Below are 115,343 nucleotides of genomic sequence, written 5' to 3'. Positions count from 1 at the left end.
CAACACGGGAAAATTATCCCCATCGAAGCCTCCTGCACCCCGATTTACGACGGCGACGGTAAAATTGTCTACGCGATCGCCGCGTTTCAAGATATCACCCAGCGCAAACAAGCGGAACAATTACTCGCCGAGTACAACCGCACTCTGGAACAGCAAGTCGCCGAACGCACTCAAGAATTACAGCAAACCCTCGAATATCTGCAAGCCACTCAGCAAGAACTGATTCAATCGGAAAAAATGGCCGCTTTAGGCCAACTCGTCGCCGGAGTCGCCCACGAAATCAATACACCCCTGGGCGCCATTCGCTCCAGTGCGGGCAATATGGCCAAATTTCTCAATCAAAGCTTGGAAGAACTACCCGGGATCTTCCAATCCCTCTCCCCGGAACAAACCCGGGAATTCCTGGATCTGTTGAGTCGTTCCCTGCAACAAGAAAACACCTTGTCCGCCCGCGAAGAACGCAAACGGCGGCGCGCCTTAGTCGGCGAACTCGACGCACGATCCATCGAAAATAGTACCCATCTCGCCGATACCCTCGTGGATATGGGGATTTACGAGAATATCGACGAATTTTTCCCGTTATTTGAACGTCCCGACAGTCCCCACATCGTCGATCTCGCCTACAAACTGTCCGGACTGCAAAAAAGTACGACCCGCATCGAAATGGCGACGGAACGCGCCTCGAAAGTCGTGTTTGCGCTCAAAACCTACGCCCGTTACGACAGCAGTGGCGAAACAATGCTCGCGGATTTGAGTGAAAGTATCGAAACGGTTTTGACCTTATATCACAACCAGATCAAACACGGGGTCGAAGTCGTCCGCGATTACGAAACTCTGCCCCCCATTCCCTGTTATCCGGACGAACTCAATCAAGTTTGGACGAATTTGGTTCATAACGCCTTACAGGCGATGGACTATCGCGGTACTCTGACCGTGGCGATCGCCCGGGACGGCGATCGGGCCAAAATTACCATTGGCGATAGCGGACCGGGAATTCCCGAGGAGGTCTTACCGAAAATCTTCAATCCCTTTTTCACGACCAAACCCCCCGGCGAGGGTAGCGGTTTGGGACTCGATATCGTCAATAAGATCGTGCAGAAGCATTCCGGTAAGATTGAAGTGGAAACTCGACCGGGTTCGACCTGTTTTCATGTTTTTCTTCCTTTAGAGCCGCATTAGAACTTATGGAGGCGTTGACCATGTCAAAACCCGTTATTTTATGTGTCGATGACGAAAAAGTTGTGTTAGACAGTCTCAAAAGCCAACTCAAGCAAGCCTTCGGAGATAAGTATTTTTACGAAATGGCCGAAGATGGAGCCGACGCCCTCGACGCGATCCAAGAACTCATGGAAGATAGCATCCCGATTGTCATGATTGTTTCCGATTGGCTGATGCCGGGAATGAAAGGAGATGAGTTGTTAATTCGCATTCACCAACAATATCCGAACATCGTTAAAATCATGCTCACGGGTCAAGCCGAACCCTCGGCGATCGAACGAGCGAAACAAGAAGCCAATTTAAGTTTTTGTTTGCACAAGCCTTGGTCTGAAGAGGAATTAGTAACGGCAATTCAAGCTAGTTTAGCAAAGTTATGACGAAACAAGTCATTGTTTGTGTCGATGACGAACCGACAGTGTTGAGAAGCTTAAAAGCCGAACTCAAAGAAGCCGTCGGTGCCGATTATTTAATTGAAATTGCCGAAGGAGGCGAAGATGCGTTGGAGTTGGTTGAGGAATTACTCGAAGATGGTTATGAAATTCCCCTAATCGTTTCCGATCATATCATGCCGGATATTAAAGGAGACGAACTGTTAAAAAGAGTTCACGAAATTTCTCCATCTACGTTGAAAATTATGCTCACGGGTCAAGCCAGTATCGAAGCCGTGGGCAATGCCATTCAATATGCCCGCCTCTATCGTTATATTGCTAAACCTTGGCAGGCAGAAGATTTAAAACTGACGGTCAAAGAAGCGATTAATAGTTATTTTCAAGAAAAGAAATTAGCCGAACAAAACGTCCAACTCCAAAAAATGAACGAAGAGTTGGAACAGTTAAACCGAGAACAGGCGGCGTTAATTGCCAAGTTACACGAAAAGGAAAATCGCCTGACCCAGTTTTTAGAGGCGATGCCCGTTGGCGTGTTTGTGGTCGATCGCGATGGCCAGCCTTATTATATTAACTCTCGCGCCCAACAACTGCTCGGACGGGGGGTGGTGTCTAATACAGTTTTAAGTGAAATTCGCTCGATTTATCAGGTCTATTTGGCCGGAACGGAGCAATTATACCCCGAACAGAGCGATCCGTTATTGCAAACCTTGCGGGGGAAGAGTATGACTGTGGATGATATGGAAATTCACCACGGCGATCGCGCGATCCCCATTGAAGTTTGGGGAACGCCGATTTACGACGATGAAGGTCAAATTGCTTACGGGATTGTCGCCTTTAACGATATCAGCGATCGCAAGAAAGCCGAAGCAGAACGGCAGCAGTTTATTCAAGAACTTTTTGAACTCAATACCAACTTAGAACTGGCGTTAGATTCCGAACTCAAATTGACCGACGCCGCCAGTCGCTTCGTCCCGAACGAGTTTCTTTCGTTTCTCGGTTACGAAAGTATTGCCGAAGTAAAATTAGGCGATAGCATAGAACAAGAAATGTCCGTGTTTTTCTCCGATATTCGCGACTTTACTACCCTATCGGAGACGATGACGCCGGAAGATAACTTTAAATTTATTAATGCGTATTTATCGAGAATGGAACCCGCGATCGTCGATAATCAGGGGTTTATTGATAAGTTTATCGGCGATGCGATTATGGCCTTGTTTGGCGGGGAAGCCGACAATGCAGTGAAAGCGGGCATTTCGATGCTGCATTGCTTACACGATTATAACGAACATCGCGATCGCTCCGGCTATTTACCCATTTCTATCGGCATCGGTATTAATACCGGACGCTTGATGCTCGGAACCGTCGGCGGATCGTTAAGAATGGACGGTACTGTGATTAGCGATGCGGTTAATTTGGCTTCGCGACTGGAAGGGTTAACCAAAAATTACGGCGTCTCTTTACTGATTTCTCATCATACTTATTCTCGCTTACATAACGCCGACGATTATGCAATTCGCCTGATCGATCGCGTCAAAGTCAAAGGCAAATCGGAAAGCGTCACGGTCTACGAAGTTTTTGATGCCGACTTGCCGAAATTAAAAGCTGGAAAACTCGCCAGTCTCGATCGCTTTGCTAAAGCGTTGGATCTCTACAATCGCCACGTCTATCGCGAAGCTGCGGACCTCTTTCAAGCCTGTTTGGAACTCGAACCCGGCGATACGGTCGCGCAGATCTATCATAACCGAGCTTGCGATCGCCTTTAAAGCCCTGTTTTTATCGATCCGATCCCCCGCCGTTGACACGACACCCGACAGGGGACTCGGGACGACGTTCGCGGTGGTGCTTCCCTGTGCTGCTCGCAAGTTCTACTAAATTGTGGAAAACTTGCCTACGGACGTTGAAAGGCTGTGGAAAACTTGGGGAAAGATTGGGGAAAACTCGGGGAAAATACAAAATTTCCCACGGGCGTTCGCGTAGCGTCTTGAAAGGAGCATTGCGGCAGATCTCCCCTCGGATCGAAACAATCGGGGGTTTTCCACAGGTTTTCCACAGGTGGTGGGGCAGGCGTTCCCCCCAAATCCGGGAAAGATCGGTGATTTTCCACAAGTTCCACAATGGAGGATCCGGGGAAGCATCGATTTCTAAAAACCTGTCTCCAGCCCCAGGGGTGGCGCCTCCAGGACGCGATCGTGCTTTCAAACGGGCGATCGTCGTTCGTCGAGGATCTTCACCCAGTGCTCGATTCCCTTGCGCGTCGGCTGACCCGTGGCGGTAAAGGTCCACAGATCTTGTTTGTATTGGGAACTATAACTCACGTGGATCGGGCGATCGCTGCCGTAGAAATAGAGAGAATCAAAAGGTAATCGCGCTGCTAATATCCAATCGACCACGCGATCGCTCCCCACATTGAGAATGCGAAAGTCGCAGGCGGCCCCCAATCGAGGACAGTAATAATCGCCGTTGCGATTGCGTTCGCAGGCCATGTGTTGGTCGAGACGGGGCGCCACGCGCCCGTTTTTTTTACCCGTTGTCGGGTCTTTTCGTTCTAAAAAACGTTTTAAATTTTTAGAACAAAAACCGTAAGTCAGTTGGAAGTTCTCGAACCCAAACTGTTCGATGGTCGGATCGAGAATTTGTTCGTTTAAAGCGATTAAAGCGGGTAAAGTTTCTTCGAGATTGTCGGGATAAGGATTGATGCGATCGCGATATTTTTGATAAGTTTGGCTGCAGGTGCAAAAGGTTTCTAAGGTCAAATATTTGAACGAATAAGAAACGCTCATCGGCTGCATGTTTCGGCTGAATGGATCGAGTCGATCCCCTCCAAACCTATAAAAAAAGGGAAGTTTTACAGGGGCTTTGCCGTTATTCAATCGACGGACGATCGCGATGGTCAACAGGATGAGGTAGAGAATCCTGAAGTCCCCCTTTTCAAGGAATATTTAGGGGGATCTTCCCTCATAAGATTGAGAAATGCTCGATCGACGATCGCTGAATCGAGGAATCGAGCAGAAAGCGCTTTACTCGTCAATTTGCCACGGTTCGGCGGTAAAGACTTCGTCCAAGATTCTTTTCGGACGCAGGACGAGAATTAACTGACCGAGTAAGCGAGTTTCCGGTTGGGTTTCAAACCACTGTAATTCTAATTGACCGTTTTGTTCGATTAAAAAATAAGCGTCGTCTCGCCACTGGCGCTGGCGGCGATCGACGATCGCTAGTGTACGTTCGACTTTTCCCGGTAAGGGGTTCGGAAGGCGATCGCTCGCACAGGCGATCGCGACGGGATCTTCGGCTTTGAGAATGACTTGCCATCCCGGAATCGAGACCCAGGCGGCGTTTCCGCTCGATTTGACGATTCCGAACGGTCCGATCTCTTCGAGAATCGGAACGGCTTTGAGATCCTCGGCGGTTAACGGAAATTCGCCGACCACGGGGATCGTGCGCGGGAGTTCGTCGGAGGACTCCAGCCGGAACAGGGGCAGACGGGGGGCGCTGCGGCTTTTGACGACAGTGAAATCGGTGAGCAAGTCTTGCAATTTTTGGCGGGCGCCCTCGGTTTCGGCGTAGTTCAAGCCTTTGGCAATCAGGCGCGATCGCTCCTGCAGGTCGGACTTCTGGCGGGCGTGTTTCCAGCACTGATAGGCGATCGCCTCCCCGGGTCCGGGACTGAAACCGTCGGGAAATTCGGAAAATCGCGAGTATTCTTTGAGCGCTTTGGCAATTTCGTGGGCCTCGTCGGCGTTGAATTGGTGTTTGAGGATAAAATCTGCCGCCGCCGCGCGATCGTCTTGGGTGAGGATCCGCAGTTCGTAGAGAATATCGCTGGCTTTCTGTTGAAAATAGGCTTGGGTGGCGTCGGCGGCGCCCCCGGCGACGATCGAGGCGTAGACTTGGGCGCCGACAATAATTTGATTTTGCTGGATCGGCTCGAATCCAGTTTCTTCAAAAATCTGCTGGGGACTGTAGCCCGCTTTTTGCAAGGTTTGACAGTGTCGCGCCCACTCCACCCAGGTTCCCTCTTTGCGACGCAGGGCTTGGAATAGCGGGTCGGGAGCGATTTCGGCGGTGGGTTGTTCGGGGGGTGTGTTCGTCATAAGGCACTATCGAGGGTCTTCCAAAATTTATCAGTTTATTGGCGATGTTCGTCAATGCGATCGCCGATCGCGTCGGCGCCGGACTCGAACCGCCACCGGGGGCGATCGCGATCGGATTCTTTAAAATAAAAGGGCAAATTTTGACAGGTGCATGTTATGTCCGATCCCCATTCCGATCGCCCTCGCCATCGCCCTAAAGGCGCCCGCGATCTCGATCCCGAGAAATACGCCCGTTTGAAAGCGGAGGTCAAAGCTCCCTATCGGGGACTGCGCAAGTTCATTTACGGGGTCTGTGCGGCGTCCGGGGCGATCGGCGCCTTTGTCTTTTTCGCCAAACTGCTCGCCGGACGAGACCTCAGTTCGACGGTCCCGAATTTCTTCTTTCAACTCGGGGTCGTCGCGTTGATGGTCTGGCTGTTTCGCATCGACCGGGAACGGAACTAGACCGCTCTCTAAAACTTACTCAAACTTAATCATTTGATGTTTAGTTCCTAGCTTGGATCTTCCAAGACCTTTCCATCACTAGGCTTACACGGCTGAGCTCTCCGCGTTTTCTACATTAATTGCCGCATTTAAGTCACGATCTATGGAGACGTGACAGTTCGGACAATCATACTGTCTTTTGTCCAGGGGCATTTTTTGTCGGTGTCCGCAGTTAGAGCAGATCTGCGAACTGGGATACCACGGGTCAATCAATGTTAATTTGCCCCCATACCACTCGCATTTATATTCAAGCTGACGACGGAACTCATAAAACCCACCATCCGCAATCGCACCAGCCAGCTTGTGATTTTTGAGCATTCCTGACACATTTAAGTCTTCAATTTTTACTTCGCCGTGGTTTTTGGCTAAGTAAGTTGTTAACTTGTGTAAATGGTCCGCTCTAATATCGGCGATCCGTCTGTGGGCCTTAGCTAACTTGAGTTGCGTTTTTTCTCGGTTTTTACCTCCTTTTTGACGGCGGCTTAGTTCTTTCTGGAGTTGGGCTAGTTTTTTCTTGGCCTGGCGATAAGCTTTTGGATTGGGATAGGTTTTACTATCGCTCAGGGTGGCGAGAGTTTTAATTCCTACATCTACCCCAATCCGCTCTCTTATTTTTGGTGTGACCTGGGGTTCAAAATCAATTTTGAAGGCAATATACCAGTCCCCTGCTCGTTTACTTATCGTGACGTTTTTAGGATGGACTGGCGGTAACTGTTCGTGGCTTTTTACCCAACCGATCCGAGGTAGCTTCACCCGATCGCCGGAAACTTTAATGCTTCCTTCCAGGTAAAAACTATCTTTGATATTCTTTTTCTTAAACTTGGGGAAACCTGTTCCTTTGACTTGTCCAACTCGCTTAAACGCTTGATTGAGGTGACGCAACGCTTCTTGCGGGCTACATTTGGAGACTTCATCGGACCAAGGATTCTGACGTTTTACCTCGGCGACTCATCTTTTGTGTAAGTCTATGGCACTCGGGAGTTTATCTCCGGCTTCTAATATTTCCTTACAGGTAGCCAGTCCCCAATTCCAAGCGGGTCGAGCTACTCCTGCGTGTTTCGCCATCAGCGTTCGTTGTCGGTTATTTAAGTCTAGCTTGGTCTTAAAGCTTTTCACTCACTTTTTAACTCCTCAACCATCTTTGGGTTCGGCTCACTTCGGCTACCATAAAGACTAGCAGAAAACAATGGAGATGGTGAATCCGCGATTTTTGCGGCTTCGGCGATTCTAAACTTACTCAAATTTTTGTTTTAGCATAAAAAATGAGTAAGGTTAAGAAACTTTAGGTAGAAATTGAAACCCTGTTTTTAACCCCAGGATTCACCGGGGGAGTCGGTCTCTCTCGGCTGAATGGGGCGATCGGTGGACATTTTGTATTTTACTTTACACTCATTTATGAAAATTAATGATATGCCTCGGCATTTGTTTATGTTGTAAACCGAGGGTTCAAATGGCTTTTCAGGGGTGCAAGTGTTTGTCTATCTAGCTTTTAGCCGTTGGTAACTCGGCGATCCCCGGTCATTCAGTTAAAAAAATAAAGAAAATATTACGAAATTTAGTATTTCGCTATAAATGAAGTCATAATAAAGGCGTTGCAGTTCAAATGGGGTCAGCTCATATATAGACCCTAACCATAAAAGCTCTGATAGTCAGCACGGGACGCCAGCATCGCGCGTATGAAGATGCTGGCGTCCCGTGTTTTTGGGTGGCGATCGCCGGAATCCGGCGGCGAACCCGTCAAGGAAGGCGAACTAAATAAGGAGAGGAGATCGGTTCGGCTTCACCCGCGTTGACGAGGGCCTGATAGACAAAGGCGGCGACTTCGGCGCGGGTCGCTTCGCGATTGGGATTGAGGCGATCGCGCAGGGGATAGTTGACCACCAAGCCCTTAGCCGTGGCCCCCGCGATCGCCGTGGTCGCCCAATCGGGGATCGCCGAGCTATCTTGATAAACCGACAGCACCCCGGTCTCGTTCGAGCGCCAGTCCAAACCACTGACCAGGGCCACCAGCACCTGTACCCGAGGGATCTGCTGCTGGGCGCGGAATTCGTTGTTGGGGTATCCCCGCAGAAATCCGCCCCGACAGGCGTTTAAAATCGCGTTGAAGCCCCAGAAACGGCTCGAAACGTCAGAAAAGGCCGAACACGACTGGCTCGCCGTGGGGGAGAAGGCTTGGTTGATAATCGCGGCAAACTGAGCGCGGGTGACAGGTTCGTTGGGGCGGAAGGTGCCGTCTTCAAATCCGGCGATAATTTTTTTGCTGGCGAGGGCTTCGATGTAGGGTTGAGCCCAGTGACCGACGACGTCGGGAAAACCGCGATCGACGATGACGGCGACGAAATCGACGGCGCCGGAGATGCGATCGCGATCGATGTCGTTCCCGACGGCGACGATCGTATTGCTGGGAGTGGCGTTATAGAGGTCGTAACGACCGTTATCGCGAATGTAGTTCTTGCCAGAATCTTCTGCCGTTCCCAAGTTCGGCGCCGCGTCGGCGATCGCCACGATCCCGTCGCGGACGTTATTGGTAATCGTGTTTTCTCGTAAAATCGGTTTCGCCGAACCGGAGACCACGATCCCGTCATTGTTGCGGGTGATGCGGTTGTCTTCAATTCGCGGCGCCGCATCGCCGCCAATGGCAATCCCAAATCCAGTTTGGTCGAAGACGTTCCCGCGAATGATTCCAGTGGCGGTCCGCACGATCGAAATCCCGTTACCGTTGTTTTGAATGAAGACATTGCCTTCAACGGTCGGATTGGCGCTTCCGGTGATGAAGATCCCGTCGCGCAAGCTGTTGGTAAAGGTATTGTTGGCGATCGTCGGGGCGCTCGATTCGATCCACAATCCGGTTCCCCGACTGCGAGGATTGCTCAGGGTGACGCCGCGAAGGGTACTGCCATTTTTGGCGATGACCGTGGAACTCTGGCGGGCGAAGCTGGGACTGATATGGTCGCCGCCGCCGACGACGAGGGTGGTTTGACCTTTGGTGGTTTCGTCCCCGCGCAAGGTGACGCCGGAGGGGAGGACGATCGGAAAGGTTTCTCCGGTATCGGCGCTGTAGGTTCCCGGTGCGAGTTGAATGGTGGCGGGGGTGTTGAGTTGGCTGAGGGCGTAGGTAATCGAGCGGTAGGGGGCGCCTTGGCTTTCTCCGGCTCCGGGGGTATCTCGACCCAAGGCGGAGTTGACGTAAATGACGGTGGTGTTGGAGGAGTTTTGGGCGAGGGGAACCGGGCGATCGAGCGATCGCGCCGGAGGGGCGACCCCGATCGAGGCGCCGAGGGGCGTGGCGAGCAGCAGTACGGTGGCGAACAGGCGCCAGCTCCCCCGTGAGGGGGTCAGGGATGGCGAGGTCGGGGTGTTGGGGTAGGTCATTGAAGATCGAGATCGAGATCGGGAGGTGAACAGAGTGTCATCGTAATTTTTCGAGGCGATCGGGGCCAAATCCTGAGAACTCGTTCGGGACAATTCCCGTCTATGAGGACGGGCGTGTTAGGATCGAGCCTCGCACGGCGCGCCCCCGCGCGGGTTTGGGGCGATCGCCCCACGGCGTTCTAGAGTGTGGATTAATCGTTGATTAAAGTATGGTGATGAACAAAATGCACTTTCCTCGGTGGATTGAGGGGGGGCGCTGGCCCCGGGCGATCGCCCTGACGGTTGCGTTGTGGGCGATCGGCAGCACCCAGGCGGTTTCGGCGGCCCAACGGATCGTCTTACTTTACGGACCGATGCGCGCGCCGATTTCCGTGGCGGAATTGAGCGATTTCGCCCGTACCGGAGAGCTGTCCCCGGCGTTGTCGGGCTATTTGGGACTGGCGAATCAGGAACCGGAGAAAGTGCGCGAGCATTTGACGAAATCGGTGCAAGTTAAGGCGGTCTTGCTCGATCGCGTTCTCAACCACCAACTCGGCGAGCGGCTCCTACGACAGGTGGGCCGAGGGTTACGGACGCCCTCGGGAGAACGCAACGAACAGGCGTTGAGAGCGGCGCTGGTGCTGTCGGCGAGCGACGATGACGAGATTCACTTGATGGAGATTTTGGAGAATTATCCGGCAGAATCTTTAGAAGTCGATTTGGCGGAAATGTCGCGTTTATATCGCAAATTGCAGTTTTTAGAACGCTTGAATCTCTAGGCTCACTCGGAGGCGGGACGGTCTTCGTCGGCGGGGGAGGGTTCGGCGTCGGCAGTGGTAGGGGATGAGGGGGGCATCGCCGCGACCAGTTCCGGCAAGAGGCGATCGACGTCGAAACCGAACAGGCTGAAGTTTTGGGGAATTTGTTCGACGGGGAACGGTTCGACATCCTCAAACTCGTTTTGTTCGGCGAGCATGACGCCGAGAACGCTGACGGGGACTTGAATGAAGAGGTGGGCGGCGAGTAAGGAGATCGCGGCGATCGCCAGACCCAGCAGGCGCCAGGACGGCAGCCAGTCGGCGATCCCGCTCGCGGCGGGGGCGGAGCGATACAAGAACCAGGCGGCGGCGATCGGCACGACGGGAACGATGAGGGCTAAGAACCGATTTTGACCGCGTTTGAACAGGGTCAGCAGGCGACGTTGGGCGTCGGTCAGGCGGATGGGTTTGAGGGCGACGACTAAGATACTGAAGATATAAAACGGTCGCGACCACTGCATCCAGACAACGGGGAGGACGGCGATCGCGACGGGGAGAGAGAATTCTAACCAGACGGGAAGGATCGGGTCGCCGAGGGCAAAGCCTATCCAGCACAGTTCTAGGAATAGGGGCAGGGCGGCGATCCCCGCCAGATGGATCCACAGGAAGGGGTCAAACCAGAAAGCACGCATGGATGAAAGGGGGTGACTCGTCGATAAGGGTTCGTCCGGGAAGCCGAGACGATCGGAAACTGCCCTTTTTATACCATTTCGCGTCCGCGATCGCGAGGGACGGCGCCGCTTTCGGAGGCGAGCAGCCCACGGAGAACGCCCCCGAGTGCTTGAAACCACACTCGGGGGCGTTGGATGGACGGCGATCGCCCTTAGTTCGGCGAAAGGGTGCGACGCTTGGCGACCAGGCGATAGGCTTCGATGATGTCGCCTTCCTCCCAATCGCTGAAGCGATCGATCCCGATGCCGCATTCAAAGCCGCTATTGGCCTCTTTCACGTCATCTTTGACCCGTTTGAGGGAGTCGAGGACGCCTTCGTAGACCACTTGATTCTGGCGGCGGACCCGCACTTTGGCATTGCGAATCATCTTGCCATTTTGGATATAGCACCCGGCGACGGCACCGCGTCCGACGGGGAAGACGGCGCGCACTTCAGCTTCGCCGATCGCCTCCTCGACCATTTCCGGTTCGAGCAGACCTTCCATCGCCCCTTGGATGTCGTCGAGCAGCTTGTAGATGATGTTGTACTCGCGAATGTCCACCCCACTGCGATCGGCAGCTTGGCGGGCCCCCGTCGCCAGAGTGGTATTGAACCCGATAATGACCGCATCGCTAGCGGCGGCCAAATCCACGTCCGTTTCGCTGATTTCCCCGGGAGCGGAGAGCAGCACCCGCACTTGCACCTCGTTTTGGGGAAGCTGGCGCAAGGAGCCGAGAATCGCCTCGACGGAGCCTTGAACGTCGGCTTTGAGAATCAAGTTGAGTTCCTTGAGTTCTCCTTCCTGAGCGCGGGCGCTGAGGCTGTTGAGAGTGACCCGGCGGGAGGCCATCGCTTGCTGCAAGCGCGATTGACGGCTTTCTTCGGCGCGAGAATCGGCCACGGCGCGGGCTTCTTTTTCGTTACCGAAGACCTCGAACTCGTCTCCGGCGGCGGGAACGTCGCCCAAGCCGAGAACTTCGACGGCGAAGGACGGACTGGCGGCTTCGACGCGCTGACCGCGATCGTCCACCATTGCCCGGACTTTACCCATGGCGGATCCGGCGACGAGGATATCGCCGACGCGCAGGGTGCCGTTTTGAACCAGTAAGGTCGCCACCGGGCCTTTGGCTTTGTCTAAGTTGGCTTCGATCACCGTGCCTTTGGCGGGGCGATCGGGGTTGGCCATCAGTTCTTCGATTTCGGCCACCAGGACGATCATTTCGAGCAGGGTGTCGAGGTTTTCGCCTTTGATAGCACTCAACGGCACCATAATCGTATCGCCGCCCCATTCTTCGGGAACCAGACCGTGTTCGCTCAGTTCTTGTTTGACGCGATCGCTCTGGGCCCCTTCTTTGTCAATTTTGTTGATCGCCACCACCAGGGGAACCTCGGCGGCGCGCGCGTGACCGATCGCTTCGAGGGTTTGGGGTTGCACGCCGTCGTCGGCGGCGACCACCAGCACGGCAATATCGGTCACCCGGGTACCTCGGGCGCGCATGGCGGTAAAGGCTTCGTGACCGGGAGTGTCGAGGAAGACGATCTGGTGGATGGCGTCGTTATGCTCGACATCGACGTGATAGGCGCCGATATGCTGGGTGATCCCCCCCGCTTCGCCCTGAGCGACTTTGGTTTTGCGGATGGCATCGAGCAAGGTGGTTTTCCCGTGGTCTACGTGACCCATGATCGTCACCACCGGGGGACGGGACTGGAGATTTTCCAGATCGTTGGCGTCGAGCATTTCGCTGACTTTCTTCGCCTCGGATTCGGCTTCGGCAGTTTCGACTTCGACGCCGAGTTCTTCGGCGACCATCTTCGCCGTCGGAATGTCGAGGGTTTGGGTGACGTTGACTGCTATACCCTTGAAGAAGAGAATTTTGACAATTTCGGTTTCGGCGGTTTCCAACTCGGTAGCCAACTCTCGCACGGTGAGGGCTTGGCGCAAGACCAGATGTTCCGGACGTTGTTTTTTCTCGGCTTTGTCCTGGCGCCGTCCGCGATGCCGCGAGCCACTGTCGCGAGTGGGACTAGATTTTTTGCTTTTCGGCGCGCTACTCGGCCCCGACGTGCCTTGTCGCGGCCCTTGGCTGGTTTTGGGTTTGTTGGGACGGGCAGTTGACAAGCTGACATCGATCGCGGCGGACTGCTTGTCGTTGTCGAGGTCCAATTCTTCCTCGTCTTCGTCATCGATGGGTTTGGTCCGCCGTTTCGATTTCGACCCAGTTTTCGAGGTTTTCCCGGGAAACTCTTGGATGTCTTCTTCTTCTTCCTCGTATTTTTTAGAGCGTTTCGGGGGACGCGGCGGCGTCGGTCGCTTGAGTTTGAGACCCTCGGTTTCGATCTCTTCATCCACGGAGCCTTCTTCGTCAAAGCTTCGCCCGGCGCCGGGGCGATCGCCACTGGCGGCTACCTCTTCGTCTCCTTTGCCTTTGCTCGGGCGCGGACGCTGCAATTCGGGAACGGATTCCGGTTTGCGCTTGGCCTGCTTCGGCGCGCGATCGCCCGAAGACTCTGCCGAAGCGGCAGGCGCCTCGCGCTCTTTCCCCGGGATCCCTTCGTCGGATTTTTTCGGGGAACTCGGCGACCCGGCGCCGTCGCCTTTGGTCTTTTTAAGAATCGGTTTTTCTTTGAGCGGAGCCGATGTCGAGTCCGACGCCGTCGTCGGTGGGTTCGGTCGGGTCGGCGGTCTTTTGAGTTGAGGAGATTCTACGTCGGAACTCGTCGTTGCTTCCGATCCCGACTCGGTGTCGTCGGTTTCAGTGGAGGCTAACTGCGGCTTCTGGAGCGCAGATAATTCTTCGGGTGAGGGTTCTGAGGGTTGATGCACGTCTTCTTGCGAACTGGTTTCACTCGGTTTGGCATAAACCGGACGATCCATCGTCGTCACTTCACTCGGGGAAGCGGGAGATGGCGGTTGGGGCGCGCGAGCGGGGGCTTCGTCCGCCGAGGGGGTCTCGGCCCGTTGGTTTTTGTCCCCGCGCGATTTGTGCTTGCGAATTTCCAAAATTTGTTGTTTTTTCTTGCCCTCAGCCGAACCGCCGGATTCGGCGGCGGCTTTGGAGCGGTGCGCTTTTCCCGAACCCGAGGTTTTGGCTTCGGGATGAGCGGCTACGTACTTGTCGGAATAGGCGCGAATGCGATCGGCCTCATCTTCTGAAATCGTACTGCTATGACTTTTGACGGCTATGTTTAGCTGCTCGCAAACTGCCAAAATGTCTTTATTTTCCAAATTTAATTCCCGTGATAACTCGTATATTCTGACTTTGCCGTTGTTCATAAAACCTCCTTCCGGCGACTCCCTGTCTTTCCTTGGGTTAGTGTTGGCGCGCTCGGGGCGCTGGGCGCTCGCGGACGCATGTCGAGTGAAGACTCAGGATCCTAGGGGATGAAAACTCGCGAACGGTCGGACAGTGGCGTCGGGGGTCGAGGGGGATACTCTACCGACAACTGAGAATGGCGATCGCCCGATCGCGAGTCGCAGACCTCTAGAAAGGATCGCGGATGAAGAACGAAGCGTCAAACCCAAGCGCCTGTTCCTGTATTATTCGTCTCTCCCTTTCGCCTTTTGCCTTCGTTTTGAACCCCTTCTCCAAGAAGGCTCGCTTTCTGTTGACCGAATGGATAACCATGGACAACAGATAGTTTAGCCTGCCGCCGCAGTCACCTGCGCCGATGGATTGCGCTCTCCCGGTCGGGGGAATCCCTCCCTCTAGTCTTGCACGACTTTCTATACGAGTGCGGACTGGATTGAGGGCAATCTCTGTCAGTCGCGCGGATTGGGCGATCGGAGCAAGCTGCCCGATTCGCGTTCTGAATCGTTCGACGAGATGGATTCCTCCGCAGCAGATGTCTCGCCGACGACCCGTTGCCGCAAAGTTTCATACAGTTGTGGGGAAACAGTGGCTTTGAGCGATCGCCCCAATCGATTTTTCTTTTGAGCGGCTCGGACACACTGTTCGCTCAGACAAATATATGCCGATCGCCCCATCCCCCTGTCTAATTGTACCGTATGGGACGGATGGACTCGGACGACCCGACAAAACTCCTGTTTGGGAGCAACTCGGCGACAACTGATACAACGTCGGTAATTGACTTTCATCGGCAACGGCTTGGCGGTCGGTCTGCAAGGGGGCGATGGCGACGCTCATCTCCCCGGTTCGAGGGGGTTCGCTCCGGGCGCGGTCTCCCGGGTTCGGGGGTGGCGCCAAGCGCACGTCGGACGCGATCCCGGGCTTCAATTACTCGGATTCTTCCAGTGGTGCGACCTCCTCGGCGACTTCTCTAACCTCTGCGCTTTCCTGTTCACTTTCCTCTTCGTATTTCGCCTCTTCGTATTTCGCACTATCCTTGATATCGATCTTCCATCCGGTCAGTCGAGCTGCCAGTCGGACGTTTTGCCCCTCTTTCCCAATCGCCAAGCTGAGCTGGTCTTCCGGAACCAAAACGTGAGCTTGGCGGCTGTCGGGATCGACCAGGCGCACTTCGTCCACTTTGGCCGGACTCAAAGCATTGGCGATATAGGTCGCCGGGTCTGGAGACCAGCGAATGACGTCGATTTTTTCCCCGCGCAGTTCGTTGACCACGACCTGAATCCGCGATCCGCGCGCCCCAATACAGGCTCCCACGGGATCGACTTCTCGCTCTAACGTATCCACGGCGATCTTGGTGCGCGGTCCGACGTGACGGGAGGGGGGATTGGCTTCGCGCGCCACGGCGACAATCCGCACGACTTCATCTTCGATTTCCGGCACTTCGTTGGCAAACAAGTAAACCACCAATCCGGCGTCTGCCCTCGATACCAACAATTGCGGTCCTCGATGGGGTCCTTCGCGGACTTTCTTGAGATACACCTTCAAGGTCGCATTCGCCCGATAATTATCGTTGGGCAACTGCTCCCGTTTGGGCAATTCGGCTTCGACTTCGGGATTGCCAAAGCCACTGTTGACTGCCAAAATCGCCGACTGTCGCTCGAAACGCAAGACCCGCGCTTGTAAAACCGTTCCTTCCAAGTCCTGAAACTCTTCTTGAATCAGTTTGCGCTGTTGGTCGCGCAGTTTTTGCGCCAGCACTTGTTTGGTTTGAATCGCCGCCATCCGCCCGAAATCGCCTTGGTCCGGGGTGACATCTAACACCACCGTATCTCCCAATTGGGCTTCGGCGGCCACTTCTCGCACTTCTTGCAAGGCGATCTCGTGATCCGCACTGCTGACCGTTTCGACGATCGTTTTGGTCGAAAGCACCCGAAATCCCTCTTCTTCCGTATCGAGTTCGATCTCGAAGTTGTCGAAAAAGGTTTCGTCAAAATGCTGGCGATCCATACTCAAGGTGCGACGGTAGCGCTCGTACCCTTTGAGGAGGGCTTCGCGCAAGGCCGCTTGTACCGCGTGTTTCGGTAAATTCCGCTCTTGAGAAATATTATCGATCATGTCCCGGAGTCCGGGCAAACTAACCATTGACATAGGCGTTCCTTCCGTATTCGATGGGAGAACTGGGGACGCGGACGATCGCGTCTCGGGGATCAAACTCCGTCGGCGAGTCGGACTTGCGTCACGAGCGATCGCGGAATTTTCATCACCCGTCCCTTTTGATTGAGATAAACGGCGCCCTCGTCCCGGCGCACGAGTCTGCCGCTCCATTCTTGATGTCCTTGAAAGGGTTCGGCGGTCGCTACCGTCACCCCAAACCCTTTAAACGCGACAAAATCGCGATCGCTACTCAACTCGGAAGAAATCCCGGGACTCGAAATTTCCAAAATGTAAGCGTCGGGAATTAAATCGCTTTCGTCTAACAGGGTGTCGAGGGCTTTGCTCATCCGTTCGCAGTCATCGAGACTGGTGTCCGAAGCGGGGTTGCGGATGTCCACCCGCAAGATCGGCGGACTTTCGTGAGTGTGAAACACTGCCGTTACCACTTCCAACCCGAGTTGTTCGGCTACGGGGGTCGCCAATTCGATAATTTGGGGGATCAAAGGATGAGTCATTGCACAGCTCCAACAAAAAAAGTGGGCAGCTACCCACTTCCCGCAACATTGATGTCTTCCAAGAAGGTTCACGACGAGCGAAAGACCCTCGGGTCGCCGTCGGATCGCGGCCCGTTGTCGGCGAGGGCCATCAACTTCGGGGGCGATCGCTCGCTCCCTTTGCAGGATAGGGCTTCCCTCGAAGGCTGTCGAACTCGCCTTTCCTTCTTTCCTTCTCCCCTTTCGGCTCGCCTGGTGGCTCTCGGGAGAGGGAAGAACTTCGCTTAACCGGAGGATCGGGGGTTCTCGACCTACAGGTGGGGCGCTGGGAAAGGCGAAGCCGTCGGCCAGCAAACCTGACCGAGTTCGGATGACAAAAAAAAACGCTCGCCTCCGAGCAGTTAGGCGCTGTTGAAGTCTACCGTCGGGGGGCTGACTTTACCGAGCGCGTAGGCGATTTTTTCGTTCGCTCAAGTCTGGGAGGAACGTGCGGGAGAAGGGAATCTCCGCATCGGTACAACCGCATCACCGAACTGAGCCGCTTTCTATTCTAGTGGCTCCTGACGGCTTTTGTCTATCTCGCCCGTCGGCGGCGATCTCTCGATCTCCGCCTTCCCTCCGACTCGGGTTCACCTTAACGCGATGGATTCGGAGGGTTCGGATTGCGTCCGGCGAGCTGGCGCAATTGCTCGGTTTCGGCAAAAATACGGTCGGGATCGGTTTCGATCGCCCGTTTGACGTAGTTGAGCTTGATTTCTTCGAGTAAGTCGGACACCAACGCCTGCAGTTCGCCGAGGGTATTTTCCGTCTGCAATTCCACCCGCAAGGCTTCGCCAAAATGCTCGACCAACTGCTCGATCAACTCGTCGGCGATCGGATCCGGGGGCAGGTCGGCGATCGCGTGATACGCACTGTCTGGTCCTTCTGCCAGCAATTTCGACACCCTCACGGACACTTGTTTGGCAATCTGCTCGGACCATCCCGCTAACCCCATTCCCTGCAATCGCCGATAAAAATCCGTGCTTTTAATACTCGTCTCCAGCACGTGATAAATCAACTGCTCCAGATCCGGTTGCACTTTCGGCAAGACTTTACATACCCCCAATTGCAGCAGTCGCCGCGAAATTTCTTGCACTTCATTCGTATCGTTAATGTCAATATATTCCTGTTCGTTTGGCTGGAGCAGCGATTTGGTCAATTCCCCACTTTCGACGCTACTTTTCATCTGATTGATAATCTGCACGACCACCACTTGGGTCAGTTCTTCGGCGAAACTGGCGACGACCCCCAAGCGCAATTGCGCGCGCAACCATTCAATATCCACTAAACCGGATTCGTCGAGGCGAATCACTACGGGAACGACGCGCAACCACCGCCAAAAAGGAATTAACAAAAACAAGTCGTACCAGCGCCAAAATATGGCACTTTCGAGGGTAACGTTGGGATGACGCCGGGTAATCAGCCAACTGTGAAATAAAATATCGACAAAAAATAAGGCGACGAAGAAAAAGTCAATCAACCAAAAGCGATCGATATAATCACTATTCACCCCGATATGGCGGTAATAGTTACTCTGCATTAAAAACCGAATCTTGCGATTGAAAAACTTTAGTTCTTCCTGCCAGCCGTGCTCCCGGAAATTCTCCAGACTCCAAAACTCCTCAAACGCTTCCGTGGAAGACTTATTGGCCCAAAAAACTTCGGGGGCTAAAAAGTCCAGAACCCAAATAATCGGCGCGGGACCCGAGGGAGCCTCTTCGGGTTTGCGCGAGTAAATATGACGGCGAATTTGATTTTTAATCTCTTCGAGGGTGCCACTTTTCTCGGCTTGGGCGAAATAATTTTCTCGAATCATGTCGCGAGTTTCTTCGCGCAATTCTTCGAGCAGGATCGGCACTTCGGGAGACTCCAATCCGTACAGTTTTAATTCGGCCTGCAGTTCGGAGACGAGGCGTAAATATTGTTGGGTATCCCGATAAGGTTCGATCCCTTTGACCGGATCGTAAAATAATTTAGGTTCGTAAAAGTCGATTAAAAAGCGGATTTCGCTGTTGAAAAATCTGAGGCTTTCTTGCCAGCCATTTTGGCGCAAGTAGGACACGCTCCAGAGTCTTTGGAAGGCATCGATCTCGTCGTCGGTGCCGAACTGCTCGCTCATGCGGGTTTTCACTTCTTCGAGGGACCCGTAGCTGTCGGTGACGCGAAACAAATCTTCTCCTAACAGGCGGGTACTCTGCTGGCGCAATTGTTCGAGCAATGGGAGAACGTCGGGAGAATCCAACCCCTGCTCTTGTAACAGAGTTTCGAGGCGATCGACCTTTTTGAGATACTTCTCCCGATTGGTGACGTTGAATTTTTGGAAGAATAGATCGGCGCGCAAGTAATAGTCGCGTCCGGGAATATAGCTGAGGTCGAACAGGACGAGACCCAAGTTTAAAACGGCCACGATCGCGATCGTTTTGTCGATCCAGTGGAGCCAGGAGGGAAAGCGGCGATCGGGACGTTGTGGGGATGGCATGGTTTCAACTATTCGCGGAAAACGGGAAGGGGGCGCTTAACAATTCGCCGAACTCGGGCGGCGTCAGGTCGCGCGCGCGAATCTAGGGGGAAGCTTAGCGGAAAGGGCGTGAAGCTGGCAAGGGATCGCGCTTTCGTGAGGGCTTTACGGCTCGCGATCGCCGGAATTGGAGAAGTTTTGGCGGTAGGATTGGCCGTCGTTTGGGGCGCCGTCGTCGGGGTAGCGATCGCCGGAGTCGGTGCGATCGCGTAGGCTCTCCAGAGGAGAATCGCGCAAATCGAGGGGCTGCCGTTGCGAGGGGGGCAGGCGATCGATCGACCTCCGGCTGGCTCCCGAGTTGGACTTGGGACGGGTAAAGGTGTTCCAGGCGACTTTGAACCCGGTCACGACGCTGCGGGTGGAATGGCGCGCTTTTTGGGCTTGTCGTTTGGCGGAACCGAGGGAGCGATCGACTTGTTTGACGACTCCCGAGGCACTCTGAACCCCGTCGGATACCTCGTCGGTGAGGTCGCTAATTTCCATTCCCGTGAGTCGGATCGCTTCTAAGGTCGGCGGGAATTCGCGTGAGAGGGTGTCGGCGAGTTTCTCGACGCTGCGCGCGGCCCGTCCGACGGCTTGCAAGGCGGGTAGGGCCGCCAGCAAGACGAGGATCAAGCTGACAGCAACGAGGAGGAAAGACAGTCCGAGCCAAAACAGGGGGTCAGTCACAGGAGAGTACGGATAGCTTGCGGTGACAATCGATCGATCTCACGATTGGGAGGTGTGAGTGGAAGAGGTGTTGGAAAACTCGTTGTCTGGGTCTTCTTCGAGATCTTGGGGATCTTCGCGATTTTGGCGATCGAGTTGTTCTTTTTCGAGTTGGCTCGCTTCGATCCCGGAGGCGATCGCCTCGCGCAAGCGCACCAGGGTTTCGTCCCAATTGCGAAGGGTTTTCGCGGAGAGGCGATCGGCTTGCAGTTGCAGGGTACTCGATAGATCTTCGGCGAGTTCGGGAAGGGCCGCCGCCGATTTTTTCACCAGTTGACGGGTTTTGCGACCGCTACGAGGAGCGACGAGCAACCCGGTAATCGTGCCGATCGCCGTTCCCAACAAGACCCCACCAATAAATGCTCCAGTACGATTCTTGGACATTGTAAATGGTTTCGATTGAGCTTACAGATATTTTAGGCGCCTTTTGACCGCTCCACGGACCTCGGGCGATCGCTGCCCCTACAGCACCCTGCTAGCGAGGGCGCCGTCGGCGAAACCACAAGCCCCCTATCAAATTCAATACGGCTACAATTTGACGGACTTGGTTGACTTGTCGTTCGAGCTGACTGTAGCGATCGCGTAAATTGCGGGTGCCTTGCTGTCCTTTCGCTAAGGTGGGCGGGATCGGATGGAGGGCGTTGTAGGTGACGCGATCCGCGTAGAAAATAGCATTGGCGGCGCGGTCGATGCTGCGACTCAAGCACCACAGTCTCCAGGCTACGGATAGGGCGATCGCCGCCATCGTCAAGTTGATCGCAACTACTGCCAAGATCATCGCCGTCCTCCCGCACTCCGGCGCGATCGCCCCTGGGTTTGGCTCAATTTTCGCACTCCTCCCCCCCTCTTTTGTCGATTTTTCCGCGATCGGTTTTTAACAACAATTTGATTAAAAACGAACGATCTCCCGGGTTTTTATCTTATCATCAACTTGACAAAATCTCGATTTTTTTAACTCCGACGAACCCGATTGACCGCCTCCCGGTCGATACGTTCCTCCCCTCGGCGTTAACTGACCTTTAACATCAGGTCGTTCGTCTTATTGTTCTCCTAGATCTTTTCCTATCTTCAGCGATCGCCCTCATGCTATCTAAAACACGCGGAACTATCGCCGCCGGACATCCCAAAACTGCCGAAGCGGGAATCGAAATGTTTCGCTTGGGTGGCAATGCTTTTGATGCTGCCGTCGCCGCCATGCTCGCTTCTTTTGTCGTCGAATCCGGCCTCACCTCCGTCGCTGGCGGCGGTTTTCTCCTCGCACGAACTCGGGAAAATCGACAAATTTTATTCGATTTTTTCGCCCAAACTCCCCGCCATCCCCAATCTGTTGAAAGTTTAGATTTTTATCCCGTCGATCTCGATTTTGGCGGCACCACCCAACAGTTTCATATCGGCTTGGGATCGATCGCCGTCCCCGGTAATCTAGCAGGTCTGTTCGCCGTTCACCAACAGTTAGGAACTTTACCCTTTCACGTCCTTGCCGAACCCGCGATCGCTTACGCCCGTCAAGGAGTAGAAATTAATCCATTTCAATCTTATTTATTAAACCTACTCGCTCCCATCTTGCTGCGGGATCCGGCTTCGCGCCAGATCTACGCCCCCCAAGGGACTTTATTACAAGTGGGCGACACGATCGCCATGCCCAATTTAGGGACAGTTTTTGAAGAATTTGCTAAAACTGGAACCTACGAATTTTATCGCGGTGAAATTGCCCGCCAAGTCGTGCGCGACTGCCAAGAAAAAGGCGGACTTTTAACTTTAGAAGACTTTGAAAATTATCGGGTGATTTTACGTTCTCCGTTACGGATTCCCTATCGCGATCGCCAACTGCTGATGAACCCGCCCCCGAGTTCGGGAGGCGCTCTCATCGCTTTTACGCTCAAGCTGTTATCCACTTTCGATTTCGATCGCTTCTCTTTTGGCAGCTTACCCCATTTACACGCCCTTTGTCGGGCAATGCAGTTAACGAATATTGGGAGAAAAGATGGGTATGACGACTCACTTTATAATGCGGATATTTTAGATAATTTCTTGTCTAAAAAACATTTATTGGACTATCAATCCCAGTTTCAAACTTATCTGAAAAACGATCTGAATAAATTAGGCAGTACCACGCATATTAGCGTCCTCGATTGCGAAGGAAATGCGGCCAGCGTGACGACCTCCAACGGCGAAGGGTCTTCCTATATGATTCCCGGGACGGATATTGCCATGAATAATATGTTAGGAGAAGCGGATTTAAACCCGCGCGGTTTCCATCGATGGCGTGCTAATTGTCGGATGTCTTCAATGATGACACCGACGGTGTTAATGAACGGCGATCGCCCGGAAATGGTTCTCGGTTCTGGCGGTTCCAATCGGATTAGAACGGCTATTTTTCAAGTGATTTCTAATTTTGTCGATTTTAAAATGGAGGCGATCGCCGCCGTCGAAAGTCCGAGAACCCATTATGAAAATGGTGTTTTCCATCTCGAACCCGGACTACCGGGAGATCTGTTCGATCCTCCGGAATTTTCTTCGGAGTTTGAATGGATTTATTGGCAAGAAAAAAGTATGTTTTTTGGGGGAGTGCATAGTGTGGCGATCGCCCCCGACGGTTCGATGTTTGGGATTGGAGATTCCCGGCGGAATGGCATGGGTTTGAGTGTTTAAGGGAGAAGCCCATATAGGGTGTTCGATCGCGATCGAGGACGGCTACTCAACGGATAACGATCCTCAATCCGTCGATATCGTCAAGGGATAGGGATAGTTTTGATGGCGAGGGGCTTAAAATAGGAAAAGAATTAAAAACAGAAGTGCGATCGCCTAGATGATGAAATCTTATTCTCTTGCTGCTTTGTGTGCTTGTTCGTTGAGCGTGCTGCTGGTTTGTAGTGCGGGGCCGATCGCTCGTGCGATCGCCGAACCCGTGGCGAACCGCTCGTCCGAGGTGAAAGTGAGATCGCCGGAGGTGCGGGCGCGGCAATTGGCGGCGGAATGGGCCGACGCACGAGTGATTTATTTAGGCGAAACTCACGATCGCGAAGCGGACCATCGAGCGCAATTGGCCATTATCCAGGCGTTACAGGCTCAAAATCCCAAAGTGGCGATCGCGATGGAAATGTTCCAACGACCGTATCAGGGGGCGATCGATGCCTATCTGGCGGGAGAATTGGATGAGGCGCAGTTGGTGGAACAAACCGAATACGAGCGCCGATGGGGATTTCCGTGGGAAAATTACGCGCCGATCCTGCGGTTTGCCAAAGCGCAACAGTTGCCGACCCTCGCCTTAAACGTGCCGAGTGAAGTGACGCGCAAACTGGCGCGGGAAGGCTGGGAGAGCCTCGACGAGGGCGATCGCCAGTATATCCCGCCTCGGGAACAGATCGACCTCGATAATGAAGAATACCGCGCCTTATTGCGCGGGGTGTACGAGCAACACGCGCAAGCGGGTCACGGGTCGAGTGAAGATCTCGATCGCTTCTTCTTGGTGCAAGTGTTGTGGGACGAAACGATGGCGGAAACGATCGCCGAATTCCTCAAACATAACGAAGACTATCAAGTGGTGGTGTTGACCGGAAGCGGTCACGTGGTCTACGGTTACGGGATTCCCGATCGCGTGGCCCGGCGGATGGGCGATCGCCGCGATTTCGTACAGCGATCGCTGGTGTTCGACCCGCCGGAGAGCTTACCCAATCCCGGAGGACGGGCGATCGCCGATTTTGTCTGGGATCGCGACCCCACCGAGTCGGGCGATCGGTCAAAAAGTGACTAATTCCGAAACAAGGGGGCGAAATACCCCGGTTAAATCCCCGTGAGCGACCACTAAGGTCGGAAAGTTGCGATCGCCGTAATCTTCCCCGGGGTTGAGGGGAAAGATCGGGGTCGATTGCAATTCCACCCAGGTTCCTCCGGCGGCGCGGACGATCGGCCAAACTCCGGCAATATCCCAAATCTTCGGCGTCGCTTCCACCCCGCCGAGGGTAACCCCGTTGGCGACCATCAAAAAGTTATAGCTGGCGACTCCTAGCAGGCGAATTTTGCAGGGAAATGGTTCGTGAAACAAGCGGATCGATCGCGAACAAAAGCTGAAAAAGTGGTTGCCACTCGGTTCGTCCGCACTGGTGGCGATCGCCCGATTGTTGAGAAATGCCCCTTGCGGGCCGTCTAACCCGGTGTCGCCGTACCAAAACCCGTAAAACGACTGTCCCAGAGGCGGGAGGCGCACGTAACCGAACACGGGGGTTCCGCGATAGAGTAATCCCAAAGAAATGCCCCAAATCGGAATACTGCGGGCGAAATTGGTCGTTCCGTCGAGGGGATCGACCACCCAACACCATTCGTCGCCGCTAAAACAGGTGTCGCCTTCCTCGCTCAAAATGCCGAAGTCCGGGAATACGCCAGAAATGGCCTCGCGGATTTCGCGATCGGCCCATTTGTCCGATTGCGTTACCAAGCTGCCATCCGCCTTTTCCGACGGCTGAACTTGACCGAAATCCGCCATGAGATCGTTACCGACTTTCCCCGTCGTCGTCTCGGCAAAGTTTAAAACCCTATCCCAAAAATCACGCATCCAACTTTTTAGAGGTTAAATTTTAGAGTTCAGATTATCAAAAACATGGCGCGTGAAAACCTCGCGTAAATCTCTTGGACTATCCGAAATTCCGATTCAGTCGAGTTCGCCTTCCATGACGGCGGCGATCGCCTGTTTGGCATTTGCTTGGAATTCCACTGCATTGACCCGCCGCAATAGGGCCACTGCCGAGATCATGCCGACGTATTGAACGGCAAACACTGTACTATAAGCCAACACCGGACTCTGAAAGATCGCCCGACCCAAATCCAAAACCGCCCCCCCGGTCACCGTTGCCAGTCCGCGCGCGATCGCCTGGGCCAATCCCCACGCCCCGATAAAGGTTCCCGCCGTTTCCGCCGCCGTCAGATCGAGCATCAAACTGATCGCCCCGGTGGTAATCACCCCAGACCCGAAGCCGTACAGTAGCAACGCCCCCATCAACATCGACGGTTCGGCCACAAAACCCGCCAGGGCGAGCAATCCCAAGCAACCGGAAACCGCGATACAGCCGATTTTGGTCGTTTGCTGTTTGCCCAAACGCGGCGCGATCGCAAAACCTGTCAAGCTAATCCCGATTAAGGTGCCCAGGCCAAAAAAAGCATTGAGTTTCGTGGTTTCGGCGATCGGCATCCCGAAAACTTCACCGCCGTAAGGTTCCATCACTGCATCTTGCATGAACAGGCTGATACTCATCACCAGCAGAAACGAGAAAAAGATACCCGTCTGGCGGCTGGCGGTCAACACCCGCAAGGCATGACCCAGGGTAATTTTATCTTCGCGATGGGCGACGCTAGAGCGCTGGGAATAGCGAGAATATTTCTGTTCCACGCCGACAGTCGCGATAAAGGTCAAAAACACGACGATCGCCGGGACAATTAAAAATAAACGATTGACCGACGCTTGTAACTGTTCGATGGGCGTGTCGAGGGCAATTTGTTTGAGCAACACACTGCTGACGATCGCCCCGATAATAATCCCCACCATCAACATCGACCAAACCGTGCCGACTAATTTAGAACGGTTGTCTTCGTCAGAAATATCGACTAACAACGCCGCAAAGGGCGTAGAACTGGCACTGAGGGCCAAACCGTAACCGCCAAACACTAAGCCGAAAACCGCAGCCCAGCCGTAACTGTCCGGGGTCCAGCCCCCCGCTTGTTCCATCGACTGGCCCAATTGCCAGACGACTTGCACCGCCACGAAGGACATGGCGGTAAATAAGATGCTTCCCCCCCAAACATAGGGCGTTCGGTGCAGTCCGGCGATCGGTTTGGCGTCGGACATTTGCCCGAACCATACCCGCGCCGGGGCGACAAATTGGTGCATGGCGATCGCCCCGGCGGCAATCAGGGCCGGGACTTTGAGCTCGTCAATGGCAATCCGGTTGATCACGCCGAGGGTCAACACGGACATAATGCCCAAGCCCATTTGAAATAAGCCCAAGCGAAACATGGTGGCGAGATTGATGCGCGGTAAGCTTTCCCCCGCGATCGCTTCTGACTCGGGTAGATTGCCTGTTTCCATAGTTGTCAATCGTTGTTTTTCTTTAGGGGTTATCTTTGGTTTATGTTAAACCCAAGGCCGCCTTTTAAATTAGATTTTAGATTTTAGATTTTAGATTTATTCTCGGGATAAAAATTTCGATTGCCGCCGTTTAATCCTTCTCAAGTAGCAACTTTGGGAGATCTTTCGAGTCGAATTCTCCAATTTGTAGACTTTTGGCTAATCACATCTCCCCAGACATCTCCCCAGTTCAATTTCCGTAACACCTTCAGGACTTTTTTCTAAGAGGATGTCACCCCAGTTTGACAAACGAGGGATATCGGTGAATTTGACAGTTCGTTATTAACATGACTCACTCCGTTGTTTAACATTACTATTCAGGGTTCCCTTCTATTCATCCATGCGAGGGAGGGTAGGCTTCACTTGTTTTGGTTCAATCGTTTTCTTGCGCTGATTTTCAGCAACTTTTTCTTGATGGTATCTCCCCAGAGCGACAGAACAGGAATTGTCTTCAGCTACCCGCATATAAAACTAAAATTCCAAAAACTCCTGTTTTTCCACTCGAATTAACCGATAATTGCCTGCTTCGGCTAACACTTGATAGTCTGGCGGACGCAAACCCGTCCCTCGGATTTTATTGGGATAGCCTAAAATCATTAGGGTTTCCGGAGTGGATGATTTTCGGGCGAGATCTTGGACGTATTCGCGCGTATCCGTCGATCGTCGGAAAAAGGTAATCGGTTGACGGGTATAAAACACTAAACTCGGTTTTTCAAAACCGACCATAATCACTTCTTCGTCCGCTTGTCTGAGTTCGACAATGCGATCGGCCATTTCGCGTACCGGGATTTGTCGTTGACTGTCGAATAAGATGTAAATCGGATAGACGGCGACGGTAAAAAAGAGTAGAAAACTCATCAAATTGATAGCGAGAATGGGGCGCGATCGCCCCTGCCACCAACTCAGGGCGATCGCCCCCGCAGTAATAGTTAAAATCGCCGCAGCCCTCAGCGCCAAGCCACTCGATTGTAATAAATCGCGAAATTCGGGCATCGACGGATCGCGTCCGAGGAGTTGCCGACTCCAGAAAAAGGCGGCAGCGAGTAACAGTAAAAGCAGCAGATTTAAACCGATGGAAACATGGAAAAAGCGGCGGGGCGATCGCCCAGATCGACCTTCTCCATTCAACGAAGGATTTTCAAGCTCTTCACTCCAAAATAAGCTGGTTAAGATCGCGGCGGCAGGTATTAAAGGTAAGACATAACTGGGTAATTTCGTCGCGGCAATAGTGAAGAAGATAAAGATAACGGCAAACCAAGTGAAAGCAAAAAAAGTCAACTGCCGCGATCGCGGTTGGGATTGCCAGCGTTGCCGTTTCCAAAAACCCGATCGCGCCAAACCCAAAGGTAAATAACTCGACCACGGCGCAAATCCGAGCAAGACGACGGCAAAATAAAAATACCACGGTTCTCCGTGACGGTTGACCACTTGGGTGAAGCGCTCGAAGTTGTGATAGCCAAAAAAGCTATCGATATAAGTTTGCCCGTTCGCGACAATGACGGCGACATACCAGGGAATGGCGATCGCGCCGATGAGGAACAATCCCCAAACGAGCTTCATTTCGCGCACTACCGTGGTGAATTCCCCCAAGTACAGCAGAAAACTACCGATAATCAATGCCGGAAGCACGATCCCGACCGGACCTTTGGCGAGGATGGCGAGGGCGATCGCCAGATAAAAAATAAAATACCAAATGTTAGGATTCCGCAACAGTTGCGGCAGATCCACCCCCAAAATGGGCGATTTTTCCTCGGGATCTCCCGTCGCGTAGCCCCAAAAAAACGCCAGCAAACCGATATCCATGCAGGCGGTCAGTAACATATCCGAGACCCCGGTCCGTCCCCAGGCGATGACTTGTATATTCAAGGCGAACAGAGTCGCCGCCAGTCCCGCCCCCAACCCAGCAGAAACCGAGTTTGATGACGGTATTTGTCGCTGCCACGGGTGAGAAATCCCGAAAGTTCGGACTGTCAGAAATAAGAACAAAGTAAGAAAGATGGCGGACAATGCCGAAGGCAAGCGGACGGCCCATTCATTGACGCCGAAAACGTGGTAGGCGATCGCCATCAACCAATAAATCAGAGGCGGTTTGTCAAAGCGCGTTTCGCCGTTGAAATAGGGAGTAATCCAATCCCCAGTGACGGTCATTTGGCGTGCCGCTTCGGCGAATAAGGGTTCGGTTTCGTCGATCAAGCTGACACTACCTAAGTTCCATAAAAAAGCCAGCCCCGCGATCGCGATCGACCACAATCCAGCAGCCAGCCATAAAACAGTCTGAGTCTTGGCAAACAATTTATCTTTGAAAACCCGTATCTGTGGACTTTAGATTTTAGATTTTAGCAAAACCGCCAGAATCCTCGCGGTTCTGCTAAATTTGAACCATATCCCCATAAAGGGTTAACAATTGCTCCTCAGTTAAAACATCGGTGTCTTCCTGGGGACTCCACAACACCTCTAAAACCAACAAATACTCCGGAGTAATCGCCGCCGCCCGTTGTAAAGCCGCTTGGAGTTCTTCATCGGAATACACTTGGTCGAATAGCGGTCGGTCGTCTTCCGTTCCCACCAGTAAAGTCACCACAATATAGCAGGCTAATTCATCTCCCGCGTCGGGTAAAGCTTCTCGATACTTCACTTGTCCGCCGACATTGGCGAAAGTTTCGGCACTAAATTTGCTGCGTTCTTCAATCGATAATTCTTGGAACCGTTGCCCTGCTTTGTCTCGATTCTCTACTGTTTCGGAAACGGCTTGGGCGCGCACCCAATATTCGGGATGACGCAATAAGGTCAAGGCGGTTTCTTGTAAAAATTCGCACCGTCCTTCGGGGGTTTCCAGATCCGCACTCAGACTGGTTTCGTTGAGTTGTTGCTGAATCTGGCGGGCGCTGGCGAGTAAGGCGACTTGTAACTTACTCACGGTCACCACATCATTGTCTAGCTCGTTGGCGGGGGCCGCTCCTGCACCGCGTTTGCTCATCATGTACCAAATCGCGCCTAAAACGCCACCCGAGACCAGTAAGAAGAGGACGAAACCCCAAGGAAATCCCCTGGAAGCTCTGGGGGCGTTGGTGGAGGTATTTAAATTACCGGATTGGTTAGGAGTGGGGGCGGTTTGGTTGTACTGACCCGTTCCGGAATTGGCGGGGACGGTATTGGGAATCGAGGTCGGAGAGGCTTCGGGGTTGTATTTGAGTCCGGAGTCTACGTTATCAACTGGGGGTTGAGTGGGAGCGGGTGCGGGATAGTACGGTTGTTGGTAGTTGGGTTCGTCGGATTCAAACTCGATTTCTGGGTTGATGATATAAACGTTGCCCGATGAGGAGCCGTTGTAACGCGGTTGGGGAGTGCGGTAAGTCGGACTGGAGGGAACGGACGTAGGAGTGGGGGTGGGAGTGGTTGTAGGGGAAGGGGTGCGGTTGAAGCTGCCGCCTTGGACTCGTCCCCCGGTGTTGCTACGGCTGGGGCTGGTGGTGGTAGAGGGGCTGGTGGTCGGTTGGCTGCGAGGGGTGGGGCTGGGTTTGGGTGAGGCGCTGGGTTTGGGTGAACTGGTGCGGTTGAAGCTGCCGCCTTGGACTCGTCCCCCGGTGTTGCTGCGGCTGGGGCTGGTGCTGCGGCTGGGGCTGGTGCTGCGGCTGGGGCTGGTGCTGCGGCTGGGGCTGGTGCTACGGCTGGGGCTGGTGCTGCGGGAACGGCTCGAACTGCCACTGCTGCGGGAACGGGAACCGGAGGAGCGGGAACGGCTCGAACTGCCACTGCTGCGGGAACGGGAACCGGAGGAGCGGGAACGGCTAGAACTGCCACTGCTGCGACGGGCGAGGACGAGGGAGTTACTTTGAACCCACTGAGTGATGTTTTTTCCGGCATGGGGTTCGATTTTGAGCTCGTTGACCAAAACCAAGGTGAGTAAGGTGGCGACGATCGCGTTGAGCTTTAGCATGGCCGATTCCGACAGGGGTCTTCACCTTCTGTCTTAGCCTATTTCAGGGGATTCGTCATGGGAATCGCTACTCAATTGCCACTGTTGGAGTAAGTCCGGGCGCCGTTGGCGGGTGCGTTCGATTTGTTGTTGGCGGCGCCAGTGCGCGATCGCGCCGTGATTGCCGGAAAGCAGGACTTCGGGAACTTTGAGGCCGCGAAATTCGGCGGGACGGGTGTAGTGGGGATAGTCGAGCAAGCCGTCCTCGAAACTGTCGGCGGCGACGGATTCGCGTTTGCCGACAGTTCCCGGTTGCAAGCGGACGACGCCATCGATGAGGGCCAGGGCGGGGATTTCACCTCCGGTGAGGACGAAATCGCCTAAGGAGACTTCTCGGGTGACCAGGTGCATGACTCGTTCGTCTACGCCTTCGTAGCGCCCGCAAATTACAACGAGTTGGTCGTAATCGGCGCTTAGTTGGCGAAATAAGCCTTGGGTCATCGGTTGACCTTGGGGGGTCATGAGGATAATTTCGCGCCGTTGTAAGACGGGTAAAGACTCGATCGCGGCGAAAATGGGTTCGGGTTTCATGACCATGCCGACGCCGCCGCCATAGGGTTCGTCATCGACTTTACGATGCTTGTCGGTGGTGAAATCCCGAGGGTTGACGAGGTTGATGTGGGCGATTTGTTTGGCTAAGGCTTTACCGAGCAACCCAGTGTGTAGCGGTCCGGCGAACAGTTCTGGGAAGAGGGTAATGACATCAATACGCACGAGAGTTTGGGTCAATTTTGGCTAAAACTGTAACGAAAATTTAACATATTCAGGGGGCGATCGCCGGGGAAGGGGGGCATCGTCGGTTTTCGATCGAGGCGATCGCCGGGGTCGGCGCAATCGCGGTGGGAGAGGAAGGAATTGAGGGGATTGAGGGGATCGAGGAGAAACCATGACGGACTCCGCGGGGCGATCGCGGAGCAGCCGGAGGGACTCAACTAGGTCAACATTTGCTGAAATAGGTAACATTCGTTGCCAGAATCTGGCATGATAAAACATTGTCGCAAATGCGTTCCGTTCTCCGAGAGGTGGAGGGAGCGCGCTGAATTGAGCCGTTGTTCTATGTTAGGATAACGGAGGTTTTAAGCCCCAATGGAGTGACTTGTGAGGTTTGAAATTTGTTGAGTTAAAAACTGAGACTCCTCGAATCGAAAAACCTGCACGAGAGCCACCCAAGAGGTACGAAAGACCTCGATAGAAACCGATGCTATTGGAATGAATAGCACCGCCGAGAAAAACCGAACCTTTTCAATCCAAAACTGTAAGGCGGGGCGCGGTTCGACAGTACAAAAGTAAGTCGGTGGAGACCGGGACGGGGGAAGCGAATGAATCGAACTAAAAATTTGCACGGCGGTGTCAGCACCCCGCTCTGAAGATTTACGTAACGCGGGAACCCAACCGGACTCCCACTTGTGGGGCGATCGCCCCAGCCGAAACGGCTCTGGGCGGTCGAGCGATCGACGGAACCGCTACGCCGGGTTGCCGGGCGGACAAGAGTCGCAGTTCATTAAACTCACGGCCTATAGCAATATCATCCATGCAGCAGTTAGAATCACAATCCCTTCAACCGAAGATCCCCCAACCGCTAAAAAATACTGTCATGGTGATTGGCGGAGCAGAAGACAAAGTGCATGGCCGCGAGATCCTGCACACGTTTTTCGGTCGTGCGGGGGGAGTGGATGCGCGGATTGCCATCATCCCTTGTGCCTCGCGCGAACCGTCGGCGATCGGCGATCGCTACCGCACGATCTTCGCGGACATGGGCGCCAAAGCCATCGAGCTGCTCGATATCCGAGAACGATCCCAGGGAGAAGATCCCCGATGGCAAGAGTATCTAGAAGAGTCCACCGGGGTATTCATGACCGGGGGGGATCAATTGCGCTTATGCGCTCTGTTGGCGGACACCCCGCTCATGGAAAAAATCCGGATGAAAGTGCGCGAAGGCAAAATTACCCTGGCGGGAACCAGTGCGGGTGCGGCGGTGATGGGCCATCACATGATTGCCGGGGGGGGAAGTGGCGAGTCACCCAACCGTTCCTTAGTCGATATGGCGACGGGCTTAGGAATTCTGCCGGATGTGATTGTGGACCAGCATTTTCACAACCGCAATCGCATGGCGCGGCTGCTTTCGGCGATCGCCTGCCACCCGGATCGCCTCGGGGTGGGGATCGATGAAGATACGTGCGCGATGTTTGAAAGTGACGGCACCCTCCAAGTGATGGGGAAAGGAACGGTGAATATCGTCGATCCCGGCGATATGTTCTACACCAACGAATCGCAGGTGGCGGCGAGCGATCCGCTCAGTCTTTACAACCTGCGGGTTCACATTCTCTGTCACGGCGATCGCTACGACCTTCGCCAGCGCACGATCGTACATCCCCAATCGCGACCGACCCCCTAACGCCCCATCCACCCGCCCCATGGTTCCACCCGTCCGCTCCTATCCTCCGTCCGCTCCAGGCGATCGCGCGGGGGATTTGAGCCTCGTGATGTCAAGGTTCGCGGTCTCAAATCCCACCGAGGTCAATGTTGTCAATTTTTTACCCGGATCGGAACGCTCGTGTCCTTCGCGATCGCCTCGCCCCCCAGTTCGAGACATCGGTTCGAGCATCGAAGATCGGCGGCGATCGCCATCCAATCCGAACGTAAACCGCACGAATTGTTCGCTGCGAACAGTCTGACCCGTTTTCCAACTCAGAAACTAGATACAGTCCCTCCATTGCTTCTAACAACAGCGCATCACCCTCGGGGAGAGTTATGAAAATACTCAGAATTCAAACATTACGGGGTCCCAACTACTGGAGTATTCGACGCCACAAACTCATTGTCATGCGCCTCGATTTAGAGGACTTAGCCGAGAAACCGTCGAACACGATTTCGGGTTTTTACGACGGTCTCACGGAAGTTCTGCCGAGTTTGGTCGAACACTACTGCTCCCCAGGTTGTCGGGGGGGCTTCCTCACCCGAGTGCGCGAAGGGACGATGATGGGCCACATTGTCGAACATGTCGCCCTCGAACTACAAGAACTCGTCGGCATGGAAGTCGGTTTCGGTCGTACCCGCGAAACGTCCACCCCGGGAGTTTACCAAGTCGTGTTTGAATACCGCGACGAACGGGCGGGTCGGTATGCGGCGCGGGCTGCGGTGCGGTTGTGCCGCAGTATCGTCGATACCGGACATTATCCCGAAAGCGAAATTCAACAAGACCTCGAAGACCTCAAAGATTTGTGGGCTCAGGCTGCCCTCGGACCGAGTACGGAAACCCTGGTCAACGAGGCGGAAGCGCGGGGGATTCCCTGGTTCCCCTTGAGCGCCCGGGCGATGATTCAGTTGGGATACGGAGTGCATCAAAAACGGATCCAAGCGACCCTCACCGATCGCAGTAGCATCCTCGGGGTCGAACTGGCGTGCGATAAGGAAGGGACGAAGCAGATCTTGCTCGATTCCGGGATTCCGGTTCCGCGAGGCACGGTGATTCACTATCTCGACGAACTCCAAGGGGCGATCGACGAGGTCGGCGGCTACCCGATCGTGATCAAACCTCTCGACGGCAACCACGGACGGGGGATCACCATCGATATCGATTCCTGGAAAGATGCGGAAGCGGCTTACGACGCGGCGAGTGCGGCCTCGAAAACCCGCACGGTAATCGTCGAGCGCTTCTACAAAGGGCGCGACCACCGCGTGTTAGTGGTCAACGGTAAACTGGTCGCCGTGGCAGAACGAGTCCCCGCGCACGTGGTCGGGGACGGGCGATCGACCATTCAAGAACTGATCGACGAAACCAATCGCGACCCCAATCGCGGCGAAGGTCACGATAACGTCCTCACCCGGCTGCAGGTAGACCGTACCACCTGGAGTCTACTCGATCGCAAAGGCTACACCCTGGAAACTATTCTCGAAGAAGGGGAAATCTTTTACCTGCGATCGACCGCCAACCTCAGTACGGGGGGCATCGCGATCGATCGCACCGACGAAATCCATCCCGAAAATCTCTGGATCGCCCAACGGGTCGCCAAAATTATCGGCCTTGACATTTGCGGCATCGATGTGGTAACGGAAGACATTTCCCGACCCCTGCGCGAAACCGATGGCGTGATTGTCGAAGTCAACGCCGCCCCGGGCTTCCGGATGCACGTCTGTCCCAGCCGGGGCCTGCCGCGCAATGTCGCCGCCCCGGTGTTCGACATGCTCTTCCCGGATAACGCCCCTACCCGCGTCCCGATCTTGGCGGTGACCGGAACCAACGGCAAAACCACCACGACGCGCCTGCTCGCCCATATCGTCAAACAGACCGGGCAAACCGTCGGCTACACCACGACGGACGGCACTTATATCGGCGATTTCCTCGTGGAGAAAGGGGACAACACCGGACCGCAAAGTGCGGAACTGATTCTCAAAGATCCCACCGTCGAAGTTGCGGTTTTAGAAACGGCCCGAGGGGGGATCCTGCGTTCCGGCTTGGCGTTCGAGCGCTGCGATGTGGGTATGGTCTTAAATGTGGCCGCCGACCACCTCGGGATCGGCGATATCGATACGATCGAACAAATGGCCAACCTCAAAGCCGTACTGGTGGAAGCGGTCGCCCCCAAAGGCTACGCGATCCTCAATGCGGACGATCCCCGGGTGGCGGCAATGGCGAATAAGATTAAATGCAAGGTCGCTTACTTCTCGATGGATCCCGACAGTGAGGTGATTCGCGAACATACCGCTAAAGGCGGATTGGCGGCGATCTACGAAAACGGCTACCTGTCAATTCGCGAGGGCGATTGGACGACGCGGATCGAGGAGGCGGTGAACGTTCCCCTGACCATGGGCGCTCGGGCGCCGTTTATGATTGCCAACGCCCTGGCGGCGTCTCTGGCGGCGTTCGCCCACGGGGTGGAAGTCGAACAGATTCGCGCTGGGTTGGGTACGTTCCAAGCGTCGGTGAGTCAGACCCCGGGACGGATGAATTTGTTTAATTTGGGCAGCTATCACGCCCTGGTAGACTACGCTCACAATCCGGCGAGTTACGAAGCGTTGGCGGGGTTCGTGCGCAACTGGCCCGGAGAACGGATCGGGGTGGTCGGCGGACCGGGCGATCGCCGCGATGAAGATTTCGTCACCTTGGGCCGTCTGTCGGCGGAAATGTTCGATCGCATTATCGTCAAAGAAGATGACGATACCCGAGGACGTCCCCGTGGCGATGCGGCGGATTTGATCGTGCGCGGGATCGAATCGGCGAACCGAGAGGCCCGTTTCGAGTCGATCCTCGACGAGTCGGAGGCGATCGAAATTGCTCTGGATGAGGCCAGTTCTGGCAGCTTGGTGGTGATTCTCCCAGAAAGCGTCAGTCGCGCCATTCGGGCGATCGAAGCACGCAAACCGATCGGGGAAGAGTCATTTAGTAAAAATGGTAAAGCTTCCTTGAGTCCGAAATCGGCTGAGTCGTCTTCCTCGGAGGAATACAGCCGTTCGAGTCTTTGAGCTTGACCGGGGCTTGAGTGAGCGATCGTTGAAAGTAATGTAGGGATCGATCTCGGAGGCGCCCGTCTTGGGTGCCTCCATTTGTTATGTGTTGGTTGATTTGTTGTTGAATGTTGGGTCGCGTCCCGCCGCCCTTTATAATCGGTCATGGAGGAAGGGCGATCGCCCCATCGGTCCGCCACCGGGCATCCAACTTAAAGGGAAAACTACCGTGACCAGCACTTCTACCCCATCACTACGACTCGAACAACACGACTTGATTCGCCAACTCGCCGACACGATCGAGGGCGTGTGGCAGGAATATTTAGATTTATCTCCCTATCCTTTAGCGGAAGACTTGGGATACGTTGAAGGTCGGTTAGAAGGGGAGAAGCTAGTCATTGAAAATAAATGCTATCAAACCCGCGAGTTTCGCAAACTGCATTTAGAACTGGCAAAAGTCGGCAACAGCCTCGATATTTTGCATTGCGTGATGTTTCCCCGTCCCGAATACGATTTACCGATGTTCGGCACCGATTTAGTGGGCGGACGCGGGCAAATTAGCGCGGCGATCGCCGATTTATCTCCGATCGCCGATCCCCAGTTACCGGACGCCTATCGCGAGGCGATCGCCGCTTTAACTCCCGCCGAGTTTTCGCAAGTGCGCGACTTACCCCAATGGGGTCATATTTTTTCCGAATATTGTTTATTTATCCGTCCCGACGGTCGGGAAGAAGAAACGCAATTTCTCGATCGCGTCAAAAGCTTTTTAGAAATTCACGCCCAAGTGGCGATCGCCACGCCGCCCACCCCAGACAAAAAAGCGCAAATCCTCAAAGGTCAGCATAACTACTGCACCCACCAACAGCAAAACGACAAAACCCGTCGCGTTCTCGAAAAAGCTTTTGGCCCCGATTGGGCGGATCATTATATGACCACGGTGTTGTTTGATTTGCCCTCTGAGGCGTAAGTAAAAACTCAACCGTCCAAAATGCCCAGGGCGGGTATCGATCCGCCCCAGGGAAGTCGGAAGCTTTCCCATTCCTTCAATCTAAAATCTAAACTCACCCATCTAAAATTACCCATCTAAACTCTAAACTCTAACATCCCTAATGTCCGAAACCATTTGCACTCGCTTACTCATTTCCGGTCGCGTCCAAGGCGTCGGTTACCGCTTTTCTACCGTTCGTCAAGCGGAGAAACTCGGGGTGGTCGGTTGGGTTCGCAACTTGCCAAGTGGTCAAGTGGAAGCGGTTGTAGAGGGCGATCGCCCTCAAGTCGAACAGATGATAAGTTGGTGCGAACGCGGACCCGGTGGGGCGATCGTCGATCGCGTCGAAGTCGAATCTCGCCCGCCAGAAGGATTCGCCAGCTTTCAAGTGCGCTATTGAGTAGGGGCAATTTGCCATCGCCCCTACGGGCGAATCGGTTTAAGGCATTCCCGGACGGGGTAACGCCAATCCCCCCGGAGTTCCCGGATAAGTCCCCGCTTGAGAAAAGGTAATGTACGGCGAACCTGCTTGGTGTGCGTGAGTCCCGTGGTGGTCGTGATAGTGAATTGGCATCGGGTTGTCCCGGTACAGACCGATCGCCCCATCCAGTTTGGCATGAGCGAGATTGGCCCCGGCTAAATTGGCTCCGGTCAGGTTGGCCCCGCTTAAATTGGCATTGAACAAATTCGCATTTCTCAAATCGGCCCCGTTGAGAGACGCATTGCTCAAATCCGTCCCCACCAGGCGACAGTCACTTAAATCGGCATTGGAAAGGTTGGCGCCGATTAATTGTGCGTGACCGATATTCGCCCCGGCTAAATGTACGCCACTCATATTGGCATGATTGAGCTGGGCGCCGATCGCGTTCACCCCTTGCATTTCGGCGCCACTGAGGTTCGCTTCGCACAGATTGGCATTCACGCAATTGGCATAACTGAGATCGCCTCCACTGAGATCGGCATTTTGCAGCTTGGCTTCAAATAAATTAATACTTTTGGCATCTAAACCGCTCAAGTCGGCGTTATTCAAATCTGCCGCTACCAAATTGGCAAAACTCAAGTCAGCCCCGCTTAAATTGGCATGGCTGAGATTGGAACGATTGAGGTTGGCAAATAATAACTTGGCCCCACTCAAATCCGCTTTACTTAAATTGAAGCGTCCCAAGTTCGCATCGTTGAGATTGCCTCCCTGGCATTGTTTCGTTTCCAGTAGGCGTTTGATATGGGCGTTATTGCCGGAAATGTGATTTTTTAGATAAGGGTTATTGGCAAACATCTGGGTTAAGTTCCCGCACTAATCGATTGAGCTAAGTTTAAGCCAAGATCGGTTGCTTATGGCAGATCGAGAAAGGTTTGGAGCTTCTCCAAGCAAGTCCATCAAACGAGATGTCTTTGTTTTAGCAAATCGACGCCAAAAATTCTTCAATTTCATCGGAATTCGTGCGGCGCTCGATCGCGACCGTTACGGGGTCGAGACCCGCAGGGCGATCTCCCGTCAATAATTTTTCTTGACAAATCCCCTATCGATGGCACTTGAAAACAGGAATTGTTGCTGGCTCGGTCTAATTGACACTCAATTCTTTGATGGCTGCTCTTAGAAAAGATCGAGGACGAAAAGCGATCGGCGATCGCCGTGCCAGTTCCTTCGATTATCGCGATTATCTGGCGATCGCCTCGTGTTTCGGGCGCGGGTAAGTGTATGGAGTTGCGCCTCACCTACCCATTGTTACCGTTAGAATACACCCTTTACTGGCTGCGAGTTTGTAAGGAAAACTCGATATTTCTTGACGTGGCTTAAAGACGCTAATGATTCTACCACAAAAAAATCAGATGTCCAATATTTAAACTATTGTTTAAACCCTGCTTTCCCCAGCTTGTTTAGCGGTCTAACAGCAAATAATGAACCGTACCGCCCAAACTCAACCCCACCAGGGCCACAAAGGCTAAAATCAAAAAATCCTGCCAAGGACGAAACAAACCTGTTTGCAAGTCGAGACGGGCGATACAGGCGGCGACGACCAAAATCAGCCCTTGGGAGGACACCTCAATCCACGACAGCAAGACCACGGAGAAAAACGCCCCAGACATCACGGTAACGAAGGCGCGCAAATCCGATCGCAGCCACCGGACTAAGAACGTGCGAATTAACGACCACGGCGCCGCCAAAGCTTCGGCGATCGATAAAATAAACGCCGAGATCGCCAGCCAAACCCACCATTCCGAGTGAGAGTCTGAGAGGGTCCACCCCAAATTAAAATAGGTCAGCAACATCAAAGCCAGGGAAAAGCGAGGCAGTTTTTTGAGGAAAAACATTGCAGGCGAGTCCGAGGACAGGTCGGCGATCGCGCGATCGCCCGAGGACAAGAGATCGAAGCCGCAAAACGCTCCTTTTACCTCTTTTTAGCAAAAGTTTAGCCTTTTGCGACTCGTTGAGACCCATTGGATGAGAGGCGATCGCCGCCGATCGAAATAATTTTGCCAACCTTCCGGATTGTCGCACGTCGCGGCGCACTTTAAAAACAGTGATTTGTGAATAACCAATGAGTAAAACTAATCCCCGCGATAATAGTGCGAATCAACAAAACTCTAACAAAGGGACTCCCGGAACGAATCGCCAATACGATCGCGGTCAGGGAAATCGCGGGAAGCAGATGAACCCGAATCAAAAAGGAAAACGCTAGAAAAAGCGCGATCGCCTTCGATCTGCTGCCATTTTCCCTAAAATAGCACTTTCTAACCGACGCGGTACGTCTCCCGCAGACTTCCTCAATTTTTGGGAACGTCAACACGGGGATGTATCGCCTCCACCTTTCAAAAGCGATCGGCGAACATCGATCTTTCTCCTATGCTTTCACACTAAGCTGAATGACCCCCCGTTGTCCGTTCGTCATCCATTTCGGATCCTCTTTTTGTAACCATTCCGCTTGTCCCGGTTGCAACCCACAAGCGAGTTCGGCTTTCATCGTTCGCAACGCTAAAATAGAGGTTGGAAAATCACCGATAATTTCGGAAAAAGGAGTGGTAAACGACCAATAACGATCGCCCAACAATCGCCGATAGTTCGCATCGCCTTTAACGATAACTAAATTAGAATTAGCCAAATTTTTACGTAAATCTGACGGCATTTCCCACCACGCCAGAGGCGAAGTCCAGAAGAAATGATGCCGGAGAGACAAGCGATCGCGATCGAGATGACCTTGCAGGCGATCGCCCACCATTTTTATCTCTAAATCGCTATGATTTTTTAAATAGTTAACCGTATCGATCGCATCTTTTACCATGGCATCGGAAACAAATGTGGGGTGAGATTTCCCATGAATGAAAACCTGCTGGCTGAGACCGGAAGTTAACAAGAAATCGGCAAAACAGAGATCGCAGAATAACTCAAATCCAGCATTATCGACAATAAAATCGACGCGATCTCCCCTTTTTTGCAATAAATCTACCGTGCGATCGCTGTCATCCGCTAAAATGCGGTGTTTCTCCTGTTCCGACTCGCTAATCGAGCGATCGCCATGTTCGGCGGGCCACAAACTCAAATCGACGCGATTGCCCCACAAACTGGCATGAATGAGGGCGATCGTTTGCACGCGATCGACATCTTTGAGACTACGATTGAGTTTTTGACTCAACACCTGAATAGAACTGTGCGATCGTTCCAATCCTAACTTTTTTTGTAATAAATACGGATCGATTTGTAAACGAAAGTAATCGATCGCCTCGATAATGCGTCGGTAAAAATAAGTTTCGGCAAAAAACCAGGGAACCTCCAACCAACTTTGACCGAGATAAGGTTGAATATAGTTGTGCCAATCCGTCGCATCTCTAGAGTTCGTATCGAGGAGATATCGAATAGTGCCTTGAGGAATCTCTGCCGCTAATTTTTCCAAATTACTGACAATTTCCGGCGAAAACTCGTTTTCTAGAATAATTTTAAGACAGATTTCGCTCAAGCGTCGGGCGACGGTATCGTAAGCCCAAGAATCTCGGCGATCGCACGCTTTTATCGGAGGTGGATAGGACATTAGAAATTGTAGAGTTTAGAGTGTAGAGTTTAGATTGAAAAATTTAGGCATTGGCGATCGGGTTCTGGATGTTTACTCATTACAGTTTTCGTCGATAAATGTCCAATGGGGAAAGGTCGCTGCTTGTCCGCAATAGCGATCGGTTTCATCGTGGAGATTCCAGAGAATGACATCCGAAATAATAAAGCGCTTCCCCGTTCGTGAAATCCGAACTCCGCGATAATTGGTAATATAACCGCATTGATTGGCTTGGCTTAACAACTGCGAGCGCTCGTCGAGACCACTGGGTTCGACGCATTGCCGCGAAGGCATCCGGGTAAACTCATCCCAGCTAAATTCCCACAATTGCAACCCTTGGCGGTTACCATAATTAAAAATTGGGTCGGTTTCAGTTCCGTGGGAAACCACCACAAAAGGGGCGTCAAACAGCGATCGCGCGATCGCGTCCGGCGACCCTTCTATTTCGAGTAAAGGATATCCCAATTTATCTCGAAAACTCTTTAAAATTAACTGAGTTTGCCGGACAATCGTTTTGTCCGTTTCTGGAAAAGAAATAGAATCACTCATCAATCGTCAATCGTCAATTTATTCGAGTAGATCCGGTTGTTCGCCTACTATTTTCTCGTAAAGAGACTGAAAAGCAAACCACCCCATATAAGGCATTCCCACTTGGGTATAAGTCAAATGGGCAATTTCGGGGCCAATGGGGATCGGGGTTCCCGCCGCTTCCGCGAGTAGTTGTGACTGACAGCAGCGTTCCATCGCGATCAACCACCACGCCGCCTCATCGACGGAGTGACCGACGGTAAGTAAACCGTGATTTCGGAGGATCGCCGCTTTGCAACACCCCAAAGTTCGAGCCAGTCTTTCCCCTTCCCCGGGGTCTAAAACGACTCCGGTATAGTCGTCAAATAAGGCATGATCTTGATAAAACGCGCACGCATCCTGAGTGAGGGGATCGAGGAGTCGCCCGAGGGTTGACCAGGTTTTACCGTACATCGAGTGGGCGTGAGCCGCCGCGACGATCTCGGGACGGGCTTGATGAATTTGCGAGTGAATCGCAAAACCTGCGGCGTTGACGGGCTTGTTTCCTCGGACGACTTCGCCTTGATGGTTGACTAATAATAAGTCGGAAACGCGGATGTGACCGAAGTACATTCCGAAGGGATTGACCCAAAAATGGTCTGGATATTCGGGATCTCGGGTGGTGATATGTCCGGCGACTCCTTCATCAAAACCGAAGCTCGCAAACAGGCGAAATGCCGCAGCTAGCCGTTGTTTGCGGTGTTGGCGTTCGGCGTCGAGGCTGTCGAACTGGGGCGGTTGGGGCATCGGGGTGGTGGAATTGGCGATCGCGGTTGGCGTGGTCATGACGGTTGCCGGGTCGAAAGGTCTAGTTTCAAGGTAACGGGTTCCCTCGAACTCTTCAAAAAAGTTAACATTTAAAGAGGTAGGACGATTGAGCGTCATGGTTTTTTTTCAACAGTCCGAGCGCAACTTAGAAGTGAGCGATCGCTCGCCTTTTGTAGAAGTCGGGGGACGATTGCGATACAAACGGGAGTGCATGACTCCGGAGTATTTCGCCCGATCGCCCTTCACGATTGAATTGTACGGCGATCGCGCGGTGGTGGATCATTTCGTGCTGTCGTTTGCCGATGCTTCTCACTTAAAGCGGTTCGGCGATCGTCTTCGCGAACGAGGCGCCCGCATTGCCGAAGGGCCGGGACAGTGGCCCGATGATTTCTGCCCGGAATTGGATAATTTTCCCGACGATCTGGCGATGTATTTTCTGACTTTATCGATGCCTTCCGGTGGACTTGTCGTTCTCATTGCCCCCCATTGCTCGGGCGATCGCCTCGATCGCGATCGAACCGAGGACGGCGATCGGAGCGTCCCTCACGTGGCTCTGCGCGTCGATAACATCCATATTGCCGCCCGCCACTGGCAAGAAAAAGGCTTTATTCCCCTATCGCCAACCCCTCAAAATGACGGGAATTTATGTCAGTGTTTTTTAAGAAATTGGGCAGGTCAAATTATCGAACTGATCGCGAGAAAAAACGAGGGTCACGAAACATTTTCCTGTAAAAATATACGGGGATTGCGATTGTCTGAAGTAGGTCATACTTAATCGATTTGTACTGATGAGTCAATCATTAGAAATAATATAGCGGTTCTCGCAAAAATGCGATATTTTTTGGTAGATCCATGCTTATCTATCTACCTCACCTATCTGAGAAACGCTATATTCACTTTTTTAAAGATCGCCGCCCGACCCTCGAAAATACCCGATCGCCGCTCCCTCTTTTCTCCCAATTCGTGAATTGAAAAACAGTTTAATGAGAAAAGTTTGCAAATTGTAAAAATTCTTGCTACATTGCGGGAGATGTGATATGAAAAATTGAACGATGAACCCTCTCAGTCGCTTAATTCCCGTCGTTCCCCCGTTGAAAGCGCGATCGCTCGCCTCGGACCTCAAAGCGCGCTTGGATTGGGGCGAACCTGCGCTGACAATCGTAGACGTGCGCGATCGCGACGAGTTCAACGAAGCTCACATTTGCGGCGCCGTCTCCATTCCCCGCGCTCAACTCCTCGATCGCGCCCTGCGCTTTTTAGAATTGACCCGCGACATTTACATCTACGGCACCAGCGACGAAGAAACCGCCCGCGCCGCCGGAGAATTGCGACGGGCTGGCTATCGCAAAGTCTCCGAACTGCGTGGCGGCGTGGCGGCGTGGAAAGCATTCGGATTTCCGATCGAGTCTTCGGCGCGCTGCGTTTAACGGCGCGATCGCCTAATGCTCGAACAGATCTTTGTATTGCAGCAAATCTAAAGACACGAATACCGGGATGCAACTCAAACACTGCTGCGCCAACTCCCAGCGTTCCTCTCGCTGCAACATTTTCATCAACTTCTGCCGAACAGAGAGCAAGTAGCGCACGTCATTCGCCGCATAACTCAGTTGCGCTTCCGAAAGGTTGTCCGCATTCCCCCAATCGGAACTTTGGGCGCTTTTGTCCAGTTCCACCCGTTCTAATTCGAGAACCACATCTTTTAAACCATGACGGGGTGTATAAGTGCGAGCTAACTTGCTGGCAATTTTAGTACAAAATACGGGTTGCACCTCAATCGACAGGTGGTAGCGAAGTGCTGCCACGTCAAAACGGGCGTAGTGAAAGACTTTTACCGTATTTTCGGCTTCCAATAACCGCTTTAAAAAGGGTGCATCTGTCTGCCCTCGGGCGATCCGAACCACCGTGACGCGATCGTGCGGATCGCACAACTGCACCAAACACAAACGATCGCGCTGCGGTAACAATCCCATGGTTTCCGTATCGACGGCGATCGCCTCCGCCTCCAGATACGCATTCAATTGCGCTTCAGTTAAATCGCGATCGCCAACCTGAAAATCTTTTAATGTCATGACCCGGCTTAATTCTCCTCCTCTAAAGCTCGCAAAATGCGGGCGATATATTGCTACCGCTAGGTTAATGTAAAGTCAGTGACTCACTCTCTGGGAATTCGATTTCGGCAGTAGATAACAACCCTTTAGCTTCGAGCAATCCCTCGATGGTGTCAACTCTTTCGCGCAATCCACATCGATCCGACGTTTTCCTTTGGCTTGATTCGAGGACATTTTCGATCTTCTGTCAAACTAAGCCTCACTGCTCGATCGCCCGCCCCCTCGAAGCGATCGCCGCCCGGGACGATCGCAAGATTGAGGACGGGGTAGACTCGGGTTAGAATTTAACCGTCACGACGAAAGCGATCGCCCATGTCTGAACTCTTTCAAGTAGAAACCGATTGGTTGCTCGATCGGGGCGATCGCCGCGATTGCCTCCGCTTCACCCAAGAGGGCAGCCATTTTAGCGCCTATTCCTGCGATCGTGAGCCACCATCGCGATTTTCCGGCCAAATTCTCCAGGGACGCGGCGTTACCCTCATCCACAGTCTCGAAGTCAGCGCCGGAAACGACTACTGCGCGGTCTACGCGGGCAAACTCACTTCAGATAAAGTTTTTCAAGGAAAATGGCACGACAGCGCGGGCGATCGCGGCAGTTTCGAGTTATTTATCGCACAACCGATTAAACAAGCGCCACCGGATTCCCCGCCGCGCGATCGCTTCAACCGACCGATTTTCGATCTCAGTGGCGATCGCCCCCTTTCAGCCGAGGGTTCTCGATCCCTAGCCCTCCCCGATCTCTACGTTTGGGAACCCGCCGCCTCCCCCAGTCGCCCGCATTTGAGCCACTTACACTACGATCGAGACACCGGGTTTTATCAAACTGCGAAAACCGTCGATCTGTTAGCCGAACTGCCTCCCGATGAATCGCGAGACGACTTCGCGGAAAGTGAGGTTTTCGAGTTCGACGGACAAATTGTCATTACTTTGAAACCGACTCACATCGACCGAGAAGATCCCCGCCGCCCTTATTTATGGCTCGGCGATCGCACTTTATCTCGGTTATGGCCTTTTTACTTTAAGGCGATCGGTGCCGTCGCCGTCAAGGATGAGACCCTTTTGCTCGCCACCGATGGCGGTTTACTCTGTGTGGACGATCGCCTCAATCCCGTCGGTTGGCTCGATTTAGGGAGTCCCGCAGGCGATCTCCATTCCCCTCAAGATTGCCAAAATTCCCAGCAGATCTTGATTCGTGAGGGCGTGGCTTACCTCCTCGATAACGTCGTCGAACCCGCATATATCTTTCGGATTGACGTGGGAGATCCGGCCAACCTGAAAGTGCGATCGCGCGATCGGATTGATGGCACCGATCGGCAGTTAAGCGCACAATGGCTCGATTTCAACGCCGATCGCTGGTTTGTCGTGCAGAACTACCGCACTCCATACGACTCTGGAACCAATGTTCTCGGCTTTCCCCTGCTCCCCTCCGAGGAAGAATGGGCGATCGAGCTGACGGAGTTAGATCGCGATCGCTGGCGTGAGAGCGGCGATCCCCGAGGAATCGAGGTATTTGCCCTCACATCTGGCGATCGTCCGTGGGCTTTAACAACCCATACTGACGGTACGATCTGGCTGTCCCGTACCGATTCTTGGATCGAAGCTGGCGCAACAATTTCCGTTCGAGCTGCTTTTCTTGACATCGCTCAATTAAGTGGAAATCTCGAACCCAGGGGGGCGATCGCCGTTGTTGGCGAAACGATCTTTCTCGCGTTAAAACAAGGTGACAGCGCCCGTTTAGCGGTATTTAGCTTCACTCAAAATACTCCCGAACTCTTGCTCGTTCAAAACATTCCTTCAACGCAGTTTAGCGCGATCGCTACTCCCCAAAAAATAACAACTTTTCCCTTCTTAACACCCAACATTTAACCTTTATTAGATTGTAGAAAAATCATGAGTGATTCTCCTGAAATCCCCAGACGACGCCGCCGCCGAGCCTCTAGCGAGCCCTCGAACCGGAGCGCAACTCCCGACCAACCGATCGCCTTACCAGAATCGATGGTTAAAGGGACAGCGCGATCGACGGTTGGGAAAAAACAACGTCCGATTTTTTCCAGAAATCAAATCTGGCAAATCCAACGCTTGGGACGCTCTTATTTCCTCCAATTAGACTCCTTACTGACGGGAACGGGAAACTATTTTTCCGGTCACTATCTTCAACTAGACAATCCCAGTATTTTTGAAGGTGAAATTGTCACGGAAAATGATGTGGCGATCGTGCGTTTCATTCAAAAAACCCCCGGTAACGAATATTATGCCGTTCACGTAGGCAACTTGATAACTGACCAACAGATTGAGGGCGATTGGTACGATACCGCGAACAATGTCGGTGAATTTATTTTAAAACTGTGTTAGCTACGGGGAGGGTGAGCCAACTTTTGCCCACCCTACTGTTGAAGGATTTGGGGATATTTCTTTTCTAAATTATTTACTTCATTTTGCAAATTTTTGTATATTCCTATTAATTCTTTTTCAAAGTCTTTATAAAAATCGAGAGTTTCTTGTTCCTGGGTAATGTCTCTACGTAATTCATTAAGTTTTTGATTCAATTCTTCTATTTTTAATTCTTTTTTCTCGATTTCATTGGCTAAACTTTTGTTTTTATTATAATTCAGAAAAGCCAAGAAATTGAAAGCCAGAGAAACTACAAGTACCAATGAAATAATTAAATTGACTGAATTATTTTTTTTTGACTTTTTACTGTCCATTGGTAAAACAAATGACACGAAATCATTAATTGGTTTAAAAATATTGAACGATTGAGATTTAGTTTTAGCGACCGGAATCCAATCTTCATCACGACTAATGGTTTCTGACAAGCCTCTCCAGGGATGACGACCCTTAAGAACCCCTTGAGAAAGGGTTTCAGAAACTAACACCAATACATCAGATGAAAACTGTTTTTTAGTTGGTAAAGAGTAAGTTTCTAGTTCCTGAATCAGATCCTTTTTTAGCTCCGTCAGATTCCCGATTTTAGGTATTAAGTTAGTCTGACTCATGGATTGCTTTTGAGGCAGTTTATCCACCAGCTTTTGAGGGACTAATTCCTGAAAGTCAACCTCAAAACCAACATCATTGTTAGTAGAAGAAACAGCTCGATTAACTTTAATGGCTAAATCGCCTCGGAGAGCTTGGATAGCCAAATTTCGTAAAATGTTTTCTTCAGATTCATCACCAACCCACAACACCATATTTTTTATGGGTCGAGTCTGGTTATCTCTACGATTTTCTGACTTTAAACCTGTCACCAATAAAGATAGCTTTCCTTTAAAGCGATGAATAAGCAGTGAAAAATCATCACTATTCACCCGTGCAATAGCGGATGTAATCTCGGGGAGATCGTACACTTCTTCCTGTTTCTGGTTAACCCAGCAATAGCCCTTTGAGACTCCTCGACTTTTAAGATAAATATTCATCATATAATCCTTCACAATTTAAAAAACACTGAACCTTGAACAATCTCTTCACTGCCCGGCTTTGAGAAACACTGAACAGCATTTCTAAGAGATGCATTTTTGCCGAAAAAGTCGAAAATTCTAGCAAATATAGAAGCTTTTCGATTTTCAAAATATAATTTTAGCAAAAAGCGTAATAAATATTTGAGAGGTTTTTCAGTATCTCTAGGTTGATAAGGGTCATTTGGCTGACGTTTACGATAGTGGAAAACTGGTTCTTGATTTTCATTTTCTTCAATTCGTGAAAAAATGACACTCCCAACTGTTTGTACGGGTGTGATGACCACAGCGATTTTTGGTAATAGCTTTTCACTGCCCAATTTACCTAAGATTTGGGAATACTTTTCTCTGACTGTTTTAAATAACTCCGAAGGATTTTCCATATATTTTTCACACTTCACCGGAGCTAAGATCACCAAACGAGGCGAATCCAAGTTTTGATAAACAGTTTTAAAGAGTTCGCTCAATACATCCGGCTTATTAATGTACTCATGATACTTCCCATCTTGTTCCATTAAAGCAGGAGTATCAATGGGAATCAAAACGGCGGCTGATTCTCGAACAAAATTTTTGACTTTTTCAATTGTTTTAGGGTTTGTTAAATCTTCTCCTGGATAATCCTGAAATTTGATTTCTAACGCGGCATAGGTTCCAGTTTCTCCAAATTCAAAATTGAAGGCTCCATCTTCCTTCGTTGGTTCCACCTTATTTTCATCTCTGATGACAATACTATCCCCGGCTAAACTCTTGAGTTCGTCGAGGCGATAATCTAAAACTGATTTAGTGCCATCATCAGCTTTAAGCTGTAAATCGTAGCTAACCTTATCAAATTGATCGTACATTGCTGCCAGTAGGCTAGTTTTGCCAACTCCACTCGGACCGAGCATCGTCACATTTAATACTGGGAGTTTGCTACTTTTCCAAAAAAAATTCATAGACTCGGATAGCTGTCGTCAATTTACAAAATTACAGTAGTTTGAGTCTTCAGGATTTAGGGAGATCGACCGAATTTATTTTATCCCGATGATTGCGGATACGAACGAATGACACCGTATTTCCAGAAGACCCGTTAGTTTTTCGTCCAGTTTTATGATTTAGAGTTTCTGCAATGCATCCTCCAAATGATTAATTTTACGCTTAACAGAATCTAGATTTTGTAACCATTCTTGACGAGCATTGACTTGGTTTTGTAGCTTTTCAAAATCGCCCCAAATTTGAGCTTTATTCTTCCTTAGAAAACGCCTCCATTCTTTTTCAGAAGTTTCAGATCGTAAAACTCGATCTATAAACTCTTCAACAATAGCAAAAGATGCTTGATTGGGTTCTGACAAAAATCCATTTAAGGATATTTTGCAGTCATAAACGGTCGATTGATAGAGTTCCTTTAGTGATTCCAAAAGATCCTCCCCATTGGCTCCTACTTTTAGCTTTGCTGTTTTGTCAGGAGTTAGGGTTTCTAATTTTGAACGGATTCGATGTTGAATTAAGCCTCGATAAGAAAGATTGAATTCTGATAAGATTTCAAACGCCTTCTTGATTTCCTTATGTTCTGCTGGAATTTGTTCGGTGACGCTTTGTAAAAACTCTGGCCCCTCAGCATCACTCAGTCCTCTTAAACCGCAGTCTTCTATTAAAACTTTAACAATTTCAAGTTTTGTATTCTCAATGGTTTTCTTTAGACCAATGTCAATATCCAGGAAACGACGCGATAAATCAGTTCTTAACTCTCTTTGATATTCTGCATAGGTACTATCATAAGAGCCGAGTTTATTCCTTCGGTATTCAATCGATTCGAGACTTGGAAGAGTAACATTTTGTTCACAATCCTCAATTACTGTGTCTATTTGTGACTTGAGGTTTTCATCCGGGCGATCTTTGTTTGCTATCAGTCGATCTTGTAATTTCGTCAATTCATTTGCGATCTTGCCCCAAAAATCTTCAAATAAATCCTCATATTTTTCTTGAATCTTATCATCATCTATAGTGGGTAAAGCCTCTTGAGCAATTTTGAGTTGCTCCTTGAGTGTTGTTAAGCTTGCCTCTAAATCGCGAATTTTTTCTTGGGTGTAACTACGATCCAATTCCGTGACGTTCTCTCGCAAGTTATCCAATACAGTTTGCAGCACTTTGCTGTTCGCTTCTTCTGGGGATGAACAGTCTGCAATTACACAATCTAATACTGGAATTTTAATCGTCTTGGAGTCGAGATCTGCTTTGCTCAAACGACAATTTTCTTGATTCTCGCCATTGGAATCGGCATTAAGAACAAAGATAGAACGAGCCGACAAATTATTTAAAGCTTTATTAGCAAGATTGTACAATTCTGTATCACTCTGCTGAAAGTTGGCTCGATCTTTAGAAGGTTTAAGAACAAATAGGATAAAATCAACTTCTTGGCCGAGGGCTTCGATGACAAGACTTTCGTCTCCTAAACGAAAATCTCCTAAGCCGGGGACATCGACTAGAGCGATGGATCCTATTTCATGGGAAGGGAAAGGACATGTAATTTTAACTTTTTTAACTGCAAGACACTCGTGGTTAATCAGTTTATAATCTTCATCATATGTTTGGGCAACATAATTGGAAATTTGTGACTGTTCTTGAACCGTTAAAGATCCTTTACCTAAGTATTCCTGATATTTTTTGGCGTTACTGTGATAATCATCTTTTAAACGTTGATAAATGTTGATCTGGGTTTGGTCGCTATTTGTAGGTAGATCGGGAAGATCTTGAACAGCAAAGGCTTCAAAAGAAGGTGGCTTGGGCGTTAAATGTAGTTTTTCGTAGTAGGGAATAATCACTTCTTTTAAAAAGGAGTCCTTATCGTGGAATTCAATTTCAGCCGTCGTGATGCTACCTTCTTTATGCAAGATGGTACTACGGGCTGCAGTACAAGCTTTCCCTGACGATGATGGAATAACTTCGTTTTTAAGTCCGGTTAAACTTTGTAAGAGGGTACTTTTACCCTGCCCCATGCGGCCAATGACTCCAATATTTAGAGTATTTCGAGAAAATCTCTTTTGGAGGGGGTGAAGTGAAGCGAGTCCTTGTTGGATCCGATCGCTCAAATTGAGAAAACTCAATTGTTGTAGTTTTGACTCGGTGCTGGAGTCTTCAGCCCAATGTGTGAGCTGCTGTTGCCGTTGTTGCTCCAGTTGATGGATTGAATTATATAAGTTTTCTAAATGAGTATCTATTTCTCCGAGTTTTTGGGCTAGGGGTTGGCGCTGGGCAACGATCGCTTGGATTTCCTGAGCCTTACTCATATGCAAATGTACTTATAGGGGTGGATGCACTTTTCTAGGATTATAGCGGAAGAGGACAAAAAATTATCGTCTCGCTCGATACTTGTTTTTTTGGGCGGCGGCGGACATAGGCGAGGTATCGCTGAATGCATGAAGAGAGGAACAGTCTAAAGCACTTGTCACTTCCCGAGTGGGTTATAGGGGCGAAAATTGGTGGCTCCCTAGACTGTTCCCATTATGCCGATCGAATGCCGATTTAGAGGTTAACTTTTATGTTCTCAGGAACTTCTCTGGAGGAAGAAACAAATTTTTTATCTTTTTTTAATAAAAATTTGGGTGAAATAATATTCTCCCTGAGTGTTTTTCGCGATTCCAACTCCCGTTAAATCAAAATCCCCGACCATGTTTTTTTGATGGCCCGGACTCTCGACCCAGCCGCGAACGGCTTGGCTGACGGGATCGCCGAAGCCCTGATTGTATGCCACATTTTCTGCGGCAGAGCGATAAGTGAGAGCGGAGCCGATCGCCTCGACTCGCCCTTCAAAGCCATCGTGACTGAACGGGACGCGACCCTCAGCCATTGCCTGACTGTGAGATCGCGCCTCCTGGGCAATGCGATCGTTCGCCTCTAACGGTGGCAAGTTCTGGGACTGACGGTATTGATTCACTTGTCGGAAAACCTCTCGTTCCATTTCGGCGAAAGACCCGGAAGCGACCGTCGGGGAACTCGTCACTTCCGCAGTCGGTGTAGGTGATGACGACTCCTCCGACTCCAGGACGACTGAAAACGTACATCCCGCCCACAGGGGGGCGATCGCCCCGATCGCCCCGAGTATGCCAAACTTGCGGACTTTTTCTAACAAAGTTAGTTTCACTCGCCCGGATTTAAAAACTTCGCTACAGTTTGCACGTCTTTATCCCCGCGTCCCGAACAGTTGAGGATCAAACGCGGCGATCCTTCCAATTGCGGACACAAAGTTTCCAGATAGGCGATCGCGTGAGACGTTTCCAGCGCCGGGATAATCCCTTCCAAACGAGACAAACGCTCGAATGCAGCCACCGCCTCGCGATCGCTGACGCTGTAATATTCCGCCCGTCCGATATCTTTGAGATAACTATGTTCCGGGCCGACCCCCGGATAATCCAAACCCGCACTGATCGAATGAGCTTCCACCACTTGCCCGTCCTCATCTTGCAGCAAGTAACTCATCGCCCCGTGCAGCACGCCCACACGCCCTTTTGTCAGCGTCGCCGCATGTTTGAGGGTACTCACCCCTTCCCCTGCCGCTTCCACACCGATCAGCCGCACTTGGGTATCTTTGACAAACTCGTGAAACAGCCCCATCGCGTTAGAACCGCCGCCGACACAGGCGAGCAGAATATCCGGCAGACCGCCCCATTTTTCCTGGCACTGTTGCCGCGTTTCCTCCCCGATAATCGCGTGGAAATCGCGCACCATCATCGGATAGGGGTGAGGTCCGGCAACGGAACCGAGGATGTAGTGGGTGGTTTCCACATTGGTTACCCAGTCGCGAATCGCTTCCGAGGTCGCATCTTTCAGGGTTCCGGTTCCGGCTTCCACCGGGCGCACTTCGGCCCCCATCAGCCGCATTCTGAACACGTTGAGCGCTTGGCGGTCCATATCGTGGACGCCCATATAAATGACGCAATCGAGTCCGAAACGGGCGCAAACCGTCGCCGTCGCCACGCCGTGCTGTCCGGCCCCGGTTTCGGCGATAATTCGCTTTTTGCCCATGCGTCTGGCGAGGAGAGCTTGGGCGAGGGCGTTGTTAATTTTGTGCGCCCCGGTATGGTTGAGGTCTTCGCGTTTGAGATAGATTTGGGGTCCACTTCCGTCGGGTCGGGCGTAGTGGGCCGTCAGTCGTTCGGCGAAATAGAGGGGGCTGGGGCGTCCTACGTAGTCGCGCAATAAGCCGTTGAGTTCGTTTTGGAAGTCGGGGTCGTTGCGATATTGCGCGTAAGCGGCTTCGAGTTCCGCCAGGGCGGGCATCAGGGTTTCGGGAACGTATTTACCTCCGAACGGGCCGAAGCGTCCGAGGTTGTCGGGTTGCGGGCGGTTGTCGTTGGAGGGGGTCGATTGAGAAGGTCTTGGAGTAGTGGTCACGGATCTGGTTGCAGTTGACGACAGGATGAATGGGTTTGGTTTTTCATTTTGACATTCTCGGGGGCGCGATCGCTATCTCCGACAATGACAGAAGAAGGATAAACCCGTACTTTCGCGATCGCACGTTGAATGAGGCGACGATTGGCGCACAAAATAAGAGCGTCCGATCGCCCGGACGCCCCTATTTCTTATTCCGCTTTCAGACAGCGACGTTTAGCGTTTCGCCAACTTCTTATTATTCGCCATCTTCCGCAAGCGAATCGATTCCGGCGTCACTTCCAGCAACTCATCCGGCCCGATATATTCTAACGCCCGTTCCAAACTCATCTCCACAGGCGCCTGCAACTGCACCAACTCATCCCCCGTCGAAGACCGGACGTTGGTCAACTGCTTGGTCTTGCAGACGTTCAAATCCAAATCCTGCGGACGGTTGTGTTCGCCGACGATCATCCCTTTATACACCTTCGTCCCCGGCGTGATGAAAAACACGCCCCGGTCTTCCGCATTTTTCAAAGCGTAGAAGGTCGCCGTTCCTTCCTCAAACGAGATAATCACCCCATTGCGGCGGGTTTCCACATCTCCGGCTAACGAACGATAATCGAGGAAACTGTGATTCATGATCCCTTCCCCGCGAGAAAGGCGCAGGAACTCACCCCGGAACCCGATCAACCCCCGCGCCGGAATCGCGAATTCGAGTTGAGTCCGACCGTTGACGCCGACGCGCATATCGAGCATTTCTCCGCGTCGCTGACCGAGACGTTCGATACAACCGCCGACGGCTTCTTCCGGGATATCGAGCACCAGACATTCGTAAGGTTCGCAGGGTTGACCGTTGATTTCTCGGTAAATCACCTGCGGTTGGGAGACTTGGAACTCGTAGCCTTCCCGACGCATGGTTTCGATCAGGATGCCCAGGTGCAGTTCGCCGCGACCGGAGACGAGGAATTTATCCGGGGTGTCTGCTTCTTCGACCCGTAAGGCGACGTTGGTTTCGAGTTCGCGCATGAGGCGATCGCGCAACTGCCGAGAGGTCACGTAACTGCCTTCCAAACCCGCAAACGGCGAATCGTTGACCCAGAAGGTCATTTGTAAGGTCGGTTCGTCTACTTTAATCAGGGGTAAGGCTTGGGGTTCTTCGGGACAAGTAATTGTCTCGCCGATATTGGCATCTCCAAATCCGGCGACGGCGACCAAGTTTCCGGCGGAGGCTTCCTCGATTTCTACCCGACTCAAGCCTTCAAACCCCATTAATTTGGAGATTTTGGCTTTGACGATGCTGCCGTCTTCTTTGACTAAAGCGGCTTGCTGTCCGGCTTTAATCGTGCCGTTGTGGATGCGTCCGATGACGATGCGTCCGAGATATTCGGAATAGTCGAGGGTGGTGACTTGCAGTTGTAGCGGTTTGGTCGCATCGCCAATCGGCGGCGGAACGTGTTCGAGGATTTCCTCAAATAGGGGTTGCATGTCCTGACCGTCTTCGTCGAGGTCTTTTTTAGCGTACCCGTCGAGACCGGAGGCGAACAGGTAAGGAAATTCGCACTGGTCGTCATCGGCGCCGAGTTCGATGAACAGGTCGAGGACTTTATCGACGGCGCCGTAGGGGTCGGCTTGCGGGCGATCGATTTTGTTGACGATCACGATCGGGCGCAAGCCTTTTTCTAAGGCTTTTTTGAGGACGAAGCGCGTTTGTGGCATCGGGCCTTCGTTGGCGTCTACAATCAGCAAACAGCCATCGACCATGCCGAGGACTCGTTCGACTTCGCCGCCAAAGTCGGCGTGTCCGGGGGTATCGACGATGTTGATTAAGGTGTCTTTATAGCGAACGGCGGTATTTTTGGAGAGGATGGTGATCCCGCGTTCGCGTTCGAGGGGGTTGGAGTCCATGACGCAATCGGGAACGTCTTCCCCTTCGCGGAAGATGCCCGATTGTTTGAGGAGGGCGTCAACGAGGGTGGTTTTGCCGTGATCGACGTGGGCGATGATAGCGACGTTGCGAATGGGAAGACTCATATTGCGTGGAGGTTAAATACCAGATGTTGATTGAGATTGGGCGTTCGTTTCAAATAACTTAATAATTTTAACGTACCCGAGGCTCATTCGCGTGTCGCCGCGATCGCTTTTTCCAATTTAGGGGAGTTGGGATACAAGGTGATGCCAGTCGAGGCGATCGTTAAACGAGATTAATACCTCAACGAGGTTCGCGGAGTTGGGATACAAAGTAATACTACCCCAGGAGATCGGCCTCCCAATCTGGAAGCCATGTCAAATGCGATCGATATCAATCATTATTCCAGTTCTCGAAAATTATACTTTGGCGGCTGTAACAATCTCTTGAACCAGCTGAATTCCTTCTTTAATTGGAATTTGTCCGGATTCGACAGCCCCAATCAATGCTTGTGCATCACTGGGAGAAATCAGATTCAAGCGCACAGGTTCTTTCAAAAAAACAATAAATGCTGTTTTATCGCTATCCTCGATTGTAGATGCTCTTTCCTTAGCTTCAATCTCTTGCAGTTGTTCCTTAAGCTGTTTAAGGAGTTCCGAACGTTTTCCTTGACTGAAATTCCCATCAAACAATAGCTTTTTAGCCCCCACTATCGCAGCAGCACCTAATACAGCACCTCCTACAACCATTCCTACAGGCGGTGCAAAAGTAACTAACCCAAACAGAATGGAAGTGCCTCCAAATGTGGCAACAGCGGCTCCGGCGCCAGCAGCCCCAACAACTCCAATTCCAATATCTCCTAAGATATTTAATTTGTCGTTAGGGTTTTCTTCTAAATTTTCTATTGCTTTTAAAATTTGAGATTTACTTGGCTGTTTTGTTTGCGAAAGCATGTCAACTCCTCAATTTACAATATCTATATTTTGGGTATTCTTAGATGATTTTAAATAGATCAAACGAGAATATTTTTTATTTTGCAGCGATCGACAATAAATTAATAAAAGCATCGATATAAATTCATGATTTTTGTAATGCGATCGATTAATTCTTACAAAATCATCTAAGAGTAAGTAAAATAATCGATCGCAGATAGACAATCGTCAAGCGGTAACGACTTCTTTAAAAATCAAGTTCAATACATCAGCTAGAAAATCAAAAAAATGTTTGGCGATCGCCATGACATCATCTCCCAACCCTTGAGTATTGAGATCTAAGTGATAGCCAACCACCCCACCTGTTATTGTAATAGCAATTCCTAAACATGCTGCTAGTGGGGATAATAGTTGACCCAACAATGGAATACTCGTAATCAAACTAAAGATAGCCAACCCAACCGTTCCAGCAATACCCAAACCTGCCACTAAAAAGGGATTGTCTTTGACGAATTCGAGAATTTTTATGACGATAATTTTACCAATAGAAAAAATTTTGCTACCGACTTTCTTGGTTACAGTCATTAATTCATGCAATCTGAGTGAAGCCTCTGTCGGTAGACCCAGATCGTTTAGCCAAACATATAAATCTTTACTGGAGATCGAATCTGCTTCTACTTGCCAAAGCGCCATTTTTAAGTTGGCTTGCGCTGGGGATAATTTTTGTTGTGCCATGTTGCACCTCGAAGAAATTAAGAGTTATTCGGAATCATCTTTACTCAATAAATTAAGTGGCAACAGCAGCACCGATCGCTACGACAGGAGGCGCCGCTACACCAAGGGCGATCTCCCTTCCCCCACCAATCGCACTCGCAACAACGCCACCGCCCATCACACGGAGGACACTGTCGCCAATATTTCTAAAAGCCTTGTTAACTGCTTTGCTCTTGTATTGAGCTGTCTCGAAGCAGGTGGCGAAATGTTCGCAGTTCTTAATAAAAACACAATATTTATCTTCACCTAATGGATTCGTGGCTCGCACCATTTCGATTTCTGTAGAATCGCATCTATCGTATTTGTTGTTGTTAATTTTGAGATGGCCATTGAACATTGTTCGAGCAATACGCCGGACTGTACCGCTCGCCTCCTGCGTCTCCTGGTACTCGATCAGTGTTGCGTTAGCACAGTCAATTCCGTGACGATCGTATGAGCCACGCCAAAGGTAAATTCGATCGACTTTGGACATTTGGTGTCTTCTGTTGTTATTCAACAGAAATAATATTTTCTATTCTAGAGGAGAAAAATATCGAACGTCAAGACAAAAACAAAGTTAATTCATCCGTGTATTTACTGATTGTTTAATTCAATGAAACTCACGTTTTTCACTAACCGTCCAGCTTATTCCTGTTGCTGTTCGTTGGGACTGGGGTAAGCCAAGCTAGGGAGAGCAAATTTTGCCTTACTACCCGTGAGTCCTTGATTTTCTCCTAACTCTTGGGTGCTGTTTTCTAGATTTGAGGCTATATTCCCCAATTCAACAGTGAAATACAATCCCCTTCGATCGCCCGAGGGGCATTCCAGCCGGAACGCCCCCCGAAGCTCCCATGTAGTTAAACCAAACTCAAATTAGGATAAACCGCCATCACGTCATCGGAAGTGAGAGTATCCCCTTTCGCTTGCGGCGCCCACAGCACCTCAAATGCCAGCAGTTGCTCGCTCGAAATTCCACCGATTTGACGCAACGCTTGGCGCAAGTCGTCGCTGCCTTGAATTTTCGGCAGGGACAGATCGCCGAGAGTACCGACAATCAAGGTGACGACGATATACTCTCCCGGACCGTCCATCAAGTTATTTTCTGCGAGTTCGCCCTTCTGACGATTTGCCAGACTGGAACTTTGAGTATCGCGCCGTTGGTTGTTGACGTTCGAGAGCGTTTCTTCCTGGACTTTCGATCGCTCCGCCAGGGCTAATTGGTTAAATTTAGCTTCCGCCGCATTCAAGCGAGTTTTGTCCGAGGTAGAAGCGCCGTAAACCCAATATTCCGGATGGCGCAAGAGGGCGAGGGTCGCTTCTTGCAGGACTTGGGCCCGTCCGCGATCGCTCGACGTGTCCGCCGTGGCGGCGAGGTTGTCGAGTTCTTCTTGCAACTCGCGCGCTTCGGCGAGCAATCCGACTTGGACTTCGGCGACGGAAACGGTGGGATTGGTATTGTTTTCGACTTCGCGTTCCTCACCGATTTGACGGAAACTGCGGACGAGGAAATTGGCGATCGCGATAAAAATCAAAATCGTAAACAGTCCGCCGAACCCGCCGCCAAAACCGAAGAACGGCAGCAAGAAGGGGAAGCCAAAGCCACCACCGGGATAATAGCCGCCACCACCGGGACGTTGGTAAGTGCGAGTCGGCGGTGAAAAGCTGCGACCGGGCGCTCTGAACGAACCGCCCCCGATGCGACCGCCCGTCCGTGCGGCTAGGGCGCCGTCCACTTGGCTGAAGACGAGGACGATCGCCAGAAACACGACGGCGAGGGTTTTGAAAAAGGGTTTGATTGACGAACGGAATTTTCTATACATACAAAACAAATGAGTTGATTGGCGAGAGATTGACAGGCTGCGAGCGGCGATCGCCCGAGCATCTGCGCGAGCGTTTGCGCTCCTTCTTTTAATGTATCGCTTTCTCAAGCCACTCTCCCCCGACGGCGATCGCCCGTCGAGTTGGGATAGCCGTACTTCCGCTCTCTAAAACTTACTCAAACTTAATCATTTGATGTTTAGTTCCTAGCTTGGATCTTCCGAGACCTTTCCATCACGCTTGCTTACACGGCTGAACTCTCCGCATTTTCTAGATTAATTGCCGCATTTAAGTCACGATAAGAGTGAGACGTGACAGTCCGGACAGTCATACTGTCTTCGGTCCAGGGGCATTTTTTGTTGGTGTCCGCAGTTGGAACAGATCTGCGAACTGGGCCACGATTTTTGCGGCTTTGGCGATTCTAAACTTACTTAAATTCTCATTAATAGGATCAAAAATGAGTAAGTTTAAGAAACTTTAGGGAGAAAGTTAAACTCTGTTTTTACCCCTCAAAAATAGGGGTAAAAATGGGCGATCGCCCCCAGGTCAAAAGCTAACCCCCGTCAACCGCCCCCGACAATCGTGACCACTTCCAGGCGATCGCCCCCTCGGATTTCCGTCGTCGTCCAAAACTGACGGTGGAGGATTTCGCCGTTGTACTCCAACGCCACCAAGCGGGGATTGAACCCGAGATGTTCGAGGAATTGCGGCACCTTCAAACCTGCCGGACAGGTGTGGCTTTCACCATTAAGTTGCAAGGTAATTGGATCGGGCATGGGATTGAGAATGTCGTTGTTGGTAAGCACGCAGAGTATCGATGCGATTGAGTTGGGATAAGAAATACTGAGTGACCAAAGTCGGCTGTTCCGCATTGCAGATCGCCCGTACCACCGCCACCCGTTCCGCTCCCCCGGAAATCACTTCATTGAGATTGCTCATATCAATTCCGCCAATCGCAAACCACGGAATTGGTGAATTTTCCGCCGCGTAGTGGACGTAATCGAGACCCGCCGGGGTTTTTCCGGCTTTCGTCGGCGTTTGATAGACCGGACCGACGCCGATATAGTCCGCCCCTTCGAGTAAAGCGCGCTGTAGTTCCTCGGAATTAGTCGTCGATCGCCCGATAATGCGATGGGGGCCGAGCAGTTCGCGCGCCAGCGCCAGGGGAACGTCTTGCTGTCCCAAATGTACGCCGTCCGCTTCCACCGCCAGGGCCAGATCGACGCGATCGTTAATAATAAACAACGCCTTGTAATCGTGGCAGAGTCGGCAGAGCTTTTGAGCCATCCGCAGGCGATCGCAATCGTTCGAGTCCTTATCCCGATACTGCACCAAGGTCAATCCCCCTTGCAGCGCCGCCTCGACAATCGCATAAATATTCTCCGACGGCGAAGTCACCAAATACAACCGCGCTTGTTTTAACAACTGCTGCCGTTCGTAGGCGAGCAAAGCACTTTCGAGTTGGTAGACCCGATAGCGCATTTGCTTGAACGATGCCCCCATTTGACGGTTGTAGATCTTGCCGTACTCTTCCAAAACCCTGAGCGCTTCTTCGATGCGGCAGAAATTCGCCGTCAGAACATCGGCGAGATTGTCGCGCTCCTCTTCCTGTTCGTGGGTTAAGCTGGTACCGGGATCCCCGGACGTATTGCGAGCCGAGCGTAACTCCGGACTGTGCCAACTGCCCAATTCTTGGCGCAGTTGCTTGCATTCTGATGCCAGAGATTGGCTCTCTAAGCCAAAACGGCACCATTCCTCAATAATTCTCAGACCTTCGCGAGCGCGGTCTAAATTGGCATCTAAAATGCGGCGAACGGCGGGCTGGGCTTTCAGCGAAACCAGCGCCGATTGTTTTTCGAGACCACTATCTTTGTCACTCATTCCAAATTCTGTAAGCTCGATACTCCCGCCTTTCAATCTTAAGTAAACTACCCCTCATCATTGCTACGCAATAGATGAGGGGCTTTAGGTAGCCCTCAAGACAACATCGTGCAAAGAGTAAGACATCATCTCGGAGCCTCTAGGCGAGTTGCGGCAAGCACCGCATCAAGTTTTTCAACCCGTTGCGGCAACACGTCCAACTTGCAAGAGACTGTGAGAACTTGGGGCATTGCTAAAAAGTGCAGTTTTCCAGGTCTGATTATAGCAGATTGGCAGCTTTCAGGGCGTCGTAGACGCGAAGCGGCTTCTGCTAGAGTCCCCCTCAATCTGCCGTGCATTCCTCCCTCGCTTCAATCACAGATTAGAAGCGGATTAGAAGCGGGGAATCCTGCGCTTGTTGTTGAATTGTGGTTGAGGATTTTTAGATTTTTTTTGAGAGTTCGCATTCGATCGCGATTCTCTATCCATATCCATCGGTTTTCAAGCTGTGGGTGGATTCGAGATCGCTCGTCGTCCGACCCGGGCGATCGCCATCCAGGAATCACGGATTGTGGCTGAGGAGAGCATCGACCAACAAAAGTATAGGCTCTCTTGAGAAAGATTCTATGCAAGCTACAACAATTGGTTTTAACATCGCAAATCGAGGGAAAACGTATAGAATTATATCAGTTAGAAAAGAGTTTTACCAGTTGGCAAGAAACGGACGGACTGCGCTCAAAGCCATCAATTTTCTAGAACATTGGGGATCTAAAAATTCTTTGGACGGTTGAAAACAATCCCCTCCAAATCGGCGAAACTTCTTCCGGTTTGTGGAATGGCGAACCTGAAAACCCAGGAACGACGGTAAACAAAACCGCTCAAATTCTTCACCCAGGGGGAATTGACCGATCGCGTCTCCCGAACCAACCTCAACCTTGACAAGATCGGCGATCGCTTCTCTCTCAACCCATAGAAAAGACTAGAAAATGTTCGACCTCAATCGTAAAATTCCTTGTAAAAACCATCTAAAAAAGATATTCAACAGACCGATCCGCTTTCCCCAAACCAGTTCGTAGAAGGATCCTCCGGCATCGAATCTACCGCGATCGCCTGCTCTTCCCCTGAAATCCCAACTCGGGGAGGCGATCGGGGAGTTTCCGTAGGGAGTAGCCAACCACTAAAATTGGAAATCGAATAGCGCCTAAAGCCCCAAGGAGCCAAGGTCATGTATTCCACATCCACCCCCCATCAGCCCCGTCATTCCCAAAGCGCGATCGCGAAGCGTCTGCACGGGAGAATCGCCACCCTGGTCATTCTGAGTGCGGCTTTCGCCAGCAGTCTTTATACCCCGGCGACCCTCGCCGAACCCAGTGCGCCACCCCTGGCTCAAAACGATCGAACCAAGCAAAACACAGAGACTCAGAGAATCTTTGTCAGCGTAACCAACGGCAATGACAGCACCGGAAACGGGAGCGAGAGTCAACCGTTTAAAACGATTACGCGCGCCTTGCGGGTGGCGAAAACCAATAGCGCGATCGTCCTCGCGCCGGGAACCTACAGCGCCGAGACGGGCGAAAGTTTTCCCCTAATGCTCAAACCGGGAATGACCTTACAAGGCAATCCCGACAATCGAGGTCGCGGGATCGTCATTCGCGGGGGCGGGGATTTTCTCAGCCCGAGTTTCGCGCGCCAGGATGCGACGATTTTAGCGGGGGATGGGTCAACGCTGACGGGGGTAACGGTCACCAATCCCAACCGCCGGGGATATGGGGTGTGGATCGAATCGACGGCGCCGACGGTGACCCGCAATACGTTTACAGAAAGTACCCACGATGGGATTTCCGTCGTGGGAAACGGGCGGGGGAAGATTGAAGACAATCATTTTATCCGCAATGGGGCGAATGGAATTACGATCTACGGAAGCGCCAGACCGGAGATTCGAGATAATTTATTTGAAAGAACCGGATTTGGGATTAACGTCGCTCAAAAATCGGCTCCGATTTTAATTGGCAATCGCTTGGTGTGGAATCGGGATGGCATCTTGGTACAGGGGGAAGCGCGACCGATTTTACGAAATAACGAACTCGAACGCAACCAGCAAAGTGGGGTGGTGACGATTTCCAATGCCCTGCCGGATTTAGGAACTGCCGAAGAACCGGGGGGCAACGTGTTTCGCAATAACGGGCAGTACGATATTAATGCGGAAGCTTCAAAACAGATTATTCCCGCCTTTGGCAATCAATTGGCGAGCGATCGCACCGTCGGACGCTTAGATTTACGCGGTGTCGTCGATCCGAATCCTCAGACCGTCGCCAGCAATCCTCAGCGCCGCCTACCGCCCTTAAATCGCGGCAGTGCGAACACGGTGAAGCCCGCAACTCGTCCGTTTCCGTCGCCGACCACAACGAATACCCCCGCACCAGAGCCGGAACCGACCCGAGAGATCCCGGTTCCCCGTCCCGGTGCGCCGATCGAGATTCCGGTTCCGCCGCCGGAGGGGCGATCGCCAAGCGTTTCCAGAGGAGAATCGCCCGCACCTACCGGACAGACCGCTTCGACCTCTAACCCGCGCATTGGCAACCAACCGGGCGATACCTTACCCGTTCTGTTGCCCGTCCCCGATCCGAATGCCCCCTTGGGTAATGGAGGGGGTGGGGTGCCCCAAGTCGTAGTTTCCCAAAATCCCCAGGGTTCCGGCAGCCCGCCGCCGCCGCCCGATCGCGCCGCCGCCTTGGGATTGCGTTACCGCGTGATCGTCGATACGACCAGCGATCGCGACCACGCCCGCATCCGACGGATCGTTTCCGATGCCTTCCGTACCCGGATTAACGGTCGTTTGGTCATGCAAGTGGGGGCTTTCGCCACCCAAGATAAAGTCGATGAAATGCTCTCGTTATTGAAGAAAAACGGCTTTACAGGCACCGTATTGCCGATTGATTGACACTCGCGATCGCCCGATCCGGGGCATCGATCGCAGCAACCCGTCAACTCGGCAGCTTACCCTACCCATAGTGCAATTCGTGCGTTTTGACAAGCTTTGATCGCTACATCTGTTCTGAGTTAAGATGCAGCATCTATCGATCTATCCGGACATGATGACCTATGGTTCGAGAACTGGAACGAACACGCCACAATAGCGATTTTCCAGAAAACGCCCCTACCGCTAACCCGGTATTTTTCAGAACGTACAGCCGCCGTCGCCAAGATGGCACCCGCGAAACCTGGCAGCAGGTCTGCGATCGCACGATCGCCGGACTGGGGAAACTCGGCAAGCTTTCCGAGAGTGAACTGGGCCTTTTACATCGGATGCAGGGTCAGTTAAAATCGCTCTCTTCCGGTCGGTGGCTTTGGGTAGGCGGCACTGAGTGGATCGAACAGCCACAAAATTTCTCCGGAGCTTATAATTGCTCCTCGACCAATATTTCTGACTGGCGCGCCTTCGGCTTGCTCATGGATCTCGCGATGATGGGTTGTGGTACGGGCGCCGTCCTCGAACCGCGCTATATCGAGCAGTTGCCGCCGATTCGCAACCATCTCAACGTCAGAACTGTGGGAATGGTGGGCACGACCCCGAAAGAAAACCGCCGCGAAGAAACGGAAGTCCTCGTAGACGGATCCCGCGTCACGATCGCCGTCGGCGACTCGCGCCAAGGCTGGGTGAAGTCCTACCAAAGTTTACTCGAACTTGCCAGCGACGATCGCTTTGACGGACAAATCGACATCGACGTCGATCTCAATGACATTCGTCCCGCCGGAGAAATCCTCAAAGGCTTTGGGGGCGTGGCAAATCCTGTGAAGTTGCCGCAATTGTACCAACGCTGTGCGGCCATTTTGAATAAAGCCGTAGGACGGAAATTGAACTCCGTGGAATGCTGCTTACTCATCGATGAAGCGGCTACTACGATCGTGGCCGGGAACATCAGACGCTGTATTGCTTACGGGGAAAGAGTTTCAGCGATTTCAGGAATGAAGCCCATCCAAGATATTGCCATCGGCGAACTGGTGCTGACTTCTTCTGGACAGTACAAGCCTGTTACGAATAAATTCGTACAAGGCGTACAAAATGTCGTCGAGATTCGAACTCGCGAAACGGCAATCCGTTGTACGGCTAACCATCGCGTTGCCGTTTACAATGGCTTGCAATCCTATACTTGGAAGTATGCAGGCGAACTACAACCGGGCGATCGCCTGATTTCTGTCCCTCACCGGAAAGGAATGCCCTGCTCGACCACTGACTATGCTTGGCTGGTAGGCTTCTTTATCGGTGACGGCCATGCAGATATCGCTTCCTTAAAACGCCGCAATGGTGGTGGAGGATCTGTTACTTTTGCCTTTTCTCGCGAGCGATTGAACGGCCCCCTGGGGCAAAAATGCCTTCGCATTCTCAAAAGCCTGGGTTATACCCCTGCAATTAGTTTTCGCGAGAACCATGCCTATATCAAAGTTCACCGCAAAGACTTAGCCGACGAACTCATTCAGTACAAACAGCCTTGGGAAACTCCCATTATTCCTGAGTTTGTTTGGCTAGGTACTGAAGACATTCGCGGTGCGTTTCTAGCGGGTTTAGCGGATGCTGATGCCGGGCCGTCGCGGAATGTTTTGTTACACTCCAACAAAATCGAGTTTCTGCGGCAAGTGCAACGTTTGTCCTTGTCTTTAGGCATTGCGACAACGTTACACGAACGCAGCCCAAAAACGCTTAAAGGCTGCGATACAGTTTACGAAGACTGTCACTGGCTAAAAATTCGCGGCATTCAGTCTCAAGTCAATGCAGTCGCTCTCGTAAATCCGCACATGGGCCGCGAGGGATTCCGTATTTGCGGACAGAAGAAAAACGGTTTGAGTTTGCCCCATCAATTCATTGAAGAAGCCATGACTGCGGGTTGGCGAGCCAAAACCGTTAACAACACTAAGAGCATTATCAACCCGAGCAAAAAGGGCGGATCGATGCGCGATGCCAATTGGGATACCCTGCTTGCTGAAGGGGTAGTTCATCCTCATTGGCTGCCTTTAGAGGTGCAATTAGTTGTACCCGCCGGACAAGCTGAAACCTTCGATATTGAAGTGGAAAGCGATCGCGAATTTATTGCCAGTGGCTTGCTCGTTCACAACTCTGCCGGAATGCGTCAGTTCGATAGCAACGATGAATTGGCGGCGGTCGCCAAAGAAAATCTCTGGCAACAAACTCCCGAGGGCAACTGGCGGATCGATCCCGAACGCGACGCCCTGCGCATGGCCAATCACACCCGGGTCTTTCATCGCAAACCCTCTCGGGAAGAATGTATCGACGCCGTTCGCAAGCAGTATTATTCCGGGGAAGGGGCGATTCAATGGGCTCCAGAGGCGATCGCCCGTGCCAATTGCGACTTACTCGCCGAGGACACCCTCAAACGCGACTTTATTGCCGCCTACAGTGAAGGCAACGGCGCCGACTGGTTCTACAATGCCTTTCCTAACCTGGACGAACCCGAACGCCAACATCGTCTCGCCCGTTTCGGACTCAACCCGTGTGGTAAGTAATTTTGCCTCACGTTAAACACCGGGGAAAATCGGTGAACCCTGAGAAGGGAATACCGAGGTAAGCAGATGGGTTAAAACCCTTTGCCACCGTAGAGCGCAGGAGGTGACCCTCTACCGTTTCTCTTTTAAAAAGTCACGGTCTTTAGAGAATATAACCCTCCCACGAGTCTCCGGCAGCGTATAGCCTTTGGCATGTCGTGCGTGTAGCGACTCCAGAGAAGTAACGACGCTGAAAATGTGCGCCGAGCTTACTCGAAATCAAGAGTAAGAACTAAAAGATAAAAAGCTTTTAGGGTAACAAAACTGGAAATTATCGGCTGTAACTTCCATTGCAATCTAAGTGAGATCCACCTCAACCAAATCGACCCCCAAGACCACAAAACCCAAGACGATGCCTTCCGGGCCGGGGCGCTCTCCGTCGCGGTACTGCTCAACCACGAGTTTGTAGAACCGCGTTATCGTTACAGTCGCCAACTCGATCCGATTGTCGGCGTCTCGTTTACCGGACTGTTCGATTTCTTCGTCCACGCTTTCGGCGCCGAATGGTTGCATTGGTGGGAACGAGGGCGCCCGGATACCCCCGCCGGACAGGAGTTCAAACGGCAAGAGCGCGAGTATTTATCGCGTTGGAATCAAGTCGTGCATGAAACAGTCTGGGATTACTGCGATCGCCACAGCCTTAAGCGCCCCAATCGTTGCACCACCGTCCAGCCTTCGGGGACGAAGTCTTTACTCACTGGCGCCTCTCCCGGCTGGCACCCTCCGAAAGCCCAACGGTTCATCCGTCGGATCACCTTCCGCAAGTACGACCCCGTGGCGATGGCTTGTATCGATTACGGCTACAACGTGGTACCGTCCCAATCTGATAAAGACGAAAATGACAACTTATTAGACAATCCCTTCGACGAACGGTGTAGCGAGTGGCTGGTCGAGCTTCCCGTCGAGGTTTCCTGGGCAAATTTACCGGGAACCGATGGCATTGACGTGTCTAAATTCTCGGCGCTGGCGCAGTTCGACTTTTACATGCAAGTGCAGCGTTACTGGACCACCCACAACACCTCGGCAACCATCGAGTTAACCAACGACGAAGTAGAAGCCCTCGGAGAGCGGATTTACGAAGCGATTCGCGACGATGAAGGTTATATTTCGGCGGCGCTGCTGGCTCGTTTTGAGGACTTACAAACTTTCCCTCGCTTGCCTTTTGAACCGATTTCTAAGGAGGTTTACGAGCAACTCAACCAAGATGTTGTCAAACGTCGCAAGGTTGAGGATTTCCATCAAGCCATGAGCTTGTACGATTCCGGTTATTCTGAAGAATCGGGTCCGGCAGGCTGCGACTCGGATAAATGTTTGTTTTCCGATCCGAAGGATGTAAAAGAGTCGGGCAATAATTAACAATTGGCTAGGGATTAGCTATAGCATTCCTAAATCAGTTGGATCTAAGATCGACTAGGGAAAGTCGCCAAATCCCTGTAGGGACACGACAATGCCGTGTCCCTAGACTCCATGAATTTTACAACAAGATTGAGGATGGCTATCGTACATCTAAGACATAGAATCGGCGATCTGGCCGACTGCCATTTAGTTGACATGGGCGCTCGATAGAGTGCTCTTTTTTTTAGTTGATGAGAGATCTTATAGGATTTTTCCAAACCCTCGATGGCGATGGATCGCCTGTAAGGAAACGGCAGTGCCGTGTGCCTACCCTCGATCTCTCTCATGATTTTTGAAAAACGGTATTAAAATCTAAAATAAAAAATCTAAAATAAAAAATCACCCGACCCATCGGATCGGGTTCGAGCCTAGAAAAGTGGGGTTGAATTTATAACAACCCTTCAAATTCTAAATCTTCAATGATTTGTAAACCACGCGGATCGCCGACGCGCAATAAAGAAGATTTTGCGTCTTCGCGGACGCCCATATCTTCGTCATTTTCTAATGCTTCGATCAGCGAATCGATCGCCCCGGCGTAAACGACATTGGACGGGAGTTCGCGGCAGAGTTGTCCGAGAGCCCAAGCGCAATTACTCCGCACTGCAGGCACCGGATCTTTCAGTAATGCCTCGATTAAGGAGGGTACGGCAGCGACGACGATATCGTAACCGACGGTCGCGAGTTGTCCGAGGGAACTGGCAGCCCACAGGCGCACGGCGGCGATGTCGGTTTTGAGGGCGTCGATCAGGGGGGCTAAGGAACGGCGATCGTGACAGTTCCCCAAGGCCCAGACTAACCCTTTGCGGACGTAACCGTTCCACTCCCGACCGAGTTGTGCGATCGCGGGTTCGACGACCTCGGGACTGGCGTTGCGTCCCAAGGCATAAGCCGCACTGACCCGCACTAAAGGGCAAGCATCTTGCAGCAGACGGATGAGCGGGGGGATGGCTCTGGCGTCTTGGAGTTCGCAAAATGCCCGCGCGGCGATCGTGCGCTGTTGGGGATTGGACGATTCCAATAGGGGAAGCATTTCCTCTGGATCGGGTTTGGGAGCTTCGGTTTCCTCCCACCGATCTAGGGGACTTTCAAATTCATCCTCTGTATTGAGTGCGCTTAGGTCATCATCATGCATAACAGTCACTTTACCCTACTGGGGGGGGATCTGGGCAAGTTCTCTCGACGGGACAATGGGGGGTGGAGGAGGGCGGCAACCGGGCTGGCGATCGCCCCGAGAGGGTCAATCCGTGGGGTCGGCGGTGGATACTTCGGAGCGATCGAGGGGTTTGAGCATCCATAAGGATTGGGATCGATATCCCAATTTGCGGTAGAGGTTCAAGGCGGGGGGATTGTCGATAAAAACTTGCAAGCCGATTTGGCGATCGCCGCGCTGGCGAGCCCAATGTTCCGCATGGCGGATTAAGGCGGAACCGATACCGCGTTGGCGGTGCGTCTCGACGACGTAAACCAAGAAAATATGGGCGTAACGATCGCCCGTCACCTGATCGAGGGCATTCCCCAACCACAACCCCGCCACGATCGCGCGATCGGGGCGATCGCCCTCCCTGGAGCGGTCTCGGGGGGTTTCGACCCACCACACCGGAGTTTGCGGCGACCAATATTGTTCCACGGTTTGGCGCAGGTGGGACAAGTCGCGATCGCCGAACAGTTCCCGATAACTACTTTTCAGGAAGTGAAGCAGTTGGGGGCGATCGTAGCGTCCTCCCTCTCTTAACCAATAGCCTTGAGGTAATTGTTGGCTCACGCCTCTGGCTTAATTGACACTCCACTCCATCCCAGAAGGCTCTTCCGGTAGCCCTTTGACCAAAGCGGACAGCGAAGGGGGCAAGTCCGCCAGGGAATCCGATGGCGAAACGGACGATTGTCGCTCGTCGGGGACCACCTCTTCTTCAATCGGTGCGGGCGCCATCATGTCTGCAGGTAAAAAGATGCGGGCGCTCACCGCCAACAGCGCTACCAAAAACACCAACACGATTAACAAAGGGGCAATGTATTCGCGGAAAATCGCCATAGGTCTAGAGATTCGATCGGGCTACGACAACACAGCTATTGATATCCGAGAAAGGAGCGGCGATCGCCAGTCAACGGCAAAACCATTAACCCGCTTCGCCCTCAAAACTTCTCAACATCCTCAAGATTTGTAAAGCTCTCTTTAACTCTATCTCAGAATCGCCTCGGCGCGATCCCCTTGTCTGCAAATGCGATCGACCCGGCGCCCTCAAACCGCCCCTAAAACACTGGCTAATAACGCTTTCTGAGCGTGCATCCGATTTTCCGCCTGATCCCATACCCGCGACTGCGATCCCTCGATGGCCCCGTCGGTAATCTCCTCGCCGCGATGAGCGGGCAAACAGTGCAGCACGATCGCCTCGTCCTCCGCATGACTCAACAGCGCTTCACTGACCTGATAGGGCATAAAAATCGGGATCCGACTGTCCGCCTGATCTTCCTGACCCATACTCGCCCAGACGTCGGTGTACAGCACCTGGGAACCCTCGACCGCCGCCACCGCATCCCGAGTCACCACTACCTCGCTGTTTCCTTGCGCCAAGGCTTCGGCTTGGGCCACAATGGCGAGATCGGGTAAATAATTGTCCGGCGTCGCCACCCGAATGTTCACCCCAGTCATCGCACACGCCAACAGGAGCGAATGGGCGACATTATTGCCATCGCCGAGATAGGTCAAGGTCACCCCTTCGAGTTTGCCGAAGGTTTCTCGAATCGTCAGTAAATCCGCCAACGCCTGACACGGGTGTTCGAGATCCGTCAGGGCGTTAATCACCGGAATCTTGGCATAATCCGCATATCCGCGCAAGGTCTCTTGAGCGAATGTCCGGATCGCCAGCACGTCGAGATAACGATCCAATACCCGCGCCGTATCCGGTAGTGGTTCCCCCCGACTCACCTGAGTCACGTTCGGGTTGAGATCGATGACCTGACCGCCGAGTTGGTAAATCGCGACCGAAAAACTCACCCGCGTCCGAGTCGAAGCTTTATCGAACAGCAACCCCAGCACCTTTTCGCAACGAGGAGCGATCGTGCCATCTTTCATCTGCGCCGCCAGATCGAGCAAGCTGTGGAGTTCGGCTCGCGACAGATCGGCTACGCTCAAAAAATCCCGTCCTTGTAAAGGGTTCATGTGGCTCCTCACAACTGCCCCAAATGTACGCGCGATTACATCAAAACAGTAGCAGATTCTGAAGGCTCAACAAACGCCGTCCTCAACCCTGTTGAGAATCTTTGACAATTGCACGCGATCGCGAAGCGCCACAGGGCCGCGAGTCCACGGTCTGCATCCAGTCTCGCCGAAGGGAAATAGACCGTGCAGGCGATCGCCATCCACAATCTAAGAGACTGTTTATAAAGAAAATATAAAAAATCTAGTAGCGGTTGGGTCACCAAACCCCTACAGGACACTCCTCTCAAACAGGGCTGTTCATGTTTATTTTATAAACAGTTTCTCAAATCTAAAATCCCTAAACCCAGCCGCGCACTTCCGAATCCGTCAGGGTTTTTTCCATTTTCACGTATTCACTTTGCGCCGCTTTGAGAATGTGCTTCATGGCGATCGCCTCCCCGGCATCCGCCGCTAAAAAGGCCGCATTTAAAGCAATATTGCGGATATTTCCCCCAGCCACACTCAGTTTTCCCAATTTTTTAAAATCTAATTCGTTCGTCGGTGTTTGAGCTGGAAAAATACGCTGCCAAATTTCACTGCGCGCCTGGGCGTCCGGGAAAGGAAAGGGAATCGCAAAGCGAATCCGCCGCAAGAAAGCTTGGTCGATCGCATTTTTTAAATTCGTCGTTAAAATCGCCAAACCGCGATAAGCTTCCATCCGTTGTAATAAGTAACTGACTTCCACATTGGCGTGGCGATCGTGGCTGTCTTTAACATCCGTTCGTTTGCCAAATAAGGCATCGGCTTCGTCGAATAACAAAACCGCGCCTCCTGTTTCCGCAGCATCGAAAATTCGCCGTAAATTTTTCTCGGTTTCGCCGATGTATTTGCTGACGACCGCACTTAAATCGATCCGATAGAGGTCTAAGTTGAATTCTCGGGCTAAAACTTCAGCCGCCATCGTTTTTCCGGTTCCACTTTGACCGGAAAATAGGGCGCTAATTCCCAACCCGCGCGCACTTTTGGCAGCAAATCCCCAGGTTTCGTAAACCGTCGCCCGTTGTTTGACGTGGGCGGCAATATCGGCCAAAACTGCTTTTTCTTTTTCCGGTAAAATCAAATCGTCCCAAGTGGCGTTACAGTCGATACGTTGGGCGAGGTCGTCGAGGTGGGGACGGGCTTGCAAGCGGCAGAAGTCCCACAGTTGCTCGACCAGGCGATCGCGGGGATGGTGAGTTTCGAGTTGTAATGAGGCGGTGTGAATGATGGCGGGGTTGAGGTTAAATTGACTGACGAGGCGATCGAGGCGACCGTTGAGTTCGACGCCGACTTGGGTGAGTTGTTGCTGCCAAACGGCGAGCTGTTCTTGGTGGGAGAGCTTGGGAACGTCGAAGCTGACGAGAGAAACAGGGGCGCCATGCAGGCGATCGCCCGTCAGGAGAATTAAGGGAGTTTGGGTATCTTCAATCAGTTGAAACAGGTTCTGGGTTTGGGGGAGACCCCCGGAAACGAGGCGATCGCCATCGACTAATAAGAGGCTTTGATTCAAAACGACTTCCCGTTCCCAACGGCGCATCAACTGGCTTAATTCCTGGATGTTGTCCGGTAAACGGGCTACGGCGATCGCCTTGAGGGGGCATTGCATGGCACGCGCGGCAGCACGGGCGATCGCCCATTTTTCCACGGGCGAAGTGCCGCACAGTTGCACCACGGGAACGACACCGGATCCCGTCGGCGCACTCAATACGGCGGTCACTCGTTCCGCAATTTGGCGGTGGGACGGTTGTAGGGAGCTGATTTCGCTCTCGATGGGGTCGAACCCTCGCACGATTCCCGCGAGGCGATCGTCTTGATAGGGTTCTCCCATCAAATAGTGCAGAATACTCTCGTCTATTTGTAAGGGGCATAAGGTCACAACTTGAGCGCTTCCCAGTTGCAACAGTTGCCACCGTCGCAAGGGACCTTGGGGAGTAAAGGCGCTCCAATGCGGCTCTGGAAAGACTTCCCAGGCTAAGGTAAAGGTGGGATACGGCATTTGCGGCGAGCCGTGGGCGTTCGCGCACAAGCCCCGAAAACTCGGAAACAATCCCATCGCCACGCAGGCGATCACAATTTGGCGCTCGAAGGCGGACAGTCCAAATTTTTGACAGAGGGTTTCCAACCGTGGCGGCGGGTTCATTTCCCGCCCTAAGTTCTCGTATAAACTGTTATCGAGAGGGGGAAGATCGACACTTAAATTCTGTTTGCGGGCGACATATTGTTCTAAGAGGCGATGAATATGCGCCGCTACAGCGATTGTATATTGGGAGTTGGCGCGTTCCCACGTCGCGATCGATGCACGATTCATGGCTAAAAATTTATAAATTTTACAAAAAATTTTACAAATCTTACTAAAATGCTGCGGGCAAAAGCTATTGGGAAAGGAAATCGCTCGTTAAATTTTAAAACAATTCAATTGTAAGGCGAGATCGTGGCGATCGCCCCTCTCAAACAGGCGCCATTCCCAACCGATGCAGAAATATTACCCTAAAGCGGGTGGATGTTCGCATTCCAGCAAGGCGAATCGATTCTCACTCTATTGAAGGCGATCGCCCCCGTAGCGCAACCGGGCAACTGTCAAATTTTTGGCGTCTTCAGAAAGTAGAAGTTGAACCCAATTTGAGAATCGGGTTCAACTTTTATCTATTTATTATTCTACTGTATTGAGAATAACTATAGATTCGTTATTGTATTTTTGCTCAAAGAATATTATAAAATACAAAAAAGGTGGCAATATTACCACCTTTTCCGTCATTTTCTGATATTTTCTGATGAATTGTATTTATTGCTTTCCGAAAAACAAGCGAATAATAATTCTAATTTCTTCGCGAATCGCTTCGATATCCGATTGAGAATCCATTAGAATCCGATAAAGCGTTTCTTGCTCTTTGTTATTGAGTAAGGCATCGAGTAACGGTGGTTTTTTCAAATCTTTGCGTTTTTTCTCCAACCGCTCGATCGCTTCTTCCTTCGTCAAAATTCCCAAATCGATCGAGTCGTCGAGAACTTTTTTAATTTGGTTCAAGTCCCGTTCGATCGAGGCTTCTTTCTCGACGTGAGCCCATTGAACGACAATAGCAATCAGATCTTCTGGTTTAGACAGTCCGAGTTCGTCACACAAATCGTGTAACTTTTCACCGAGCCAATCGCTATCTTTTTCGAGACCTTGAGTTGAGAGTAAGGTGGTTTGGTCGATTTGGAGTTCTTCACCCGATTGTAAGTCGGACGGGTTGGATTGAGGCGTCGGGGAGGCGGGTAAGGATGCAGAAGGGGTAATCATAGCAAATTATTGCGAGCGATCGCGCCTTGGCTAATTTGGCGTTATATGTGTTTTTCGAGCTTCTTTCCGCCGTTCCGGAAGCCTCAAAAACAAATCGACGACCGAAGCTAAACGAGCGATCGTCGAATCATTGAGTTTCTCTCCTTCTCTCCTTCAGTTGATTTACCGTCTCAATCCGATCGCGCCTTCTAAATTTGCTCCCAATAAATTTACTTCGTCGAGATCGGCATCGGTGAGGTTGGCTCTGCGTAAATCGGCGCCATACAGATTGGCTTGACTCAAATCTGCCGAATCTAAATTCGCCTCGATTAAATTGCTACCCAAGAGATTCGCCGTACTCAAATTGGTCGTACTCAAATTAGCGCGACTGAGATCGGCCATTTGGAAATTTGCCCCAGTGGTATCGGCTCCCCTCATATTGGCGGTACTTAAATTTGACCGACTGAAATCGGCGCCAATCAAATTGGCATCGGTCAAATCTGCCCCCCTCAAATCAATCCCACTTAAATCGGCCCCGTTGAGGTTGCAACGCTGACACGCTTTAGTTTGGATTAATTTTTCAACATCGGCTGAACTGGGTTCGGCCCAGGCTGATGTCACTAAGGTTAGGGGAGCCAGCAAACTGAGAGTTGGAATCGCGTAGATTTTCATGGCAACTCCTGCCATTGCAATTAAGATCTAGTCTGAAGACGATGTATCGGAGTTCCCTCAACGATCGCCCGATCGAACAATTTACATCTAACTCGGTCAGGATCGCCACTTTCAAGTTAGGGATCGCGATGTACCGTCATATTTTTGACGTAATGAAAGTTTTTTCAATCAGGCTAACTGGGTGTTTTGGAAAGCTTCGATCTTCCCTAAATAATTATACTGGAATCTTTGTCAACGGACGAGTTTGCAAAAATGAGGGATTTTTAGTATTAAACGTTACAGTTTCGTTACCGTTTACGGCGCTCGATCCTCGATCGAGGGCGATCTCGACTTCTCAAGCTGGACTCGGGATGGTTAGCTGTAGGAAAAACAGCGAATTGGCAACAAAAATGAGAGCCTTTCAAGAATCGTTGTTTTTTGTTGAAAAATGCAATTTTTTCGATCGAATTTTGATAATTTTTTATCAAAAATAAAGACTTCTCCGAGGGATCCTGGAAGCGATCTCCCCACGCATTCGAGAGATCTCGGGAGAGGGCTACCGATGGGAATGGTTGAAGTCGGAGAACGTGGGGATTGACCCCCCAACCCAGATTTTGAGATATAATTGCATGGTAATTCCCTAGAGAATGCGCGGCACGAAGAGATCGCCCGACTCGGGCGATCGCAGAGGGTTCGAGTCGCTAGGAGTTCCGAGATCTCGTCCTCGGCTCAAGGGCGAAGCGCGATCGCGTCAAAGAAACTCTCATCGAGTTCGTAGCCGAGCATTTGCGCCAGACCCATTAACTTAGACTGGCCCGAAATGCCTCTATGTTGCAGCCAAATGGCGATCGAGAAAATCTTATGCATCAAGAAAATCTCCAACGCTTGGGGATTGTACTGAATCCCCTCCGTGCGGTGGAACTCGTGAGGAACCAACATCGCCGTATAGCGGGCCAGTTCGCCACCGCGCCAGTCGAGGACGATCGGCAACCAGGGATAGAGAGCATCGAGACGGATAAACCAGAGTCGAACCTCGGGAATTTCCGATAGTTCGCGGGGGTCTTCCGGTTCGCGGGGATAGTCGATCTCAAAGCGCAATTCTTGTTCGAGGTGCGGTGCTTTCCCCTCCCCCAAGATCTGTTCGATCTTCGTTTGGGCCGCAGAGACATCCAGTTTGTGTATGGCTTGAGCAGAGACAGAGATAGTAATGGCCATTGACAAGACAAATAATACAAATGAGAAAACAAAAAGAATCGACGCCCTAGAACCCGAAATCGGCGACGGCGATCGCGGCAGCCGTCTGGCAAAGTGAAATTTTAGCGTCAATTCCCACTCCCTGCCTAGGACGGCGACCCCCGCACAGTCCACGAAGGCGATCGCCGAACCCCAATCCTCTCCAGATTTTGGGCATCGGGGGGCGATCGCACGCGCAACCGAGGAACCTACGATAAAATGAAGCACTAAAGTCTCAAGCAAGCGCGCTTTTCCTTGCATCGGATAATGGAAATAAAGCTATGAAAAATTGATTATGAAAAAAGAGACCACGAGCGCGAAACCGATCCGTTCCTTAGACGACGCCCTGCATCGGTGTCAGTCCCTGGGAATGCGATTGAGTCGCCAACGAAGATATATCCTAGAACTGCTCTGGCAAGCACAAGAACATCTCTGTGCCAGAGAGATTTACGATCGCCTGAATCAAGCGGGCAAAGCCATCGGCCATACCTCCGTCTACCAAAACCTCGAAGCCTTATCCAGCCAAGGAATTATCGAATGCATCGAGCGATCGGACGGTCGCCTGTACGGCAATATCAGCGATTCTCACAGCCACGTCAACTGTCTGCAGAGCAATCGACTGTTAGACGTTTATGTCGAACTGCCTCCAGAGATTATCGAGCGCGTCGAACGAGAAACCGGGGTTCGCATTGTTGACTATCGGATTAACTTCTACGGTTACTCGGTAGAAGACGGCCAAACCAAGAGTCAACAAGGGATCCACCCCCCCGACGAACGTACCTGGATCGGCGACGATCCGGCGGCTGACCCTGGGGAGCGCCCGGGAGCTGATGTCAACGCCAATGGTGCTTCCGTGTAAGCAGCGATTGTCATTGGCTCTTGATGGGGTAGGTTCGCCTTTTCCTCATGCGATCGACTTTTTCGCTTCTCCTCACGCCCAAACCAAACCGCGCGATCGCCCATGGGAAGGGTTCCTCAACCCTCGACGGTCAACGAAAGGGATCGACGGGACTCCCCCTCGGACGATCCCGCGCTTCCCGTAGGAAGCGAAGTGCTTTAGACTCAAGGCATTCCCATCGCCTTTGGTGCTGCGATCGAGTCATTTCAGAACCCCTGGGCGACCCGTACCCACCCAGACTCGCCAGCCACTGCCAAGGGCGATCGACGCCAACGGATCTGGGGAATGAGAGTTCCTCAGAAATGACCGTAAATTCCCTTGAAGCGCTTGAAGAATTCACTGTCAGGCAATAACGACTGATTACTCCGGCAATGTTGGCGATCGAGGAACGACGATTGACATGCCCATTACAATTGCCTGCAAGGACAAGATGAGATGCGATCGCCCCTTCCAAACGGGTCGAGTCGAGGCACTCCCCCTTCAGATAGGCTCCCAAGGAGTCGGGAGAGTCACTCAAAATGGAATAGCCTTATAGTCAAAACAGGTTTTAAATCGGTGTTGGCCAGTATTTTATTTTTAGATCGATTGAACTCGCCCAACTCCGGGCGGATGCGAGCAGGCGCTCGCCTTCGTGAGGGGTGGGCGATCGCGGTGACGACGTGCGGTTCGACGTCTGTAAAAGTAGGGACAGCTCAGTTGCAATGGTGAAAAAAGAATTTGACCAATCTAGCATACCAGCAGCCCCACGGATTCGTAGGCGGCGGGAAAAGCGGATCCGAACGGCGACCAGTGACGCCCTCTCCAAAAACAATCGTCCGGACTCGGCGAACGCCAAATCCCTCCAGGGAATACTCGCCCGGCTCGATTTGCCCCTAGGAGAATGGTTCAGCCGGGAAAAAGTACGAGAGAAGTGGGAACGAAGCCGCCAATTCTTTTGGGGCTGGCATCTGGTTTGGATGAGCCTGCTCGTCGTTTGTACGGGACTCGGGGGGGTCGCTTTGCAGTGGTTGTTAACGATGCCACCGCCGATCGACTGCGACACGATCGCCAAAACGGCACCGGAACGAGACCAGCTCTACTGCGCCCGCGAAGCCGCCAAGTCAGGGGAGATCGAGAAATTAGTCGCGGCGATCGCCCTGGTCGAAAGTTGGCCGCCGGATCACCCCTTGCAAAGCCAAGGTCGGCAACTGGTGGGCGAGTGGTCTTTAGCCCTGCTCGATCGCGCCAGACAGAAGTTTCTCGGAGGTGACTTAGACGGGGCGATGGCGATCGTGGCTCAAATCCCCGAAGACAGTCCCGAATCGGACTTCATCGCCGCCGAAGTGAACAGTTGGCAGGGCGACTGGCAAGACGGCAAAATGATTTACGACAAAGCCCAACAAGCTATCCAGGGCCAAGCGTGGCAAAAAGCGGAAGACTACACCCGCGACTTGCTCAAAGTTGACAATATTTATTGGAAAACTGAAAAATATACCCAACTCAAGCAACAGATTAACCTCGAACGCCAAGCCTGGAACAAACTGCTCGACGCGCGCTATATTGCCGGATTCCAAACCGCAGAAGACTTCGTGCGGGCGATCGACCTGGTACGCCAACTCAATGCGAGTACCCACGCCCGTAAGGTGGGGGAAACGGAGGTAGCGAAATGGAGTCGGGAATTACTCAAAATCGCTAAAGGACTCGCCGACGAGGAGCAATACGATCGCGCCGTGGCTTTAGCGAAATGGGTGCCTGCCGATTCGGAAGTCTACGGCGAAAGTCAGGACTTTATCAAACTCAATACCGCCAAATCCCTCATTCAAGACGATTCCCAAATGGGGGACAAACTCGGCGATCGCCTGTTTGCTTTCCTCGAAGCGAAAGCCGTCGCCAGTCAAATTCAATCCGACAGTCCCCTGTACGCTCAAGCGCAGGAAAATGTATCCACTTGGGAGCAATCGCTACAAGATTTAGTGAACTTGCAACTCGCCAGTGCGGTATCGAGTTTGCAGCAACCACTGGCCCTTAAAATGGCGATCGACCAAGCCAGCACCATCGGTAAAGAGCGACCCCGACGGATTCACGCTCAAACCTTGATCGCTCAATGGCGCCAGCAAATGCAGGAGATCGAAGACCGCCGTCATCTCGCTGCCGCCCGCGCGATCGCCGCCTCCGAGAATATCGAAGCCTTCAAAGCGGCGATCGCCACGGCCCGTCAAGTCGAATTGGGACGACCCTTGCGCGTCGAAGCCCAAACCGAGATCGCCAATTGGACGAACCAAATCGAAAAAATCGAAGATCGTCCGATTCTTGCCAAAGCTGAAAACTTGGCAAAAGCAGGCAAACTGGAAGAAGCGATCGCCGTGGCCAAACAAATTGAAAGCGGACGGGCGCTTTACTCAGACGCTCAAGGCCAGATCGACGAATGGGTTGCCGAAGTCCAAATCGCTCAAGACCGACCGATTCTCGATCGCGCCAAAGCGTTAGCCGCCGAAGGTCGTCTCGGCGCGGCGATCGATACTGCCGCACAGATTGGCTACGGACGAGCCTTGTATTACGATGCTCAAAGTGCGATCGGCCAGTGGTCCGCCCAACTCGATGCCATTTATGCCGCCCGCCAAGCGGAAGCCCGACGCGCATCGTATCAGGAACCCGCCCCGGCTCCGGTGTATCGGGAACCCGCCCCGGCTCCGGTGTATCGGGAACCCGCCCCGGTATATCAGGAACCCGCCCCGGTATATCAGGAACCCGCCCCGGTATATCAGGAACCCGCCCCACCTGCGGAAGAGTCCTATAATGACGCTCCTTTGCCCATTGATGGGATCGAATAGGAAGGCGCGATCGGGGGTATCCTAGGAACAGGACTCGGCATTCTCCCCAACCCATCCCTAACGATGGGAGAGGCGATCGCCTGCGATCCGGGGGCGATCGCCTCCTGGGCGGCTTTCCTGTAGGCAGTCGGGCAGTGGGTCGTAGAGATCGCAGTGTTCCGTTCCTTTATGCAGATGAATTGCCGTGAGTCAGACAGCCCTCAAACTCATCCTCGTCGATCGCGACCCAATTTTCTTGTTGGGGTTGCAAACACTGTGTCAAGCGTGCCCCGCATTTGAGATCGTCGGCGAGGCGCAAACGGCAAGAGCGACCCTCGAATTACTTCAGAATCGGGATGGGGATGCGGATCTTCCCGACGCGATCGTTGCCGATGGAGACCTGTTGGGCGATCGCCTCGATGCCGACACCGCCGACACCCTGCTCGATCGCCTCCATCGCGACTTTGGCCGCGTTCCTCTCCTCGCTTTGAGTTCGAGACCGCCCGACCGCCCGACCCTCGAAGCCCTCGGCGTTCGTGGCAGTTGTCCCAAAGGCATTCCCGGTTCGGAATTGATCGCCGCCATCCGCGAAGTGGCCGAAGGTCGCAGCTACTGGCACCCATCGCTCTCCGGCAGCGCTTCCCTGGCGATCGCCGCCCATCGCGGCGGCTTGCTGGGCAATCTCTGGCAGGACTTCCATCGCCTCGGCTTACACCAAATCGACCGCCAACTCGCCGAAATTACCGCTCAATTACAACATTCCTCCTTGCCAAATGTCGATCGCTGGTTTCTGGAAGGACGCCAGCGCGAACTGATCGCCGCACGCTGGATGGTCGATCGGATCTTAGCTCCCCCGGCGCCGTCAGCCGCCGCAACGGGGGAACGCGGCCCGTCACCGAAGCGCCCTAACCCTTCCTCCCGACCGCCCCAGTCCGTCGCGCCAAGCGCTACAGGAGCCTTGACCCTCGCCGACGCGAATCACGAAGCCCTCATCGAGTTTGTCCCCGCCACTTTATTCGAGTTGACCTTAGCCAAAATTCCCCGGGTAAATCGCAACAATACCGGGCGACCGATGGAAATCGATATTTTACGTCCGCCGAAAAAACAACAATTATTGGCGATCGTCGTCGGTCAACTCGAAGCCGTTCTCGACCAACTGCGGTTTTCACAAGTCCAACTGAGCCAATTGGGATCCAAGCGATCGCAGATTTTAGAGGATATTTGGGAACGGGCGATCGCCGAATTTTTCGGTCAATATTACTCCCTCTGGATTGGCGAAGTCCCCGGCGCCGTGCAGGAAGTGTGGTTGAACGGGGACAATCCTTACGCCGTTCCCCAAGAACTGCGCCCGACTTTGGCGCCCGAGACCCTGGGAATGCGCGAAATCGAACTGGTTCCCGCCTTATTGCAAGATGTGGCGATCGTGCGTCGGGACATCCTCGATCGCATTCCTTTCGTGGTCGATTTATGCGCTTATTGCTTATTTAAAATTCCCTTAGCGATCGACAATCGCGCCCATGCTTGGGATAGCCCCGCCGCCCGAGAACGCGCTCAAGCAATTCTAGAAAATCTGACGGTCGAAATCGCCAACGCGGCGATCCAACCCTTGCTCAATCAATTTGCCGATGTCGAAGCGATCAAGCAGAATTTTTACGAGCGCTGCTGGATGCCGAGTCGCGAAATCGAGCGCCTGCGTAACGATCTGTCCTGGCAATATCGGCGTCAACAATATTGGCAAGAACCGAAAGATATTTTTGAAAGTCAATATCGCCTGTTCGTCCTCGGCGCCACGGCGATCGAGTGTCAGTCGGTTTATGCCTCCCGTACTCAAGAGTTGCAGCAGTTGCAGGGTCTGCGCCTGGGAGCTACCTTGCTCTTAGAAACTCGCGACGCGATCGCCCCGAGATTGCGAGCCTTATTGGTCTCCATCGGCAATGGCGCCCGTTATCTGTTAATCCAAATCGGACGCGGTATCGGTCTGGTCGGTCGCGGGATCCTTCAAGGGATTGGCAATTCTTTGCAAGAAACTCGTTACAGCAAGAATCGCGAACAGTCAAAATAAGCTCCAATCGATCGACGTTCCTGCCTCGGCGACCACAGGGGCGATCGCCGCCGTACCCAACCAACGGATCCGACCCGGCAGGCGCCCCATGGCGATCGCGCCGTGGCCATGGCCGCGATTGCCCTTGAGAAAAAATTTTTCTAAAAAAATTCACAACATCTAGTTTGCATATTTTTCCAATAAATAAAAAAATGTTCGATCTCTCGAACTGAGAAGATGTGATGGCCTCATACGGGCGATCGCCCCAATTTTATCACTTTTTTAGCCCCTATTTCATCTTTCGATCCCCGATGGCTAGACCTGCCCTGACTGACTTGACGGCATTTAGAACAACTCAAAATCAATAATTTTATGCAAATTAAACTAACAAAACCCCCGATTACCCCCCGAAATTCCAAAAAGATTGCGGGGTGGGGGGTGACACCCCTCATCAAGGATGCTATATTACTGTTTAGTAGATGCACCCTGATGGCAAACGCCCAAACTTTTGGGCGTTTTTTTTTGTCTAAAAAACGCCGCCGTCGGCATTGTGTACCCGGCGAGTTCGCGGGCGGAAACCGTGACGATTCAGTGGCGATCGCCGCAATCCTAATCCACCGTGACGACAGATTCGGGAAAATGTTTGGCCAACGCCGCAAACACCGGACAAGGCTTTTGTTGTTGTAAATTTTCCGGCTTACTCCAAGTAAACGGACCTTGCACCGCCGCCGACATCCACAACAGGCGCCGGGCGCGAGTCATGGCGACATAGAGCAAGCGATATTCTTCTGCCATTTTCAAGGCTGCCGCTTGCTGCCATGACTCGCGAACCGAAGGAATGGCCGTCGTCGGGTCGAAATTGCCCAAACGGCGGGAATAAAACTGTTTTTGACCGTGCAAACTGGCGCGAATTTGGGCGCGGGCGACTTCCGAGAGGGTAAACTCGCCGAGAAACTTAGCTTGGGGCGGAACCCAGGACTGACCGGGAATCGTGTTTTCGTGCAGGAAAGGGATAAAAACGTAATCCCAATCTAACCCTTTAGCTTTGTGCATGGTCACGATCGTGACTTGACCCGATCGCGTATAGATCGATTCCGTATCTCGGTCGGCGTCCACCCCTTCAAAACTTTCCGAAGCGACAATTTCGTTGAGCACTTCTAAAATTGACGCCATCGATCGCGATCGCGCCGTTTGTCGCGAGACCCGTTCCCCCAACTTATCCGCCGTCGCCAATTCCGACGGGTTGTAATCCAATTCGACGGCGATAAACGAAATAAGCTGGTAGATGGGTAAAGCGATGCGGGCGTCGAGCAAGCGCGTACAGAACGCCCGGGCGTGCAGTTCCGACGGCGATTGTGTGGGAGCGAGCGGTCCGGGATAGAGAAACTGTTCCGGACGACTGGCGAGGCGGTCGAGATCTTGGGCCTGAATGCGTTGACGTTTGACGAGGACGCGCAAAGCTTCTTTGAGATACTGGGGCGAGTGGGGGCGATCGATAAAATTGAGTAAAGCGAGGATTTCGCCGGGAACGTGAGAGAGACGTTCGTTGGCGGCGACATCGTAAACGGGAATACCGCGATCGAGGAGTTCGCAGTCGAGACCGTAGGCTTGGGGATTGCCGAAAATCTCTTGAATCAGGCGTCCTTGTCGGTTTTCGCGCACTAAAATCGCCGCCGATCGCGGTTCGGAGGTGTGGGAGAACAGTTCGACAATCCGACGGGCGATCGCCCCGACCGTAGCATAGATATCCCGAGGGGCGCACAATTCCAAACCCAACCCCGTCGGCGCCGGATTGGCTCCCTTTTGCGGGTCTCCCGGATCGACCGGATAAATATGCTGGGCGCGAAACGGTAACGCTTCTTCAACGATCGCCGTTCCCAACCCCTGTAACGCACGCGGATAATGCTCGTTCACCCAATCCAGGGTAAAATTAGCCGCTTCAATAATCATCGGACTACTGCGTCCGGCGCGATCCATGGTCGCCAACAGTCCGCGACTTTCGCAATGCTGACAGAAACGGCGAAAGTAAATCGGATCGGCGGGGGTGAAGGTGGAGTTAATCGCTTGATTGGGGTCGCCGACGCGAATCAAGTTCGGGGGGGCGTCGCGGTTGTTGGCGTCGGTGGCGAGCAGTTCGAGCAGTTGGGATTGTAAGGGGGAAGAATCTTGCGCTTCGTCTTCAAACACGGCGTAAACGCGCTCTTGCCAAATCTGACGGGTACTCGGTTCGCGCAGGACGCGCAAGGCGGCGAGAATCATGTCGTCGTAGTCGATCAGTTGGCGCGATCGCAGAAACTGTTGATATTCGCGATACAATCCGACGGCGATCGCCAAAATTTCGTAATCGTCATCGGGAACCCGAGTTTGGGAGGCTTCGGCGAGGGCGAGTAAATCTTCCGGTAACAGTCCGGAGGATTTAGATTCGTGAATCACCGTGTGCGCCAGGTTGGGAAGTACGTCCGTTCGTAAGACCGACTGACGGCGCAGGCGTTCGGTTTCTTCCCCGTCGAAGGATTGCCCTTCGATTAACTGCTGGTAACGATAGGGATGCTCGGCGATCCAGCGTTCGACGCAATGGGCGATCGCCCGGTGGCTTTGATTGGGGGCGATTAAGGTCGCTTCTTCCAAACTCAGCCCCGACTGTTCCGGGTGTTGGGTGGCGATATTGAGGGCGAGTCCGTGCAAGGTATTGACGTTGAAACCGTAAGCCGGAAGCCCCAAGGTTTCTAAAGCTTGGCGGATTCTCACTTTAATATTGGCGGCTGCCGATCGCGTGAACGTGACCACGACGAGCTGACGACGATGATTTAACTGCGATCGGGCGATCGTCAGGGCTGCCGCATCTGCCATTCCTTTCGATTTTCCCGCACCGGGAACCGCCGAAACCGCCAGAGATCCACCCTGCCAATCCGCCATCTGCCGTTGTCCCGGGCGCAAACCGCGACGAATGCGTTCCCAGGGGTTCTCTCTCCCATTGTCCGGCGTTGGCGTGACTTCGGGGGTAGTGCGGGTCTCACTGAGGTCGGAATTTTGAGGCATTTTCGGCTTAAAAATCTCGATAAGGAAAGCTTTTTTGAGTGTATCGGGTTCTGTTCGAGGGGGTTGGGATTTTAGATTTTAGATTTTAAATTTTAGATTTTAAATTTTAGATTTTAGATTTTAGAGGGTTGGCGAGGAGGGGACTGGAAACGGGTTCGTTTCAATTTTTGTATCGCCCCCGGAGAAAGGGAGAATCGGGAGTTAGCTTGGAATTGAAATTCGCGTTTGATGGAGATCCATTCTCATGTCTCTTTCCGATCGCATCTCAGACTCTCGAGATCGCTCCTATACTCAAGGCTGGAAATGGCCGATCGCCGCGATTCTTTTGGGGGCGATCGCCCTGTCGGGGTGTTCCCAAGCCAATAAAGCCAAAATAACGACGGGTGCGGCTCCGGCGGAAGTAGAAGCCTACCGAGGGGACGAAATGCAAATGGCCCAAGGCAATCAGGTTCAAAGTGAAGCCCCCGCCGCCGTCGAAGCGGCTGAAGCGACGGCGATCGCCCAAGCACCGCCCCAACTGATTAAAACCGCCGCCATGACGGTAAAAGTAGAGAAAATTGACGGGGCGATCGAAGCCGTTTCGCAAATTATCCGGCAACAACGCGGCGATATTTTAAATTTTGAAGATAACAAGCCCGTCAGTAGTAATACCTCTCATTTGGCCTCGATGCAACTGCGCGTCCCCCAACAGCAATTAGAAAATACGATTAACGCGATCGCCGAACTCGGAACGGTTCTCAATCGTTCCATTAGTGCCGAAGATGTTTCCAACCAACTGATCGACAATGACGCCCGGTTGCGAAATTTGCGCAAACAAGAAGAAATGGTGTTAAAAATCATGGACCGATCCGGTTCGGTCGGCGACGTTCTCAATGCAGCCCGGGAATTGGGCAACATTCGCGAACAAATCGAGCGCCTGGATGCAGTGCAAAAAAACTTACGCAATCAAGTCGCTTACTCGACCATTTATTTGAACTTGCAAGCTCCAGTTTCTGCCGCCGAAGTCGTCGAACCGTCTTTAGGGTCGCAGTTACAAGAAACATGGACCGATGCAACCGATGCTTTTCAAAGTTTAGGGGTCGGTTTGCTGAAATTGACTATTTATTTGTTAGTTTTCAGTCCGTTTTTATTCGTCTTTGGTGGCATCTGGGGATATCGCCACTGGCGACGAGGGCGCGATCTCCAGCCTCCGGCAACTGGGGGGACGGCAGAAGAATCGCGATAACTCTATAATAGGAACATTCGCAACTGCCGAATTGACCTCACTTGCATCTAAGCGCCCAAAGGATCGTGTCTCAGTCCGATCGCCCCTGGCAAATCGAATCCCCGGTCGAAGTGCCGGATCGATTTCTCGATGCCGTCCGCGAGTACGTTCCGGGATGTTCGGGACGCTACGCGGCTCAACTGCTGTGGCAACGCGGGATTCGCGACTTGCCCGCCTTGGCTCAATTTCTCGACCCCGAACAGTACGCCCCGTCCGATCCGTTTGCCTTCGGCGAGGAAATGCACCGGGCCGTCGATCGCCTCCAGCTTGCCCGAGAACGGGGCGAAAAGGTGGCCATTTGGGGGGATTTTGACGCCGACGGGGTGACGGCGACCAGCGTGTTATGGGACGGTTTGGGTCAGTTTTTCGATCGCCCTTCCCAGCTTTCTTACTACATCCCCAACCGTTTGAGCGAATCTCACGGTCTCAACGAAGCGGGGATCGAGCGCTTGGCGCGATCGGGGGTCAGCCTGATCGTCACGTGCGATACGGGCAGTACCAACCTCGCCGAAATTGAACGGGGGAACGAACGGGGAATCGATACGATCGTCACCGACCATCACACGTTATTACCCGATCGCCCGCCCGTCGTCGCCCTGGTCAACCCGCGATCGCTCCCGGCGGACAGTCCACTCGCCACCCTCTCCGGTGTCGCCGTCGCCTATAAGTTGGTCGAAGCACTTTATCTAACCCTGCCGGAAGTCCCCCAAGATTCGTTAGAAACGTTGTTGGATTTAGTCGCGATCGGATTGATTGCGGATTTGGTCGAATTGCGCGGCGATTGCCGTTATCTGGCGCAAGTGGGCATCCAACGGCTGCAGCAAGAGTATAAAAAACCGGAAGGCGATCGCCACCGTCCGGGAATCGGTTATTTATTGGACTTGTGCAACCGCAACGGCGATCGCCCCACGGATATTTCTTTCGGAATCGGTCCGCGCATCAATGCGGTCAGTCGCATTCAGGGGGATGCGTCGTTTTGCGTGGAACTGCTCACCAGTCGCGACCGCCAACGCACTCGCGAACTGGCGGAAGAAACGGAGTTAGCGAATACGCGGCGCAAACAATTGCAGCAAGATACCCTCAAGCAGGTCTCGAAAAGACTCGAACGGGTGGATTTGTCTACGACGACGGCGATCGCGATCGCGGACGAACAATGGCCCGCCGGGGTGCTCGGATTGGTCGCGGGACAGGTGGCCCAAGAATACGGCAAACCGACGATTTTACTGCGCGTCGATCCGGACCGGGGCGATCGGGCGGTGAGATTTGCCCGAGGGTCGGCGCGATCGGTCGATCGCATCGACCTTTATGAATTGGTTCGCAAACAAGCACATCTATTGCATCGTTTTGGGGGTCATCCCTACGCGGCGGGGTTGAGTTTGGCGGTGGAAAATTTTCCGTTATTTCAAGAAGGGATCGATCGCGAACTACGGGAGCAGTTTGGGAAGAATGAGGCGATCGCCGCCTCGGGAATTCCGGTGGATTTAACCTGCACGGTGGCGGAGTTGGGGAAAGATTTATTTCGAGAATTGAGACTGTTGGAACCTTGCGGGATGGGCAATCCCGTCCCGCAATTACTGATCGAGAATTGTTGGTTCAAACAGGTTTGGAATAAAAATATTAAAGATTTAAAAGGGAATAAAATTAAATATATCAAGACCGAGTTTAAAATTTGCGACGAAACGGAGCCGCAGGGCTTTCCGGGGCTATGGTGGGGACATTACAAAGAGGAAATTCCGGAAACGCGCTGCGATGCGATCGTCGAACTCGATTTCAATGCCTATCAGAAAAAATATCAAGTGAGAATCGTGGCCTTGCGCGCGGCGCGAGCGGGATCGTCCGAGGGGGCTACGCCCAGGAATTTGAAGATCCTGGACTGGCGCGATCGCCCGCAAGAGGAACGAGACGTGCAGGGCGATCGCGCCGCGATCTTGCGCGAGTGTCCCAAAAGTTGGGACGAGATGCAATTCTGGTGTCACGAGGCGTGGCGGTCGGGCCGACCGTTGGCGATCGCCTACGACCCGCCGAATTTACTCGACGCGATCGAGGTCTGGACCGAGGCGATCGACCGGGCAGAGGATCTCAGCCGCACTGGGGAACGGGTCGGACGCGAGGATTTATGTGAGGTACTGGGAATCGGCGATCGGACTTTAGACTTATGCTTGCAGGCTCTCTCTCACCTGGGCTTCGAGATCGTCTCTCAAAATCCCCAGGTGCAGTTACGGCGGGGTTTGCGCCCGATCTCGGATGCCGTCGGCGATCTGGAGCGGACTCGGGCTCATTTCCTCGCCGCCGTTCGCGAAGAACAGTTTCATCGGCAGTATTTTTATTCGGTTTCCGTCCCTACGTTGCAAGCCCATGCGGCGGCGATCGTCGCCTCGTCGCAGGAGGGCTTGGAAACGAACCTGTAGGCGAGTTTAAGGCGGTTGGTTTTCGTCGAGGTTGGCTTGATGCTCGCACTCGAAACCCACCTCGTACCACCGATCCATATCGACGTCGGATAAGTTAGTGAGGCGAGTACACGGTTGCGGCGAATGGAATTGGGCGATCGCCGCCCACCCCACACTGCGGGTCACGTCTAAAATGGTTTTGAGCCAAAATTCTTGATTTCCGGGAACTCCGGTTTCGCGAACTAACTCGACCTCGACCGCAATCCCTTTCGCCCCTAAAATAATTTGAGCGAGCCATTTCGCCCGGGGCAAGTGCGACGGCGAGGTAATGACTTTAACTTTTCTCACGTTCCACTGTTCTAAAATCGGACAACTGAAATAAAAATTGCCAAACGTGGAAGTGGCGCAGTTTTCGAGCCAGACTCGTTCTGTCGGCGCTTGCGATCGCTCGAAAATCAACCAAATACAGGGATTTTTGGAACCACTGGAGATTAAAATCGGAATTTGCGGCTGAGTTTTAGCCATTTCGGCGACGTAGAGTTCCCGGCGAATGCTGCCACCGAGAACCAAAATTGCATCGACCGGACCGCGACGGGCCGCGTGTAGTGCGATCGCGTGAGGGACGGCGGTAGCGGTCAAAATTGCCAGCAGTAACGCCAAAGTGCTTAACAGATAAAATTTTTTTCCCAGTCTAGTTCTTCTAACCCGTCTTCGAGCAGAACTCAGTCCTGATTTCGATCGCTGCCGTCGCGTTTTAAACTTCACAATGACACAGGGGGAGAACTATTCGGATTCGGGCAAGATAAAGGTGACGCGACCCTGGGAATCCACTTGCTTTTTCGCACCCAGTTTTAACAGTTCTTCTTCGGCTTTTTGCTGGCGTTGGCGATCGATGGCCGTGTAATATACTTCTTGCCACCCCCAAAACCGCACCCGGGTACTGTCCGGATCGGTTTTGAGGAATTCAGCAGTGCGGCGGTAGATTTCTGCGAGTTCGGTATTGCCGGAAGCTTGCGCCCAACGCGCGGCCATTTCGTGAGACCGAACGCTCCCTTGAATATCCCCGAGGAGGAGTAATTGATCCAAGCCTTTATAGCGCCACACTAAAAAGGCATCAGGATGCATGGTCGGACTGAGGGCGTCGGTTCCGCGATCCATCAGTTGAATACTCAATTCAGGATCGGCTTGGTAGAAGGAAATGGCGCTGGAGAGAAACAAGTAGATCTCGACAAAACGCGGGTCGAGTTGGGTAATCAGTTTGAAGTAATCGTCATTGAGATCGTAACCTGTTTGTAAGCGAGCCGGGTCGTCGCCAAAATATTGAATGAAGTTTAAAAACGTCCAATCGGCGATGACGTTATCGAAATCGAGGGTGGGGGTTCGTTCGAGTAATTGCAATCGCAAACCCCATTGTTGTTGTTGTTGTTCGGGGGTGAGGGTCGATTGGGGGGGACGATCCAGTTGAAGTTGCTGCAAGGCGACGACGCCGACCAAAGCAAGCGCGACGATCGCGCTGTTGAGCAGTAAGGGGAGTTTGGTTTTGGGAAAAGATTTGACTTTGGCTTGCACGGGCGATCGCTCCGAGTCAATTGCACTGTGTTGAGATCTTATCCAGATTTGAGTAGCACTAGACGATCTCAACATTATTCTAGCTAGACTGGTGACAGGGATCGGCGCGATCGCGGCTCGGAAAAAGCAGCAAAACCGACTCCGGAAACCGATTGCAGGTTTGTGAAGTCAGTGTTGAGTAGGGCGAACGAGGGGGTTACGGGCATGGACGCTTAGCAACCTGTCACAAAACTTTCCCCAATTAGCCCCTTGGCTAGGTTATCTTAAACATAATCCTCGATTTATCCTAGGACTGCCGACCGTTACTCCGATTGAATTGTTATCTTCAGCACTAAAAAGCTACGGTTTTGTTGCGCTTGGATCGACAGGTATTTATCTAGTCCCCGAATCTCCAAGCCCCTTGAAAAAGGCTCGCATCTGCGCCGATCGAACCCACTCCTGCGGATCTGCCCATTTTCTCTCTGCTTTTTTTCTCGACTTTAAGATTATTTCTCTTCAAAAGTGCGCCGTTTGAGCGCGTTGCGATCGCCGATCCCGAGCTGACCGAATCCGTTTTGTTGCCGTCAACCCATATCCTCGCTTAATTTAAATGACTCGACAATCCGACCGTTTTCGCTTCTTCCACCTCGTCCTGTTTGCTGGCGCCGTCGCCACTAGCACGACCCTCTCCTTACTGACCCCCCTCGGATCGCGGGCCGTGCGGGCCGAATTGGACAACAGTCCCAAAATGTTGGTCGATGAAGTTTGGCAAATTGTCAATCGAGACTATGTAGATGGTTCCTTCAACCAAACTGATTGGGAAGCCACCCGCGCCGAACTGCTCGACCGCAATTACAGTTCTCAAGAAGAAGCTTATCGAGCCGTTCGCGAAGCGTTAGAACAGTTAAACGACCCCTACACTCGGTTTTTAGATCCGGCTCAGTATGCTGCGTTAACCAGTCAAACCGCAGGGGAACTGACCGGGGTGGGGATTCGATTGCAACTCGACGAAGACACGGGACGGATTGCGGTGGTCGAACCGTTAGAAAATTCTCCGGCGCTGGAAGCGGGAATTCAAGCGGGGGATCGGATTCTGGCGATCGATGAAAAGTCCACCGAAAATATGAGCGTCGAAAAAGCGGCGGAATTGATTCGGGGAACGGCGGGAACTCAGGTGACCTTGCAGATTTGGCGTCCGAGTGAAGAACCGTTCGACTTGACCCTGACGCGAGCCAAAATCGAGCTGGCGGCGGTGAACTACACGTTACACCAGGAAGGGGGGACGAAGGTCGGTTATATCCGTTTGAAAGAATTTAGTTCCCATGCGGCGGAACAGATGAAACGGGCGATCGAAACGTTGGACGAACAGGACGCGCAAGCGTTCGTGCTGGATTTGCGCGGCAATCCGGGAGGGTTGTTGTACGCGAGTATCGAGATCGCGCAAATGTGGATGGATAACGGGGCGATCGTGCGGACGGTGGATCGCGGCGGACACAGTCAGGATTTTAACGCCAATCACACGGCGATTTCCGAGAAACCTCTGGCGGTGTTGGTCGATAGCAATTCGGCGAGTGCGAGCGAAATTTTAGCGGGTGCGCTCAAAGATAACGGACGGGCTACGATTATCGGTACGCAAACCTTTGGTAAGGCGTTGGTTCAGTCGGTTCACGGCTTGTCGGACGGGTCTGGGTTGACGGTGACGATCGCCCACTACTATACTCCCGACGGCACGGATATCAGTCATAAGGGCATTACGCCTGATATTACGATCGAACTGAGCGGGACGCAACGACAACAATTAGTGACCAATCCGGATTTGATTGGGACTTCCGAAGACCCTTATTACAAGCAAGCGCTGTCTACGTTACAAGCGCAGTTGACTCCGAAACCATTGGCGGTTCAGTAGGGATTTGAGGTTTCCGGTTCGATCTGTTTTGAAACAAGATCTGTTTTGAAACAAGATTTTTGAACCACGATCGCGCGTCGGCGGTGAGCTAGCAAGGCTGACCGCCTCTTTTTTGCCGAGTCGAGGGTGAGGAGATCGGCGATCGCTCGGGGTTCTTGTTCGTGCCGATCGCCCAAAAAACAATGGCAACGATGGCAACTATTGCAAATTGTGGCGTTAACGATCGCCACCTCGGCGATCGTCATATAATCGAGCGGACGCGATAATTCACCGACCCAAATCGCTCTCGGCGATCGCCCGAATCCCCTCGAGGTCTCGTCCTCATGTCCCGAGAGAGTCCAACTGTAGAGAGATCGGGGCTGAAGGGCGGCTCCTCGCGCGCGTTCGCCAGGTTTTGCCACAGATTTTGCCAAAATTAAAGGTTTTAGGCGGGTGGCATTCGGGAAAAGCCGAATTTAATGGCTCAAGACCATGTCGGTCGCCTCCTCCGTCGCTCCTGGAAAACTGGAAAAGACAAACGGGATGAATTATGGGACGATGGGCGATCGCGCTCGCGTATTATTGAGGCTCCCTATCAGCCAATCTATGCCTAAACAAAAACACCTCATTACCCCGATACCCGGAGATCGTTGTTTGGCGGCGATCGCGGTCTACGGGTTCGATCCGGCGATCGCATCGCCCGATCTCGACACCGATCCCTATCCTTTAGATTCCTATCGCATCGTTTTACTCGAATTCTACGACGCCCGAGGCTATACCCCTTCCGGATGGGTGGCGGTACGAGAAATGCTGCGCTTCGAGCATAAAAAACGCAAAGCCGCTCACAAACGCACCCGCCAACTCGCCAAACTCCTCGAAATTCCCGCCCTCGAATGGGAGCAAGTCCAACCGCTTTATCTCGGCGAGTTACCGGGGATGCAATCCCACTACGATTTCTACGAAACCCGCTTTTTCGATCGCGATGGGTATCTCGAAGTAGAACGAGACCGCGAAGACTATCCCTTCGGCGCCAGTCTCAACGGGGCGTCCGCAGACCAACCCGGCGCCGATGGGGACTGGCGATCGTCTCGCGAACGCAACGGGATCGAACGCCGTTTGCTCGGTTACGTCGCCGTCGATTGCGGTATGGTGGCGATCGCCGATCCGTCCTATTTGAAATTGTGGCAAGATAATCTTCCCGACGGGAGCGATCGCGCCCAAGATTTTTCCTTCTCCGGCGCCCACAATGCCACTCACCATACTGAAGCCATGGGCGGTCAACTTTACGCGCCCTTCCCCAATCAAGATGCGGTTCTAGAGGCGATCTCCCACGGTCGCACCCCCTTATTTGAAGCCGGGGTCGCCGTTTCTACGGGCATCGGCGACGGCACCTATCCCGTTTATGCCGAATATCAAGACCTCGGGCAACCTTTTGGCAAGCGCATTGTGCGGGTGACTGTCGATTTCACCCACCATATTTTGTTGCAAGATACGCTCAATTTTGCCAGTACCACGGATTAGAGTCCCGTTCGACCCTGGCGCACTTCCCTGACCTTTTTGCCCCTGCAACGCTGCTCGACCTCGAACCCTAGATAAGTGCGGCGTTGCCGAAGGGCTTTCCCCACTAAAATCTGCTTCAATCCGATCGCCTCAAATTTACGGATTTTGTAAAGATTAAATGAATATTTAAGGATCGCCACTGACAAAACCCGATCCTTACGAGAAAATGAGGATAACTCAATCGCTCCTGCGGGAATCTACGATAATTTCCCCGGGAAAATCTGTAAAGAACTCGACAATTCGAGGGTTATTGAGCAAAGTTTGACAGTTGAATATCCAGTCCGTCGCATTGGAAACAACTGTCGGGGTGCAAAAGTCTTAAAACATAGAAGTAATGGGAGAAACTGAAGGCAGTTTCTCAACGGCTGGCAACCGGAAACGGACTGTCAGCTCCTTGGTTTTTAGTTAATGCACAAATACCCTAAAAAGTCAAGAAAAACTTTTTGAAAAAATGAATGCGGATCCTTAACTAACTATTATTAAAAGGTTTCCGGAGCCTTTATGAATCGGGGTGCAACTGATATCGACTGGCATCTTTTTTAGCTCGAAATACCGATTCGGGAGGCCGATAATGAAACACTACATTCCAGACTCTTATTCAGACAACGAAGGCGATCGCACTCCCGAACCGTTGCATCGTTTGCTGCTGGCTGTCGTGCTGACGGGTTTATTATACGTAACCGTCGGTTCTCAACTGTCCGAATCAGTCAAAATGAGCGACGAACGGGTTCACGGCGGCGATACGCCGAAGGCGTCGCTGGGCGATCGCGCCCTTTCCTCAAACCCCAGCCCCGAGGCGAACCCAGTTCGTTCGGTTTCGGCAAGTGCGATGCGGTCCGAGACCCTCGCCGAAGTCTCCGAACGGAACGAAGCCTGTTCCGAACGCAGCGATCGCCACTGCAACAGCGTTTTACCCAGCTCTCCCGTCCCGGTAAATGCTTTAGCCGATCGCCGCAGCATTCTCGATTAGCTCGATGTTACGATCGGCTGACATCTCTAGCGAGTTAGAGCCGTTGCCAGTAAAGTAGAATATTGCGGTCGAAGCAAATTCGTAAACAGTTAACAGAATTAGGCATGAAGCTGGCAGCAAGAGTTGGTCAGGTGACTCCCTCCCTCACCTTAGCGATTTCCGCCCAAGCCAAAGCAATGAAGGCGGAAGGTATCGATGTTTGTAGCTTTAGCGCGGGCGAACCGGATTTTGACACGCCCGACCATATTAAAGCTGCCGCCAAAAAAGCGCTGGATGAGGGAAAAACCAAATACGGCCCGGCTGCTGGCGATCCGCAATTGCGCGCGGCGATCGCCGCGAAACTGCAAACAGAAAATCAACTCGACTATCAAGCCGAGAATACGATCGTCACCAACGGGGGCAAACATTCCCTTTATAACCTGATGGTCGCCCTGCTCGATCCCGGCGATGAAGTCATTATCCCGGCCCCCTATTGGTTGAGTTACCCGGAAATGGTCAAACTCGCCGAAGGGACTCCCAAAATTGTCAATACCACGGCGGAAAACGGCTACAAACTCACCCCGCAACAGTTGCGCGACGCTTGCACGCCGAAAACGCGCTTGTTAGTCCTCAATTCGCCGTCCAATCCCACCGGGATGGTCTATACTCCCCAAGAATTGCGCGCGATCGCCGAAGTGGTTGTCGAACGCGATATTTTGGTGGTTTCTGACGAAATTTACGAAAAAATTATCTACGACGACGCCGAACAAGTCAGCATCGGTTCGTTATCACCGGAAATCTTCGCCCGGACGATTATTAGTAACGGTTTTGCCAAAGCCTACTCGATGACCGGATGGCGATTGGGATTTCTCGCCGGACCGCTAGAGTTAATTAAAGCGGTGAGTACCCTGCAAAGTCACAGTACCTCGAATGTGTGCACCTTTGCTCAATACGGGGCGATCGCCGCCCTGGAAGGATCCCAAGATTGCGTCGAAGAAATGCGCCAAGCCTTTGCCAAACGGCGCACCTACATTCTCGATCGCCTCAAAGCTATCCCCGGATTGACCTGTCCCGAACCGAAAGGCGCGTTTTACGTGTTTCCCAATGTCAGCCAAACGGGGATGAAATCTCTCGATTTTTGCAAGGCATTATTAGACCGGGAAAATGTGGCGACGATTCCCGGAATCGCTTTCGGCGCCGACGATTGCATCCGCCTTTCCTATGCGACGGACTTACCGACGATCGAGAAAGGGATGGATCGTTTAGAACGCTTCGTGCGATCGCAGTTGTAAGCGATTTTGCTCGATTTTTGCTTCCCTCAAGCTCTTTTTTCTCTACAAGATTGTCTGCAAGATAGTAGCTTGAGGGCTGGTTAGCTGCACTCGGGCGTCTGATGAGGTACAGCGCCGATCCCCCTATCCCCCCTTCGCCCCCCTTTCAAAGGGGGGTTGGGGGGATTTCGGGGGGAACGAGGAAAGTAGGGGTTTGGTAACCAAACCCCTACCTGGCGAGGGGGATTTAGGGGGATCTAAATGTCTTGCATAGCAGAGGAAAATGCTGTAGCTGCACGCTTCTGTGGAAATGAAAGATTATTTTGAAATCTAAAATCTAAAATTCCACCCCCCGATCGCCCGTCTTCAATATCAAGAGAGGCGATCGGGTCTTTTTTGGGAATTAGGATAATAACTGCACGTCCGTCAAATCGATTTCGACCTGACTGGTTTTCCCCGTTTCTACGGTTTCAATTTTTTGGCGAGTTGGGATATAGTAATCCCCGATTTTGTCGTAAAAATCTTCAAAATTAACCTTTGCTAAGGTTTCTCCCGTAGCATCTGCCGTAAATACCGCGCGATATTGGGTGCCGAGATAGCCGTTTGGCGTATCGCGATCGCCCAATAAATCGACTTTAACCGCCACTTCACCCATCAAGCGATTGACTTGCACGATTTTGCGATCGCGCACCAAATAATAAGATGGCGTTCCCCCAATTTGATCGATTTCGACCGCGCCATTATTGCGGATTTCTCCGAAATTAAAACTTTCTTCCTCGTGGGCGCGTTCAAAAGGAACCGCGTGTCGGTGAGTCGCCAACATATTCAACTGTTGCGACACTTCCTTCGTCACTTCCGGGTTATCAATCCCCGTGACTTCGCCGTTCAAATCCGCATCGAGACGGAGTTGACCGCGATAGGTCTCCCCGTTCCAGTTGACCTCCACCGCCGCCTGGTAACCGGGAAAGTCTTCGTCCCAGGTATAGCGGTTTTCATACGCCTCGCGGAACACTTCAAGGGCGCTGTGGTTTTCGCTAAAGGCCATCGGGGCCGCGTTCGCCGGGGTAGACCCTCCCCAAACTGTGGCGAGGAGGGCGACGCAGCAGGTTAAAGTCAAAACAATTCGTGTGAATCGGTGTAGCATGGCGATCGATATTGCGCGAAATCTTGTCATTGACATAATTTAACGATTTCGCCGAGTTTTTGCCGATCGCCGTCCCCACTCAGCCATCGATTCCCGTCAGGGGGTCGGCGTGGGGTTGCGGTAACGGTTTCGACACTTCCCGCGACCAACCGTCGCCGGAATTTTTCTGATTGCCCCCCTGACGCCGTTGCAAAATTTCACGCTTGCGGCGGGCATCTTGCAATTTTGTCAGCTCTTCTTGATACACCTCAAAAATGCGGGTCAGACTGCTGGCGAGGGCATCCCAGCTTTCATCGCGGGCGAGTTTTTCGGTAATTCCAGTGAGTAATTCGCTTTGTTCGTGTTTTTGAATCAACGCTTTGAGGCGATCGCCATCTTTAAGCAAAGCCGCCTCATAAATTTCTCCATCGCACCACCATAACCCCGGCTGACTTAACAGCCAAGTGAGTAAATAACTTTCTGCATATTGTTCTTTAACCCAAGCGGTGATGTGTTTGAGCTCTTGCATGATTCTCCTTTCCCCTGACAATTTCAACAAACATCATAAGCGTGTCAAGGGCTAGTATATCCTTACCGAGAACCGTTGATTTTTCCGAAGGGATTCGGACTCGATTTGTCCCCGCGTAGATCCCTGCCAATACTTCGTTTGGGGAAGAATTTTAAATAATTTTAGGGAATCATTTGACCCGCTATGAAACAGATTTTTTATTCTCAAGTGGTTTATCTCAGTCACCCCATTCACCCCGAGATCCCGCGATGGCCCGGGGATCCCCCGGTCGAGTTCGAGGCGATCGCCCAACTGCCGGAAGACAGCTATTATTTGCGGCGCTTTTCGATGGGAGAACATAGCGCAACTCACATCAATGCCCCCAACAGTTTTTATACCGATGGCGTCGGTATCGATGCTTATGCCGCCGAATCTTTAATCGTCCCGGCGGTGGTTCTCGACTGGCGCGATCGCGCGATCGCCGACCCGGACTCGGTTGTAGCAATTACCGACATCCTCGCCTGGGAAGCCCAACACGGCGCGATCGCCCCCGGTAGCGTCGTTCTCTTATACACGGGTTGGCAACAACGGTGGGCTTCTGGGGAACAATTTATCAACGATCGCCATTTCCCCGGTTTTGCGGCGGAAACCAGCCAATTTTTACTCGAACGACGGCAAATCGGCGGCGTCGGAACCGACACTCACGGCGTCGATCCCGGACGAGACGATCGCTTCGCCACCAATCGTCAAATTTTGGCAAAACAGGGCATTGTTTTAGAAAATCTCGCTAATTTAGACCGTCTTCCCCCGACGGGAACCACATTGGCGATCGGTATTTTGCGCCTGCAAAAGGGTAGCGGATCTCCCGCCGCCGTTTTCGCCTTCATTCCCTAGCAAAACCGTAAAAGCCGATGAAATCTCTTCATTCGGCAACTTCCAGACCCTCAATAACGAATCCAACCGTTGAGGGTAAAGCGACTGTCTGCAAAATCATTAGAAGAACAGCGAACGGGTTGGACTTCGTGACAGCAACTACTACTGAAAAAGACAATACTGTTATTATACGGTTGCACGACTTTCGACGATTCCGCCGCCATCGTGTAATAGGATTCGTTGTGCTTCCAACTGTCGTAAATTTTTAATTCTCCCCCCGAGAACTGTTTCGGTTCGCGGTTGAAATAATAAACGTAACTGATCGCCCGAGTTGCAGTTTTTTCGTCGCCGTTGTCATTGTGGGCTTTATAATAATGCCCGTCATTATGGGCGGTGATTTGGGTTTCAATTTGACTGATGGGAAACTCGCCAATTCCCAACTCCTTGCAAATCGTCGAGAAATTTTGTTTGAGGCGGGCTTGAATCAGTTCCGCGAAATCTTCAAAATAGAATAAAAGTAGGGATTTGCGATATTCCGGGTCGCCACTCGATACCGTACTTTGGACGAATTCGGATTTTTTGTTCAGGACGTAATTTAATAAGCGATTATGTTCTTTTGGGGTTAAAAAGTTTTCGATTTGGAAGTAACGAGATTCGATTAAAACTGGACCATTGCTGGGGTCGGGATCGGCGGTACTTTGCGCCTGAGTTTGCGGGGTCGCCGTTTGCGGCGTGGGGGTCGGTTCGGGCGGGGATTGAACCATTTGAGTCATTTCTTTAAGTTCGCCTGTTTCGCCGAACGTCAACGGCGGATCGGTGGCGATCGCCACGATCGAATGACTGGGAAAATATAACATCGATCGCCCCTCATCTACGGGAATTTGAAAGAGGCGATTATTTTCTGTTTCTCCCTGAGAACGGTTTTGCAACGCTTCGAGTAATTCTAGTAATAATGGCGAGTCAAAACTGAGAGACAATTCGCATTGATGTCCCCCTTCAATCAACATCATAACGTGAACTTGAGACTCGATATTTTGCGTAGTTGCGCTCATAATTCTTAGTGATGGTTTGTAGTTTCTCGTTCGAGTGAATCTTGATGCGAGAAGCGAACTCTCGACGTTCTATCCCTACTTTCTATCCCCGCTTGGTCTCCCCCCGACACAGCCACCCTCTGAAGATAAAGCAGTGGTCTGCCATGTTGGCCGATCGCGGTTTCAATTCTAGCATTTCATAAGGGCTGGGACTCAAGAAAAATAGCGCCGAATTATTCCTCGCCTCGATAGTTTGATAAGATTTGGCAGGAACGCAAACATTATTTTTGATTTGCGTGTCGTAAAGACGAATCTGTCCCCCCATGAATCCTCGCGGTTCGGGATAAAAGAAATAGAGAAAACTCACCGATCGCCTTTGCGTTTCCGGGGCGTCATTATCGCCATTTGTTTGCAGTTGTGGGACGGCGATCTCCGGAGTCAATTCGGCTTCAATTTCGGCGATCGGAAAATTAGGGATTCCCAATTTACTGAGGATATCGGGGGCGATCGCCTTTAAACGGTCTACTAATAAGGTTCGCAAGCTTGCAAAGGAATGCGGGTAAGGACGGTAAAGGGGCGATCTCCGGAAATCATTTTGATGGTTGATAACGTAATCGGTCAGGGTTTGATGAGATTGGCGATCGAGAAAGTTTTCAATTTGAATATATTCAGTTTTCAGGGTTCTTGGCGGAAACGATAAACCTTTTTGTGGTGCTTCTGTTTCTGGAAATAAGGAATGCAGGTCAATTGTGGGCTGAGTGGCGATCGCCACTAAAGATTGTGGGGGAAAATACAAGGTCGATCGCCCTTCTTCTAAAGGAATTTTGAATAACTCCCCCCGATAGTCTTCAGATTTGCCGTTGGCTAACGCCTCGAACAAAGAACGCAGCAATTCGCTATCTGGCGAGACAGAAAGCTGGCATTGATGACCGCCACGCAGTAAAATTGTTAGATCGATAGAGTTTAAATCCGCTTGCATAGTCCGCGATCGCTTTCCTTCTAAATCTCGTAATTTTTACTGAGTAAGTGGTCGTAACCGTTCGGAAAAATAAAATTCATCACCGAGAGGGAAATGGTAATATCTAAAGCAGTGACGTGATGCCACCACCCCGCCGGAACAAACATCGCTTCACCGGGGTGAATCACGACGTCGATGACGTTAACATTTTTAAATAAAGGGTATTTTGTAAAATCCGGACGGTCGAGATCGATCGGGGTGTGGAAACTCATGTAGTTGTACATGAGATGTTTTTGGTTGGGCGAAATCAGTCGCATCCGCTTGCGTCCGTAAACCTGACAGAGAAAACTATTCATCAGGTCAAAATGAAGCGGGGTAATCGTTCCTTCCGGACCGAACCAAAATGAGAAACGTTCGCGTCCTAAGCTGCGATCGAAATAGTCGTCGGAGAGTTGGACGTCTTCAAATAAACCTTGAAATTCATCTTTGAGAATATTGGCGTTAAACGGAACCATATAATATTGATTTGTTTTACCGCCATTGACGACGAGATCGGCATATTCGCCTAATTTCATCGTTTTTTGATGTTTTTCTTTTTCGATTTCATAAAGCGGGTTGGAGTCGCGATCGTACTGAACGGAAACGTCGAGATGACCGTATTTTTCCTTGAGATAGTCGGGAGTCCACCGTGAATGAGCTGGCCACTGGGGAACGATATCGGTCAAGATGACGGGGCGATTTTTGGCGTAATAGTTTTCGAGGAATTCTTGACGAGATAACCCCGATCGCCGTTCAATTTTGCCGAAATTGGGTTCGATTTGTTCTAAATCGTAATAAATATCGAGTTGTAGTTTTAAGGTTTTGAGTTGTTCGGCTTGTTGGGCGATTTTGGCTTCGAGTTGTGCAATTTTGGCCTCGGCAGCGCGATCGCCATTGTTGTTCTCGGTAGGAATAATTTCTTTAACGGCTGCTGTCGCTATTCTAATGTCAATGCCTTGTTGGATCATGGCGTTGACGATTTCACCGTCGGCAATCTTGCGAGATTTATGCTTGGCAATCCATTCTTGCCAGTTGTTGGGAAGTAAAGGGGCGCGATCGAGCATATTTTTTATTCCTAATTTTAACAAGATGAGATCGTCAAGATGAGAGGATATTTTTAGGCTTTATTGAAAGGAGAATCAAGGGGGAATGGAGAGGAGTAACGGGCAGACCCGATGCCTGCCCCACAGAATTCATTTTGTCTTTTCTAGAAGTCGGCCCGATGCCCGAGCTAGATTAATGTAAGAAATGCCGCATTCCCGTCAATACCATGACGATGCCGAGTTCGTTGGCGGCGGCGATCGAGTCTCGATCGCGCATACTGCCCCCCGGTTGGACGATCGCGGTGATGCCTGCCGCCGCCGCCGTTCTTACGGAGTCGTCGAAGGGAAAAAAGCCATCGGAGGCCAAAATGGCGCCTTGGGCGCGATCTCCGGCTTCTTCCAGGGCAATTTTGACCGCCCCAACTCGGTTCATTTGTCCGGCGCCGACGCCCAAGGTGGCGCGATCGCGCGAGACTAAAATTGCGTTAGATTTAACGTGCTTGACGACTTTCCAAGCGAACAGAAGTTCCGCCAGTTGGTCGTCACTGGGTTTTTTCTCGGTCACCACTTCCCAGTTGTGGGGATTTTCTACAGCATCGTCCGAGTCCTGGACTAAAAATCCGCCCGCGATCGCCTTGACGGTCTGTTTCGGTCCGGTAGTTAAATCGGAAAGGGTTAAAATCCGGACTTTTGACTTTTTCTGGAGAATTTCTGCCGCTTCCGGTTCGCAAGCGGGGGCGACGACGCATTCGAGGAAGGTTTTCGTCAATTCCGTGGCCGTTGCTGCGTCGATCGCCCGATTTAAGGCGACAATTCCGCCAAAAGCGGACACGGAATCGGCAGCAAAGGCTTTCTGATAGGCTTCTACCAAGGTCTCACCCATCGCCACGCCACAGGGATTGGTATGTTTGAGTACGGCGGCGGCAGGGGAATTCTCCGGACCGACAAACTCGCAAATAATGCGGCGGGCGGCTTCTAAATCGACTAAGTTGTTATAACTGAGTTCTTTCCCCTGCAACTTCTCGGCGGCGGCCCATCCCGTCGGTTGCGCGCCGATTTGATACCATCCGGCGGATTGATGGGGGTTTTCGCCGTAGCGGAGGGACTGCATCAACGATCCGGCAATGCCGAAATGTTGCTGTTGCGGCAAGCTTTCGGGAACGTTTTCGAGGGGTTGTTCGCTGAGATACGTGGCGATCGCGCGATCGTAACTCGCCGTATGCCAAAATGCCTCGCGGGCGCACGCTTGCCGGAATTCTAGGGAAACTTCGCCGTTTTTGGCGCGCAATTCGCCGAGATACGCCTCGTATTGCGCTGGATTGGACAATACGGTTAAATGAGCGTAATTTTTCGCCGAGGCGCGCAATAAGGTCGGTCCGCCGATATCGATATTTTCGATCGCCTCCGCCAGGGTCGTTCCTTGTTTGGCGATCGTTTGCTCGAACGGATATAAATTAACCACGACTAGATCGATGGGGCGAATGTCGTTATTGTCCAAATCTGCCCGATCTTCGGCCAAATCGCGACGGGCCAAAATGCCGCCGTGAATGCGAGGGTGCAAGGTTTTGACGCGACCGCCCAAAATTTCCGGCGATCCGGTGTAATCGGAAACTTTGGTCACAGGTAATCCCGCTTCTTTCAACACTTTTGCCGTCCCACCACTGCTGATGAGGTCGAACTCGAACTCCTCAACGAGGTGACGGGCCAATTCTACTAACCCGGTTTTATCAGATGTACTCAGCAGTGCCAGACGCGCCATGACTCTGTAATCCTTTCTCTCGATATCGTTTTTAGGATACGCCGAAGTTTGTTTTTTCTCTAGGAGGGGGAGGGGAAAAGACAGGAGACAGCAAGGTTCAGTCCGCCATCTAAGAGACGGTTTATAAAGAAAATATAAAAAATCTAGGGGTTGGGTCACCAAACCCCTGAGCTAGGTTAACCCAATAACAGCTATCTGTCGTTTGGTGTCCCGGCGATGGTCTCCTCTCAAACCGGACTGTTAATGTCGATTTTATCAACAGTCTCTAAAATCTTGAATCTAAAATCTAAACTCTAAAATCTCTATTTTTTCCTTACCGTCAAAGGTTTGGGACAATTCCGACGAACCTATGCTAGCCTGACGGTAACCCCCTACCCCTTGTATAGATGCTGCCGCGTCGTCTCCACTTTGTTTCTGGCTGGCTGACTCGTTCCAAGTCGGCTTATTTATTATTGGTCGTCGGTACGATCGCCTCTCCCTCTGTCGTTTTCGCTCAGATTATTCCGGATGCGACACTTCCTAATAGTTCTACGGTGACGACGGAAGATAATCTAAAAACGATTAATGGTGGGACTCAAGCAGGCAATAATTTATTTCACAGCTTTGAACGATTTGGAATTTCGGCGGGAGAAACGGCCTATTTTAATAATGGAGAGGCGATCGCCAATATTATTACCCGCGTTACGGGACATCAAATCTCGAATATCGATGGGGTTTTGGCGGCGAATGGCAATGCGAACTTATTTGTACTCAACCCCAACGGGATTCAATTCGGACCGAATGCGCGCTTGAATTTGGGGGGATCCCTGGTCGCGAGTAGTGCCGAACGCCTGTTATTTGATGATGGGACGGGGTTTTCGGCGCGTCCCGAGGGGGGTGAGTCCGTACTGACGATTGCCGTTCCGGTGGGGTTGCAGTATGGGGAAAATGCGGGCAAAATTGGCGTTAATTCTGCAACTTTAGCAGTCGTTCCCGATCGCGAATTGCGATTGGGAGGTGCTGAAGTGACGATCGCGGCGGGGGAGGTGCGATCGCCGGGAGGCTATCTGGAAGTTGTGGGAATAACTGATGGGATTGCTCGATTTGACGGGACGTTTTCGAGAGAAGTCCGACGGGGTAACCTGACGTTTTCCGACGGGGCGATCGTCGATGCAAGTGGGGGGGGCGCGGGGGAACTGCGGCTGTGGGGCGATCGCGTAACCGTGCAAGATCATTCTAAAATTACCACAAATACGTTAGGCGATCGCGACGGCGGCGGGATGTGGGTAAGCGCGTCCCAATTACAAATGGGCGATCGGTCGCACTTGTCGGCGTCTACGTTCGGTTCGGGAAACGGCGGGAATATGGAAATTGAGGTGAGTGGGGACATTACCCTGGTCGGTGACGGGACTTATCAAGACATTCTCGACGACCTGTTTGAGAAACGAGTCAGCCGTCCGGACCAACTGTCCACGGGGATTTTTTCCCTCAGTTTCGGTTCCGGTTCCGCCGGAAATTTGCAGGTGCGATCGCAACAGTTGAATTTAGACAATGGCGCTTTTATTTCTACGGCCCCGTTCGCTACGGGAAACGGCGGCAATCTGACGGTGGAAGCGGGGGCGATCGCCTTGCGGGGGTCTCAATTTTTCGCGGACAATTTCGGTAACGCCGACGCGGGACAAATCGAGGTCAACGCCAGAACGATCCAAATTCTCGAAGGGGGGGCGATCGCCGCATCTACCTTCGGCGACGGACGCGGGGGAACGGTCAACATTAGCGCCACCGAAGCGATGGAAATCGTCGGGATGACTCCGAACGAACGATTTAATAGCGGTATGTTTGCCACGGCATATTGGGATGCTACCGAACCTGCAGGCAATTTAAACGTGACGACTCCCCGATTGAGTTTGCGCGGGGGTGCCCAAATTGCGGCATCGAGTTTTAGTGCGGTAGCGGGTGGAACGGTCAATATTAACGCAGATACGGTGGAAATTGTGGGGCGATCGCCCAATCGGATTAAATCGAGTGGTTTATTTACTCAAAGCTACGATATCGGTCCGGCAGGGGATTTAAACGTGACGGCGCGATCGCTCCTGGTCGGCGACGGCGCCTTAATTTCTGCGGCGACCACCGGATCTGGAGAAGGGGGAGACCTGACCATTCGCGCCGCCGATTCGGTCACCATCTTTGGAACGGGAGAATTTGATTTAGGAACTGCCGTCATCGAGGGCAATTTCGACCCGGCGAATTTACAAGATGGCTTGTATACTTCGAGTGTCGGACCGGGGAATGCGGGGAATTTAACCCTCGAAACTCGTCGTCTCAGCGTGCGCGATCGCGGCAACATCTCCACGGCGACCCTATTACAAGGCGATGGGGGCAATTTGACCATTCGCGCCTCGGAATGGGTCGAACTCGATCGCTCCACCTTGCTGACCGGGACGTCTGGGGAAGGTGAAGCGGGGAATTTAAGCGTCGATACCGGACGATTGATATTGCGCAATCAAGCTGCAGCGATTACTTCGACGATCGCCCAAGGATCCGGCGGTTCGATTGATATTAAGGCATCTGAGGCGATCGAGTTAAGCGACGAATCGGCGATCTTGACCTCCACCGAAGGATCGGGAGATGCAGGCGGATTGCGGATCGAAACCGGATCGTTAACCGTGACCGACGCCTCGGGGATTTCCACTGCCACCTCAACCCAGGGAAAAGGCGGCGATCTGACCATTTTTGCCTCGGAAAGGGTGGAAATTACAAATAACAGCAGTTTGGTCACCGCCACTTTGAGCGCGGGAAATGCGGGACAACTGGCGATCGTCACCCCTTCTTTGACCCTGACGAATCAGTCTGGCATCACCGTCAGCAGTTCCGGGGAAGGGGATTCCGGCAACCTCAAAATTACCAGCGATCGCCTCGTGTTAGATTCGAGTCTACTCGTCGCCGTTACCGCCTCCGGTCAAGGGGGGAATATCGAGATCGCGTCTCCCCAAGCGGTCACCTTGCGCCGCAACTCCGAAATTTCTGCCGAAGCGACCGGATCGGGAAATGGCGGCAACGTCGCGATCTCCACTGACGTGTTAAGCGTTCTCGAAAATAGCCAACTTCGCGCCACGGCCATTCAAGGAAACGGCGGCAACATCAGTATTTTTACTCAAGGGCTATTCGAGTCGCCCGACAGCCAAATTAGCGCCAGTTCCCAACGCGGGATCGATGGTGTCGTCCGCATCGACACCCCGGATCTCGATCCGAGTCAGGGGATCGTCCCGTTACCCTCGCAATTTATCCAGGCGAGCGATCGCGTCTTCCAAGGCTGCGGTAATGACGCCAATCGCAGCGAATTTATCGTCACCGGACGAGGTGGCTTGCCGTTCAATCCAGACGATCCCCTCACCAGCGAAAGTATTTGGGTCGATTTTGGCGAAATGACGCCTCATCCTGCCAATGTCGATCGCCATTCCTCTGCTGTTGCGCCTGTGGATCCCGAATCGAGTCCGCCTCCCTTGGTCGAAGCGCGGGGCTGGACGGTGAACGATCGAGGGGAAACGGTGTTGACGGCAAGGGAGAGGGGCGATCGGGCAACTTGGTATCCTGATGTAGACTGTAATCTTGTTGGGAGTAAAGACGAACGACGAGGAAGAATTCCCAGCGATTGAGCGATCGCCCGTCGGCAGCGAGAAGCTCTTCATATACAATCTAAAATCTAAAATCTAAAATCACATCACCGTGTCTCTTAAATCCATTTCTATTAAACCCACAACGACTCCATCCCCTACGGGAATTATCGTCATGTTGCACGGTTGGGGGGCTAATTGCTACGACCTCGAACCCCTCGCCGAAGCTTTAAATTTACCGGAATATCAGTTTGAATTTCTCGACGCCCCCTTCCCCCATCCTCAAGTCCCGGGAGGTAAGATGTGGTACGACTTGGAGAGCGACAATTACGAAGGATTAGAAGAGAGTCGCCAACAGGTTATGGATTGGTTGGGCGAACTGGAACAGCTCACGGGGGTTCCCTTATCGCGAACGATTTTAAGTGGTTTTTCGCAAGGCGGCGCCACGATTCTCGATGTCGGGTTGCGCTTACCCGTGGCGGCGTTAGTGTCGATGAGTGGTTACCTGCACTGCGAACCGGAACCGACGGGCGATCGCCTCCCCCCCAGTTTAATCATGCACGGCATCCAAGATCCAGTCGTCCCGATCGCCGCCGCCCACCAAGTCCGCGATTTTTTCCAGGCATTAGGGATGAGCGTTCAATATCGCGAATTTGAGATGAATCACGCCATCTGTCCCGAAGAAATCGCTCTCTTCCATCAATTTGTTCGAGGATTGAATTTGGCGGAGGGTTAGATTTTAGATTTTAGATCGAGACGGTAACACCTTCTCCCAGAAAGCAGGTTGAGGATGTCCCCGCTAAAAACCGAATATTGAAAACCTTTGCAAATTCTCCCGATACCCGATCGCTTGCGGTAGAATTTAAAGACAAATCGGCATCGAATCCAAATCGATGTAGGCTTTACGTGGATGGAGGCGCAGATTGTGATTACGGCTACGATTTCAAAGCGGGACATTGCTGCTCTCACCCCATCGGATGTTGAACAATTGGCATTTCGCCTGGAGTGCGATGAGTATACGAATGCCTTTGAAGGCTTGAACGATTGGCATTTGCTCCGCGCGATCGCTTTTGAGCGTCCCGAACTCGTCGAACCCTACATCTACTTGTTAGATTTAGAAGCCTACGACGAAGCTTAACTTTTGATTGCATCTCGAAGGAGGAACGAGCAGAATGTCCGGCGATCGCAATTCGGTGATTTCCCCTCCTCCTTCGAGTCGTCCGGGACGAGTCTTAATCGGCATCACGGGGGGGATTGCTGCTTATAAAGTTTGTGAGCTTATTTCTACTCTGGCCAAATCTGGGGTAGAAGTTCGTTCTATGCTGACATCTGGGGCGCGAGAATTTATCGCGCCTCTCACTATTTCTACCTTGTCTCGCCATGCCGCCTATACAGACGCCGATTTTTGGTCGCCAAGTCGGGGCAGACCCTTACATATCGAGCTGGGAGAGTGGGCCGACCTGTTCGCGATCGCCCCGCTAACAGCGAATACCCTAGCCAAACTGGTAACGGGGATGGCGGACAATCTACTGACTAATACGGTTCTAGCCTCCAGATGTCCGTTATTGCTCGCTCCGGCGATGAATACGGATATGTGGGAACAACCTACGACTCAGCGCAACTGGCGCGAGATCCTCGGCGATCCGCGCGTTTGGGGCTTGGAACCGGGATCGGGAATCTTGGCGTGCGATCGTGTCGGTTCCGGACGCATGGCCGAACCCGCACAACTTCTCAGTTGGATTGAGTCCCTATTGTATACTGGCGGTCGGCGGGACTTACAAGGCAAGCGGGTTTTAATCAGTGCGGGGGGGACGCGAGAACACCTCGATCCGGTTCGTTTTATTGGCAATCCGGCGACGGGGAAAATGGGAATCGCCCTCGCTCAAGCTGCAGTATCTCGGGGGGCAGAAGTAACGTTAGTGTGTGCGGCGATCTCCTCGCACCTTCTCAGCACCTTGGGCGGAGTGAGAGCGATCGCCGTGACTACGGCGGCTCAAATGCAACAAGTGATGCTCGACGAGTTCGAGACCGCCGATCTCACAATTATGTCCGCCGCCGTCGCCGATGTCAAACCCGCCAGTTACAGCTCGGAAAAATTGCCAAAACGCTCGCTTCCCGAGGCGATCGCCCTCGAACCCGTTCCGGATATCGTCGCCGAGTTAGGTCAACGCAAACAACCCCATCAAACATTAGTGGGATTTGCCGCTCAAACGGGGGATATTGTCACCCCGGCCCTCGATAAATTACGTCGCAAACAACTTGACGCGATCGTTGCCAATCCTATCGATAAAACTGGTGCGGGTTTCGGCAGCGATACGAATTGGGCCGTAGCGATCGACTCCCAAGGACGACAACAAAAAATCGAGCCTTGTAGCAAGTTAGAATTAGCCCATCGTTTATTCGATTTTCTCAGTTTAAATACTGTCGGGATCTACACCTAAGTCGCGCAATTTTTCACTGAGGCGATCGATTTTTTCTTGCCCGGACTTCGCCGCTTCTTCCGGCGTCGGGACTAATTCCCCCTCGGGAGTAAAAAAGCGCAACTGGCGATTCTCAATCCCTAAAAATAATTGTAATTGTTCGCTCCATAAATGACCGCGAGTATTCGCTTCTAAGTTTTGATAAGAGCCATCGGTTAAATGAAATCCGGCGAACTCCAAAGAATCCGGATCGAACCAGAAATAATCGGGAGTGCGAAAGATATCTTGATAAATTTGTTTTTTTAATTCCCGGTCTACTTGAGCGGTACTCGCCGAAAGCAGTTCGACGATTAAATTTGGGTATTTGCCGTCTTCTTCCCAAACCGTCCAACTTTTGCGCGGTTGCCGTTGGGTATTTAAAACCACAAAGAAATCCGGACCGCGAAAGTCTTCCGATTTGCGTTGATTGGCGGAATAATAAATAGTTTGGTTCCCCGTGGCAAAAAAGTCATCCCGGTCTTGCCACAACCATTCGAGACATTTAATCAGCAGCATCATTTGCTGCAAGTGCAAGTAAGTTTCCAAGGGCGGTTCGTCACTGTAGCGATCGCACGGAGGAACTATAACATCTTTAACTTGGGTTTCAGGAGATTCTTTGTCGGAGGGGCGATCGCGCTGTTGGAGAACAGACATAGGAATTGGGGGTAAAAAGCTCGGGCGTACTCTTATTTTAGAAAAGATTAACGGAGTCGGCGCCGTCGAACGAGATTGCGCTTCGATCGCCCTTAACCCCCCACCCCGGCATTCTAGGGAGACAGGGAATAGGCTAAAATGACCAGGCAAACGTGAACGGTAGCAGTACGGGGAAACTCCGGTGAAACTCCGGGGCTGTGCGGCAACTGTCAGCGAACTGGATCGGGTGGTTTGTCGCCGAGGGAAAGAACACGAAGGGTCTCAGAGGAGACCGGGGAAGCGGAAACCCGACCGCGATCGCGAGCCAGAATGCCTGTCTGTTACCTGCTCACTCAATTTCCTGCCTCGCACGGGAAAGGAGTTACCAAATTCATGCCGACAATTGAAACTAAAAATTTGACAGCATTTAACGCCAACTCCCAAGTTATCGAAGATTTAGCCTTGGAACCACTGCCGATCCAACGTCCTTTATTACTGGTCGGCCATGGAACTCGCAACGAACAGGGGCGACAAACCTTTCTCGATTTTGCCTCAACTTACCAAGCTTTAGATCGATCGCGTCCCGTGGTTCCCTGTTTTCTGGAATTGACCGGACCGACCATCCAAGAAGGGATCGATCGCTGTGTCGAGCAAGGGTATACAGAATTTTCCGTGCTGCCGATCCTCTTATTTGCCGCACGACACAATAAGTTTGATATTACCAACGAATTAGATCGGGCGAGAAGTCGTCATCCAGAGTTAAAGTTCCACTACGGGCGTCATTTCGGCATTACTCCGGGGATTTTGGATTTATGGCGCGATCGCCTCGAACAGCTCGATCGCCCGGAACACAATCCCCATCAGATCGAGCGCGCCGAAACGGTCTTGCTCTTTGTCGGACGGGGTTCGAGCGATCCGGACGCCAATGGAGACGTGTATAAAATGGCGCGGATGCTGTGGGAAGGAAGCGGTTACAAAACCGTGGAAACCTGTTTTATCGGGATTACTCACCCCCGTTTGGAAGAAGGCTTCCATCGCGCTCGTTTTTACGAACCGAAACGCATTATCGTTGTGCCCTATTTCCTCTTTACCGGGGTCTTGGTCGAGAAGATTTTCCAGATTACCGCTCAACAACAGCAACAGTTCCCCGAGATCGAGATGACCTGTTTGCCAGAAATGGGAATTCAGCCGCAACTGTTGCAGGTGGTGCGCGATCGCGAAATCGAAACCCAACTCGGTCAAGTCCAGATGAATTGCGAAGCGTGTAAATTCCGCTTAGCCGCCCTCAATTCCGGTTCTACCCAAGCCGGACATCATCACGGACATCATCACGACCACCATCACGACCACCATCACGGACACCATCACCATGACGGTTCGGCACCGGATCCGTATGCGGACGAGCAAGCCTACCACGATCGCATCTGGCAGGCTCCCTAAATTGAACTAAAAAAACCGAAGCCATCGGGGGCGATCGCGATCGATCGCCCCGTCAAATTCCGCTAAAACGCGATCGCCTCGCCACCGCCAACCCTTGAGCAACCATTCCTCTCACCGTCTGCCGAGCTTCGATTCTCCCCCGTCGAGCGCTTCATTTTTATCGAGGAATACAGCAGAAATCGGCAAACTTGTCAAGACTGTAAAGTTAGAAATTTTATCCAGCTCGGCTCGGGGCGATCGCCCCAACCGCCTGGAATAATTTGTTAATAGCTTATCCTAAACAGAAGCGATAATTATAACAGAAAAGACAAAAGCACTAGATAATACTAGTATTTTACCAAGAAAACCGAAGTAAACCTGTAAATTGCACTCAAAGAGTTCTGCGAAATAAATGGCAGATTTCCTGACGTTTATGACCTCCCTTGCCCCCAACTTGTACCTACCGGGTCAGGGAACCATTGCACCCTTACTGGCTTCGGCGGAAACCGCCGAAGCCGCCAAACCAGAAGAATCCATCATTGTTGCTGGAGTTCTGCTGAGTTTAGTTGTCATCTACCTCGCCAGCAAAATTGGCGGTGAAATTTGCACGCGCATTAACCTGCCCCCCGTCCTCGGGGATTTGGTCGGAGGCGTCGTCGTCGGCGTATCCGTCTTCAAACTACTCATCTTTCCCGAAAGTGGAGTAGACGGCAGCGAGTCAGTGATTATCAGCGTGCTGCAAAAGACCACAGGTTTAGAACCTGCAGCCGCGATCGCCGCCTTTGAAGCGCAAAGTGAAGTCATTACGATCTTTGCCGAACTCGGCGTCATCATTTTGCTGTTTGAAATCGGCCTCGAATCGGAACTCAAAGAACTGATCAAATACGGCCCGCAAGCCGCCGTAGTTGCCGTCGTCGGGGTCGTCGCGCCCTTTACGGCGGGAACCGTCGGTTTAATTACCCTGTTCCACGTCGCCACGATCCCGGCTATTTTTGCAGGAGCCGCCCTCACGGCGACCAGTATCGGGATTACCGCAAAAGTGTTGGCCGAAATCGGACAACTCAGTTCAAAAGAAGGTCAGATTATCATCGGCGCGGCAGTTCTCGACGATATTCTCGGGATTATCGTCCTCGCCGTCGTCGCCAGCTTGGTGAAAACCGGTGAAGTCGAAGTCACCAACATTCTCGTTTTAATCGTCAGTGCCGGGGCCTTTCTCGTCGGCGTGATTCTCCTAGGACGATTTTTGAGTCCTTACTACGTCAGTTTTGTTAAAGAACTCAAAACGCGCGGTCCGCTCTTAATCTCCGCTCTCGTGATTGCCTTTATCCTGTCCTATATTGGTGCGGCAATTCACTTAGAAGCGATTTTGGGCGCGTTTGCCGCAGGCTTAGTCTTGGGAGAAACCGAGAAACAACAAGAACTGGAAGAACAAGTCGTTCCCGTCGCCGATGTTTTCGTCCCGATTTTCTTCGTAGTCGTCGGCGCGAAAACGAATCTCGGCGTTCTCAATCCTGCCGTTCCGAGCAACCGAGAAGGGCTCATCATCGCGGCCTTTTTAATCGTGGTCGCCATCATTGGCAAAGTCGTTGCCGGATATAGCATATTCGGACAAACAGAAGTTAAGCGTTTGGGGATTGGCATTGGTATGATTCCCCGAGGTGAAGTCGGGTTAGTCTTTGCGGGGGTCGGAGCCGCCAGTGGCGCCCTTTCCGATGCCCTACAAGCCGCCATCATCATGATGGTCATCCTGACAACATTTGTCGCTCCTCCCTTATTGCGATTGGTATTTCGCGAACCTGTCACCACACCTGAAGTGGTCGGGTCTACAAAGGACTAGCGCCACACCAATTCGTAACGCCAAGCGGGGACGATCGCGATCGCGATCGTCCCCGCTTTTTCTAGCTTAGGGTAAGGACTGGGGGAAAATTAACCCGTAAAATTAACCCGTAATCGTTACCTCATCCGTATTTACCCCCGTAGCGCCATAAACGCCACTGGCAACGTTGACCACCCGGTCTAAATCTTCTTGAGAGGGGACTTCGCCTTTTAAAACGACCGTACCGCCAGTTTGCGCGACCCAGAGGCGCTCGAAGTCGTCGGTATCGGGATTTTGGTCGAGAGCGAGGGCAACTCGTTTCGCCAAGCCACTTTGGTCGTATTCTCCATTTAACCCCAGCCGTTCCGGAGGAGTAGAGGGATCTTCCGGAGCTTTGGGGACGCTGTACGCTTGCGCCGGACCGGAGGGATCGTCCGGTGGAGGAGCTTCGATGGTTTCCGGTTCGCCACCAGGCGTGACCATATCAAAAATGCGATTTAACCAACCCATATCATTTGTCTCCCAAAATGGATGTTCAGATAGTATGCGATGACGAGGACGATCTCGTTCTATCTAAAGATAGATGACACCGATCGCGATCGCCGGGCGATCGCCGCTTCAGTGGATCCGTGACGAGAACGCCTGTCTCGATCGCATGGTAGACCGAAGACTCGATTGCAGCCAAATCTTTTAGAATCGAGCATCTTAGGCTCTCTTCTGTAGAGACAAACGGTTTCCGGAACACTTACCCGATTGGCGATCTCGACGCGATCGCCTCGTCGTTATCTCTAACAATAAGCTTAAAAAAGACCGCAACTTCTGAGGGTCAAGATAAAATAAGCAATTACAACAGGAATCGAAGATCTTAGATTTTCACAAGGGCGACGGTCACTGATGAAACATACACTTTCTGTTCTAGTCGAAGATGAAGCAGGCGTGTTGACCCGGATTGCGGGTTTATTTGCTCGGCGCGGCTTCAATATTGAAAGTTTGGCCGTAGGACCAGCCGAACAACTGGGCATTTCTCGGATTACGATGGTCGTGACGGGAGACGATCGCGTCATCGAACAGTTAACCAAACAACTCTACAAACTCATTCACGTCCTCAAGGTTCAAGACATTACCGAAACTCCGTGCGTCGAACGGGAGTTGATGTTGCTTAAAGTCAACGCCAACAGTACCACGCGATCGGAAGTGGTCGAACTGGCGCAAATTTTCCGCGCGCGGGTGGTCGATGTGGCGGAAGATTCTCTCATTATCGAAGTCGTCGGCGACCCCGGTAAAATGGTGGCGATCGTTCAAGTTCTCAATAAGTTTGGCATTCGCGAAATTTCGAGAACGGGTAAGATTGCGCTCACTCGCGAGTCCGGGGTCAATACGGAATATCTCAAGTCTTTGGAAGCGAAGATTTAGAGTTCGGGCGATCGAAAATATAAATAAGAAGGGGGACAGGGTGTTACCGTGTCTCCCTTCTTATTGGCGATCGCCCTCGTTACTCGAAAAACTGCCGTCCCAGTGACGGGACGACAGGATTCGAGGCGATCGATCGCCTATCCGAAAATCGGCTGGCTATCAATCCATTGGTAAACAAGCGAGTTTTCCGGCTAGATTCCCTTCAATTGACTGACTGACCCGACAGCTCCGCGCCGATTCGCGCCTAAATTTTGCTAAAGAATGGACAAGAGCGCGCTCGTGTAACCCTAGAAATTTGTAGTGTCGGCGATTTGGTGGAATTCTACACCCCCGGTTCCTTATCCTTTTAAAAACCGCTAAATCTGAAGTGATAGATTCGGCTTTTTCCCGAACGAATTTCCATTGACTGGAAGAAATTTATCTCCCCAATCGAGGAATTGTTATCGGCCACTTCCACGGTGGGGATAAGGTTGATTAGTTCCAGAATCCAGTTGCGCCGCTATTGACTGTTCTGGACCGTGAGAAACCATAGAATTCTCTCCTGCAACGTTCCGGAAGTTTGCAACTAAACCCATTAACAACAGGCTGAAAACCACGATAGATTTGTAGCTGCTCATAAAAAAACCGTCTCAGCGCTTCTATTTTTTATTTCTCGGGTGTGAGGGTTACATCCGGTAAAAAAATGAAGAAAAAATAATAGGGATTGATTTATAAATACAAATCTTTTGGCAGAAAAAATCCGGATTGTATCCGGAAAGTTAATGACCGTTGTAATGGCAGATCGTGAAATAGACAATGATAGGAAGTACGACAACGGGAAACTTAAGAGCCTGCCGATCTTCGAGTAATTAGGAAGTTGAGAGACTTTTTTTATGATTGACGATCGCCAATTTTATCCGGATAAATATTTTCGATCCGAAAGGCGATCGCCTCGCCAAGATCTGGAGCGAGTTAAGTATTCGAGGGATCTAATCCGAGAACCGGATCGATCGCCTTTTCTAAAAATAAAGATTGTAGGGAGTCAAGAAAATTGTTGGGGGCGATCGAAGGATGAGGAGGTGGCGATCGCGGTCTGAATCGGAGACCTTTGATAGTGAAAACTGCAATCGTTTTCCTGAAATACAGTCAATATAAGAGTTGATGCCGTGTAAAATCGAATAAGCTTTCTCCGTGGGCGATCGCGCGATCGAAGCCCACTAAGCAGTTATCAATTGACGGATGGCAACAGCAAAGGGCGGGTTCGGCAACCGATCGCCCAACCCGCCCTTTTTCACTCGTCCGCGTACTCGATTAAGCCGTTTTCACCGCGCGATAAGGAGCGGTAAACGCCTCCAACTGCTTGACTAACAAACTCAAGAACAAGCCGACATCGGTCACCACGCCGACGGATTCCACCGAACCGCGATCGCTGAGTTTGGTAACCACGGCGGGGTTGATATCGACGCAGACCATTTTCACCCCGGCGGGG

At 52.0% G+C, this 115,343-nt stretch carries 97 protein-coding genes and 1 pseudogene (2 of these 98 cut by a window edge); 38 read left to right on the top strand and 60 right to left on the bottom strand.

The window, feature by feature from the left end; genetic code table 11:
- The 3 genes in view from JJD41_RS19230 to JJD41_RS19220 are tightly spaced (at most 20 nt apart) and all read left to right on the top strand, a layout consistent with a single transcriptional unit that may run on beyond the window.
- Window positions 1–1,179 carry the 3' portion of an AAA family ATPase gene (locus JJD41_RS19230; protein ID WP_370583888.1) on the top strand. Its footprint begins 4,722 nt before the window's first position, so the window shows 1,179 of its 5,901 coding nt (coding positions 4,723–5,901); the start codon falls outside the window, past its left edge; its stop codon occupies window positions 1,177–1,179.
- A gap of 20 nt (window positions 1,180–1,199) precedes the next feature.
- Window positions 1,200–1,595: a response regulator gene (locus JJD41_RS19225; RefSeq protein ID WP_168571243.1), complete on the top strand. Its 396-nt coding sequence runs from the start codon at window positions 1,200–1,202 to the stop codon at window positions 1,593–1,595.
- Window positions 1,592–3,370: an adenylate/guanylate cyclase domain-containing protein gene (locus JJD41_RS19220; RefSeq protein WP_200669086.1), complete on the top strand. Its 1,779-nt coding sequence runs from the start codon at window positions 1,592–1,594 to the stop codon at window positions 3,368–3,370. The genes JJD41_RS19225 and JJD41_RS19220 overlap by 4 nt, the downstream gene beginning before the upstream one ends.
- A gap of 432 nt (window positions 3,371–3,802) precedes the next feature.
- On the opposite strand, the gene JJD41_RS19215 is transcribed toward JJD41_RS19220, so the two are convergent.
- Both JJD41_RS19215 and JJD41_RS19210 read right to left on the bottom strand, forming a co-directional pair.
- A complete protein-coding gene (locus JJD41_RS19215) occupies window positions 3,803–4,387 on the bottom strand; it encodes a hypothetical protein (protein WP_370583887.1) in 585 nt (194 codons plus the stop codon).
- A gap of 237 nt (window positions 4,388–4,624) precedes the next feature.
- Window positions 4,625–5,698 carry a RuBisCO accumulation factor 1 gene (locus JJD41_RS19210; RefSeq protein ID WP_200669084.1) on the bottom strand — a complete coding sequence of 358 codons (1,074 nt, stop codon included), beginning with the start codon at window positions 5,696–5,698 and terminating at the stop codon, window positions 4,625–4,627.
- A 156-nt stretch (window positions 5,699–5,854) separates the two neighbouring features.
- Between JJD41_RS19210 and JJD41_RS19205 the strand changes: the two genes are divergently transcribed.
- Entirely contained in the window at window positions 5,855–6,142 is a 288-nt protein-coding gene (locus tag JJD41_RS19205) for a DUF3493 domain-containing protein (RefSeq protein WP_200669083.1), read from the top strand.
- Window positions 6,143–6,226: 84 nt separating this feature from the next.
- On the opposite strand, the pseudogene JJD41_RS19200 reads toward JJD41_RS19205, so the two are convergent.
- Both JJD41_RS19200 and JJD41_RS19195 read right to left on the bottom strand, forming a co-directional pair.
- A pseudogene (locus JJD41_RS19200) lies at window positions 6,227–7,297 on the bottom strand (RNA-guided endonuclease InsQ/TnpB family protein).
- 621 nt (window positions 7,298–7,918) lie between these two features.
- Window positions 7,919–9,553, bottom strand: a complete 1,635-nt coding sequence (locus JJD41_RS19195) for a DUF1565 domain-containing protein (protein WP_200669082.1) — start codon at window positions 9,551–9,553, stop codon at window positions 7,919–7,921.
- A 215-nt stretch (window positions 9,554–9,768) separates the two neighbouring features.
- Between JJD41_RS19195 and JJD41_RS19190 the strand changes: the two genes are divergently transcribed.
- Window positions 9,769–10,311, top strand: a complete 543-nt coding sequence (locus JJD41_RS19190; protein WP_200669081.1) for an alpha/beta hydrolase — start codon at window positions 9,769–9,771, stop codon at window positions 10,309–10,311.
- Window positions 10,312–10,313: 2 nt separating this feature from the next.
- Here JJD41_RS19190 and JJD41_RS19185 read toward each other — a convergent pair whose 3' ends face one another.
- The 9 genes from JJD41_RS19185 to JJD41_RS19145 all read right to left on the bottom strand — a co-directional run bounded on the left by JJD41_RS19185 (window position 10,314) and on the right by JJD41_RS19145 (window position 20,994).
- A complete protein-coding gene (locus JJD41_RS19185) occupies window positions 10,314–11,141 on the bottom strand; it encodes a low-complexity tail membrane protein (protein WP_370583886.1) in 828 nt (275 codons plus the stop codon).
- Between the two features lie 32 nt (window positions 11,142–11,173).
- The gene (infB, locus tag JJD41_RS19180; RefSeq protein WP_200669079.1) at window positions 11,174–14,275 is read right to left on the bottom strand and encodes a translation initiation factor IF-2; all 3,102 of its coding nucleotides are present in this window, start codon (window positions 14,273–14,275) and stop codon (window positions 11,174–11,176) included.
- 486 nt (window positions 14,276–14,761) lie between these two features.
- Window positions 14,762–15,097 carry a YlxR family protein gene (locus JJD41_RS19175; protein ID WP_200669078.1) on the bottom strand — a complete coding sequence of 112 codons (336 nt, stop codon included), beginning with the start codon at window positions 15,095–15,097 and terminating at the stop codon, window positions 14,762–14,764.
- A 139-nt stretch (window positions 15,098–15,236) separates the two neighbouring features.
- Entirely contained in the window at window positions 15,237–16,457 is a 1,221-nt protein-coding gene (gene nusA, locus JJD41_RS19170; RefSeq protein ID WP_200669077.1) for a transcription termination factor NusA, read from the bottom strand.
- Window positions 16,458–16,516: 59 nt separating this feature from the next.
- Window positions 16,517–16,978 (bottom strand): ribosome maturation factor RimP, encoded by a 462-nt coding sequence (gene rimP / locus JJD41_RS19165; RefSeq protein WP_200669076.1) that lies wholly within the window; start codon window positions 16,976–16,978, stop codon window positions 16,517–16,519.
- 613 nt (window positions 16,979–17,591) lie between these two features.
- Window positions 17,592–19,475 carry a hypothetical protein gene (locus JJD41_RS19160; RefSeq protein ID WP_200669075.1) on the bottom strand — a complete coding sequence of 628 codons (1,884 nt, stop codon included), beginning with the start codon at window positions 19,473–19,475 and terminating at the stop codon, window positions 17,592–17,594.
- A gap of 144 nt (window positions 19,476–19,619) precedes the next feature.
- Window positions 19,620–20,183, bottom strand: coding sequence for a DUF948 domain-containing protein (locus JJD41_RS19155; RefSeq protein ID WP_370583885.1), 564 nt, complete (start codon window positions 20,181–20,183; stop codon window positions 19,620–19,622).
- Window positions 20,184–20,222: 39 nt separating this feature from the next.
- A complete protein-coding gene (locus JJD41_RS19150; RefSeq protein WP_200669074.1) occupies window positions 20,223–20,606 on the bottom strand; it encodes a YtxH domain-containing protein in 384 nt (127 codons plus the stop codon).
- 91 nt (window positions 20,607–20,697) lie between these two features.
- Window positions 20,698–20,994, bottom strand: coding sequence for a hypothetical protein (locus JJD41_RS19145; protein ID WP_200669073.1), 297 nt, complete (start codon window positions 20,992–20,994; stop codon window positions 20,698–20,700).
- Between the two features lie 311 nt (window positions 20,995–21,305).
- Here JJD41_RS19145 and ggt point away from each other — a divergent pair, with 311 nt between their 5' ends.
- Window positions 21,306–22,874 carry a gamma-glutamyltransferase gene (gene ggt / locus JJD41_RS19140; RefSeq protein ID WP_200669072.1) on the top strand — a complete coding sequence of 523 codons (1,569 nt, stop codon included), beginning with the start codon at window positions 21,306–21,308 and terminating at the stop codon, window positions 22,872–22,874.
- A gap of 157 nt (window positions 22,875–23,031) precedes the next feature.
- Window positions 23,032–23,976: a ChaN family lipoprotein gene (locus JJD41_RS19135; protein ID WP_370583884.1), complete on the top strand. Its 945-nt coding sequence runs from the start codon at window positions 23,032–23,034 to the stop codon at window positions 23,974–23,976.
- Here JJD41_RS19135 and JJD41_RS19130 read toward each other — a convergent pair.
- The 6 genes from JJD41_RS19130 to JJD41_RS19105 all read right to left on the bottom strand — a co-directional run bounded on the left by JJD41_RS19130 (window position 23,962) and on the right by JJD41_RS19105 (window position 31,248).
- Window positions 23,962–24,774, bottom strand: coding sequence for an inositol monophosphatase family protein (locus JJD41_RS19130; protein WP_200669071.1), 813 nt, complete (start codon window positions 24,772–24,774; stop codon window positions 23,962–23,964). The genes JJD41_RS19135 and JJD41_RS19130 overlap by 15 nt on opposite strands.
- Window positions 24,775–24,870: 96 nt before the next feature.
- On the bottom strand, window positions 24,871–26,301 hold the full coding sequence (locus JJD41_RS19125) for a BCD family MFS transporter (protein WP_200669070.1): 1,431 nt from the start codon (window positions 26,299–26,301) through the stop codon (window positions 24,871–24,873).
- 510 nt (window positions 26,302–26,811) lie between these two features.
- A complete protein-coding gene (locus JJD41_RS19120; protein WP_234488921.1) occupies window positions 26,812–28,632 on the bottom strand; it encodes an ArnT family glycosyltransferase in 1,821 nt (606 codons plus the stop codon).
- Between the two features lie 76 nt (window positions 28,633–28,708).
- Window positions 28,709–30,277: a DUF1517 domain-containing protein gene (locus tag JJD41_RS19115; protein WP_200669069.1), complete on the bottom strand. Its 1,569-nt coding sequence runs from the start codon at window positions 30,275–30,277 to the stop codon at window positions 28,709–28,711.
- A 33-nt stretch (window positions 30,278–30,310) separates the two neighbouring features.
- A complete protein-coding gene (gene trmD / locus JJD41_RS19110; RefSeq protein WP_200669269.1) occupies window positions 30,311–31,030 on the bottom strand; it encodes a tRNA (guanosine(37)-N1)-methyltransferase TrmD in 720 nt (239 codons plus the stop codon).
- 11 nt (window positions 31,031–31,041) lie between these two features.
- Window positions 31,042–31,248: a hypothetical protein gene (locus JJD41_RS19105; RefSeq protein WP_200669068.1), complete on the bottom strand. Its 207-nt coding sequence runs from the start codon at window positions 31,246–31,248 to the stop codon at window positions 31,042–31,044.
- Window positions 31,249–31,847: 599 nt separating this feature from the next.
- Between JJD41_RS19105 and JJD41_RS19100 the strand changes: the two genes are divergently transcribed.
- The 4 genes from JJD41_RS19100 to JJD41_RS19085 all read left to right on the top strand — a co-directional run bounded on the left by JJD41_RS19100 (window position 31,848) and on the right by JJD41_RS19085 (window position 37,149).
- The gene (locus tag JJD41_RS19100) at window positions 31,848–32,711 is read left to right on the top strand and encodes a cyanophycinase (protein ID WP_200669067.1); all 864 of its coding nucleotides are present in this window, start codon (window positions 31,848–31,850) and stop codon (window positions 32,709–32,711) included.
- Between the two features lie 356 nt (window positions 32,712–33,067).
- Window positions 33,068–35,779, top strand: coding sequence for a cyanophycin synthetase (gene cphA / locus JJD41_RS19095; protein WP_200669066.1), 2,712 nt, complete (start codon window positions 33,068–33,070; stop codon window positions 35,777–35,779).
- A gap of 211 nt (window positions 35,780–35,990) precedes the next feature.
- On the top strand, window positions 35,991–36,728 hold the full coding sequence (locus tag JJD41_RS19090; protein ID WP_200669268.1) for a phycocyanobilin:ferredoxin oxidoreductase: 738 nt from the start codon (window positions 35,991–35,993) through the stop codon (window positions 36,726–36,728).
- 142 nt (window positions 36,729–36,870) lie between these two features.
- Complete coding sequence (locus tag JJD41_RS19085; protein ID WP_200669065.1) at window positions 36,871–37,149, top strand: acylphosphatase; 279 nt, start codon at window positions 36,871–36,873, stop codon at window positions 37,147–37,149.
- A 39-nt stretch (window positions 37,150–37,188) separates the two neighbouring features.
- On the opposite strand, the gene JJD41_RS19080 is transcribed toward JJD41_RS19085, so the two are convergent.
- On the bottom strand, window positions 37,189–37,992 hold the full coding sequence (locus tag JJD41_RS19080; protein WP_200669267.1) for a pentapeptide repeat-containing protein: 804 nt from the start codon (window positions 37,990–37,992) through the stop codon (window positions 37,189–37,191).
- 635 nt (window positions 37,993–38,627) lie between these two features.
- Window positions 38,628–39,113 carry a hypothetical protein gene (locus JJD41_RS19075; RefSeq protein ID WP_200669064.1) on the bottom strand — a complete coding sequence of 162 codons (486 nt, stop codon included), beginning with the start codon at window positions 39,111–39,113 and terminating at the stop codon, window positions 38,628–38,630.
- 176 nt (window positions 39,114–39,289) lie between these two features.
- On the opposite strand from JJD41_RS19075, the gene JJD41_RS19070 reads away from it, so the two are divergent.
- Window positions 39,290–39,430 (top strand): hypothetical protein, encoded by a 141-nt coding sequence (locus JJD41_RS19070; RefSeq protein WP_168568112.1) that lies wholly within the window; start codon window positions 39,290–39,292, stop codon window positions 39,428–39,430.
- 162 nt (window positions 39,431–39,592) lie between these two features.
- Here JJD41_RS19070 and JJD41_RS19065 read toward each other — a convergent pair whose 3' ends face one another.
- From JJD41_RS19065 to JJD41_RS19055, 3 genes are all read right to left on the bottom strand, one after another.
- Window positions 39,593–40,774, bottom strand: a complete 1,182-nt coding sequence (locus tag JJD41_RS19065; protein WP_200669063.1) for a damage-control phosphatase ARMT1 family protein — start codon at window positions 40,772–40,774, stop codon at window positions 39,593–39,595.
- 72 nt (window positions 40,775–40,846) lie between these two features.
- The gene (locus tag JJD41_RS19060) at window positions 40,847–41,341 is read right to left on the bottom strand and encodes an MEKHLA domain-containing protein (RefSeq protein ID WP_200669062.1); all 495 of its coding nucleotides are present in this window, start codon (window positions 41,339–41,341) and stop codon (window positions 40,847–40,849) included.
- An 18-nt stretch (window positions 41,342–41,359) separates the two neighbouring features.
- Window positions 41,360–42,145, bottom strand: a complete 786-nt coding sequence (locus tag JJD41_RS19055) for a class II aldolase/adducin family protein (RefSeq protein WP_200669061.1) — start codon at window positions 42,143–42,145, stop codon at window positions 41,360–41,362.
- 97 nt (window positions 42,146–42,242) lie between these two features.
- Between JJD41_RS19055 and JJD41_RS19050 the strand changes: the two genes are divergently transcribed.
- A complete protein-coding gene (locus tag JJD41_RS19050; RefSeq protein WP_200669060.1) occupies window positions 42,243–42,902 on the top strand; it encodes a VOC family protein in 660 nt (219 codons plus the stop codon).
- A gap of 277 nt (window positions 42,903–43,179) precedes the next feature.
- Entirely contained in the window at window positions 43,180–43,554 is a 375-nt protein-coding gene (locus JJD41_RS19045; RefSeq protein ID WP_200669059.1) for a rhodanese-like domain-containing protein, read from the top strand.
- 12 nt (window positions 43,555–43,566) lie between these two features.
- On the opposite strand, the gene JJD41_RS19040 is transcribed toward JJD41_RS19045, so the two are convergent.
- Window positions 43,567–44,196, bottom strand: coding sequence for a ribonuclease H-like domain-containing protein (locus JJD41_RS19040; protein ID WP_200669058.1), 630 nt, complete (start codon window positions 44,194–44,196; stop codon window positions 43,567–43,569).
- Between the two features lie 351 nt (window positions 44,197–44,547).
- On the opposite strand from JJD41_RS19040, the gene JJD41_RS19035 reads away from it, so the two are divergent.
- Window positions 44,548–46,101: a hypothetical protein gene (locus JJD41_RS19035; protein WP_200669057.1), complete on the top strand. Its 1,554-nt coding sequence runs from the start codon at window positions 44,548–44,550 to the stop codon at window positions 46,099–46,101.
- Window positions 46,102–46,125: 24 nt separating this feature from the next.
- Complete coding sequence (locus JJD41_RS19030; RefSeq protein WP_200669056.1) at window positions 46,126–46,587, top strand: hypothetical protein; 462 nt, start codon at window positions 46,126–46,128, stop codon at window positions 46,585–46,587.
- Window positions 46,588–46,619: 32 nt separating this feature from the next.
- On the opposite strand, the gene JJD41_RS19025 is transcribed toward JJD41_RS19030, so the two are convergent.
- The 13 genes from JJD41_RS19025 to JJD41_RS18960 all read right to left on the bottom strand — a co-directional run bounded on the left by JJD41_RS19025 (window position 46,620) and on the right by JJD41_RS18960 (window position 60,326).
- The gene (locus tag JJD41_RS19025; protein WP_234488918.1) at window positions 46,620–47,651 is read right to left on the bottom strand and encodes a hypothetical protein; all 1,032 of its coding nucleotides are present in this window, start codon (window positions 47,649–47,651) and stop codon (window positions 46,620–46,622) included.
- Between the two features lie 8 nt (window positions 47,652–47,659).
- Window positions 47,660–48,622, bottom strand: a complete 963-nt coding sequence (locus JJD41_RS19020; RefSeq protein ID WP_200669054.1) for a TRAFAC clade GTPase domain-containing protein — start codon at window positions 48,620–48,622, stop codon at window positions 47,660–47,662.
- A gap of 159 nt (window positions 48,623–48,781) precedes the next feature.
- Window positions 48,782–50,953, bottom strand: coding sequence for a dynamin family protein (locus JJD41_RS19015; RefSeq protein WP_200669053.1), 2,172 nt, complete (start codon window positions 50,951–50,953; stop codon window positions 48,782–48,784).
- Window positions 50,954–51,243: 290 nt separating this feature from the next.
- Entirely contained in the window at window positions 51,244–51,807 is a 564-nt protein-coding gene (locus JJD41_RS19010) for a CAP domain-containing protein (RefSeq protein ID WP_370583883.1), read from the bottom strand.
- The gene (trpB, locus tag JJD41_RS19005) at window positions 51,804–53,057 is read right to left on the bottom strand and encodes a tryptophan synthase subunit beta (RefSeq protein WP_168568121.1); all 1,254 of its coding nucleotides are present in this window, start codon (window positions 53,055–53,057) and stop codon (window positions 51,804–51,806) included. Before trpB ends, JJD41_RS19010 begins: the two co-directional genes overlap by 4 nt.
- Window positions 53,058–53,270: 213 nt before the next feature.
- Window positions 53,271–55,067 (bottom strand): translational GTPase TypA, encoded by a 1,797-nt coding sequence (gene typA / locus JJD41_RS18995; RefSeq protein WP_168568103.1) that lies wholly within the window; start codon window positions 55,065–55,067, stop codon window positions 53,271–53,273.
- Window positions 55,068–55,361: 294 nt separating this feature from the next.
- Window positions 55,362–55,895, bottom strand: a complete 534-nt coding sequence (locus JJD41_RS18990) for a hypothetical protein (protein ID WP_200669051.1) — start codon at window positions 55,893–55,895, stop codon at window positions 55,362–55,364.
- 207 nt (window positions 55,896–56,102) lie between these two features.
- Window positions 56,103–56,609 carry a hypothetical protein gene (locus JJD41_RS18985; RefSeq protein ID WP_200669050.1) on the bottom strand — a complete coding sequence of 169 codons (507 nt, stop codon included), beginning with the start codon at window positions 56,607–56,609 and terminating at the stop codon, window positions 56,103–56,105.
- Window positions 56,610–56,661: 52 nt separating this feature from the next.
- Window positions 56,662–57,120 carry a lecithin retinol acyltransferase family protein gene (locus JJD41_RS18980; protein WP_200669049.1) on the bottom strand — a complete coding sequence of 153 codons (459 nt, stop codon included), beginning with the start codon at window positions 57,118–57,120 and terminating at the stop codon, window positions 56,662–56,664.
- Between the two features lie 364 nt (window positions 57,121–57,484).
- Window positions 57,485–58,447 (bottom strand): DUF1517 domain-containing protein, encoded by a 963-nt coding sequence (locus tag JJD41_RS18975; RefSeq protein ID WP_168568101.1) that lies wholly within the window; start codon window positions 58,445–58,447, stop codon window positions 57,485–57,487.
- Window positions 58,448–58,738: 291 nt separating this feature from the next.
- Entirely contained in the window at window positions 58,739–58,828 is a 90-nt protein-coding gene (locus tag JJD41_RS24990; RefSeq protein ID WP_370583901.1) for a hypothetical protein, read from the bottom strand.
- A 180-nt stretch (window positions 58,829–59,008) separates the two neighbouring features.
- A complete protein-coding gene (gene thiS / locus JJD41_RS18965) occupies window positions 59,009–59,221 on the bottom strand; it encodes a sulfur carrier protein ThiS (RefSeq protein ID WP_200669048.1) in 213 nt (70 codons plus the stop codon).
- Entirely contained in the window at window positions 59,193–60,326 is a 1,134-nt protein-coding gene (locus JJD41_RS18960; RefSeq protein ID WP_200669047.1) for a thiamine phosphate synthase, read from the bottom strand. Before JJD41_RS18960 ends, thiS begins: the two co-directional genes overlap by 29 nt.
- Before the next feature lie 1,204 nt (window positions 60,327–61,530).
- Here JJD41_RS18960 and JJD41_RS18955 point away from each other — a divergent pair.
- The 3 genes from JJD41_RS18955 (at window position 61,531) to nrdJ (ending at window position 67,220) form a co-directional block, all read left to right on the top strand.
- Window positions 61,531–63,246 carry a DUF1565 domain-containing protein gene (locus JJD41_RS18955; protein ID WP_200669046.1) on the top strand — a complete coding sequence of 572 codons (1,716 nt, stop codon included), beginning with the start codon at window positions 61,531–61,533 and terminating at the stop codon, window positions 63,244–63,246.
- 161 nt (window positions 63,247–63,407) lie between these two features.
- Window positions 63,408–65,825: an LAGLIDADG family homing endonuclease gene (locus tag JJD41_RS18950; RefSeq protein WP_200669045.1), complete on the top strand. Its 2,418-nt coding sequence runs from the start codon at window positions 63,408–63,410 to the stop codon at window positions 65,823–65,825.
- A 303-nt stretch (window positions 65,826–66,128) separates the two neighbouring features.
- Window positions 66,129–67,220 (top strand): ribonucleoside-triphosphate reductase, adenosylcobalamin-dependent, encoded by a 1,092-nt coding sequence (gene nrdJ, locus JJD41_RS18945; protein WP_200669265.1) that lies wholly within the window; start codon window positions 66,129–66,131, stop codon window positions 67,218–67,220.
- A 427-nt stretch (window positions 67,221–67,647) separates the two neighbouring features.
- On the opposite strand, the gene JJD41_RS18940 is transcribed toward nrdJ, so the two are convergent.
- The 9 genes from JJD41_RS18940 to JJD41_RS18900 form a co-directional block, all read right to left on the bottom strand.
- A complete protein-coding gene (locus JJD41_RS18940; protein WP_200669044.1) occupies window positions 67,648–68,391 on the bottom strand; it encodes a HEAT repeat domain-containing protein in 744 nt (247 codons plus the stop codon).
- A 105-nt stretch (window positions 68,392–68,496) separates the two neighbouring features.
- Complete coding sequence (locus JJD41_RS18935; protein ID WP_200669043.1) at window positions 68,497–69,021, bottom strand: GNAT family N-acetyltransferase; 525 nt, start codon at window positions 69,019–69,021, stop codon at window positions 68,497–68,499.
- 9 nt (window positions 69,022–69,030) lie between these two features.
- The gene (locus tag JJD41_RS18930) at window positions 69,031–69,288 is read right to left on the bottom strand and encodes a hypothetical protein (RefSeq protein ID WP_200669042.1); all 258 of its coding nucleotides are present in this window, start codon (window positions 69,286–69,288) and stop codon (window positions 69,031–69,033) included.
- Between the two features lie 207 nt (window positions 69,289–69,495).
- Window positions 69,496–70,416, bottom strand: a complete 921-nt coding sequence (argF, locus tag JJD41_RS18925) for an ornithine carbamoyltransferase (RefSeq protein ID WP_200669041.1) — start codon at window positions 70,414–70,416, stop codon at window positions 69,496–69,498.
- Window positions 70,417–70,753: 337 nt separating this feature from the next.
- On the bottom strand, window positions 70,754–72,742 hold the full coding sequence (locus JJD41_RS18920) for an ATP-binding protein (RefSeq protein ID WP_200669040.1): 1,989 nt from the start codon (window positions 72,740–72,742) through the stop codon (window positions 70,754–70,756).
- 474 nt (window positions 72,743–73,216) lie between these two features.
- Window positions 73,217–73,714 (bottom strand): DnaD domain-containing protein, encoded by a 498-nt coding sequence (locus JJD41_RS18915; protein WP_200669039.1) that lies wholly within the window; start codon window positions 73,712–73,714, stop codon window positions 73,217–73,219.
- Between the two features lie 162 nt (window positions 73,715–73,876).
- A complete protein-coding gene (locus JJD41_RS18910; RefSeq protein ID WP_234488917.1) occupies window positions 73,877–74,380 on the bottom strand; it encodes a pentapeptide repeat-containing protein in 504 nt (167 codons plus the stop codon).
- 693 nt (window positions 74,381–75,073) lie between these two features.
- Window positions 75,074–75,559, bottom strand: coding sequence for a CRR6 family NdhI maturation factor (locus tag JJD41_RS18905; RefSeq protein WP_200669038.1), 486 nt, complete (start codon window positions 75,557–75,559; stop codon window positions 75,074–75,076).
- A 46-nt stretch (window positions 75,560–75,605) separates the two neighbouring features.
- On the bottom strand, window positions 75,606–75,755 hold the full coding sequence (locus JJD41_RS18900) for a hypothetical protein (RefSeq protein ID WP_200669037.1): 150 nt from the start codon (window positions 75,753–75,755) through the stop codon (window positions 75,606–75,608).
- 117 nt (window positions 75,756–75,872) lie between these two features.
- Between JJD41_RS18900 and JJD41_RS18895 the strand changes: the two genes are divergently transcribed.
- The 3 genes from JJD41_RS18895 (at window position 75,873) to JJD41_RS25795 (ending at window position 81,326) form a co-directional block, all read left to right on the top strand.
- Entirely contained in the window at window positions 75,873–76,436 is a 564-nt protein-coding gene (locus JJD41_RS18895; protein WP_200669036.1) for a Fur family transcriptional regulator, read from the top strand.
- A 740-nt stretch (window positions 76,437–77,176) separates the two neighbouring features.
- The gene (locus JJD41_RS18890; protein ID WP_234488916.1) at window positions 77,177–79,285 is read left to right on the top strand and encodes a hypothetical protein; all 2,109 of its coding nucleotides are present in this window, start codon (window positions 77,177–77,179) and stop codon (window positions 79,283–79,285) included.
- Between the two features lie 184 nt (window positions 79,286–79,469).
- Window positions 79,470–81,326 (top strand): DUF3685 domain-containing protein, encoded by a 1,857-nt coding sequence (locus JJD41_RS25795; RefSeq protein ID WP_200669034.1) that lies wholly within the window; start codon window positions 79,470–79,472, stop codon window positions 81,324–81,326.
- A 588-nt stretch (window positions 81,327–81,914) separates the two neighbouring features.
- Here JJD41_RS25795 and JJD41_RS18880 read toward each other — a convergent pair.
- Window positions 81,915–84,344 carry an ATP-dependent helicase gene (locus JJD41_RS18880; RefSeq protein WP_200669033.1) on the bottom strand — a complete coding sequence of 810 codons (2,430 nt, stop codon included), beginning with the start codon at window positions 84,342–84,344 and terminating at the stop codon, window positions 81,915–81,917.
- 244 nt (window positions 84,345–84,588) lie between these two features.
- Between JJD41_RS18880 and JJD41_RS18875 the strand changes: the two genes are divergently transcribed.
- Window positions 84,589–85,569 carry a DUF4349 domain-containing protein gene (locus tag JJD41_RS18875; RefSeq protein ID WP_200669032.1) on the top strand — a complete coding sequence of 327 codons (981 nt, stop codon included), beginning with the start codon at window positions 84,589–84,591 and terminating at the stop codon, window positions 85,567–85,569.
- Between the two features lie 65 nt (window positions 85,570–85,634).
- Window positions 85,635–88,016, top strand: coding sequence for a single-stranded-DNA-specific exonuclease RecJ (gene recJ / locus JJD41_RS18870; protein WP_200669031.1), 2,382 nt, complete (start codon window positions 85,635–85,637; stop codon window positions 88,014–88,016).
- 6 nt (window positions 88,017–88,022) lie between these two features.
- Here the strand turns inward: recJ and JJD41_RS18865 are convergent, their stop codons facing one another.
- Window positions 88,023–88,634, bottom strand: a complete 612-nt coding sequence (locus JJD41_RS18865; RefSeq protein ID WP_234488915.1) for a YdcF family protein — start codon at window positions 88,632–88,634, stop codon at window positions 88,023–88,025.
- Between the two features lie 144 nt (window positions 88,635–88,778).
- A complete protein-coding gene (locus tag JJD41_RS18860; RefSeq protein WP_200669263.1) occupies window positions 88,779–89,564 on the bottom strand; it encodes a hypothetical protein in 786 nt (261 codons plus the stop codon).
- 589 nt (window positions 89,565–90,153) lie between these two features.
- Between JJD41_RS18860 and ctpB the strand changes: the two genes are divergently transcribed.
- The 5 genes from ctpB to JJD41_RS18840 all read left to right on the top strand — a co-directional run bounded on the left by ctpB (window position 90,154) and on the right by JJD41_RS18840 (window position 95,229).
- Window positions 90,154–91,449 (top strand): carboxyl-terminal processing protease CtpB, encoded by a 1,296-nt coding sequence (gene ctpB / locus JJD41_RS18855; RefSeq protein WP_200669029.1) that lies wholly within the window; start codon window positions 90,154–90,156, stop codon window positions 91,447–91,449.
- Between the two features lie 458 nt (window positions 91,450–91,907).
- A complete protein-coding gene (locus JJD41_RS25455; protein WP_255547357.1) occupies window positions 91,908–92,042 on the top strand; it encodes a hypothetical protein in 135 nt (44 codons plus the stop codon).
- The gene (locus JJD41_RS18850; RefSeq protein WP_200669028.1) at window positions 92,035–92,949 is read left to right on the top strand and encodes a DUF4241 domain-containing protein; all 915 of its coding nucleotides are present in this window, start codon (window positions 92,035–92,037) and stop codon (window positions 92,947–92,949) included. The genes JJD41_RS25455 and JJD41_RS18850 overlap by 8 nt, the downstream gene beginning before the upstream one ends.
- Window positions 92,950–93,559: 610 nt before the next feature.
- The gene (locus JJD41_RS18845) at window positions 93,560–93,958 is read left to right on the top strand and encodes a hypothetical protein (RefSeq protein WP_200669027.1); all 399 of its coding nucleotides are present in this window, start codon (window positions 93,560–93,562) and stop codon (window positions 93,956–93,958) included.
- A gap of 104 nt (window positions 93,959–94,062) precedes the next feature.
- The gene (locus JJD41_RS18840; RefSeq protein WP_200669026.1) at window positions 94,063–95,229 is read left to right on the top strand and encodes a pyridoxal phosphate-dependent aminotransferase; all 1,167 of its coding nucleotides are present in this window, start codon (window positions 94,063–94,065) and stop codon (window positions 95,227–95,229) included.
- Window positions 95,230–95,611: 382 nt separating this feature from the next.
- Here JJD41_RS18840 and JJD41_RS18835 read toward each other — a convergent pair whose 3' ends face one another.
- Together JJD41_RS18835 and JJD41_RS18830 are read right to left on the bottom strand one after the other, a co-directional pair.
- Window positions 95,612–96,382, bottom strand: a complete 771-nt coding sequence (locus JJD41_RS18835) for a DUF3386 domain-containing protein (protein WP_200669025.1) — start codon at window positions 96,380–96,382, stop codon at window positions 95,612–95,614.
- A gap of 49 nt (window positions 96,383–96,431) precedes the next feature.
- The gene (locus JJD41_RS18830; protein ID WP_200669024.1) at window positions 96,432–96,860 is read right to left on the bottom strand and encodes a hypothetical protein; all 429 of its coding nucleotides are present in this window, start codon (window positions 96,858–96,860) and stop codon (window positions 96,432–96,434) included.
- Window positions 96,861–97,043: 183 nt separating this feature from the next.
- Between JJD41_RS18830 and JJD41_RS18825 the strand changes: the two genes are divergently transcribed.
- Window positions 97,044–97,733 (top strand): cyclase family protein, encoded by a 690-nt coding sequence (locus JJD41_RS18825; protein WP_200669023.1) that lies wholly within the window; start codon window positions 97,044–97,046, stop codon window positions 97,731–97,733.
- Between the two features lie 50 nt (window positions 97,734–97,783).
- On the opposite strand, the gene JJD41_RS18820 is transcribed toward JJD41_RS18825, so the two are convergent.
- The 4 genes from JJD41_RS18820 to purH form a co-directional block, all read right to left on the bottom strand.
- The gene (locus JJD41_RS18820) at window positions 97,784–98,764 is read right to left on the bottom strand and encodes a 2OG-Fe(II) oxygenase (RefSeq protein ID WP_200669022.1); all 981 of its coding nucleotides are present in this window, start codon (window positions 98,762–98,764) and stop codon (window positions 97,784–97,786) included.
- An 82-nt stretch (window positions 98,765–98,846) separates the two neighbouring features.
- Entirely contained in the window at window positions 98,847–99,722 is an 876-nt protein-coding gene (locus tag JJD41_RS18815) for a hypothetical protein (protein ID WP_200669021.1), read from the bottom strand.
- 20 nt (window positions 99,723–99,742) lie between these two features.
- Window positions 99,743–100,828 (bottom strand): cupin-like domain-containing protein, encoded by a 1,086-nt coding sequence (locus tag JJD41_RS18810; protein WP_234488914.1) that lies wholly within the window; start codon window positions 100,826–100,828, stop codon window positions 99,743–99,745.
- 148 nt (window positions 100,829–100,976) lie between these two features.
- Window positions 100,977–102,542, bottom strand: a complete 1,566-nt coding sequence (gene purH, locus JJD41_RS18805) for a bifunctional phosphoribosylaminoimidazolecarboxamide formyltransferase/IMP cyclohydrolase (protein ID WP_200669019.1) — start codon at window positions 102,540–102,542, stop codon at window positions 100,977–100,979.
- A 386-nt stretch (window positions 102,543–102,928) separates the two neighbouring features.
- Between purH and JJD41_RS18800 the strand changes: the two genes are divergently transcribed.
- From JJD41_RS18800 to coaBC, 4 genes are all read left to right on the top strand, one after another.
- Complete coding sequence (locus JJD41_RS18800; protein ID WP_200669018.1) at window positions 102,929–106,177, top strand: two-partner secretion domain-containing protein; 3,249 nt, start codon at window positions 102,929–102,931, stop codon at window positions 106,175–106,177.
- Window positions 106,178–106,247: 70 nt separating this feature from the next.
- Window positions 106,248–106,871, top strand: coding sequence for an alpha/beta hydrolase (locus JJD41_RS18795; RefSeq protein WP_200669017.1), 624 nt, complete (start codon window positions 106,248–106,250; stop codon window positions 106,869–106,871).
- A 174-nt stretch (window positions 106,872–107,045) separates the two neighbouring features.
- Window positions 107,046–107,273: a protein IsiD gene (isiD, locus tag JJD41_RS18790; protein ID WP_200669016.1), complete on the top strand. Its 228-nt coding sequence runs from the start codon at window positions 107,046–107,048 to the stop codon at window positions 107,271–107,273.
- A 34-nt stretch (window positions 107,274–107,307) separates the two neighbouring features.
- Window positions 107,308–108,576 carry a bifunctional phosphopantothenoylcysteine decarboxylase/phosphopantothenate--cysteine ligase CoaBC gene (gene coaBC, locus JJD41_RS18785; protein WP_200669015.1) on the top strand — a complete coding sequence of 423 codons (1,269 nt, stop codon included), beginning with the start codon at window positions 107,308–107,310 and terminating at the stop codon, window positions 108,574–108,576.
- On the opposite strand, the gene JJD41_RS18780 is transcribed toward coaBC, so the two are convergent.
- Entirely contained in the window at window positions 108,550–109,248 is a 699-nt protein-coding gene (locus JJD41_RS18780) for a Uma2 family endonuclease (protein ID WP_200669014.1), read from the bottom strand. The two genes, coaBC and JJD41_RS18780, sit on opposite strands and share 27 nt — an antisense overlap.
- A 309-nt stretch (window positions 109,249–109,557) precedes the next feature.
- On the opposite strand from JJD41_RS18780, the gene JJD41_RS18775 reads away from it, so the two are divergent.
- Both JJD41_RS18775 and JJD41_RS18770 read left to right on the top strand, forming a co-directional pair.
- A complete protein-coding gene (locus JJD41_RS18775; protein ID WP_459543066.1) occupies window positions 109,558–110,667 on the top strand; it encodes a sirohydrochlorin chelatase in 1,110 nt (369 codons plus the stop codon).
- A gap of 391 nt (window positions 110,668–111,058) precedes the next feature.
- Window positions 111,059–112,483, top strand: a complete 1,425-nt coding sequence (locus tag JJD41_RS18770; RefSeq protein ID WP_200669012.1) for a cation:proton antiporter — start codon at window positions 111,059–111,061, stop codon at window positions 112,481–112,483.
- 102 nt (window positions 112,484–112,585) lie between these two features.
- Here JJD41_RS18770 and JJD41_RS18765 read toward each other — a convergent pair whose 3' ends face one another.
- Window positions 112,586–112,972, bottom strand: a complete 387-nt coding sequence (locus JJD41_RS18765; protein WP_200669011.1) for a BON domain-containing protein — start codon at window positions 112,970–112,972, stop codon at window positions 112,586–112,588.
- Between the two features lie 384 nt (window positions 112,973–113,356).
- On the opposite strand from JJD41_RS18765, the gene ilvN reads away from it, so the two are divergent.
- Together ilvN and JJD41_RS25450 are read left to right on the top strand one after the other, a co-directional pair.
- Window positions 113,357–113,875, top strand: coding sequence for an acetolactate synthase small subunit (ilvN, locus tag JJD41_RS18760; protein WP_168568726.1), 519 nt, complete (start codon window positions 113,357–113,359; stop codon window positions 113,873–113,875).
- A 48-nt stretch (window positions 113,876–113,923) separates the two neighbouring features.
- Entirely contained in the window at window positions 113,924–114,049 is a 126-nt protein-coding gene (locus tag JJD41_RS25450; protein WP_255547356.1) for a hypothetical protein, read from the top strand.
- A gap of 266 nt (window positions 114,050–114,315) precedes the next feature.
- Here JJD41_RS25450 and patX read toward each other — a convergent pair whose 3' ends face one another.
- The gene (patX, locus tag JJD41_RS25790; RefSeq protein ID WP_370583882.1) at window positions 114,316–114,492 is read right to left on the bottom strand and encodes a heterocyst-inhibiting protein PatX; all 177 of its coding nucleotides are present in this window, start codon (window positions 114,490–114,492) and stop codon (window positions 114,316–114,318) included.
- A gap of 673 nt (window positions 114,493–115,165) precedes the next feature.
- Window positions 115,166–115,343 carry the end of a bifunctional arginine dihydrolase/ornithine cyclodeaminase gene (gene argZ, locus JJD41_RS18755; RefSeq protein ID WP_200669010.1) on the bottom strand. 1,934 nt of this gene lie beyond the right edge of the window, so the window shows 178 of its 2,112 coding nt (coding positions 1,935–2,112); its start codon lies off the right edge, out of view; its stop codon occupies window positions 115,166–115,168.

This window comes from Oxynema mangrovii CENA135 (assembly GCF_016632315.1).
Classification (GTDB): domain Bacteria; phylum Cyanobacteriota; class Cyanobacteriia; order Cyanobacteriales; family Laspinemataceae; genus Oxynema; species Oxynema aestuarii.
Note: the sequence above shows the minus strand (reverse complement) of the source record. Positions and strands in the feature narration are given on the sequence as shown.

What these genes read in the sequence shown, in the direction of transcription:
- JJD41_RS19125 (WP_200669070.1), bottom strand. Translation starts at nt 26,301, where the DNA reads ATGGAAACAGGCAATCTACCCGAGTCAGAAGCGATCGCGGGGGAAAGC.
- JJD41_RS18770 (WP_200669012.1), top strand. Translation starts at nt 111,059, where the DNA reads ATGGCAGATTTCCTGACGTTTATGACCTCCCTTGCCCCCAACTTGTAC.
- JJD41_RS19190 (WP_200669081.1), top strand. Translation starts at nt 9,769, where the DNA reads ATGAACAAAATGCACTTTCCTCGGTGGATTGAGGGGGGGCGCTGGCCC.
- JJD41_RS19130 (WP_200669071.1), bottom strand. Translation starts at nt 24,774, where the DNA reads ATGCGTGATTTTTGGGATAGGGTTTTAAACTTTGCCGAGACGACGACG.
- JJD41_RS18815 (WP_200669021.1), bottom strand. Translation starts at nt 99,722, where the DNA reads ATGCAAGCGGATTTAAACTCTATCGATCTAACAATTTTACTGCGTGGC.
- ctpB (WP_200669029.1), top strand. Translation starts at nt 90,154, where the DNA reads ATGACTCGACAATCCGACCGTTTTCGCTTCTTCCACCTCGTCCTGTTT.
- JJD41_RS19035 (WP_200669057.1), top strand. Translation starts at nt 44,548, where the DNA reads ATGTCTGAACTCTTTCAAGTAGAAACCGATTGGTTGCTCGATCGGGGC.
- JJD41_RS18850 (WP_200669028.1), top strand. Translation starts at nt 92,035, where the DNA reads ATGCCTAAACAAAAACACCTCATTACCCCGATACCCGGAGATCGTTGT.
- JJD41_RS19065 (WP_200669063.1), bottom strand. Translation starts at nt 40,774, where the DNA reads ATGTCCTATCCACCTCCGATAAAAGCGTGCGATCGCCGAGATTCTTGG.
- JJD41_RS19225 (WP_168571243.1), top strand. Translation starts at nt 1,200, where the DNA reads ATGTCAAAACCCGTTATTTTATGTGTCGATGACGAAAAAGTTGTGTTA.
- JJD41_RS19040 (WP_200669058.1), bottom strand. Translation starts at nt 44,196, where the DNA reads ATGACATTAAAAGATTTTCAGGTTGGCGATCGCGATTTAACTGAAGCG.
- JJD41_RS18765 (WP_200669011.1), bottom strand. Translation starts at nt 112,972, where the DNA reads ATGGGTTGGTTAAATCGCATTTTTGATATGGTCACGCCTGGTGGCGAA.
- infB (WP_200669079.1), bottom strand. Translation starts at nt 14,275, where the DNA reads ATGAACAACGGCAAAGTCAGAATATACGAGTTATCACGGGAATTAAAT.
- JJD41_RS18915 (WP_200669039.1), bottom strand. Translation starts at nt 73,714, where the DNA reads ATGATTACCCCTTCTGCATCCTTACCCGCCTCCCCGACGCCTCAATCC.
- cphA (WP_200669066.1), top strand. Translation starts at nt 33,068, where the DNA reads ATGAAAATACTCAGAATTCAAACATTACGGGGTCCCAACTACTGGAGT.
- JJD41_RS19215 (WP_370583887.1), bottom strand. Translation starts at nt 4,387, where the DNA reads ATGAGCGTTTCTTATTCGTTCAAATATTTGACCTTAGAAACCTTTTGC.
- JJD41_RS19195 (WP_200669082.1), bottom strand. Translation starts at nt 9,553, where the DNA reads ATGACCTACCCCAACACCCCGACCTCGCCATCCCTGACCCCCTCACGG.
- JJD41_RS19175 (WP_200669078.1), bottom strand. Translation starts at nt 15,097, where the DNA reads ATGAAAGTCAATTACCGACGTTGTATCAGTTGTCGCCGAGTTGCTCCC.
- JJD41_RS18830 (WP_200669024.1), bottom strand. Translation starts at nt 96,860, where the DNA reads ATGCAAGAGCTCAAACACATCACCGCTTGGGTTAAAGAACAATATGCA.
- JJD41_RS18820 (WP_200669022.1), bottom strand. Translation starts at nt 98,764, where the DNA reads ATGAGCGCAACTACGCAAAATATCGAGTCTCAAGTTCACGTTATGATG.
- JJD41_RS19060 (WP_200669062.1), bottom strand. Translation starts at nt 41,341, where the DNA reads ATGAGTGATTCTATTTCTTTTCCAGAAACGGACAAAACGATTGTCCGG.
- JJD41_RS25455 (WP_255547357.1), top strand. Translation starts at nt 91,908, where the DNA reads ATGGCTCAAGACCATGTCGGTCGCCTCCTCCGTCGCTCCTGGAAAACT.
- JJD41_RS19020 (WP_200669054.1), bottom strand. Translation starts at nt 48,622, where the DNA reads ATGAATTTTTTTTGGAAAAGTAGCAAACTCCCAGTATTAAATGTGACG.
- JJD41_RS19050 (WP_200669060.1), top strand. Translation starts at nt 42,243, where the DNA reads ATGGTTTTTTTTCAACAGTCCGAGCGCAACTTAGAAGTGAGCGATCGC.
- JJD41_RS18990 (WP_200669051.1), bottom strand. Translation starts at nt 55,895, where the DNA reads ATGCTTTCGCAAACAAAACAGCCAAGTAAATCTCAAATTTTAAAAGCA.
- JJD41_RS18980 (WP_200669049.1), bottom strand. Translation starts at nt 57,120, where the DNA reads ATGTCCAAAGTCGATCGAATTTACCTTTGGCGTGGCTCATACGATCGT.
- JJD41_RS18880 (WP_200669033.1), bottom strand. Translation starts at nt 84,344, where the DNA reads ATGCCTCAAAATTCCGACCTCAGTGAGACCCGCACTACCCCCGAAGTC.
- JJD41_RS19070 (WP_168568112.1), top strand. Translation starts at nt 39,290, where the DNA reads ATGAGTAAAACTAATCCCCGCGATAATAGTGCGAATCAACAAAACTCT.
- JJD41_RS18950 (WP_200669045.1), top strand. Translation starts at nt 63,408, where the DNA reads ATGGTTCGAGAACTGGAACGAACACGCCACAATAGCGATTTTCCAGAA.
- argF (WP_200669041.1), bottom strand. Translation starts at nt 70,416, where the DNA reads ATGAACCCTTTACAAGGACGGGATTTTTTGAGCGTAGCCGATCTGTCG.
- JJD41_RS18800 (WP_200669018.1), top strand. Translation starts at nt 102,929, where the DNA reads ATGCTGCCGCGTCGTCTCCACTTTGTTTCTGGCTGGCTGACTCGTTCC.
- JJD41_RS19115 (WP_200669069.1), bottom strand. Translation starts at nt 30,277, where the DNA reads ATGCTAAAGCTCAACGCGATCGTCGCCACCTTACTCACCTTGGTTTTG.
- thiS (WP_200669048.1), bottom strand. Translation starts at nt 59,221, where the DNA reads ATGCCCGATCCAATTACCTTGCAACTTAATGGTGAAAGCCACACCTGT.
- JJD41_RS18930 (WP_200669042.1), bottom strand. Translation starts at nt 69,288, where the DNA reads ATGGCGATTTTCCGCGAATACATTGCCCCTTTGTTAATCGTGTTGGTG.
- patX (WP_370583882.1), bottom strand. Translation starts at nt 114,492, where the DNA reads ATGAGCAGCTACAAATCTATCGTGGTTTTCAGCCTGTTGTTAATGGGT.
- JJD41_RS18905 (WP_200669038.1), bottom strand. Translation starts at nt 75,559, where the DNA reads ATGGCCATTACTATCTCTGTCTCTGCTCAAGCCATACACAAACTGGAT.
- JJD41_RS18985 (WP_200669050.1), bottom strand. Translation starts at nt 56,609, where the DNA reads ATGGCACAACAAAAATTATCCCCAGCGCAAGCCAACTTAAAAATGGCG.
- JJD41_RS18975 (WP_168568101.1), bottom strand. Translation starts at nt 58,447, where the DNA reads ATGTATAGAAAATTCCGTTCGTCAATCAAACCCTTTTTCAAAACCCTC.
- JJD41_RS18955 (WP_200669046.1), top strand. Translation starts at nt 61,531, where the DNA reads ATGTATTCCACATCCACCCCCCATCAGCCCCGTCATTCCCAAAGCGCG.
- coaBC (WP_200669015.1), top strand. Translation starts at nt 107,308, where the DNA reads ATGTCCGGCGATCGCAATTCGGTGATTTCCCCTCCTCCTTCGAGTCGT.
- purH (WP_200669019.1), bottom strand. Translation starts at nt 102,542, where the DNA reads ATGGCGCGTCTGGCACTGCTGAGTACATCTGATAAAACCGGGTTAGTA.
- JJD41_RS19220 (WP_200669086.1), top strand. Translation starts at nt 1,592, where the DNA reads ATGACGAAACAAGTCATTGTTTGTGTCGATGACGAACCGACAGTGTTG.
- ggt (WP_200669072.1), top strand. Translation starts at nt 21,306, where the DNA reads ATGCTATCTAAAACACGCGGAACTATCGCCGCCGGACATCCCAAAACT.
- JJD41_RS19030 (WP_200669056.1), top strand. Translation starts at nt 46,126, where the DNA reads ATGAGTGATTCTCCTGAAATCCCCAGACGACGCCGCCGCCGAGCCTCT.
- nusA (WP_200669077.1), bottom strand. Translation starts at nt 16,457, where the DNA reads ATGTCAATGGTTAGTTTGCCCGGACTCCGGGACATGATCGATAATATT.
- ilvN (WP_168568726.1), top strand. Translation starts at nt 113,357, where the DNA reads ATGAAACATACACTTTCTGTTCTAGTCGAAGATGAAGCAGGCGTGTTG.
- JJD41_RS18910 (WP_234488917.1), bottom strand. Translation starts at nt 74,380, where the DNA reads ATGGCAGGAGTTGCCATGAAAATCTACGCGATTCCAACTCTCAGTTTG.
- JJD41_RS19135 (WP_370583884.1), top strand. Translation starts at nt 23,032, where the DNA reads ATGATGAAATCTTATTCTCTTGCTGCTTTGTGTGCTTGTTCGTTGAGC.
- JJD41_RS18900 (WP_200669037.1), bottom strand. Translation starts at nt 75,755, where the DNA reads ATGCCCAAAATCTGGAGAGGATTGGGGTTCGGCGATCGCCTTCGTGGA.
- JJD41_RS19015 (WP_200669053.1), bottom strand. Translation starts at nt 50,953, where the DNA reads ATGAGTAAGGCTCAGGAAATCCAAGCGATCGTTGCCCAGCGCCAACCC.
- JJD41_RS18840 (WP_200669026.1), top strand. Translation starts at nt 94,063, where the DNA reads ATGAAGCTGGCAGCAAGAGTTGGTCAGGTGACTCCCTCCCTCACCTTA.
- isiD (WP_200669016.1), top strand. Translation starts at nt 107,046, where the DNA reads ATGGAGGCGCAGATTGTGATTACGGCTACGATTTCAAAGCGGGACATT.
- JJD41_RS18780 (WP_200669014.1), bottom strand. Translation starts at nt 109,248, where the DNA reads ATGTCTGTTCTCCAACAGCGCGATCGCCCCTCCGACAAAGAATCTCCT.
- JJD41_RS18960 (WP_200669047.1), bottom strand. Translation starts at nt 60,326, where the DNA reads ATGAGTGACAAAGATAGTGGTCTCGAAAAACAATCGGCGCTGGTTTCG.
- JJD41_RS18875 (WP_200669032.1), top strand. Translation starts at nt 84,589, where the DNA reads ATGTCTCTTTCCGATCGCATCTCAGACTCTCGAGATCGCTCCTATACT.
- JJD41_RS18940 (WP_200669044.1), bottom strand. Translation starts at nt 68,391, where the DNA reads ATGCATGATGATGACCTAAGCGCACTCAATACAGAGGATGAATTTGAA.
- JJD41_RS18835 (WP_200669025.1), bottom strand. Translation starts at nt 96,382, where the DNA reads ATGACAAGATTTCGCGCAATATCGATCGCCATGCTACACCGATTCACA.
- JJD41_RS18775 (WP_459543066.1), top strand. Translation starts at nt 109,558, where the DNA reads ATGCCTGTCTGTTACCTGCTCACTCAATTTCCTGCCTCGCACGGGAAA.
- JJD41_RS19025 (WP_234488918.1), bottom strand. Translation starts at nt 47,651, where the DNA reads ATGATGAATATTTATCTTAAAAGTCGAGGAGTCTCAAAGGGCTATTGC.
- JJD41_RS18895 (WP_200669036.1), top strand. Translation starts at nt 75,873, where the DNA reads ATGAAAAAAGAGACCACGAGCGCGAAACCGATCCGTTCCTTAGACGAC.
- JJD41_RS18890 (WP_234488916.1), top strand. Translation starts at nt 77,177, where the DNA reads ATGGTGAAAAAAGAATTTGACCAATCTAGCATACCAGCAGCCCCACGG.
- JJD41_RS19085 (WP_200669065.1), top strand. Translation starts at nt 36,871, where the DNA reads ATGTCCGAAACCATTTGCACTCGCTTACTCATTTCCGGTCGCGTCCAA.
- rimP (WP_200669076.1), bottom strand. Translation starts at nt 16,978, where the DNA reads ATGACTCATCCTTTGATCCCCCAAATTATCGAATTGGCGACCCCCGTA.
- JJD41_RS18825 (WP_200669023.1), top strand. Translation starts at nt 97,044, where the DNA reads ATGAAACAGATTTTTTATTCTCAAGTGGTTTATCTCAGTCACCCCATT.
- JJD41_RS19150 (WP_200669074.1), bottom strand. Translation starts at nt 20,606, where the DNA reads ATGTCCAAGAATCGTACTGGAGCATTTATTGGTGGGGTCTTGTTGGGA.
- JJD41_RS19205 (WP_200669083.1), top strand. Translation starts at nt 5,855, where the DNA reads ATGTCCGATCCCCATTCCGATCGCCCTCGCCATCGCCCTAAAGGCGCC.
- JJD41_RS18920 (WP_200669040.1), bottom strand. Translation starts at nt 72,742, where the DNA reads ATGAATCGTGCATCGATCGCGACGTGGGAACGCGCCAACTCCCAATAT.
- JJD41_RS19055 (WP_200669061.1), bottom strand. Translation starts at nt 42,145, where the DNA reads ATGACCACGCCAACCGCGATCGCCAATTCCACCACCCCGATGCCCCAA.
- JJD41_RS19160 (WP_200669075.1), bottom strand. Translation starts at nt 19,475, where the DNA reads ATGCCATCCCCACAACGTCCCGATCGCCGCTTTCCCTCCTGGCTCCAC.
- JJD41_RS19100 (WP_200669067.1), top strand. Translation starts at nt 31,848, where the DNA reads ATGCAGCAGTTAGAATCACAATCCCTTCAACCGAAGATCCCCCAACCG.
- JJD41_RS18845 (WP_200669027.1), top strand. Translation starts at nt 93,560, where the DNA reads ATGAAACACTACATTCCAGACTCTTATTCAGACAACGAAGGCGATCGC.
- JJD41_RS19045 (WP_200669059.1), top strand. Translation starts at nt 43,180, where the DNA reads ATGAACCCTCTCAGTCGCTTAATTCCCGTCGTTCCCCCGTTGAAAGCG.
- typA (WP_168568103.1), bottom strand. Translation starts at nt 55,067, where the DNA reads ATGAGTCTTCCCATTCGCAACGTCGCTATCATCGCCCACGTCGATCAC.
- JJD41_RS19210 (WP_200669084.1), bottom strand. Translation starts at nt 5,698, where the DNA reads ATGACGAACACACCCCCCGAACAACCCACCGCCGAAATCGCTCCCGAC.